This window comes from Streptomyces sp. NBC_00523 (assembly GCF_036346615.1).
Lineage (GTDB): Bacteria > Actinomycetota > Actinomycetes > Streptomycetales > Streptomycetaceae > Streptomyces.
In genome coordinates this window covers 4,707,867-4,823,209 of sequence record NZ_CP107836.1, presented here as the reverse complement: position 1 = coordinate 4,823,209, position 115,343 = coordinate 4,707,867, and the positions used below count along the sequence as shown (strand labels likewise).

The 115,343-nt window shown below is 70.9% G+C and carries 95 protein-coding genes and 1 pseudogene (2 of these 96 cut by a window edge); 39 read left to right on the top strand and 57 right to left on the bottom strand.

Annotation, left to right across the window (positions count from 1 at the left end; translation table 11 throughout):
* On the bottom strand, window positions 1–559 hold the beginning of the coding sequence (locus OHS17_RS22065) for a peptide ABC transporter substrate-binding protein (RefSeq protein WP_330313563.1). It extends 1,073 nt beyond the left edge of the window; the window shows 559 of its 1,632 coding nt (coding positions 1–559); the start codon lies at window positions 557–559; its stop codon lies beyond the left edge, outside the window.
* Between the two features lie 506 nt (window positions 560–1,065).
* On the opposite strand from OHS17_RS22065, the gene OHS17_RS22060 reads away from it, so the two are divergent.
* The 5 genes from OHS17_RS22060 (at window position 1,066) to OHS17_RS22040 (ending at window position 7,217) form a co-directional block, all read left to right on the top strand.
* Window positions 1,066–2,094 carry an ABC transporter permease gene (locus tag OHS17_RS22060; protein ID WP_198956986.1) on the top strand — a complete coding sequence of 343 codons (1,029 nt, stop codon included), beginning with the start codon at window positions 1,066–1,068 and terminating at the stop codon, window positions 2,092–2,094.
* 74 nt (window positions 2,095–2,168) lie between these two features.
* Window positions 2,169–3,956: an ABC transporter substrate-binding protein gene (locus tag OHS17_RS22055; RefSeq protein ID WP_330313562.1), complete on the top strand. Its 1,788-nt coding sequence runs from the start codon at window positions 2,169–2,171 to the stop codon at window positions 3,954–3,956.
* An 86-nt stretch (window positions 3,957–4,042) separates the two neighbouring features.
* Window positions 4,043–5,023 (top strand): ABC transporter permease, encoded by a 981-nt coding sequence (locus tag OHS17_RS22050; RefSeq protein ID WP_018100857.1) that lies wholly within the window; start codon window positions 4,043–4,045, stop codon window positions 5,021–5,023.
* Window positions 5,024–5,034: 11 nt separating this feature from the next.
* Window positions 5,035–6,060 (top strand): ABC transporter ATP-binding protein, encoded by a 1,026-nt coding sequence (locus OHS17_RS22045; RefSeq protein ID WP_330313561.1) that lies wholly within the window; start codon window positions 5,035–5,037, stop codon window positions 6,058–6,060.
* 26 nt (window positions 6,061–6,086) lie between these two features.
* Window positions 6,087–7,217, top strand: coding sequence for an ABC transporter ATP-binding protein (locus OHS17_RS22040; RefSeq protein ID WP_330313560.1), 1,131 nt, complete (start codon window positions 6,087–6,089; stop codon window positions 7,215–7,217).
* Window positions 7,218–7,415: 198 nt separating this feature from the next.
* Here OHS17_RS22040 and OHS17_RS22035 read toward each other — a convergent pair whose 3' ends face one another.
* From OHS17_RS22035 to OHS17_RS21985, 11 genes are all read right to left on the bottom strand, one after another.
* Window positions 7,416–8,561, bottom strand: a complete 1,146-nt coding sequence (locus OHS17_RS22035; RefSeq protein ID WP_330313559.1) for an ABC transporter ATP-binding protein — start codon at window positions 8,559–8,561, stop codon at window positions 7,416–7,418.
* Window positions 8,554–9,612 carry an ABC transporter ATP-binding protein gene (locus OHS17_RS22030; RefSeq protein ID WP_330313558.1) on the bottom strand — a complete coding sequence of 353 codons (1,059 nt, stop codon included), beginning with the start codon at window positions 9,610–9,612 and terminating at the stop codon, window positions 8,554–8,556. Before OHS17_RS22030 ends, OHS17_RS22035 begins: the two co-directional genes overlap by 8 nt.
* Window positions 9,613–9,622: 10 nt before the next feature.
* Window positions 9,623–10,570, bottom strand: a complete 948-nt coding sequence (locus OHS17_RS22025) for an ABC transporter permease (RefSeq protein ID WP_018518975.1) — start codon at window positions 10,568–10,570, stop codon at window positions 9,623–9,625.
* The gene (locus OHS17_RS22020; protein WP_161206940.1) at window positions 10,563–11,495 is read right to left on the bottom strand and encodes an ABC transporter permease; all 933 of its coding nucleotides are present in this window, start codon (window positions 11,493–11,495) and stop codon (window positions 10,563–10,565) included. The genes OHS17_RS22025 and OHS17_RS22020 overlap by 8 nt, the downstream gene beginning before the upstream one ends.
* A gap of 168 nt (window positions 11,496–11,663) precedes the next feature.
* Entirely contained in the window at window positions 11,664–13,304 is a 1,641-nt protein-coding gene (locus OHS17_RS22015; protein WP_330313557.1) for a peptide ABC transporter substrate-binding protein, read from the bottom strand.
* A 461-nt stretch (window positions 13,305–13,765) separates the two neighbouring features.
* Window positions 13,766–15,673, bottom strand: coding sequence for a translational GTPase TypA (gene typA, locus OHS17_RS22010; RefSeq protein WP_330313556.1), 1,908 nt, complete (start codon window positions 15,671–15,673; stop codon window positions 13,766–13,768).
* A 139-nt stretch (window positions 15,674–15,812) separates the two neighbouring features.
* On the bottom strand, window positions 15,813–16,514 hold the full coding sequence (locus OHS17_RS22005; RefSeq protein ID WP_330313555.1) for a hypothetical protein: 702 nt from the start codon (window positions 16,512–16,514) through the stop codon (window positions 15,813–15,815).
* Between the two features lie 118 nt (window positions 16,515–16,632).
* Window positions 16,633–18,963, bottom strand: coding sequence for an ABC transporter family substrate-binding protein (locus OHS17_RS22000; RefSeq protein ID WP_330313554.1), 2,331 nt, complete (start codon window positions 18,961–18,963; stop codon window positions 16,633–16,635).
* Window positions 18,964–19,184: 221 nt separating this feature from the next.
* Window positions 19,185–19,736 (bottom strand): isochorismatase family protein, encoded by a 552-nt coding sequence (locus OHS17_RS21995; protein ID WP_330313553.1) that lies wholly within the window; start codon window positions 19,734–19,736, stop codon window positions 19,185–19,187.
* Between the two features lie 32 nt (window positions 19,737–19,768).
* Window positions 19,769–21,175 carry an MFS transporter gene (locus OHS17_RS21990; RefSeq protein ID WP_330315325.1) on the bottom strand — a complete coding sequence of 469 codons (1,407 nt, stop codon included), beginning with the start codon at window positions 21,173–21,175 and terminating at the stop codon, window positions 19,769–19,771.
* 11 nt (window positions 21,176–21,186) lie between these two features.
* Entirely contained in the window at window positions 21,187–21,639 is a 453-nt protein-coding gene (locus tag OHS17_RS21985) for a MarR family winged helix-turn-helix transcriptional regulator (RefSeq protein ID WP_330313552.1), read from the bottom strand.
* A 141-nt stretch (window positions 21,640–21,780) separates the two neighbouring features.
* Here OHS17_RS21985 and OHS17_RS21980 point away from each other — a divergent pair, with 141 nt between their 5' ends.
* Both OHS17_RS21980 and OHS17_RS21975 read left to right on the top strand, forming a co-directional pair.
* A complete protein-coding gene (locus tag OHS17_RS21980; RefSeq protein ID WP_330315324.1) occupies window positions 21,781–23,880 on the top strand; it encodes a TPM domain-containing protein in 2,100 nt (699 codons plus the stop codon).
* A 134-nt stretch (window positions 23,881–24,014) separates the two neighbouring features.
* On the top strand, window positions 24,015–24,728 hold the full coding sequence (locus tag OHS17_RS21975) for a PspA/IM30 family protein (RefSeq protein WP_330313551.1): 714 nt from the start codon (window positions 24,015–24,017) through the stop codon (window positions 24,726–24,728).
* Between the two features lie 19 nt (window positions 24,729–24,747).
* Here OHS17_RS21975 and OHS17_RS21970 read toward each other — a convergent pair whose 3' ends face one another.
* From OHS17_RS21970 to OHS17_RS21955, 4 genes and pseudogenes are all read right to left on the bottom strand, one after another.
* The gene (locus tag OHS17_RS21970) at window positions 24,748–27,312 is read right to left on the bottom strand and encodes a SpoIIE family protein phosphatase (RefSeq protein ID WP_330315323.1); all 2,565 of its coding nucleotides are present in this window, start codon (window positions 27,310–27,312) and stop codon (window positions 24,748–24,750) included.
* A 194-nt stretch (window positions 27,313–27,506) separates the two neighbouring features.
* Window positions 27,507–27,935 carry an ATP-binding protein gene (locus tag OHS17_RS21965; protein WP_330315322.1) on the bottom strand — a complete coding sequence of 143 codons (429 nt, stop codon included), beginning with the start codon at window positions 27,933–27,935 and terminating at the stop codon, window positions 27,507–27,509.
* 213 nt (window positions 27,936–28,148) lie between these two features.
* Window positions 28,149–28,550 carry an NUDIX hydrolase gene (locus OHS17_RS21960; protein WP_330315321.1) on the bottom strand — a complete coding sequence of 134 codons (402 nt, stop codon included), beginning with the start codon at window positions 28,548–28,550 and terminating at the stop codon, window positions 28,149–28,151.
* Between the two features lie 6 nt (window positions 28,551–28,556).
* Window positions 28,557–29,078: pseudogene (locus tag OHS17_RS21955) on the bottom strand (PadR family transcriptional regulator); the annotation flags it as partial.
* Window positions 29,079–29,189: 111 nt separating this feature from the next.
* Here OHS17_RS21955 and OHS17_RS21950 point away from each other — a divergent pair.
* Entirely contained in the window at window positions 29,190–30,497 is a 1,308-nt protein-coding gene (locus OHS17_RS21950) for an MATE family efflux transporter (protein WP_330313550.1), read from the top strand.
* A gap of 18 nt (window positions 30,498–30,515) precedes the next feature.
* Here OHS17_RS21950 and OHS17_RS21945 read toward each other — a convergent pair whose 3' ends face one another.
* The gene (locus tag OHS17_RS21945) at window positions 30,516–30,716 is read right to left on the bottom strand and encodes an SPOR domain-containing protein (RefSeq protein WP_026171228.1); all 201 of its coding nucleotides are present in this window, start codon (window positions 30,714–30,716) and stop codon (window positions 30,516–30,518) included.
* Window positions 30,717–30,935: 219 nt separating this feature from the next.
* Window positions 30,936–31,688: a GntR family transcriptional regulator gene (locus OHS17_RS21940; RefSeq protein WP_161207392.1), complete on the bottom strand. Its 753-nt coding sequence runs from the start codon at window positions 31,686–31,688 to the stop codon at window positions 30,936–30,938.
* A gap of 202 nt (window positions 31,689–31,890) precedes the next feature.
* On the opposite strand from OHS17_RS21940, the gene OHS17_RS21935 reads away from it, so the two are divergent.
* Entirely contained in the window at window positions 31,891–33,276 is a 1,386-nt protein-coding gene (locus tag OHS17_RS21935; RefSeq protein ID WP_330313549.1) for a glycoside hydrolase family 18 protein, read from the top strand.
* Between the two features lie 232 nt (window positions 33,277–33,508).
* On the opposite strand, the gene OHS17_RS21930 is transcribed toward OHS17_RS21935, so the two are convergent.
* Entirely contained in the window at window positions 33,509–33,835 is a 327-nt protein-coding gene (locus tag OHS17_RS21930; protein ID WP_330313548.1) for a hypothetical protein, read from the bottom strand.
* 255 nt (window positions 33,836–34,090) lie between these two features.
* On the opposite strand from OHS17_RS21930, the gene OHS17_RS21925 reads away from it, so the two are divergent.
* The 3 genes from OHS17_RS21925 (at window position 34,091) to OHS17_RS21915 (ending at window position 40,285) form a co-directional block, all read left to right on the top strand.
* Window positions 34,091–36,271 (top strand): M4 family metallopeptidase, encoded by a 2,181-nt coding sequence (locus OHS17_RS21925; protein ID WP_330313547.1) that lies wholly within the window; start codon window positions 34,091–34,093, stop codon window positions 36,269–36,271.
* Window positions 36,272–36,456: 185 nt separating this feature from the next.
* Window positions 36,457–39,300: an AAA family ATPase gene (locus tag OHS17_RS21920; protein ID WP_330313546.1), complete on the top strand. Its 2,844-nt coding sequence runs from the start codon at window positions 36,457–36,459 to the stop codon at window positions 39,298–39,300.
* 271 nt (window positions 39,301–39,571) lie between these two features.
* The gene (locus OHS17_RS21915) at window positions 39,572–40,285 is read left to right on the top strand and encodes a lytic polysaccharide monooxygenase (RefSeq protein WP_330313545.1); all 714 of its coding nucleotides are present in this window, start codon (window positions 39,572–39,574) and stop codon (window positions 40,283–40,285) included.
* 55 nt (window positions 40,286–40,340) lie between these two features.
* On the opposite strand, the gene OHS17_RS21910 is transcribed toward OHS17_RS21915, so the two are convergent.
* A complete protein-coding gene (locus OHS17_RS21910) occupies window positions 40,341–41,156 on the bottom strand; it encodes an SDR family NAD(P)-dependent oxidoreductase (RefSeq protein WP_330313544.1) in 816 nt (271 codons plus the stop codon).
* Window positions 41,157–41,313: 157 nt separating this feature from the next.
* On the opposite strand from OHS17_RS21910, the gene OHS17_RS21905 reads away from it, so the two are divergent.
* The 3 genes from OHS17_RS21905 to OHS17_RS21895 all read left to right on the top strand — a co-directional run bounded on the left by OHS17_RS21905 (window position 41,314) and on the right by OHS17_RS21895 (window position 43,257).
* Complete coding sequence (locus tag OHS17_RS21905; RefSeq protein WP_330313543.1) at window positions 41,314–41,898, top strand: TetR/AcrR family transcriptional regulator; 585 nt, start codon at window positions 41,314–41,316, stop codon at window positions 41,896–41,898.
* Window positions 41,899–41,956: 58 nt separating this feature from the next.
* Window positions 41,957–42,655 carry an ArsR/SmtB family transcription factor gene (locus OHS17_RS21900; protein ID WP_330313542.1) on the top strand — a complete coding sequence of 233 codons (699 nt, stop codon included), beginning with the start codon at window positions 41,957–41,959 and terminating at the stop codon, window positions 42,653–42,655.
* 77 nt (window positions 42,656–42,732) lie between these two features.
* Entirely contained in the window at window positions 42,733–43,257 is a 525-nt protein-coding gene (locus OHS17_RS21895; protein ID WP_330313541.1) for a nuclear transport factor 2 family protein, read from the top strand.
* A gap of 470 nt (window positions 43,258–43,727) precedes the next feature.
* Here OHS17_RS21895 and OHS17_RS21890 read toward each other — a convergent pair whose 3' ends face one another.
* The 7 genes from OHS17_RS21890 to OHS17_RS21860 all read right to left on the bottom strand — a co-directional run bounded on the left by OHS17_RS21890 (window position 43,728) and on the right by OHS17_RS21860 (window position 55,024).
* Complete coding sequence (locus tag OHS17_RS21890) at window positions 43,728–44,921, bottom strand: hypothetical protein (protein ID WP_330313540.1); 1,194 nt, start codon at window positions 44,919–44,921, stop codon at window positions 43,728–43,730.
* The gene (locus OHS17_RS21885) at window positions 44,902–46,308 is read right to left on the bottom strand and encodes an N-6 DNA methylase (RefSeq protein ID WP_330313539.1); all 1,407 of its coding nucleotides are present in this window, start codon (window positions 46,306–46,308) and stop codon (window positions 44,902–44,904) included. The genes OHS17_RS21890 and OHS17_RS21885 overlap by 20 nt, the downstream gene beginning before the upstream one ends.
* Window positions 46,305–46,490 (bottom strand): hypothetical protein, encoded by a 186-nt coding sequence (locus tag OHS17_RS21880; protein WP_114038962.1) that lies wholly within the window; start codon window positions 46,488–46,490, stop codon window positions 46,305–46,307. The genes OHS17_RS21885 and OHS17_RS21880 overlap by 4 nt, the downstream gene beginning before the upstream one ends.
* A 225-nt stretch (window positions 46,491–46,715) precedes the next feature.
* Complete coding sequence (locus tag OHS17_RS21875; protein ID WP_330313538.1) at window positions 46,716–50,045, bottom strand: type I restriction endonuclease subunit R; 3,330 nt, start codon at window positions 50,043–50,045, stop codon at window positions 46,716–46,718.
* The gene (locus OHS17_RS21870; RefSeq protein ID WP_330313537.1) at window positions 50,042–51,205 is read right to left on the bottom strand and encodes a restriction endonuclease subunit S; all 1,164 of its coding nucleotides are present in this window, start codon (window positions 51,203–51,205) and stop codon (window positions 50,042–50,044) included. Before OHS17_RS21870 ends, OHS17_RS21875 begins: the two co-directional genes overlap by 4 nt.
* A complete protein-coding gene (locus tag OHS17_RS21865) occupies window positions 51,198–52,832 on the bottom strand; it encodes a class I SAM-dependent DNA methyltransferase (RefSeq protein ID WP_330313536.1) in 1,635 nt (544 codons plus the stop codon). The genes OHS17_RS21870 and OHS17_RS21865 overlap by 8 nt, the downstream gene beginning before the upstream one ends.
* A gap of 17 nt (window positions 52,833–52,849) precedes the next feature.
* Complete coding sequence (locus tag OHS17_RS21860; RefSeq protein ID WP_330313535.1) at window positions 52,850–55,024, bottom strand: hypothetical protein; 2,175 nt, start codon at window positions 55,022–55,024, stop codon at window positions 52,850–52,852.
* A 355-nt stretch (window positions 55,025–55,379) separates the two neighbouring features.
* Here OHS17_RS21860 and OHS17_RS21855 point away from each other — a divergent pair, with 355 nt between their 5' ends.
* The gene (locus OHS17_RS21855) at window positions 55,380–57,128 is read left to right on the top strand and encodes a DUF6119 family protein (protein WP_330313534.1); all 1,749 of its coding nucleotides are present in this window, start codon (window positions 55,380–55,382) and stop codon (window positions 57,126–57,128) included.
* Window positions 57,129–57,321: 193 nt separating this feature from the next.
* On the opposite strand, the gene OHS17_RS21850 is transcribed toward OHS17_RS21855, so the two are convergent.
* The 9 genes from OHS17_RS21850 to OHS17_RS21810 all read right to left on the bottom strand — a co-directional run bounded on the left by OHS17_RS21850 (window position 57,322) and on the right by OHS17_RS21810 (window position 67,012).
* Window positions 57,322–57,735: a DNA-binding protein gene (locus OHS17_RS21850; RefSeq protein ID WP_330313533.1), complete on the bottom strand. Its 414-nt coding sequence runs from the start codon at window positions 57,733–57,735 to the stop codon at window positions 57,322–57,324.
* Window positions 57,717–58,001 carry a hypothetical protein gene (locus OHS17_RS21845; protein WP_028438980.1) on the bottom strand — a complete coding sequence of 95 codons (285 nt, stop codon included), beginning with the start codon at window positions 57,999–58,001 and terminating at the stop codon, window positions 57,717–57,719. The genes OHS17_RS21850 and OHS17_RS21845 overlap by 19 nt, the downstream gene beginning before the upstream one ends.
* 275 nt (window positions 58,002–58,276) lie before the next feature.
* Entirely contained in the window at window positions 58,277–59,365 is a 1,089-nt protein-coding gene (gene ychF, locus OHS17_RS21840) for a redox-regulated ATPase YchF (protein WP_164629473.1), read from the bottom strand.
* A 119-nt stretch (window positions 59,366–59,484) separates the two neighbouring features.
* Entirely contained in the window at window positions 59,485–60,696 is a 1,212-nt protein-coding gene (locus tag OHS17_RS21835) for a GNAT family N-acetyltransferase (protein WP_330313532.1), read from the bottom strand.
* A gap of 69 nt (window positions 60,697–60,765) precedes the next feature.
* Window positions 60,766–61,818 (bottom strand): peptidase C39 family protein, encoded by a 1,053-nt coding sequence (locus tag OHS17_RS21830; protein WP_330313531.1) that lies wholly within the window; start codon window positions 61,816–61,818, stop codon window positions 60,766–60,768.
* Between the two features lie 19 nt (window positions 61,819–61,837).
* Window positions 61,838–63,946 carry an iron ABC transporter permease gene (locus tag OHS17_RS21825; protein ID WP_330313530.1) on the bottom strand — a complete coding sequence of 703 codons (2,109 nt, stop codon included), beginning with the start codon at window positions 63,944–63,946 and terminating at the stop codon, window positions 61,838–61,840.
* Entirely contained in the window at window positions 63,943–65,007 is a 1,065-nt protein-coding gene (locus tag OHS17_RS21820) for an iron-siderophore ABC transporter substrate-binding protein (RefSeq protein WP_330313529.1), read from the bottom strand. The genes OHS17_RS21825 and OHS17_RS21820 overlap by 4 nt, the downstream gene beginning before the upstream one ends.
* Window positions 65,008–65,083: 76 nt before the next feature.
* Window positions 65,084–65,947, bottom strand: a complete 864-nt coding sequence (locus OHS17_RS21815; RefSeq protein ID WP_330313528.1) for an ABC transporter ATP-binding protein — start codon at window positions 65,945–65,947, stop codon at window positions 65,084–65,086.
* A 180-nt stretch (window positions 65,948–66,127) separates the two neighbouring features.
* On the bottom strand, window positions 66,128–67,012 hold the full coding sequence (locus OHS17_RS21810; RefSeq protein WP_330313527.1) for a helix-turn-helix domain-containing protein: 885 nt from the start codon (window positions 67,010–67,012) through the stop codon (window positions 66,128–66,130).
* A 300-nt stretch (window positions 67,013–67,312) separates the two neighbouring features.
* On the opposite strand from OHS17_RS21810, the gene OHS17_RS21805 reads away from it, so the two are divergent.
* The gene (locus OHS17_RS21805; RefSeq protein ID WP_330315320.1) at window positions 67,313–67,846 is read left to right on the top strand and encodes a DUF6542 domain-containing protein; all 534 of its coding nucleotides are present in this window, start codon (window positions 67,313–67,315) and stop codon (window positions 67,844–67,846) included.
* A gap of 24 nt (window positions 67,847–67,870) precedes the next feature.
* Here the strand turns inward: OHS17_RS21805 and ppgK are convergent, their stop codons facing one another.
* Window positions 67,871–68,617, bottom strand: coding sequence for a polyphosphate--glucose phosphotransferase (ppgK, locus tag OHS17_RS21800; protein ID WP_164627007.1), 747 nt, complete (start codon window positions 68,615–68,617; stop codon window positions 67,871–67,873).
* Window positions 68,618–68,678: 61 nt separating this feature from the next.
* Window positions 68,679–69,668 carry a 4-hydroxy-3-methylbut-2-enyl diphosphate reductase gene (locus OHS17_RS21795; RefSeq protein WP_198956985.1) on the bottom strand — a complete coding sequence of 330 codons (990 nt, stop codon included), beginning with the start codon at window positions 69,666–69,668 and terminating at the stop codon, window positions 68,679–68,681.
* A gap of 74 nt (window positions 69,669–69,742) precedes the next feature.
* Between OHS17_RS21795 and OHS17_RS21790 the strand changes: the two genes are divergently transcribed.
* From OHS17_RS21790 to OHS17_RS21775, 4 genes are all read left to right on the top strand, one after another.
* Window positions 69,743–71,116, top strand: a complete 1,374-nt coding sequence (locus OHS17_RS21790; protein WP_330313526.1) for an APC family permease — start codon at window positions 69,743–69,745, stop codon at window positions 71,114–71,116.
* 46 nt (window positions 71,117–71,162) lie between these two features.
* A complete protein-coding gene (xseA, locus tag OHS17_RS21785; protein WP_330313525.1) occupies window positions 71,163–72,374 on the top strand; it encodes an exodeoxyribonuclease VII large subunit in 1,212 nt (403 codons plus the stop codon).
* 70 nt (window positions 72,375–72,444) lie between these two features.
* Complete coding sequence (locus tag OHS17_RS21780; protein ID WP_018100910.1) at window positions 72,445–72,681, top strand: exodeoxyribonuclease VII small subunit; 237 nt, start codon at window positions 72,445–72,447, stop codon at window positions 72,679–72,681.
* Between the two features lie 147 nt (window positions 72,682–72,828).
* Window positions 72,829–73,419: a malonic semialdehyde reductase gene (locus tag OHS17_RS21775; RefSeq protein ID WP_018100911.1), complete on the top strand. Its 591-nt coding sequence runs from the start codon at window positions 72,829–72,831 to the stop codon at window positions 73,417–73,419.
* 90 nt (window positions 73,420–73,509) lie between these two features.
* Here the strand turns inward: OHS17_RS21775 and OHS17_RS21770 are convergent, their stop codons facing one another.
* Window positions 73,510–74,028 (bottom strand): DUF4245 domain-containing protein, encoded by a 519-nt coding sequence (locus tag OHS17_RS21770; RefSeq protein ID WP_330313524.1) that lies wholly within the window; start codon window positions 74,026–74,028, stop codon window positions 73,510–73,512.
* Between the two features lie 143 nt (window positions 74,029–74,171).
* Here OHS17_RS21770 and glpX point away from each other — a divergent pair, with 143 nt between their 5' ends.
* The gene (gene glpX, locus OHS17_RS21765; RefSeq protein ID WP_161209672.1) at window positions 74,172–75,203 is read left to right on the top strand and encodes a class II fructose-bisphosphatase; all 1,032 of its coding nucleotides are present in this window, start codon (window positions 74,172–74,174) and stop codon (window positions 75,201–75,203) included.
* Window positions 75,204–75,295: 92 nt separating this feature from the next.
* Here the strand turns inward: glpX and OHS17_RS21760 are convergent, their stop codons facing one another.
* Together OHS17_RS21760 and OHS17_RS21755 are read right to left on the bottom strand one after the other, a co-directional pair.
* Window positions 75,296–75,640: a WhiB family transcriptional regulator gene (locus OHS17_RS21760; RefSeq protein WP_018100914.1), complete on the bottom strand. Its 345-nt coding sequence runs from the start codon at window positions 75,638–75,640 to the stop codon at window positions 75,296–75,298.
* 167 nt (window positions 75,641–75,807) lie between these two features.
* Window positions 75,808–76,488: a DUF1707 SHOCT-like domain-containing protein gene (locus OHS17_RS21755; RefSeq protein ID WP_330313523.1), complete on the bottom strand. Its 681-nt coding sequence runs from the start codon at window positions 76,486–76,488 to the stop codon at window positions 75,808–75,810.
* A 179-nt stretch (window positions 76,489–76,667) separates the two neighbouring features.
* On the opposite strand from OHS17_RS21755, the gene OHS17_RS21750 reads away from it, so the two are divergent.
* Window positions 76,668–78,335 (top strand): fumarate hydratase, encoded by a 1,668-nt coding sequence (locus tag OHS17_RS21750; protein ID WP_073862817.1) that lies wholly within the window; start codon window positions 76,668–76,670, stop codon window positions 78,333–78,335.
* 39 nt (window positions 78,336–78,374) lie between these two features.
* Here the strand turns inward: OHS17_RS21750 and OHS17_RS21745 are convergent, their stop codons facing one another.
* Window positions 78,375–79,391, bottom strand: a complete 1,017-nt coding sequence (locus OHS17_RS21745; protein WP_330313522.1) for a LuxR C-terminal-related transcriptional regulator — start codon at window positions 79,389–79,391, stop codon at window positions 78,375–78,377.
* 146 nt (window positions 79,392–79,537) lie between these two features.
* On the opposite strand from OHS17_RS21745, the gene OHS17_RS21740 reads away from it, so the two are divergent.
* The gene (locus OHS17_RS21740) at window positions 79,538–80,737 is read left to right on the top strand and encodes an MFS transporter (RefSeq protein ID WP_330315319.1); all 1,200 of its coding nucleotides are present in this window, start codon (window positions 79,538–79,540) and stop codon (window positions 80,735–80,737) included.
* Window positions 80,738–81,173: 436 nt separating this feature from the next.
* The gene (locus OHS17_RS21735; protein ID WP_018100919.1) at window positions 81,174–82,475 is read left to right on the top strand and encodes a M18 family aminopeptidase; all 1,302 of its coding nucleotides are present in this window, start codon (window positions 81,174–81,176) and stop codon (window positions 82,473–82,475) included.
* Window positions 82,476–82,535: 60 nt separating this feature from the next.
* Here OHS17_RS21735 and OHS17_RS21730 read toward each other — a convergent pair whose 3' ends face one another.
* Window positions 82,536–84,059, bottom strand: coding sequence for a ricin-type beta-trefoil lectin domain protein (locus OHS17_RS21730; RefSeq protein ID WP_330313521.1), 1,524 nt, complete (start codon window positions 84,057–84,059; stop codon window positions 82,536–82,538).
* 114 nt (window positions 84,060–84,173) lie between these two features.
* On the opposite strand from OHS17_RS21730, the gene OHS17_RS21725 reads away from it, so the two are divergent.
* The 3 genes from OHS17_RS21725 to OHS17_RS21715 all read left to right on the top strand — a co-directional run bounded on the left by OHS17_RS21725 (window position 84,174) and on the right by OHS17_RS21715 (window position 88,607).
* On the top strand, window positions 84,174–85,577 hold the full coding sequence (locus tag OHS17_RS21725) for a class II fumarate hydratase (RefSeq protein ID WP_330313520.1): 1,404 nt from the start codon (window positions 84,174–84,176) through the stop codon (window positions 85,575–85,577).
* A 44-nt stretch (window positions 85,578–85,621) separates the two neighbouring features.
* Window positions 85,622–86,329, top strand: coding sequence for a cytidylyl-2-hydroxypropylphosphonate hydrolase (gene fomD, locus OHS17_RS21720; protein WP_330313519.1), 708 nt, complete (start codon window positions 85,622–85,624; stop codon window positions 86,327–86,329).
* 385 nt (window positions 86,330–86,714) lie between these two features.
* Entirely contained in the window at window positions 86,715–88,607 is a 1,893-nt protein-coding gene (locus tag OHS17_RS21715) for a SpoIIE family protein phosphatase (protein WP_330313518.1), read from the top strand.
* Window positions 88,608–88,616: 9 nt separating this feature from the next.
* Here the strand turns inward: OHS17_RS21715 and OHS17_RS21710 are convergent, their stop codons facing one another.
* From OHS17_RS21710 to OHS17_RS21700, 3 genes are all read right to left on the bottom strand, one after another.
* The gene (locus OHS17_RS21710) at window positions 88,617–89,378 is read right to left on the bottom strand and encodes a hypothetical protein (protein ID WP_330313517.1); all 762 of its coding nucleotides are present in this window, start codon (window positions 89,376–89,378) and stop codon (window positions 88,617–88,619) included.
* Entirely contained in the window at window positions 89,378–93,355 is a 3,978-nt protein-coding gene (locus tag OHS17_RS21705; RefSeq protein WP_330313516.1) for an SGNH/GDSL hydrolase family protein, read from the bottom strand. The genes OHS17_RS21710 and OHS17_RS21705 overlap by 1 nt, the downstream gene beginning before the upstream one ends.
* Window positions 93,356–93,558: 203 nt before the next feature.
* Window positions 93,559–95,841, bottom strand: a complete 2,283-nt coding sequence (locus tag OHS17_RS21700) for a transglycosylase domain-containing protein (protein WP_330313515.1) — start codon at window positions 95,839–95,841, stop codon at window positions 93,559–93,561.
* A 227-nt stretch (window positions 95,842–96,068) separates the two neighbouring features.
* Between OHS17_RS21700 and OHS17_RS21695 the strand changes: the two genes are divergently transcribed.
* From OHS17_RS21695 to OHS17_RS21675, 5 genes are all read left to right on the top strand, one after another.
* Window positions 96,069–97,040, top strand: a complete 972-nt coding sequence (locus OHS17_RS21695) for an SPFH domain-containing protein (RefSeq protein WP_026171235.1) — start codon at window positions 96,069–96,071, stop codon at window positions 97,038–97,040.
* A gap of 68 nt (window positions 97,041–97,108) precedes the next feature.
* Entirely contained in the window at window positions 97,109–97,309 is a 201-nt protein-coding gene (locus OHS17_RS21690) for a hypothetical protein (RefSeq protein WP_202533684.1), read from the top strand.
* Between the two features lie 103 nt (window positions 97,310–97,412).
* Window positions 97,413–97,937 (top strand): PadR family transcriptional regulator, encoded by a 525-nt coding sequence (locus OHS17_RS21685; protein ID WP_330313514.1) that lies wholly within the window; start codon window positions 97,413–97,415, stop codon window positions 97,935–97,937.
* Entirely contained in the window at window positions 97,934–98,620 is a 687-nt protein-coding gene (locus tag OHS17_RS21680; protein WP_018100930.1) for an ABC transporter ATP-binding protein, read from the top strand. Before OHS17_RS21685 ends, OHS17_RS21680 begins: the two co-directional genes overlap by 4 nt.
* Complete coding sequence (locus tag OHS17_RS21675; RefSeq protein WP_330313513.1) at window positions 98,617–101,016, top strand: ABC transporter permease; 2,400 nt, start codon at window positions 98,617–98,619, stop codon at window positions 101,014–101,016. The genes OHS17_RS21680 and OHS17_RS21675 overlap by 4 nt, the downstream gene beginning before the upstream one ends.
* A gap of 22 nt (window positions 101,017–101,038) precedes the next feature.
* Here OHS17_RS21675 and OHS17_RS21670 read toward each other — a convergent pair whose 3' ends face one another.
* Window positions 101,039–102,004: a hydrogen peroxide-inducible genes activator gene (locus OHS17_RS21670; RefSeq protein ID WP_330313512.1), complete on the bottom strand. Its 966-nt coding sequence runs from the start codon at window positions 102,002–102,004 to the stop codon at window positions 101,039–101,041.
* A 132-nt stretch (window positions 102,005–102,136) separates the two neighbouring features.
* Between OHS17_RS21670 and OHS17_RS21665 the strand changes: the two genes are divergently transcribed.
* Window positions 102,137–102,691 (top strand): peroxiredoxin, encoded by a 555-nt coding sequence (locus tag OHS17_RS21665; protein WP_018100933.1) that lies wholly within the window; start codon window positions 102,137–102,139, stop codon window positions 102,689–102,691.
* A gap of 12 nt (window positions 102,692–102,703) precedes the next feature.
* Window positions 102,704–103,237, top strand: coding sequence for an alkyl hydroperoxide reductase (locus OHS17_RS21660; RefSeq protein ID WP_093706689.1), 534 nt, complete (start codon window positions 102,704–102,706; stop codon window positions 103,235–103,237).
* Between the two features lie 85 nt (window positions 103,238–103,322).
* On the opposite strand, the gene OHS17_RS21655 is transcribed toward OHS17_RS21660, so the two are convergent.
* The 4 genes from OHS17_RS21655 to OHS17_RS21640 form a co-directional block, all read right to left on the bottom strand.
* Window positions 103,323–104,702 (bottom strand): AI-2E family transporter, encoded by a 1,380-nt coding sequence (locus OHS17_RS21655; protein ID WP_330313511.1) that lies wholly within the window; start codon window positions 104,700–104,702, stop codon window positions 103,323–103,325.
* A gap of 131 nt (window positions 104,703–104,833) precedes the next feature.
* Window positions 104,834–105,544, bottom strand: a complete 711-nt coding sequence (locus OHS17_RS21650; RefSeq protein ID WP_018100936.1) for a transglycosylase SLT domain-containing protein — start codon at window positions 105,542–105,544, stop codon at window positions 104,834–104,836.
* Window positions 105,545–105,934: 390 nt separating this feature from the next.
* A complete protein-coding gene (locus OHS17_RS21645; protein ID WP_161212621.1) occupies window positions 105,935–107,257 on the bottom strand; it encodes a PhoH family protein in 1,323 nt (440 codons plus the stop codon).
* A 175-nt stretch (window positions 107,258–107,432) separates the two neighbouring features.
* The gene (locus tag OHS17_RS21640; RefSeq protein ID WP_018100938.1) at window positions 107,433–108,194 is read right to left on the bottom strand and encodes an isoprenyl transferase; all 762 of its coding nucleotides are present in this window, start codon (window positions 108,192–108,194) and stop codon (window positions 107,433–107,435) included.
* 199 nt (window positions 108,195–108,393) lie between these two features.
* Between OHS17_RS21640 and mgrA the strand changes: the two genes are divergently transcribed.
* Window positions 108,394–109,434: an L-glyceraldehyde 3-phosphate reductase gene (gene mgrA, locus OHS17_RS21635; protein WP_330313510.1), complete on the top strand. Its 1,041-nt coding sequence runs from the start codon at window positions 108,394–108,396 to the stop codon at window positions 109,432–109,434.
* Between the two features lie 270 nt (window positions 109,435–109,704).
* Here the strand turns inward: mgrA and OHS17_RS21630 are convergent, their stop codons facing one another.
* The 4 genes from OHS17_RS21630 to OHS17_RS21615 form a co-directional block, all read right to left on the bottom strand.
* Complete coding sequence (locus OHS17_RS21630) at window positions 109,705–110,274, bottom strand: hypothetical protein (RefSeq protein WP_330313509.1); 570 nt, start codon at window positions 110,272–110,274, stop codon at window positions 109,705–109,707.
* A 64-nt stretch (window positions 110,275–110,338) separates the two neighbouring features.
* Entirely contained in the window at window positions 110,339–110,797 is a 459-nt protein-coding gene (locus tag OHS17_RS21625) for a hypothetical protein (protein ID WP_330313508.1), read from the bottom strand.
* Window positions 110,798–110,864: 67 nt separating this feature from the next.
* Window positions 110,865–111,656 carry a class I SAM-dependent methyltransferase gene (locus tag OHS17_RS21620; protein WP_330313507.1) on the bottom strand — a complete coding sequence of 264 codons (792 nt, stop codon included), beginning with the start codon at window positions 111,654–111,656 and terminating at the stop codon, window positions 110,865–110,867.
* 70 nt (window positions 111,657–111,726) lie between these two features.
* Window positions 111,727–112,263 carry an HPP family protein gene (locus tag OHS17_RS21615; RefSeq protein WP_330313506.1) on the bottom strand — a complete coding sequence of 179 codons (537 nt, stop codon included), beginning with the start codon at window positions 112,261–112,263 and terminating at the stop codon, window positions 111,727–111,729.
* A 156-nt stretch (window positions 112,264–112,419) separates the two neighbouring features.
* Between OHS17_RS21615 and OHS17_RS21610 the strand changes: the two genes are divergently transcribed.
* The gene (locus tag OHS17_RS21610; RefSeq protein ID WP_330313505.1) at window positions 112,420–112,998 is read left to right on the top strand and encodes a CGNR zinc finger domain-containing protein; all 579 of its coding nucleotides are present in this window, start codon (window positions 112,420–112,422) and stop codon (window positions 112,996–112,998) included.
* Window positions 112,999–113,008: 10 nt separating this feature from the next.
* On the opposite strand, the gene OHS17_RS21605 is transcribed toward OHS17_RS21610, so the two are convergent.
* Complete coding sequence (locus OHS17_RS21605) at window positions 113,009–113,806, bottom strand: prepilin peptidase (protein ID WP_330313504.1); 798 nt, start codon at window positions 113,804–113,806, stop codon at window positions 113,009–113,011.
* Between the two features lie 88 nt (window positions 113,807–113,894).
* On the opposite strand from OHS17_RS21605, the gene OHS17_RS21600 reads away from it, so the two are divergent.
* A complete protein-coding gene (locus OHS17_RS21600; protein WP_198956984.1) occupies window positions 113,895–114,275 on the top strand; it encodes a DUF192 domain-containing protein in 381 nt (126 codons plus the stop codon).
* Between the two features lie 11 nt (window positions 114,276–114,286).
* On the opposite strand, the gene OHS17_RS21595 is transcribed toward OHS17_RS21600, so the two are convergent.
* Complete coding sequence (locus OHS17_RS21595; RefSeq protein ID WP_330313503.1) at window positions 114,287–114,880, bottom strand: hypothetical protein; 594 nt, start codon at window positions 114,878–114,880, stop codon at window positions 114,287–114,289.
* Window positions 114,881–115,097: 217 nt separating this feature from the next.
* Between OHS17_RS21595 and OHS17_RS21590 the strand changes: the two genes are divergently transcribed.
* Window positions 115,098–115,343, top strand: partial view of a GNAT family N-acetyltransferase gene (locus OHS17_RS21590; RefSeq protein ID WP_330313502.1) — the beginning only. It continues 351 nt past the right edge of the window; 246 of the gene's 597 nt are visible here — the first part of the coding sequence; its start codon is at window positions 115,098–115,100; its stop codon lies off the right edge, out of view.

Below are 115,343 nucleotides of genomic sequence, written 5' to 3'. Positions count from 1 at the left end.
AGCCGAGGGTGTCGGGCCACAGCGAGAACTTCTGCGACAGCTTGACCGTGAAGGTCTTGTCGTCCACGACCTTGAGGCCGGACAGCTTGGTGGCGGTGGCCTTCCCGGTCTCCGGGTGCACCTTGTCGTAGCCGTCGATGTAGCCGAAGAAGTAGGCGTTCTTCTGGTTGTTCTTCAGGAGGGCGCCGTAGTTCCAGGCATTCACGAAGGAGTTGGCGGTGATCTTCTCGCCGTTGCTGAAGGTCCAGCCGTCCTTCACCGTGACGGTGAAGTTCTGGTTGTCCTTGGACTCGATCTTCTCGGCGAGCATGTTGGTGGCCTCGCCGGTCTTCGGGTCGTACTTCTTCAGACCTCGGAAGACCATGTCAAGGACCTTGCCGCCCTGCACCTCGTTGGTGTTGGCCGGCTCCAGCGGGTTCTGCGGGTCACCCCAGGACGAGCTGACGATCCCGTCGGCGCCACCTCCACCGCCACCGCTGTCGCCCCCGCCGCAGGCCGTCGCCGCCAGGGCGACGGCCGCCGCACATGCGGCCCACTTGACGTGTGTGGCTCCGCGCATGGAGTGCCTCCTCATTGTGCTCCGGCTTACGTGAGGTCAAATATCACCTCAGAACGGGGCGTACGCATATCTACTCCCCCCATTCGGGCAGCGCGGCGCCCGTCCGGGTCCCGGCGAACACGCCCGGACACCGGATTCCGGACGCGTACACGACACCCCACCGGGCGCCCCCACCCCCTCTGACGAGCGGCGAAGCGGTAACGACGGGGCAACGAACCGGCATCGGCCGCATAGCGCCACATCCGGATGTACGAATTCCGAGACAATGCCGCCCGGATATCGGACTCAATGCCCGGATTGCATTGAATTGCAGGCCAATATGCCTTGGAACGGGTAAACGCAAGGCAAAGGACTCGCCATGCAAAGGTCATGAATGAGTCAAGGGGCCAAAGAGCAGACCAAGGCGGCTCGACATTCATTGACCCTGCGTGAATTGCGTTGAAAAAGTCCGGGTAGCCCGTGGGTGTGCCCTGCGGAGTCCTTCGACCCTCCGGGCCAGGAGCACCATGACGATTCCAACCTCGAACGCAGCAGCCCCTCTTGAGGCGGCGGATGTGACGGCGGCCCTTCCGCCCGAGACCGCCTCCGGCAAGGGAGGCGACGGCCGGTCGCCCGGAAAGCTCGCCTGGCGCCGCTTCAAGCGCGACCGCACCGGCGTGATTTCCGCGTATGTGGTCATTTTCTTCTTCGTGGTGGGCATTGCCGCCCCGCTGATCGCGAAGCTGTACGGAAAGGACCCGTACACGACGTACGGGCAGAACGACACCAGCCTGCTGGACGACTTCGGCTCCCCGGTCCTTCCCAACGGCGGCATCAGCGGCGACTTCTGGTTCGGCATCGAGCCCGGCCTCGGCCGGGACGTCTTCACCTTCCTGCTCTACGGCATCCGCAACTCCCTGCTCATCGCCGCCGCCACCACGCTGCTCGTCACCGTGATCGGCATCGCGATCGGCATCACCGCGGGCTACCTCGGGGGCAAGACGGACTACCTGGTCGGCCGGGTCATCGACATCCTGCTGGCCTTCCCGTCCACGCTCTTCTTCATCGCCTTCTGGCCCGTACTGCTCTCGATCCTGGTCGACCCGGAGGAGAACACTCCGGTATGGCTGACCGTGGTCACCCTGATCTCGGTCATGACCGCCTTCGGCTGGGCCTCCATCGCCCGTCTGCTGCGCGGTGAGGTGCTGGCCCTGCGCGAACGCGAGTTCGTGGAGGCCGCCAAGGTCACCGGCGCGTCCCCGGCGCGGATCATCTTCAAGGAACTGCTGCCCAACCTCTGGACGCCGATCCTGATCCAGGCCACGCTCGCGCTGCCCGCGTACGTGACAGCGGAAGCGGGTCTCGCCTTCCTCGGCGTCGGGCTGACCTCACCGACCCCGGACTGGGGCGTGATGATCCAGCGCGGCTCGGACGTCTACCAGAGCGACATCACGTTCATGCTCTTCCCCGGCGCGTCGATGGTGATCTTCGTGATCGCCTTCAACCTCCTCGGCGACTCCGTGCGCGACGCACTGGACCCCAAGACCAAGCGCTGAATCCGCCGTACTCCGGACGGGCGACGGGGCCCACCCGGATCCATCGTTTCTCCACTCGACCAGAGCAGGAAGCCATGTCTCTCTCCCGCAGAAACTTCGTCATCGCCACGTCGGTCGCGGCCGGCGGCACGATGGCGCTCACCGCCTGCAGCAGCGGCAGCTCCACCGCCGGCAAGGGCGACAAGAGCAAGGGCCACGGCGGCGCCGACAAGTACACCGGCTCGGTGGTCGTCGGTACCAAGGAGGACTCCACGGGCGCCGCTCCGGAGATCCCGGGCGCCAAGAAGGGCGGGACGATCCGCGGCATCGCGCCGGACGACTTCTCGCACCTGGACCCGCAGCGCATCTACTTCTCGTGGAACTCCGCGGTCGGTGACCTCTTCATCCGCTGCCTGACCGGCTACAAGATCGCCTCCGACGGCTCGATGAAGCTCGTCGGCGACCTCGCCACCGATGCCGGCACCACCAAGGACGGCGGCAAGACCTGGGCGTTCACGCTCAAGGACGGCCTCAAGTGGGAGGACGGCAAGGAGCTCACCGTCGAGGACGTGCGCCACGGCATCGAGCGCGGCTTCGCCAGCTTCACCACCGAGGGCGCGGGCTACGCCCAGCAGGCGCTCACCGGCACCACCGACTTCCGCGGCAAGTACAAGGGCCCGTTCAGCGGCAAGCACCTCGACTCGGTCGTGGTCGACAAGGCCGCGAAGAGCATCACCTTCAAGCTCTCCGAGGCCCGCCCGGACTTCAACTTCACGCTGGCGATGAGCTCCTACGGCGCTGTCCCGGTCAAGGGCGACAGCAAGGAGAAGTACGACAAGGACCCGGTGTCCTGCGGCCCGTACCGCATCAAGTCGCACTCCGTCGACAAGTCGATGACCCTGGTCCGCAACGAGCACTGGGACCCGAACAACGACGCGATCCGCAACGCGTACCCGGACAGCATCGTCTACGAGTTCGGCCCCGAGTCGCTCCAGGCCACCGACCGTCTGATCGCCGACTCCGGCGACGACCAGTACGCCGTCATGGCGTACAGCGGTGTCCCGGCCGAGCGCATCCAGAAGGTCCTGACCGACCCCGAGCTGAAGAAGCGCACCTTCAACGGTCTGCTCACCGGCATCTACTACTACGCGATCAACACCAAGCGCATCACCGACCTGAAGGTGCGCCAGGCCCTGATCCACGCGTGGCCGCTGGAGCAGATCCGCAAGATCTACGGTGGTCCGTCGGCCGGTGACTACGCCACGTCCATCCTGAGCCCCGACATCATGGGCTACGCCAAGGACGACGTCTACGGCAAGCTGAAGAAGCCGCAGGGCGACCCGGAGAAGGCGAAGGCGCTGCTGAAGGAGGCGGGCAAGGAGGGTCAGAAGATCGTCTACGCCTTCCCGCAGAGCAACACCTACGACAAGACCAAGGTCGTCATCGAGAACGCCCTCAAGGCCGCCGGCTTCGAGCCCGTTCTCAAGCCGCTGGAGTCCACCAGCTACTACGACGGCATCCAGAAGATCGACAACAAGTTCGACGTGATGTGGTTCGGCTGGTCCCCGGACTGGCCGACCGGCTACACCCTGATACAGCCGCTGTTCGACGGCGGCACCATCGCGGACGGCGCGAACAACATCTCGCAGCTGAACGTCGACTGGGTCAACGAGGCCATCAAGAAGAACGTCACCATCGCCGACCCGGCCGAGGCCGGCAAGCAGTGGGCCGCGCTCGACAAGCGGATCATGACGGAGGAGGCGCCGATCATCCCCGAGACGTTCCAGCGCCGCTTCTACCTGTACGGCTCGAAGGTCGGCGGGGCCATGTTCCACCCGCAGTACTCCTCGGCCATCTTCTACAAGCTCTTCGTGAAGGCGTAGCCGACACCCCCCGAGGCGGGGCGCCCCCGCGGCGCCCCGCCCGCTCCCCTCCCCCTCGTCGGCGTCTGCCAGGGAAATCCATCGCCATGTTCCGCTTCCTCATCCGCCGGGCAATCGGCGCACTGGTCATCCTGCTGATCATCAGTGCCATCACCTTCGTCCTCTTCTACGTCGCGCCCCGCGACCCTGCTCGCGCGGCCTGCGGCAAGATCTGCACGCCGGAGACGCTGGCGCTGGTCAAGCAGAACCTCGGCATCGCCGACCCGCTGCCCGTGCAGTACTGGCACTGGCTGGAGGGCGTGTTCGTCGGACGCGACTACAGCTCGTTCGGCCACTGCCCCGCGCCGTGCCTGGGCTACTCGTTCCGCAACCGCGAGCCGGTCCTCGCCACCATCATGGACCGCCTCCCCACGACGCTCTCCCTCTCCGTCGGCAGCGCAGTCGTCTTCGTGCTCTTCGGTGTGGGCACCGGCATGCTGGCCGCCGTGAAGCAGGGCAAGGCGCTGGACAAGGTCGCCTCCTCGGCGTCCCTGATCGGCTCCTCGATGCAGATCTACATCGTCGGCGTAGTCGCCATGTACTACCTCAGCGACCAGTGGCACATCCTCAGCCGCCCCAAGGACGTCGCGTTCACCCAGGACCCGGCCGGCTGGTTCGCCGGACTGCTGCTGCCCTGGATGGTGCTGGCGCTGATCTTCACCGCCAACTACACGCGTATGACCCGCTCCCAGCTCGTGGAGACGATGAGCGAGGACTACGTCCGCACCGCCCGTGCCAAGGGCCTGTCCCGGCGCACCGTGTTCTTCCGGTTCGCCTGGCGCGGCGCGATGGGCCCGATCGTCACCATCTTCGGACTCGACCTCGGACTGCTGCTCGGCGGCGCGATCATCACCGAGAAGACCTTCGGTCTGCACGGCATCGGCGCCCTGTCGATCAAGGCGGTCTACGACAACGACCTGCCGATGATCCTCGGCGTCGTCCTGGTCGCGGCGGCGGCGATCGTCCTCTTCAACATCATCGTCGACGCCGTCTACGCCCTCATCGACCCACGCGTCCGCCTCGCCTAGGGAGAGACCCCATGAGCACCCCCTTCCTCTCCGTACGCGACCTGCGCGTGCACTTCTCCAGCGAAGACGGCATGGTCAAGGCCGTCGACGGGCTCTCCTTCGACCTGGAGCGCGGCAAGACCCTCGGCATCGTCGGCGAGTCCGGCTCCGGCAAGTCCGTCACCAACCTGGCGATCCTCGGCCTGCACCACCCCGACCACACCGAGATCGAGGGCGAGATCCTGCTCGACGGGCAGGACCTGCTGTCCGCCTCCGAGCGGGAACTGGAGCGGCTGCGCGGCAACAAGATGGCCATGGTCTTCCAGGACGCCCTGGCCTCCCTGTCGCCGTACCACACGATCGGCAAGCAGATCGGCGAGACGTTCCGCAAGCACACCGGCGCCTCCAAGCAGGAGGCCCGGGCGCGGTCGATCGAGATGCTCACCAAGGTGGGCATCCCGCAGCCGAACCTGCGCGTGGACGACTTCCCGCACCAGTTCTCCGGCGGTATGCGCCAGCGCGCGATGATCGCCATGTCGCTGGTCTGCGACCCCGCGCTGCTGATCGCGGACGAGCCGACGACCGCGCTGGACGTCACCGTGCAGGCCCAGATCATGGACCTGCTCAAGGACCTCCAGCAGGAGTTCGGCACCTCGATCATCTTCATCACCCACGACCTGGGCGTCATCGCCGACATCGCGGACGACGTCCTCGTGATGTACGGCGGTCGCTGTGTGGAGCGGGGTACGAAGAAGGAGGTGCTGCGCACGCCCCAGCACCCGTACACCTGGGGGCTGCTGGGCTCGATGCCCACCCTCGAAGGCCCGGTGGACGTGCCGCTCTCGCCGATCCCGGGTACCCCGCCGAGCCTCCTCAACCCGCCGACCGGCTGCCGCTTCCACCCGCGGTGCTCGTTCACCGAACAGGTCGGCGGCGACCGCTGCTCGGCCCAGCAGCCTCCGCTGGACCTGGTGTCCGGGCGCGGGGCGGCCTGCCACCTGACCCCGGAGCAGCGCGTGGAGTTCTTCACCGACTTCGCCGGCACCCGGGCCAACTGACGTACAAGAGACGGGACTTTCCCACCATGAGCAGCACCGATCCCCTCCTGGACGTCTCCGGACTCACCAAGCACTTCCCGATCAAGGGCGGCTTCCCGATCCGGCGGACCGTCGGGGCCGTCCAGGCCGTGGACGGACTGGACTTCACCGTCGCCGAGGGCGAGAGCCTGGGCCTGGTCGGTGAGTCCGGCTGCGGCAAGTCGACCACGGGCCGGCTGGTCACCCGGCTCCTCGAACCGACCGCGGGCCGGATCACCTACCGCGGGCAGGACATCACGCACGCCGGGCGCAAGCAGCTGGCGCCGGTCCGCTCCGAGATCCAGATGATCTTCCAGGACCCGTACGCCTCGCTGAACCCGCGCCAGACGGTCGGCAAGATCGTGTCGGCGCCGATGGAGGTCAACGGCATCGAGCCGCCCGGCGGCCGCGAGGCCCGGGTGCGGGAGCTGCTGGAGACGGTCGGGCTCAACCCGGAGCACTACAACCGCTTCCCGCACGAGTTCTCCGGCGGTCAGCGCCAGCGCATCGGGGTCGCCCGCGCGCTGGCCCTGGAGCCGAAGCTGATCGTGGCGGACGAGCCGGTGTCGGCGCTGGACGTGTCGATCCAGGCGCAGGTGGTCAACCTGCTGCAGAAGCTCCAGAAGGAGCTGGGGATCGCCTTCCTGTTCATCGCCCACGACCTGGCGGTCGTACGGCACTTCTCGCAGCGCGTGGCCGTGATGTACCTCGGCCGGATCGTGGAGATCGCGGACCGCGACGACCTGTACGGGAATCCGCGCCACCCCTACACCCGGGCACTGCTCTCCGCCGTGCCCGAGGCCACCGCGGACGACACCCCGGCCCGTGACCGCATCCGGCTCACCGGTGACGTCCCGTCCCCCGTCAACCCGCCCTCGGGCTGCCGCTTCCGCACCCGCTGCTGGAAGGCGACGGACAAGTGCGCGAGCGAGGCGCCTCCGCTGGTCCGGGTCTCCGGCAGCCGTGAGGGCCACCTGACGGCCTGCCACTACCCGGAGGACACCCAGTCGGTGGCCGCCGTCCCGCAGGCCCGTACGGCGGACGCGAGGCCCGCCAAGAGCCTCGGCACGAACGACGCGAAGCCCGCCAGGAGCCTGGAGAAGGACGGCGGGTCCGAAGGCCGCGAGGCGCGAGGCTGACACCCCTCGCCTCGGCCCCGGGGCCGTACGCCCGGCGCGGGACCCGACCGGTCCCCGCCCGCCGTACGGCTCCGGCCGGGGGAACCGGGCACGCAACGGCCCATTGACCCGAGCACCCTGCGAGCCCGGTTCCCGGTACACGGGAAAGGCGCCCCGGAACCGATCGGTTCCGGGGCGCCTTTTGTTGTGCGCGCGGTGTTACGAGGCCGCGTGCACCACATCCTTCTCCTCCGCGAAGTGGCAGGCCGACTCGTGGGCGGCCGGCGTCTTCGCGGTCTTGAAGCGCTCGGGGACCGCGAGGAGCGGCACCTCGGTGGCGCACTTGTCCTGGGCCTTCCAGCAGCGGGTGCGGAAGCGGCAGCCCGACGGCGGGTTGGCCGGCGAGGGGACGTCACCGGAGAGGATGATCCGCTCGCGGCCCTCGCGGGCCTCCGGGTCGGGGACCGGGACGGCCGACAGCAGCGCCTGGGTGTAGGGGTGCGTCGGGTGGTCGTAGATCTGGACGTCCGTACCGATCTCGGCCATCTTGCCGAGGTACATGACGCCGACCCGGTCCGAGATGTGCCGGACGATCGACAGGTCGTGCGCGATGAAGAGGTAGGACAGGTTGAACTCGTCCTGGAGCTTCTCCATCAGGTTGACGACCTGCGCCTGCACCGACACGTCGAGCGCGGAGACCGGCTCGTCGCAGATGATGATCTCCGGGTTGAGCGCGAGGCCGCGGGCGATGCCGATGCGCTGGCGCTGACCGCCGGAGAACTGGTGCGGGTACCGGTTGATGTACTCCGGGTTGAGGCCCACCACGTCCAGGAGCTCCTGGACCCTGCGCCGCCGGTCGCCCTTGGGGGCCACCTCGGGGTGGATCTCGTACGTCTCGCCGATGATGTCGCCCACCGTCATACGGGGGTTGAGCGAGGTGTACGGGTCCTGGAACACCATCTGGATGTTGCGGCGGACGGCCTTCAGCGCGCGGCCGGACAGCTTGGTGATGTCCTGGCCCTTGTAGAAGACCTCGCCGGCGGTGGCCCGCTCCAGCGTCATCAGCAGCTTGGCGACGGTGGACTTGCCACAGCCGGACTCGCCGACGATGCCCAGCGTCTCGCCCGCGTACAGGTCGAACGAGATGCCGTCGACGGCCTTGACGGCGCCGACCTGCTTCTTGAAGAGGATGCCCTGCGTCAGCGGGAAGTGCTTGACGAGGTTGCGCACCTGGAGGATCGGCTCCCCCTGCGACACGGGCGCGTCGATGGCGGCTACGGCCTCCGCCTCGCTCGCCGCGTCGACGGTCTCCACGTCGGAGACGTTGGGGGTGGCGTCCACGGACTCCTTCGAGATGTCAGCCATGGATCGTCTCCTTCCAGAAGTGACAGGCGCTGCGGCGGCCGGCCAGCTCGGTGCCGTCCTGCTCGGTCACCGCGTGGAGCGGCGGGATGTCCGAACGGCAGATGTCCTGGGCCATGGTGCAGCGCGGGTTGAAGGCGCAGCCCGACGGCACGTGCAGCAGGTTGGGCGGCAGGCCCTTGATCGCGAAGAGCTCCTGGCCCTTCTGGTCCAGGCGCGGGATCGAGGCCAGCAGACCCTTGGTGTACGGGTGCGCGGGGCGCTTGTAGATCTCGTGCACCGGGGCGGTCTCGACGATCCGGCCCGCGTACATCACGGCGATCTTGTCGGCGACGTCCGCGACGACACCCAGGTCGTGGGTGATCAGGATCAGGCCCATGTTGTACTCGCGCTGGAGCTCCGCGAGCAGGTCCATCACCTGGGCCTGGACGGTCACGTCGAGCGCGGTGGTCGGCTCGTCCGCGATGATCAGGTCCGGCTCCAGGGCGAGCGCCATCGCGATCATGATGCGCTGGCGCATACCGCCGGAGAACTGGTGCGGGTAGTCCGAGATCCGGGCCGCGGCGGCCGGGATCTTCACCTGGTCCATCAGCTCGATGGCCTTGGCGCGGGCTTCCTTCTTGGACAGGCCCTGGTGGACCCGGAACATCTCGCCGAGCTGGTAGCCGACGGTGAGGACCGGGTTCAGCGAGGACAGCGCGTCCTGGAAGATCATGGCGATCTTCTGGCCGCGGATCTTCCGACGCTCCTCGTTGGACATCTTGAGCATGTCCTGGCCGCGGAAGAGGATCTCGCCCTGCGGGATCCTGCCGGGCGGCATGTCGAGGATGCCCATGATGGCCTGCGCCGTCACGGACTTGCCGGAACCGGACTCGCCCAGGACGGCGAGGGTCTCGCCGGCGTCCACGCTGTAGTTGACCCCGTTGACCGCCTTGGCCACACCGTCGCGGGTGTGGAACTCCACGTGCAGGTCACGGACTTCGAGCAGGGGACCGACGTGGTCGTCACCCCGGCGTGCGGACGGGACTTCGGCGGTCTTGTTGATGGTGGCCACGTTCGCCCTCCTATCGCGACTTCGGATCGAGGGCGTTGCGGACGGCTTCGCCGAGCATGATGAACGCCAGAACGGTGATGCTGAGCATGATCGACGGGTAGATCAGGATGTGCTGGGCCACCCGGATCTGGTTCGAGCCCGTCGAGATGTCGATGCCCCACGAGATGGTCGGGTCGGCGAGACCCAGGCCCAGGTACGACAGGGTCGCCTCGGCCGAGATGTACACACCCAGCGAGATGGTGGCGACGACGATCACCGGCGCCATCACGTTCGGCAGGATGTGCCGGAACATGATCCGGGTGGTGCTCGCACCGAGCGCCCGGGCCGCCTGGACGTAGTCGGCCTCCTTGACGGTCATCACCGCGCCACGCATGACACGGGCGATCTGCGTCCAGCCGAGGAACGCCAGGGCGAGCACGACGACCCACACCTTGCGCTCGCTGAAGGACTGGAGCACGACCATCGCGCCGAGCAGGAAGGGCAGGCCCAGGAAGATGTTGGTGAAGCCGGAGAGGATCGCGTCGACCCAGCCGCCGAAGAAACCGGACAGCATGCCGATGAGGCCGCCGAACACGGTCACCAGCACGGTGACGCAGACGCCGACGGTGATCGAGGCGCGGGTGCCGTAGATGACGCGGGCGTAGACGCTGCGGCCCTGCCCGTCGTATCCCAGCCAGCCCTCCGAGCCGATCTTGCTCAGCTCGGGCTTCTTCAGGAAGTGCTTCCCGAGGTCCGCGTGGGTCGCCGAGGCCCCGGTGAACAGGCCGGGGAAGACGGCTATCACCAGGAGGATGACGATGAGGACGGACGACACCAGGAAGTACGGGTTGCGACGCAGGTCGGCCCAGGCGTCGCCCCACAGGCTGCGCGCCTTGGCGGCCTTGACCACGGAGGTCGGGTCCGTGACGGGGCCGTGGATGTCCTCGGGCGCGGGTGCGGTCTTGGTCACGTCAGGCATAACGGATCCTCGGGTCCAGGACCGCGTACAGCAGGTCGACGATCAGGGTCATGAACAGGTAGACGAGCACCAGGATGGTGACGAGGCCCACCAGGGTGGTGCCTTCACGCCGGGTGATCGACTCGACGATGGTGCCGCCGATGCCCTTGACGTTGAAGACGGACTCGGTGACGACCGCACCGCCCATCAGGGCGCCCAGGTCGGTGCCCAGGAAGGTGATGACGGGAATCATCGAGTTGCGCATCAGGTGCACACCGATGATGCGGCGCTTGGGAAGCCCCTTGGCGACGGCCGTACGCATGTAGTCGGACCGCAGGTTCTCGGCCATCGTCGTACGGGTCAGCCGGGCCACGTACGCGAGGGAGAGCGAGCCGAGCACGATGGCCGGGGTCAGTAGCTCGCTCCAGGTCGCCTCGTTCGAGACGTTGGGCGAGATCAGCCCCAGCTGGTCGGCGAAGACGGACTTCACGATGTGCGCCAGCACGAAGACGGGGATCGAGATGATCAGCAGCGTCAGGATCAGCACCACGTTGTCGGCCAGCCGGCCGGCCCGCAGACCTGCGACCATGCCCAGGCCGATGCCGAGGATGATCTCGATGACGAACGCCATGCCCGCCAGTCGCAGGGTGACCGGGAAGGCGTCGCCGAGCACGTCGGTGACGGGGCGTCCACTGGCTATCTGGTTGCCGAAGTCCCCATGAAAGACCATGCCCTTCATGTAGTCCCAGTACTGCACCAGAATCGGCTGGTCCAGTCCGAGCTTGTGCCGCATCGCTTCCAGAGTGGCCGGATCGGCACCCTTGTCCCCGAAGAGCCCGCGCACGGGGTCGCCGGGCAGCGTGTAGACCATCAGGAAGATCAGCAGCGTTGTCCCGAGGAAGACCGGGATCATCTGGAGCAGTCGTCGTGCGACATAGCGCCCCATCATGCCTCCATGTAATAGGCGGCGGCAGCCGACGGGCCCTCCCCCGCACCGACTACCCCTGAGGGTGAATCGGTTGCGTGGAAGGGCCCCCCGGCCACTGCGTGCGGCAGGCGCGGGACCGTCCTTCTGTGCCGGTCCCGCGCGTGCGCGCGGACTACGTCGGTGTGATTACTTCTTGACTTCGATCTGCGTCAGGATCGGGTCGCCGTCCTGGGCGTAGTCGACGTTCTGGACCTTCTCCGAGTAGCCGGCGTTGACCTTGTAGTACCAGAGCGGGATGGAGGGCATGTAGTTCACCAGCTCCTTCTCGATCTTCTGGTAAGCGGCGACGGAGTCCTCGAGGGAGGCGGCGGAGTCGGCCTTCTTGATCTCCGCGTCCAGGCCCTTGTTGGAGAAGTCGCCCTGGTTGCCCGCGGCGCCGGTACGGAACAGGTCCGAGATGAAGTTGGCGTTCACCGGGTAGTCGAGCACCCAGCCGGAGCGGTACAGGGACTTGACCTGCTTGTCGTCACGCGCGTTGGTGTCGGCCTGGAAGTCGGCCTTCGAGTCACCGGTGCACTTGACGCCGGTCGACTGCGTGATGCTGTTGCAGACCGCCTCGACCCATTCCTTGTGGCCGCCGTCGGCGTTGAACTGGATCGAGATCTTGTTGCCCGGGACGCCGCCGCCGTCCTTGATGAGCTGCTTGGCCTTGGCGGGGTCGTACTTGGTGACGTCACCGGTGGCGTTCGGCTGGTAGCCGAGCACACCCTTGGCGACCCAGCCGGTGGCGGGCTCGCGGGTGCCCTGGAGCACGGTCTTGGTGATCGTGTCGCGGTCGATGCCCATCGACAGGCCCTGGAGGACCTTCGGGTCGATGTTCTTCCACTGGTCGGTGTAGAAGGCGACGGCGATCGTCTGGATGGCGGAGTACGCCTTGTCCACGGCGCGGTCACCGAGGTCGGACCGGTAGACCGGGAGGTCCTTCGGGCCGATCTGGCGGAGCACGTCGACGTTGCCGGACTTCAGGTCCTCGTACGCGGTTTCGAGGGTGGTGTAGTTCTTGAAGATCACACCACCGTTCTTCGCCTTGTCGAGACCCTTGTAGTCGTCGTTGCGGACGACCTTGATCTGCTTCTTGTGGTCCCAGCTGACGAACTTGTACGCGCCGTTGCCGACCGGCTTCTCACCGGCGGCCTTCGGGTCCGCGTAGAAGGACTCGGGCAGCGGCGAGAAGACCGTGTAGCCGAGCTTGTACGAGAAGTACGGCAGCGGGGCGTTGAGCTCGATGGTGAACGTGTAGTCGTCCACCTTCTTCAGACCGGACATGGTGTCCGACTTCGGCTTGGCCTTCGCGTCCTCGGGGTGGACGTCCGCGTAGCCCTTGATGTCGCCGAACCAGGACGCGTTGGTCTGGTCGTTCTTGATGTTGGCGGCCCAGTTCCAGGCCTTGATGTAGGACTCGGCCGTGACGGGGGTGCCGTCGTGGAACTTCCAGTCCTTCTTGAGCTTGACCGTCCAGAGCTTGGAGTCCTTGGTGTCGACGGACTCGGCGTTGATCATCTCAAGCTTGCCGGAGGCGTCGTAGTCCACCAGCTGCGAGAAGATCGCGTCGGTGACGATGCTGCCGTTCGACTCCATCGTGTTGGCCGGCTGCAGCGGGTTCTGCGGCTCACCGACCTCGACGGAGAAGATGCCGTCCGGGTTCACCGCGCCCTTGGCGGTCTTGCTGCCCTTGTCGGCATCGTCGTCGCCGCCACCACAGGCAGTCGCAGCCAGGGCGATGATGGCCGCTCCCGCGACCCACTTGGCGCTCTTGGCACCACGCATGGGTTTCCTCCTCATGAGTCCACTTTTGACTACAAGAAGGGCACTGGGTTGATACACCGACACCCCTGACGGTGATCGTTTCAGTGCCCTTAGTGTGCTCGTGAGTCGGCGCACTCCCCACGGTGCGTGACCCATTGACCCGAGCTCAATGGAGCCAACTATTAAGTACGACTGGGCTGTAAACCACACTTAAAGGGTCTCGGTTTGACAACATCCGACCCTTGCGCGGACCAAAATCCGGACAAAGCGATCCCAGACAGACACCCCCGAAACGGACTGTTAACACATGTTTCGGAGAGCAACCTCCGATAATCGGACACATTTGTCTCACATGCTGGTCAGGCAAGCCTAAAACCGGTTGACCATGACCGAGGGCCCCCACAGTGTCTGTGAGGGCCCTGGGCTACGGCAATGCCTTGCGCTGACGGATCGTCGGCCGGAAATCGCCTACCGGCGCCGGCTCAGCCGTGCTTGGCGCGCGACGCGCTGCGGTTGCGCTCCTTCTGGTCGAGGACGACCTTGCGGATGCGGACGGCCTCCGGGGTCACCTCGACGCACTCGTCGTCGCGGCAGAACTCCAGGGACTGCTCCAGCGAGAGCTTGCGCGGCGGGACGATCGCCTCGAAGGAGTCGGCCGACGAGGACCGCATGTTCGTGAGCTTCTTCTCCTTGGTGATGTTCACGTCCATGTCGTCGGCGCGGGAGTTCTCGCCGACGATCATGCCCTCGTACACCTCGGTGCCGGGGTCGGTGAACAGCACGCCGCGCTCCTGGAGGTTCGTCATCGCGAAGGCGGTGACGGCACCGGCGCGGTCGGCGACCAGCGAACCGTTGTTACGGGTCGTCAGGGTGCCGAACCACGGCTCGTGGCCCTCGTGGATGGAGTGCGCGATACCCGTACCGCGGGTGTTCGTCAGGAACTCCGTACGGAAGCCGATGAGGCCGCGGGACGGGACGACGAACTCCATGCGGACCCAGCCGGAACCGTGGTTCGACATGTTGTCCATGCGGCCCTTGCGGATGCCCATGAGCTGCGTGACGGCGCCCATGTGCTCCTCGGGCACGTCGATCGTCATGCGCTCGACGGGCTCGTGGGTCTTGCCGTCGACGTCCTTGGTGACCACCTGGGGCTTGCCGATGGTCATCTCGAAGCCCTCGCGGCGCATCTGCTCGACCAGGATGGCCAGCGCCAGCTCACCGCGGCCCTGCACCTCCCAGGCGTCGGGGCGCTCGGTGTCCAGGACGCGCAGCGAGACGTTACCGATCAGCTCGCGGTCCAGGCGGTCCTTGACCTGGCGGGCGGTGACCTTGCGGTCCTTGACCGCGGCCTTGGCGTCCGCGCCCTTGCCGGTGCCGCCCCGGCCGACGAGCGGCGAGGTGTTGGTGCCGATGGTCATCGAGATCGCGGGCTCGTCCACCGTGATCAGGGGCAGCGCGACCGGGTTCTCCGGGTCGGCGAGCGTCTCACCGATCATGATCTCCGGGATGCCGGCGACGGCGCAGATGTCACCGGGGCCGGCCACCTCGGCGGGCTTGCGGGTGAGCGCCTCGGTCATCATCAGCTCGGTGATGCGCACGTTCTGGATCGAGCCGTCGCGCTTGATCCAGGCGACGGTCTGGCCCTTGCGCAGCTCGCCCTCCTCGACGCGGAGGAGCGCGATGCGGCCGAGGAAGTTGTCGGCGTCGAGGTTGGTGACGTGGGCCTGGAGCGGCGCGTCCTCCTCGTACGTCGGGGCCGGGACGTGCTCCAGGATCGCGGAGAAGAACGGCTCCAGGCTGGTGGAGTCCGCCGGGACGGTGCCGTCCTCCGGCTTCGTCAGCGAGGCGATGCCGTCACGGCCGCACGCGTAGACGATCGGGAACTCGATCTGCTCCTCGTCCGCGTCCAGGTCGAGGAAGAGGTCGTAGGTCTCGTTGACGACCTCGTCGATCCGGGAGTCGGGGCGGTCCGTCTTGTTGATGCACAGGATGACGGGCAGCCGCTGCTGGAGCGCCTTGCGCAGCACGAAGCGGGTCTGCGGGAGCGGGCCCTCTGAGGCGTCGACCAGAAGCACGACCGCGTCCACCATCGACAGGCCGCGCTCGACCTCGCCACCGAAGTCGGCGTGGCCGGGGGTGTCGATGATGTTGATGGTGATGACGTCGCCGCCATCCTTGGGGTGGTACTTCACGGCCGTGTTCTTGGCCAGGATCGTGATGCCCTTCTCACGCTCCAGGTCGTTCGAGTCCATCATGCGGTCGTCGAGCGACTCGGCGGCGTGCGCGGCGAAGGAGCCGGCCTGCTTGAGCATGGCATCGACGATGGTCGTCTTGCCGTGGTCGACGTGGGCGACGATGGCTACGTTACGGATGTCGTGGCGCGTGGGCATGGTGTGGCTTGCGCTTCTCTCGGATCGGGGATTCAGGCGCCTGGGTCGGTCTTGAGTCCTCGTACGCCCGCCGGGCGGACGCGCCACGGCTACTCCCATGGTACGGGCCCGGCGGGTGGAGGGCTTCCCGGCCGGGTTTCTAGGCGGGGCAGGACAGTCTGAACGCCTCGTGCGCGGCGGCCGACGCCTTCTTGTCCAGCGGTTCCTCGCAGCTGACGAGTCCGCCGCCCGAGTTGGGCCAGGTGACCACGTGCCCCGTGGTCGTCCTCCGGCCCTCACCGCTTCCGCAGGTGTACCGGAAGTCCGTCTCGACCAGGCGGACGAAGCTGTAGTAGACGAGGTGGACGGTGCGGTCCGAGCCGCCGGCCTCGCCGCCGCCCGGATCGATCTCCGCGTACTCCCCCGGTTCACCCAGCCCCGAGCCCATCTCCGGGTCGTCGCCCTTCTCCGTGAATCCGAGGTGCGTGCTCAGCGCGAAGAGCACCTGCTTCGGGTCCGGGCTCGGGCCCTGGGACACCACGGACGCCTGGTCCGTGCGCAGTCGCCGGACGGGCTCGGTCAGCTTGGTCATTTTGCTGGACCCGTGCGCGACGCGCTGCGGGTCGGCGAGCCCGTTCAGTACGGAACGGTCCTGCATGTTGAACCAGGTGTACGTGCCGCCCCGGCACTCCTGCGGCTCCCGGGCGACGGTCTTGTCCGCCTTGTCCGCCGCCGCCTTCGCCGGTCCGGACGGCTTCGCGTCGGTGGTCCCGCCGTCCGCCGACGAGCAGCCGCTGACGCACGTGAGGGCCGCCGCGACGATCGCGGCGGCCGCTCCGAGGTGCACTCGTGTCCGCTTCATGGTCCCGCCCCCGTGGTCCGTTCTTCCGGTGGAATTCACCGGTGGTCATGGACCACAGTCGCCGTAACGGACCTCACGGACAAGTGACTTGAGCAGTTTCAGAGGTGTGGATATCCGGCTACTTCTTCCGGTCGGCCGGGGCGCCCGCCGCCTGCGGGGCCTTGTAGCCGATGTCCTGGTAGTGCGGGACGCCGAGGCCGAAGGCGCCGACGTTCACGAGCTGCTTGCCGGTGGCGACGAGCTGGGGGCGCTGGAAGAGGGGAATCGATCCTGCGGCGGCCCAGATCCGGGCGTCCGCCTTGCGCATGAGGTCCCGGGCGGCCTTCTCGTCCAGCTCCGACGCCGCCTGGTCGAAGAGCTGGTCGATGTGGTCCGTGCCGACGCGGGTGTAGTTCTGCTCCACCAGCAGCGAGCCGTCCGACGCGGGCAGCGGCTTGGCGTAGATCGGGCGGTCGTCGGTGGCCGGGTAGGCGGTGGCGGGCCAGGAGTACAGGGCCATGTCGTAGTCGCCGGAGGCCACGTGGTCGCGGAAGTAGCTGTCGTCGGAGACCTTGGTGATCTCGGTGCGGATGCCGATCGTGTCGAGCATCGCGGCGATCTTCTCGCCGACGCTGCGCAGACCGGCCGAGCCGGGCCCGGACGGCAGGACGAAGCGCAGGCTCAGCGGCTTGCCGTTCTTGCCGAGCGGACCGCGCGCGGTGTCGGCCGCCTCGGCGGGCGCGGCGGTCCCCGCGGGCGCGTAGGCCCCGGCGGCGCCGCCGGGCTGCCGGTCCTGGGCCCGGATCGCGTCCCGGGCGTCCTCCGAGGTGCCCGTGGAGCCGAGGTACCCGGCCTGGCGCAGCAGCGCGACGCTCTGCGCGGCGGCGTCGGGGGCCGGGGCGAGGACGTGGGTGCCGGGGGCGCCGGGCTTGTCGTCGCCGACGATGTAGAGGCCGTCGTCGGCGACGGGCTCGCCCGCGGCGCGGTTCCCCTTGCCGTCGTCCGCGTCCTTCCCGGCGCTCCCCTTCTTCTCGGCGTCCTTCTCCGCGTCCTTCTTCTTCTCGCCCTCGCTGCCGGCCTTGGTGCCGTCGCTCCGGCTCAGCGCGCCCTCGCGCGTCCAGCCCGCGTCGGCGAGCAGCGCCTGCGCCTGCTCGGTGTCCTGCTTGCCGAGCGCGTCGCTGCCGTCCCGGTACGCGGGCTGCCCGGCGACGGCGAGGTGGCTGCCGAGCGGCTGCGCAGGCAGTCCGAGCGGCTTCAGCACGGTGTCGGCGAGCTCCTGGCGGTCCAGGGCGCGGGCGACGGCCCGGCGCACCCGGTCGTCGGCGAGCGGCCCGGTCTCGCCGTTCAGCGCGAGCTGGGTGTAGGCGGGCTCCAGGGACTTGCGGACCACGAAGGCGCGCAGCCCGCTCTGCTCGGTGGCGTACGCGTCGGCGGCCTTGGCCTTGTCGTCCCGCGCCTCCTGCTCCTCCTCGGCCGCCTCCTCGTCGGTGCCGTGCGCCACGGCCCAGGAGCGCAGGGCGTCCGCCGGTCCCTGCGCGGCGCCGGGGCCGCTTGCGGGCGGTGCGCCGGCCGCGCCCTCGCGGGCGGCCTCGGCGATGCGGTGGGCGGTGGTGGAGTCGATGTCGGCGATGTCGACGGCGCCCTCGGCCAGCGCGTCGGTGCGGTCCTCGGGCTTGACGGCCTTGAAGACCAGCGAGTCCAGCTTGGCGCGGCCGCCCCACCAGCGCGGGTCGCGGGTCAGCGTGACGGAGCCGGTCTTCTTGTCCACCTCGCGCAGCCGGAACGGCCCGGCCGTCGCCGTGAGGCTGGTGCGGGCGCCGTCGTTGAAGGCGTCCGGGGATCCCGTCACCTGCTTCGGGTAGAGCGGTGAGAACAGCGAGCGCCAGTCCGCGTACGGCTTGGCGAAGGTGACCTTGACCTCCAGGTCGTCGTGGCCGCGCTCGATCTTCTCGATGCGTTCGTACCCGGCGTTGCGGGCGGTCCAGAACGCGGAGTCCTTGCCGCTGAGCGCGCGCCACTGGGCGACGAAGTCCGGGGCGCCGATCCCGCGGCCGTCGCTCCAGACGGCCTGCTGGTTGAGGCGGTAGACGACGACCTGGCGGGGCTCGGTCTCGGTCACCTTCGCGGATTCGAGGTAGTCCGGGTTGAGCTGCGGCCGGCCCTGGGCGTCGAGCGGGAAGAGCGTCGGCAGCAGGGCGCCGGTGATCCGGCCGGTGGCGCTGTCGGCGTCCGCCTGGAAGGCGTTGAAGGTGGCGGGGAGCGCGTCGATCGCCCAGGTGACCTTGCCCCCGTCGGCGACCTGGGCGCGGGCGGCGCGGGCCACGTCCTGCGGTACGGCGGCGACGGCCGCGGTGTCCTTCTCGCCCGAGCTGCATCCGGCCAGCGCGGGGAGGGTGAGGACGCCTGCGGTGAGGAGGGCGGGGATGCGCCTCTTTCGGGCCGTCCCGCGCGGGACTCCGACGTGGGACATGGCTGATACCTCCGGGGACGGCCCGGCCCGCACCGGGAAAGGGCCTGATTGAGCGTTTTTGGTGGCATTTGCAGTTGATCACACTGGTTCCGCCCCTCCACTGAAAACGCCCTCGCGCGGGAACGCCGTGCCGACACGGCGGGTAGGCCCCGAAGCCCACCCGTACGGCGGAGCGCCGCGGCCCGGGTGGGGGCCGCGGCGCTCCGTTCCGTACAGGTCCGTCAGCCGAGGAGCTTGACGATCTCGTCGGTCGTGCCGGTCTCGCCGAGGCGCGGGAAGATCCGCTGCAGGCTGTTGTCGTGGGCCTCGCCGCTCATGTCGGTCATCGCGTCCGTGGCGAGCGTGACGTGGTAGCCGTGCTCGTGCGCGGAGCGGGCGGTGGACTCGACGCCGATGCTGGTCGCGATGCCGGCCACCACGACCTGGGTGACGCCCCGGCGGCGCAGCTGGAGGTCGAGGTCGGTGCCGTAGAAGGCGCCCCACTGCTGCTTGGTGACGATGATGTCGCCCTCGCGCGGGCCCATCTCGGGCACGATCTCGGCCCAGTCGGCGGCCGGCTTCCCGGACCGGGCCGGGCCCTCGTTGCGGCCGGGGGCGCCGCCGGTGACGCGGACGAGGACCACGGGCAGGCCCTTGGCCCGGAAGGCGTCGGCGAGAGTCGCGGCGTTCGCGATGACACCGGCGGAGGGGTGGGCGGTGGGCAGTCCGGTGATGCCCTTCTGGAGGTCGACGACGATCAGGGCGGTCTGGGGGTCGAGGACGGTGGCGGTCATGGTGGTGCTCCTTGGGGTGGTACTGATGGAGGTCAGGTACGCCCGCGCAGGGCGCGGTCGGTGACGGTGAGGACGATGAGCAGGACGCCCAGGACGGCTGCGACGGCGGCCATCAGATGCAGCCCCCGGTCGCCGGCCGACTGTCCGTAGGCCAGGGCGATGAGGCTGGAGGCGGTGATCGCCCCGATGTACTGGGCGGTGCGCTGGAGGCCGGCGGCCGAGCCGACGGAGGCGGGCGGCGCGTAGGCCTGCACGGCCGCCTGGTTGCTGGTGCCGATGAGCCCCTGCGGGATGCCGAAGCAGGCCCCGGCGAGCAGCAGGACGGCGACCGGTGTGTCGCCGGACAGCAGGAAGAGCGTTCCGGCTCCGGCGGTGAGCAGGACGCAGGCCAGGACGAGCGGGCCCCGGATGCCTTTCGTACGGGCGCCGAGCAGCGAGCACACCAGCGCGGCGACGGACATCGGCAGCATGAGGAGTCCGGTGTGCCCGGAGGAGTAGCCCCGGGCCTCCTCCAGCCACTGCGTGTATCCGTACATCACGCAGTAGATCAGCAGGTAGCTGACGCCGTGCCGGAGGTACGTACGCGAGAGAGCCCCGTTGCCCGCGAGCATCCGCAGGTCGATGAAGGGGGCGGGTGCCCGCAGCTGCCACCACACGAGGGCGGCGGTCAGCGCGGCGAACGGCGCGAGCAGCCACCACACCGGGTGCGCGAGGTCGAGCAGGAAGAAGGCCAGGACGGTGAGCGCGGTCGCGAAGAGGCCGATGCCGAGCGGATCGAGCCCCAGCCGGGGCGCCGGGCCGCCGGCCGTGCGGGCGCGGGGCGGGTCGGCGGGGATCCAGAGCAGGGCCGCGCCGAGGGCGATCAGCGCCACCGGCACGTTGACGGCGAAGATCCCGCGCCAGCCGGCCGTCATGACGAGCAGCCCGCCGAGCGTGGGCCCGACCGCCGCACTGCCGAGCGCGGCGAACGAGAGCCGGGCCAGCACCGGGCGCGGGGTCGGCCGCCCGATCCGGGCCGACTCGTCGCGCAGCACCGCCATGGCGGCCGGGTAGGCCGCCGACGTACCGATGCCGAGCAGCAGCCGCGACACGATCAGCTCGCCGAAGCCCTGCGCGAAGGTGCCGATCAGACCGGAGGCGACGACCACGACGAGACCGGCGAGGAAGACCCGGCGCGGCCCGAAAACGTCGGCGAGGCGGCCCAGAACGGGCTGGGCGACGGCGCTGGCGAGGTAGAGGACGGAGATCAGCCAGGCGGTGTCGGCGGCGCCGACGGAGAAGTGGTGTCCGATCGCCACCAGCGCGGTGGAGATCATGGTGGTGTTCAGCGGGTTGAGCAGCGAGCCGAGCAGCAGCGGGGCGGTGAGCCGGGCGCTGAAACCGGGGCCGGGCTCCGTCCGGTCCGGGCGGGCCGCCGCGCGTACCGCCCCGGGGAGCACATCGCGAGCCGTCACGAACCGACCAGGCGTTCGATGAGGGCCACGGCCTCGGCGACGGTCCGCCGCTCGTGCCCGTCCAGCTCGGCGGCGACGGCCTCGGCCAGCCAGTTCCGCTTGGCGGCCCGGACCTGGGCGAGCGTCGCGCGCCCCGCGTCCGTGACCGTCATGACGGACTTCCGCCCGTCGGCCGGGTCCGGCTCCCGCGCGACCAGCCCCTGCGTCTCCAGCGCGCCCAGAGTCAGCCGCATGGACTGCGGGCGGACGAATTCGGCGCGGGCCAGGTCCGCGGTGGTCGCGGCGCCCCCGTCGTCCAGCCGGGCCAGCACCGAGCGCTGGGTCGGCGTCAGCAGCGACTCCGACGAGGAGGAACGCAGCCGCCGCAGCAGCCGGCCGACCACGGAGGCCAGCTGGTTCGCCACCTCTTCGGCTGTGGGGTCGGGGGCCGCCCCGGATACGTGCGTCATACATTCACCGTACGAGATCGACAGGCCACCTTGCAAGGCAGCCTGTCATTCTCTGGGCGCTCACCGCACACCACCCCTCGCGAACGCCTCGTGTCGCGGCCACCCGGAGCGGGACATAGCCTCACAAACGTGACGCCGCCTGTGAGCCGAACCCGGATCCTCATACCGGGCCGGGCCCTGCTCGCCGTGCTTCTCACGGTGTGCTGGCTGACCCTCGCCCCCGCGCCGGACGCCCGCGCCGACGACCCGGTCACGCTGTCCCGCGACGGGCAGATCACCGACAAGGTGGGCGCCCTCGGTGAACGCCGCCCCCAGGTGGTCACGGCCCTCGACCGGCTCTACGCCGAACACCGCCTCCAGCTCTTCGTGGTGTACGTACGCGACTTCTCCGGGCGCTCCGCGCAGGACTGGGCCGACGCGACCGCCGACCGCAACGGCCTCGGCCGCGACGACGTCCTGCTGGCCGTCGCCACCCATGCCCGGCAGTACGCCTACTCCGTCGACCAGGACGCCCCCCTCACCGACACCCAGCTCCGGGACGTGGCGAACACCGCGATCGAGCCGGCGCTGAAGGAGAACGACTGGCCGGGCGCCGCGATCGGCGCCGCCGACGGCTACACCGCCGTCCTGTCCGGCGAGCCCGTGCCTGCCCCGGCGATCACCCCCGGCCCCTCCGACCCGGGCTCCGGCTCGGGCGGCACCAGCACCGGCGACCTGCTCCTTCCGATCGTCCTGCTCTGCGCGGTCGCGGCCGTCGCCGCGTACGCGTTCCTGCGGCGCAGGCGGCGCGCCACCACCCGTACGACGCCCGGCACGACCGGCTGGGGCGGGGGCGTCCCGGCACCGACCCCGCTGCCGGAGCTCGACGCGAAGGCCAAGGAGACGCTCGTGGCCACCGACGACGCGGTCCGCACGAGCGAGGAGGAACTGGGTTTCGCGACCGCCCAGTTCGGGGAGGCGGCCGCCGCGCCGTTCGCCGAGGCGGTGACGTACGCCAAGGGCGAGCTGACCACCGCGTTCCGGCTGCGGCAGCAGCTGGACGACGCCTTTCCGGAGGACGACGAGACGCGACGGCGGATGCTGGACGAGATCATCAGCCGCTGCGCGGACGCCGACGGCCGCCTCGACGCCGTCTCCGAGGACTTCGACCGGCTGCGCGAGCTGGAGCGCGGGGCGCCGCAGGCCGTGGCCGCCGCCGGGACCGCGCTGGACGAGCTGACCGGGCGCGTCCCGGCCGCCGATTCCGCGCTCGCCTCGATGCGCGAACGGTACGCGGACCAGGCGTCGGCCCCCGTCGCCGGTGACGCCGACCAGGCCAGGGACCGGCTCGCCTTCGCGGCCTCCTCCCTCGACAGCGCCCGGCAGGCGGTGGACGGCGGCGACCACGCGGCGGCGGCCGTCTACGTCCGGGCCGCCGAGGGCGCGCTCGACCAGGCGGGCACCCTGATCGACGGCGTGGAGCGGCGGGGCCGCGAGCTGGACGAGGCGGCGGACCGGCTGACCGCCGCGCTCACCGAGCTGGACACCGACCTCGCGGACGCGGGCGGGCTGCTCGACGGCACGGCACAGGGGGCGTCCACCGCCGACCTGAGCGGCAGGATCGCCCGCGCCCGCGCGGTGGCCGGCGACGTACGCGAGGAGCGGGGCGGCCGGTACGACCCGATCGACGCGCTGCGCCGGGTGGAGGAGGCGGACCGGGCGCTGGACGAGGCGCTGGCCGGGGCGCGGGAACGCGAACAGGGCAACACCCGGGCGCGCTCGCTGCTCGACGGGGCGCTGCTCACCGCGCGCTCCTCGGTAGCGGCGGCGGCGGACTTCGTCACGACGCACCGGGGCGCGGTCGGCAGCACCGCCCGGACCCGGCTCGCGGAGGCGCAGCGCCGCCTGGAGCAGGCCGCCGCGCTGGCGGGCAACGGCGACCCGCAGGCCGCCCTGGCCGAGGCGAACCGCGCGGACGCGCTGGCCGGCGAGGCGCGCGCGCTGGCCGAGCAGGACGTACGCGGCTCCGGCTACGGCGGGCGCGGGGGCCCCGGCGGTATGGCGGGCGGAGGCGGCGGGGGCATGGGCGGCGCGGTGCTCGGCGGGATCATCCTCGGCGGCCTGATGGGCGGGGGCGGGGGCCGGGGCGGCTTCGGGGGCGGATTCGGCGGAGGCGGGGGCGGGGGCTTCGGCGGCGGCGGGCCCGGCAGCTTCGGCGGCGGAGGGACACGGGGCCGCCGGGGCGGCGGCGGACGCTTCTGACGCGGGGAGCTTCCCGTAACTCCGTACGCGCAGTCACCGGCAGCGTCCCGTACCCCGTACACGTACTCACCCGCAGCCTTCCGTACCCCGCAGGCGTAACCCCACGAACGGCACCACCCGACAGGAGAGGCCCCATGAGCAAGCAGACCATTCTCGGCCGTGTCACCCAGCTGGCGAAGGCCAACATCAACGCCCTGCTCGACCAGGCCGAGGATCCGCAGAAGATGCTGGACCAGCTGATCCGCGACTACACCAACAACATCGCCGAGGCCGAGCAGGCGGTGGCCGCCACCATCGGCAATCTGCGCCTCATGGAGCAGGACCACGTGGAGGACGTGGAGGCGGCGCGGGAGTGGGGCGGCAAGGCGCTCGCCGCGAGCCGCAAGGCCGACGAGCTGCGGGCGGGCGGCTCGGGCCCCGAGGCGGACAAGTTCGACAACCTGGCCAAGGTCGCGCTGGGCCGGCAGCTGCAGTCGGAGAACGAGGCCAGGACGGCCGAGCCGACCATCGCGGCGCAGACCGAGGTGGTCGACAAGCTCAAGGCGGGCCTGGACCAGATGAAGGCGAAGCTCTCGGAGCTGACGGCCAAGCGGGACGAGCTGGTGGCGCGCGCCAAGTCGGCGCAGGCGCAGAACCAGATGATGGACGCGGTGAAGAACATCAACGTCCTGGACCCGACCAGCGAGCTGGGCCGGTTCGAGGACAAGGTGCGGCGCGAGGAGGCGCGGGCCCTGGGCAAGCAGGAGCTGGCGGCCTCCTCGCTGGACACGCAGTTCGAGGACCTGGACGCCCTGGGCGACAGCGCGGAGGTGGAGGCCCGGCTCGCCGCGCTGAAGACCACGAAGTGAGCCGCGCCCCGGCCGCTGCTCAGAACATGCTGAGCAGCTCCTCCACCGAGCGCTCGGCGGGCGGCCGGCCGTCGGGCAGCGGCAGTTCGAACCAGACGGTCTTGCCGCGCGGTGTCCGCCGCGCCCCCCAGGCCGCGCTGAGCAGCCCCACCAGTTGGAGGCCCCGGCCGCCCTCGTCCGTGTCCCGGGCGCGCCGGCGCCTCGGCTGGACGAGACCGGCGTCCCACACCTCGCAGACGAGGGTGCGGTCGCGCAGCAGGCGGAGCCGGATCTCGCCCTCGCCGTAGCGCAGGGCGTTGGTGACCAGCTCGCTGACCAGCAGTTCCGTGGTGTCGACCAGCTCGTCGAGGCCCCAGCTGGTGAGCTGGCCCCGGGCCAGTTCGCGGGCGCGGCCGACCGAGCGGGGCTCGCGGGGCAGCCGCCAGTCGCCGACGGCCTCGGTGGGCAGGCCCTGGATACGGGCCATCAGGAGTGCGATGTCGTCCTCGCCGTGCCGGGTGTGCAGCGAGCCGAGGACCCGGTCGCAGACGTCCTCCAGCGGCTGGGCCGGTTCGACCAGGGCCTTGCGGAGGGCGGCCAGGCCCTCGTCCAGCGGGTGGTCGCGCGATTCGACCAGGCCGTCGGTGTAGAGGGCGAGGAGCGCGCCCTCCTTCAGCTCGACCTCGACCTCCTCGAACGGTTCACCGCCGACGCCCAGCGGCATCCCGGGCGGTACGTCGAGGAGCTGCGCGGCCTCGCCCGGCTCGACCACGACGGGCGGCAGATGGCCCGCGTTGGCGAAGGTGCAGCGCCGGGTGACCGGGTCGTAGACCGCGTAGACGCAGGTCGCCAGATACACCTCGGCGAGGTCCGCCTCGCGGGACTTGTGCGCGGCGCGGGCGGGCCACTGGGCTCCCCCGCCGCCGGAGGCGGAGGCGGCGCCGGGGGCGCCGAGGCCCCGGGCGACCTCGTCCAGGGCGGACAGCACCTCGGCGGGTTCCAGGTCGAGGAGGGCCAGGGTGCGCACGGCGGTGCGCAGTTCGCCCATGGCCACGGCGGCGCGCAGGCCGCGCCCCATCACGTCGCCGACGACGAGCGCGGTGCGGTGTCCGGGCAGCTCGATCACGTCGAACCAGTCGCCGCCGACCTCGTTGGCGGTGTTGCCGGGGAGGTAGCGACACGCGATGTCGAGCCCGGCGGCCTCCGGGTCGCCGGGGGGCAGCAGGCTGCGCTGGAGGATCAGGGCGCGTTCGTGTTCGCGGCGGTAGAGGCGGGCATTGTCGATGCAGACGGCGGCGCGGGCGGCCAGCTCGGTCGCGAGGGCCCGGTCCCGGGCGTCGAACGGCTCGCTGCCCTTCGTACGGGAGAAGCGGACGAGGCCCACCACGGTGTCGTGGGCGACCATCGGCACGGCCAGCGTGGACTGCACGAAGCCCCGGTCGTCGCCCGGCACGTCCTCGATGCGGCCGGTGCGCAGGGCGACGGCGGACGGCGAGCCGAAGGGGTAGCGGTGGACGGCACCGAGGGCGGGGGGCGCGGCGCCGCCGCCCGGCGGGCCGGAGTCGGAGGCGCCGGGGGCCGGGTGGGGCAGGGCGTCGGACACGGCGCTGGCGAAGGCGACGCGGCGCAGTTCGGCGGAGCCGCCGACCGCCTCCGCGCCGAGCGGGCTCCAGCCGCCGGGCGCCGCCTCGTCGCCGGTGAGCAGGCCCTGGTAGAGGTCGACGGAGGCCAGGTCGCAGAAGACCGGGACGGCGACGTCGAGGAGTTCGCGGGCGGTGGTCTCCAGGTCCAGTGAGTTGCCGATGCGGGCGCTGGCCTCGTTGAGCAGGGCGAGGTTGCGGCGGGCGCTGGCGGCCTCGCGGGCGGCGGTGTGACGCCGGGTCACGTCGGTGGCGAGTCCGGCGATGCCGATGGGGCGGCCCGATCCGCTGTGCACCCGGTAGAGGTTCATCGACCAGTGGCGGCGCTCGGTGTCGCCGGGGGCGGTGCCGACGAGCTGGAGGTCGGTGACGGAGTTGCCCGTCTCCAGGACCCGTTCGAGGGTGGCGGTCAGGCGGTCGGCCTCGGCGCCGGTGAGGTAGTCGCCGACGGTGCGGCCCCGGTGGTCGTCGGCGCGGCCGCCGAAGACGGTGGCGAAGCGCTCGTTGGCCCGGACGACGGTGAGGTCGGTGCCGAACAGGACGAAGCCGAAGGGAGATTGGCCGAAAATCGCCTGCGAGGCGGCGAGGTCCGTCTCGATGCGGCGCAGGGCGCGGACGTCCACCACGATGCAGACCGCCGCCCGTTCGCCGATGGCCGTCTCACTGGGCATCACATAGATCTCGGCGAGCCCGTGCGCCCCGTCCTCGCCGGGCATCCGGAAGGGGACGAGACCCGTCCACTCCTTGCCGTCGAGCACCTCGCCGACGCGGCGGTGGCCCTCGCGGCGGACCTCGCCGGGCAGGAACGCCTCGACCGGGTCCTTGCCCACGGCCTCGTGGGCGGCCACGCCGAAGAGACCGGCGGCCCGGCGGCTCCACTGCTCGATCAGCCCGTCGGGCCCGATCGAGAAGGAGGCGACTCTGATGTAGTCGTAGATCGAGCCGGGCGGGCTGCTCTGCCACACGACGTCGCCTGCTGTCCCAGGTATTTCGCTCACGCGACCGTCCCCTCCAGCTCACACACCGGACCGGTCATGCCCGCAGTATTCAGCACTACGGCCCCGTCCGGCACGGCGTTCACGATCACAGCACGGTCTCAGTCCCTTTCAGCCAGGTTCGGCCCCGACCTCCGGTGATCGCTGTGCGTCCCACCTCACTCCTAACCAGGCAGAGCCAGCTCGAACCACACCGTCTTGCCGCTCTTTCCCCGCCGGGTCCCCCAGCGCCGGGCCGCACAGGCCACGAGCTGCAGTCCCCGGCCGCTCTCGTCGTCGGGTCCCGCCGTACGTTCGGTGGGTGGGTCGGGGAGGGGATCGGAGACTTCCACGAGGAGACCGGCGTGGGCGGTGGAGTGGCCCCCGTCCGGATGGGGGCGCAGCAGCCGCACCCCGATGGGGCCGGCCGTGTAGCGCATGGAGTTGGTGACCAGCTCGCTGACCAGCAGGATCGCCTCGTCACCGACGGCGGCGTCGAGCCCCCAGCCGCGCAGGGTGTCCTGGACGGCGTGCCGGGCGGTGCGCACGGCACCGGGGACAGCCGGAAAGCTCCACTCGGCTCGATCGCCTTCGGTATCGGTCACGCCGATCACTCCCAGAGCCGGCAACGGTGACGCCCTGTCCGCGCGGGGCAAACAGCACATACCCGATCATCGTTGGCACATACCGCCGGGCCCGACACGCAGGGCGTACGGGTGTACGGCGGCGCGCACGTACGAGTGCCCGGGAAGCGGGGGCGCACACGCCTCCGCGCCACGCGCCGCACCATGATCCGCGCGCCGGACCCGGGGCTCCCCGCGCCGGTCTCAGGCCAGGTCGCCCGACGCCCTGAGGTCGTCGAACAGCAGCTGGTCGACGGGCGGCACCCGGTCGCGGTCGGCGTACGAGAACCACGCCACGTCCTCGATCTCGCTGCTGGCCCTCAGCTCACCGCTGAACCCGGCGGTGTAGCAGGCCATCCGGACCACCGCACCGTCCGGCAGGCCGGGTCCGCCTGCCTCGTACGTCCCCACGTGCGCGACGGACTCCGCGTCGATACGGACCGTCAGCTCCTCCTCGATCTCGCGCACGAGGGTGTCGAGGTCACTCTCGGCACCCTCCCGCTTGCCGCCCGGGATGTAGAAGACGTCCTTGCCGCGCGGGCGGGCGCACAGAATGCGGCCCCCCTCGATCCGCACCCACGCCACCGTGTCGATCAGCACCGGCATGTCCCCGCCCTCCAGTTCGCCGATCGCCTCGGCCAGCCACTTCTTCTCCTCGGCGCCCGTGGCGCGGGCGATGCGCAGCATGCCCCGCCGGAAGACCGTCGGCGCCTCCTCGGCCCGGACCGGCTCGCCGTCCCGGTAGAAGAAGCTCGCCGGGACGTCCAGGAACGCCTGCCGCCTGCGCAGGACCGCCGCCTGTCCGGCGCGGTCCGGGAGGTGGTGCAGGAACGCGAGCAGCGTGAAGAAGCGCTGCCCGTCGGTGATTTCGGCCTCCTTGGGGTGGCCGAGCCGGGCGTTCAGCTCGTCGCGTCCGGCCTCGGTGAGGGACAGGACCCGGCGGGGCGCGGCTCCCGTGCCGGGCTCGGTGCGCTGGTCGACCAGGCCCGCCTTCACCAGCCGGGAAATGGCCGGATAGAGCGCCCCGTCGCTGACCGGGCGGATATGGCCGCTGAGGGCCTGGATACGGGCCTTCAGCTCGTATCCGTGCAGGGGCTCCTCGAAGAGGAATCCCAGAATCGACAGTTCCAGCACGCGTCGAGCTCCTTACCGCGTCCGTCGTCATCCGCTTGCCCGTCCGGCGCCCTCATGGTAGCTCTTTCCGCTGTACCTCGATTCGAGGTACAGCGGAAAGAGGGGGCGGTCATGGAAGCGGCGGAGCACCGGCGCACGCTGGTGGTACTCGCGTATCCGGTCTACTTCGAGCTCCTCGCGGGGGTCACGGCCGGGATCATCAACATGGTCTGGGTGGCCCGGCTGGGCGGGGCGGCGGTCGCCGCGGTGGCCGCCGCCACCAACGTCGAGAACCTGCTGCTCGGCGTCATCCTGGTGGCCGGCTCGGGTACGACGGTGCTCGTCGCGCGGGCCAGGGGCGCGGACGATCCGGCGGCGCTGCGCTCGGCGGTGCGCGGTGGCTGGGCGCTGTGGGCCCTGGTCACGCCGGTGGTCGCGGTGGGCGGCTACCTCTGCCGCGAGCCGCTGGCCCGGCTCGTCCTCGGGGCCGGTGACGGGGGCGCGGCGGTCCTGGCCACCGGCTACTTCGCGATCGCGCTGCCGGGCATCGCGGTGTTCTTCGCGACGAACGTGGTCGACGGCATCCTGAAGGGCGCGGGCGACACCCGCACCCCGATGCGGCTGGCCGTCCTCGCGAACGGACTGATCCTCGGTCTGGACCCGCTGCTCATCCTGGGGTTCGGACTGGGGGTGCGCGGCGCGGCGATCGCCACGGTGCTGGGCCGGACCGCCGCGCTCGCCTGCGGCCTGGTGGCGCTGCGGCGAAACGGCGTACTGCGGCGGGCCACCGCGACCGGTGCGGGGCGTGCGAGCGGGAGCCTCGCCGCCGACGCGCGCGGCACCGCCGCCACGGGGCTGCCCATGTCGGCCGACTTCGTCGCGCGGATGACGGGCGCCCTCGCGCTCGTCGCGGTCGTCGCCCGGATCGGCGTGGACGAGGTCGCCGCGTACGGGATCGCGACCAAGGCGATGTACGTCGCGACGATGGCCTTCTACGCGGTGCGCCAGGCCGCCGCCATCCGCACCGCCCACCTGCTCGGCGCCGGGCGCGACGCACGGCGGGCCATCGGGCGGCAGGCGCTGCTGGTGGCCTCGGCACTCGGTCTCACGGCCGCGGCCGTGCTCCTCGCGGGCGCGCCCTGGATCATGCGGGCGTTCGGCAGCGAGGGGGCGGTGGCCGGGGCCGGAGCGCTCTATCTGCGCTGCGCGGGCCCGTATCTGCTGTTGCTGGCCTGCTTCATCGCGCTCGGCGGCGTCTTCGAGGGCAGCGGCGCGAGTCCTGCGCTCGCCCGCGTCACCGCCTGCGGGGTCGCCGTCCAACTCGCGCTGGCGTACGGCATGTCGGGGTGGGGGCTGCCGGGCATCTGCCTGGCCATGGGCCTCTCGATGGCGGCGCAGTGCGCCGCCCTCGCTCCCCTGTACCGGCGCACGGCGCACTAGCCCCGTGCGCCGCACTCGCTACGACTGGGCGGCCTGCCCGATGCGCTCCACCCAGTACAGCTGCTTGTGCCCCCGGTCCTGCAACTTGTCGGCCGCTCGCTGGGCCTCGCCCTGCGTGGCGTACCTGCCCACGCGGTATCGGTTGCCGTTGTCGTCCTGCCGTATCACCAGCCAGGAAAGCACGGCACCGCTGTCACTCATCGTGTTTCTCCCGAGCATCGCGCCCCTCCCCTGAACGATGTGCACGCTTCTAAGGAACTCCAGGAAACCCCGGTACGCATATGCCTGAGCCTACGCCTGACCTTCACTCAACGGATACGTCTTTACACAAAGAGGTACCGATCCGGCCAGGAACGGACCAACGCCCTGGGGGCGCACTCTCGCGAGTGCGCCCCCAGGGCGTCGCAGCGGGACATCAGGCGGCGGGCCGCCCGGGCATCACCTCACGGGGAGCCTGTACCCCACCCGGTAGCGGTCGGCCGGCACCACCACGTCGGCGGTCTCGACGGGCCGCCCCGAGGCGTAGAAGGTCCGCTCGACCACCATCACCACATGACCGGGGACCCCGCCCAGCGCCAGGAGCTCCTCCGCAAGCCCCGGGCGCGCGCCCACCTGCTCGGCCACGTTGTCCACGACCACGTCGATGGCGGCCATCCGCTCGACCACCCCGCAGCCGCCCAGCGGGCCCTCCTCCGGCAGCATCACCGGCGTACGGCCCGTGATCGCCAGGGGCTCCCAGGAGGTGGAGAGCATCACGGGCTCACCCGCCTCCCGGAACACGTAGTGCGTGCGCATGACGCGGTCGCCCGGTTCGATCCCGAGCCGGGCGGCGATCTCGGGGCTCGCGCCCTCCTGCTCGCTGCGCGACTCCCAGGTCCCGCACGCCCCGTCCGCCGCCTGCTCCTGGCGGAACGGGCCCGCGCCCGCCTCGGGCCGGAAGCCGGAGCGCTCGACCATGCGGGGCACCGGCCGCTCGCGCACATACGTCCCCGAGCCGGAGCGGCCCTCGACCAGGCCCTCCGCCATCAGGACCTTGCGCGCCTCCAGCGCGACTGTGTCCGAGACCCCGTACTCCTCGCGGATGCGCGCCTGCGACGGCAGGCGCGTATGCGGCGGCAGCAAACCGTTGACGATCTTCTCTCTCAGATCGCTCGCCACGCGCAGATAGGCGGGCTGCTCACCGAAAGCCACAGGCCACTCCCCAAGAGGTTGACGGACTGCGACAGCGTCGCAACCGTGGGTTCCGGATCGCAAGCGCAGGCCACAGTTTCACTCGAAGTGATGACATTGGGCGGGCCTGCGCATAGTCCGCCGCGCGTGGACCAGAACCCCTTTAAACCGCCTTTGCCAAACCCTTGACCCCGTTTGGTCCAGACCAATAACTTCTGGCCTCATGCGTCGAAGAACCCTGTCTTCACTCGCCATCGCCGCCTGCGCTGTCACGCTCGCGGCCTCCTTCTCCCCCGCCGCCAACGCCTCGTCCGGGCACGGCGGTCACGGCGGCGGGCACGGCCACCACGGCTCCGCGCCCGACTACAAGCGCGTCGGCTACTTCACCCAATGGGGCGTCTACGGACGCGACTTCCAGGTCAAGGACCTGGAGACGAGCGGCACCGCGGCCAAACTCACCCACGTCAACTACTCGTTCGGCAACGTCAGCGCGGACGGGAAGTGCTTCACGGGCAATGTGCCCGGCGAGGCCGACGCCTGGGCGGACTACGTCCGTCCGCTCGACGCGGCCGGTTCCGTGGACGGGACCGCCGACACCGACGACCAGAAGCTCGCGGGCAACTTCAACCAGCTGCGGGAGCTCAAGGCCAAGCACCCCGGCCTCAAGGTGATGATCTCGCTCGGCGGCTGGAGCTGGTCCACGCACTTCTCCGACGCGGCCCGCACCGCCGCCTCGCGCAAGGCGCTCGTCTCCTCCTGCATCGACCTGTACATCAAGGGCAACCTGCCGGTGGACGGGACGCGCGGCGGCGAGGGCGCGGCGGCCGGGCTCTTCGACGGCATCGACATCGACTGGGAATGGCCGGGATCCGCCGGTGACACCGACACGGTGTACCGCCCGGAGGACAAGCGGAACTTCACCGCCCTGGTCCACGAGTTCCGCACCCAGCTCGACGCGTACGCGAAGAGGACCGCCCAGGCGCAGAAGGGCCGGCACCACGGCGCGAAGCCGAAGCACTACGACCTCTCGGCGTTCGTCCCGGCGTCCCCCGAGAAGATCGACGCCGGGTTCGACGTGCCGCGCATCATGCGGGACTTCGACTTCGTGAACCTTCAGGGCTATGACTTCCACGTCTCCGGCGAGGCGAGGACCGCCCAGCAGTCCGCGCTGTACGCGAAGAACGACTACAGCGTCGACCGGACCGTGCGCGACTGGCTGAAGCGGGGCGCCCCGGCCCGCAAGCTCGTGATGGGCATGCCCTTCTACGGCCAGGGCTGGACCGGTGTGACCGGCGGCGGCGACGGTCTGGGACAGCCGGCGGCGGGCCCCGCCCCGGCTACCTGGGCGGCCGGTTACGAGGACTACAAGGCCCTGAGGAAACTGGCCGAATCCGGTACGTACAAGGTGCACCGCAACACGCGCGACGGCAGCGCCTGGCTGTTCGACGGCACCACGCTGTGGACGTACGACGACCCCCAGGTGCTGCGCACCAAGACCGCGTACATCCGCGACCACCGGCTCGGCGGCGCGATGTTCTGGTCGCTGGACGGGGACACCGAGAACGGCGAGCTGATCACGGCCGTCGACCGCGGGCTCTCCCACCGCTAGGCCCTGTCGTCATATTTCCGTCGTCCGCCCGGAGGGCGGGCCGGGCGGCGTCAGGTGCGTGCTCTCGGCGTGCCGGCCCCAGACCCCTGTACTGGATGTACTGGGGTCTGGGGCCGGTGCGGCGAGAGTGCGTGCATGGCGTCGCCCGGCAGACGGAAATGTGACGACAGGGCCCAGGAACACCCCGAGGGGCGGCTGCGCACCGGCAGCCGCCCCTCGGTCGTGCGTACGGTCACCAGTCGACGGTCTCCGTCCAGACGGACTGGATGTTGCCCGCGCCCCACGGGTTGGTGGCGACGGACGCCTGGCCGACCGGGGCCCAGTCACCGAGGACGATCCGCTGCGGAAGGCGCGGGTCCAGGGCGTTGAGCACCGCGTGGACGCGGTGGTGGCCGGTGCCGCCCGTGCACAGGCTGGAGATCGTGCTGCCGGCACCGCCCCCGTAGGAGACCGTGCAGCCCGTCGGCGCCGCCTGGGCGGAGGGGGCCGCCGTCAGCATCGCGCCGACCGCGGTCATGGCAAGGGCCGCGGTACCTATGACACTGCGCTTCCCGAACATGTGACTCCTTGGGTCCAGTGGGTGGGTCCAGCGCTGAGGAGCTCGCCGACAAGAGCGTTGCCCAGATTTGGTCCAGTCCAATCGCGGCGGCCGCGGCTCCGGAAACCCCGCATAGGGAAACCCCTCGGCATTCGCCGGGTGCCTGGCAGCCCCGCCGGACGGCTCCCCACACTCGTGCGTCGGCACCGCCCTCACCACCCCACGGGACGGTGGCCGGATTCCGCCTGTACGAGGTGAAAGGACACCCCCGTTCCTATGTACATACGAAGAGCCACGAGGCTTCTGACGGCCACTCTGGCCTGTGCGTGTGCCTCCGCCCTCGCCCTTCCCGCCGCGTCGGCCGCCCCGGCGCCGCCCGCCCCCTCCCCCACCGCCGGCCCCCACGCCTTCGCCCCGGCCCCGTACACGACGAATCCGACGGCCGCCGTCCGGCGCGATGCCGAGGCCGACGCGAAGAAGGCCCTGGCGGCGCACGGGCGCGCCGCACACCGGAGCGGATCGGACGCCTTCACGGTCCGGAACCTGGTCGTGGACCGCGACGGCTCCGCGTCCGTGCGCTTCGACCGGACGTACAAGGGTTTACCGGCGTACGGCGGCGATGTCGTCGTCCACCTGAAGAGCGACGGCAGCTACGAGTCGCTGACCAGCGCCGCCCAGGCCGCGCCCGCGCTGTCCACCGACCCCGGGCTCACCGCGTCGCGCGCCGCGACGCTGTCGAGGAAGGCGTTCCGGGGCTCGGCCGAGACGGTCTCGAAGCCGCACCTCGCCGTGCAGCTGGACGGCACCGCGTCCGCCTTGGTCTGGGAGACCGTGGTCAGCGGGGTCCGCGCGGACCGGACGCCGAGCCGGCTGCACGTCCTGGTGGACGCGCACTCCGGCAAGGTCCTGCGCACCCGGGACGAGGTGAGCACCTTCGCACCCGAGGGCGCCGCCGCTCGGGCCCGTACCGCCGAGGCCACCGGCTCCGCCGCGCCCGCGCCGTCCGCCGCCGCCACCGCGGTCACCGGGCGTTCCATCTACAGCGGCCAGGTGTCGCTGGACGCCACCCAGTCCGGCAGCGGGTACAGCCTCCAGGACCCCTCGCACGGCAACGGCTACACGACCAACCTCAACCACGCCACCAGCGGCACCGGTTCGCTGTTCACCAGCTCCACCGGGACCTTCGGCAACGGCTCCCCCAGCGACCCGGCGTCGGCCGGCGCGGACGCGCACTACGGGGCGGCCATGACGTACGACTACTTCAGGACGGCCCACGGCCGCAGCGGCATCTTCGGCGACGGCCGGGGCGTGCCCTCGCGGACCCACTACGGCAACGCGTACGTGAACGCCTTCTGGGACGGCAGCCAGATGACGTACGGGGACGGCCAGGGCAACCAGCGCCCGCTGGTCGAACTCGACGTCGCCGGGCACGAGATGGCGCACGGCGTGAGCGGCGCGCTCACCGGCTGGGACGAGACCGGTGAGACCGGCGGCATGAACGAGGGCACCAGCGACATCTTCGGCACGCTGGTGGAGTTCTACGCCAACAACCCCGTGGACAAGCCCGACTACACCATGGGCGAGCTGATCAACATCAGCGGCAACAACCAGCCGCTGCGCTGGATGAACCAGCCCTCGCTGGACGGCTCCTCGCCCGACTGCTGGAACAGCAGCAACGGCGGCCTGGACCCGCACTACTCGATGGGCCCGCTCAACCACTGGTTCTTCCTCGCCGCCGTCGGCAGCGGCAACCACGGCTACGGGAACAGCCCGACCTGCAACAACTCCACGGTCACCGGCATCGGCAACGACAAGGCCGGGAAGATCTGGTTCAAGGCGCTGGCCACGTACGCCAACAGCCGCGAGAACTACCACCAGGCGCGCATCGACTCGCTGAAGGCGGCGGCCGACCTCTACGGCGCCCACTGCACCGAGTACAACACCATCGAGGCCGCCTGGGCGGCGGTCAGCGTCACCGGCGCCGACCCGGTCCCCGGCACCTGCGGCAGCCAGCCCGGCTCGCCCTCGGTGACCAACCCCGGCAACCAGACGACCGCCGTGGGCACCGCCGTCTCGCTCCAGATCCAGGCGAGCGACCCGGGCGGCTCGACGCTCACCTACAGCGCGAGCGGCCTGCCCGCCGGACTCTCGGTCAACTCCTCGACCGGCCGCATCACCGGCACCCCGACCACCGCGGGCACCTCGTCGGTGACCGTCACCGCGAAGAACACCGCGGGCGCCACCGGCACCGCCGCCTTCACCTGGACCGTCAACGGCGACGGCAACCCGCCCGGGGGCTGCGGCGACCTGCCGGCCTGGAGCGCCACCACCCCGTACGCCCCGGGCGACCGGGTCGCGTACAACGGCCGCACCTACACCTCGCAGTGGTACTCCACCGGTGCGGAGCCGGGTGCCCCGGGCTCCTGGGCGGTGTGGACGGACGGGGGCGCGTGCTGAGCCCCTGACCGCCTGACGGGGGATCACCGGTCACGGCGCGCGCCGCACGCGCCGTGACCGGTCGGCGTACGGGCGCCGAGGCCCCGTTGACCTCTCCCCCGCCCGGTCCTACATTCGGGCCTGGTCATGGGCGGGCCCCGTCGCACGGGCGGCGAGGGTACAAGGCTGCGCGCGAAGGGGCCCCGATGACCCGCACCGGACACGACCGTTCCGCCGCCCCCGGGGGCACCCGCGCCGCGCTGCGCGAGGCGGCCCGCGCCCAGCTGGCGTCTGGCGGCTCCGTCCTCCTCACCGGCCCGGCGGGCATCGGCAGGAGCACGGCGGCGGCGCGGATCGCGGACGGCCTCGCGGCGCGCGGCCACCGGGTCCTGCGCTGCTCCCCGTCCCCGGCCGACCGGGACAGCCCGTTCCTCGGGCTGATCGACCTGCTGGGCCCGGCCGGTGACGAGGCCCTGGCCCCGCTGAACGCCCATGAGCGGTCCGTGCTCGAAGGCGCCCTGCTGCGCGGGACGCCGCCCGCCGGTACCGACCCCACGGGCGGCCGGGACGCGCTGGTCCTGCGGGTCGCCGTACGCAAGGTGCTCGCGGCGCTCGCCTCGGACGCCCCGCTGCTGCTGGTCGTGGACGACGTGCAGTGGCTGGACGAGCCGACGGCCCGGGTCCTGCTGTTCCTGGCCCGGCGCCCGGGCCCGCACCACGCGGTGCTCGCCACCCTGCGCACCGCGCCGCACACCGGCCCGGACGCCCCGGCCGCGCGCGAGCTGTGCCCGCAGCCGGTACGGACGCTGCCGCTGCCGCCCCTGACGGCGCGTGAGATCGCGGACGTGCTCGACGCGCACGGTCTGCACGGCGGACCCGCCTGGCCCCGGCAGCTCGTCGCCCGCCTCCACGAGGTTGCGTCCGGCCATCCCCGTACCGCCCTCGAACTGGCCGCCGGACTGCACGAGTCGGCCGCCGCCGGAGCACCGCTCCCCGACGCCTGGGAGCCGCTGCCGGTGCCGGAATCGCTGAGCCGTCCCGTGCTGGACCGGGTGGAGGCCCTCCCCGGGCGGGCCCGGCAGCTGCTGCTCACCGCGAGCGCGGCGGTCCGCCCGACGGTGGAGCTGCTGCGCCGGGCGGGCTGCCGGCAGGCCGCGGCGGACGTCGACACCTGCGTACGGCACGGGCTGCTGGCCCCGCCGGACCGGGGCGCGCTGCGGTTCGCCGACCCGCTCACGCCGATGGTCCTGGAGGCCCGGGCCCCGTACGCGCTGCGGATGGACGCGCACCGCGCGCTGGCCGAGGCGGCCGACGACCCGGTGGAGCGGGCCCACCACCTCGCCCGGCTGACGGCGGGCCCCGACCCGGCGGTCGCGGACCGGCTGGTGGAGGCGGCGTCGGCGGCCAGGCGCCGGGGCGCACCGGGCACGGCGGCCCGTCTCGGGCGGCTCGCGGCGCGCCACACCCCGGCCGGTTCGGCGCACACCGGCACGGCCCGCCGGCTGACGGCCGCCGAGGACGCGCTGGACGCGGGCGACCTGGACTTCGCCCGGGAGCTGGCGTACGAGGTACTGGGCGACGCGGTCCGGCCCGCCGACCGGGTGCGCGCCTGGACGGTGGTGGTGGACGCCTCGGGCCAGGCGATGTCGGAGATCGCGGACGTGTTCCCGGAGGCGGTACGGGACGCGGGCGACGACCCCGGGCTGCTGGCGCCGCTGCACTACCGGATGAGCTGGCACGCGTGGATGGTGGGGGGTTCGGCCGGGCGGGCCCGCGATCACGCCGCGCGCGCCGCGGGACTCGCCGCGCGGGCGGGCGACCGGCGCACCGAGGTGCTGGCGCTGACCCAGCAGGCGTCCCTGGAGCTGTTCCTCGGGCGCCCGGAGGCGGAGTCGACGCTCGCCGCCGCGCTGGCCGCGCCGCACGACGCGTACGCGATGAGCCACCACAACGGGCCGATCTACCTCAAGCACCGTTTCCATCTGGCGCACGACCAGCTGGACGAGGCGCGGGCGGAGCTGCGGACGCTCGTGTACACGCTGCGGCAGCGGGGGTCGGCGGACTGCCTGAGCCAGTGCCTGATCGGTCTCGCCCAGCTGGAGATCCAGCGCGGGCGCTGCCGCCAGGCGCTGTCGATGGCCCGGCAGAGTCTGCGGATCACGGAGCGGGCGGGGCTGAGCCAGGGGCCCGCCTGGTACGCGGTGGCGCTGGCCGAGACCGCGGGCGGCAGCCTGAGCCAGGCCCTGGCGGCGGCGGAGGCGGCGAGGCGCCACAGCGAGGACGACGACGACCGGCTCTTCCTGCCGAGGGCGCTGCACGCGGAGGGCCGGATCCGGCTGTTCGGCGGCGAGCCCGGGCGGGCGGCCGTGCTGCTGCGCCGGACGGCGGAGCTGGAGAGCGCCCAGGGTCAGGGCGATCCGGCGACCCGCCGCTGGCACGCCGACCTCGCGGAGGCCCTGGCGCGCTCCGGGGCGGTGGACGAGGCGGAGTCGGTGATCGACCGGGCGCGCGCCCAGGCGGCCCGGCTCGGCCGCGCCGGTGTCCTGGCGGCCCTGGACCGGGCGGCCGCGGCGGTGTGCGAGGCGCGCGGCGGGCTGGGGGCGGCGGCGGTGGGTTACGAGGAGGCGGCGGCGCGGCTGCGGGGCGCCGGGTACGTCCTGGAGGAGGCGCGGACACGGGTGGCGCTGGGCCGGGTGCGCCGCCGCCTCGGTGACGAGGCCGCCGCCCATGCCGCGTTCACGCAGGCGCTGCGCGTGTTCACGGCGGCGGGGGCGCGGGCCTGGGTCGCGGGGGTCCGGGCGGAGCGGGACCGGGCCGGTGAGACGCCGCCGCTCCCGCTGGACGACCGGGCGTGGCCGGAGCGGCTGAGCTCGACGGAGCGCAGTGTGGTGACGCGGGTGGCCCAGGGGGCGACCAACCGGGAGATCGCGGCGGGCCTGACGCTCAGCGTGAAGACCGTGGAGGCGGCGCTCACCCGGTCCTACCGGAAGCTGGGGGCGCGGTCCCGGGTGGAGATCGCACGGATCGTGATGACCCGCCCAGCACCATGACATTCCGTCAAGATCCTTGCGTACAAGCCCTGTTGACGCACAGGCCCTATTGACGAGTACACGCCCATGAGTATGGTCTAGACCTAAGGTGAGCCGTGGTCGCCCCCGGGCGGCCATCGGCGTGCGCGGGGGCTGCGGGCGGCTCCCCCCTCGCCACCGGCCGTACCCCTGCCCCCACTGCGCCGGCACCCCCCTGACGAGGCCGCTGCCCGGTGCGGGCGTGTCCGACCGCTGCCGTCACCCCGCGGCAGTCCCCAGCGAAGGAGTTGGCATGAACGCGAAGCGAAAACTGGCCCTCGTGCTCGGTGCGGGAGTCGCCCCCCTGCTCGCGGTGGTCCTGCCGGCCACCACGGCCAGTGCGCACGGTTACGTCTCCTCGCCGCCGAGCCGCCAGGCCCAGTGCGCGTCCGGCGTGGTCGACTGCGGCCAGATCAAGTACGAGCCGCAGAGCGTCGAGGGCCCCAAGGGCCTGATGAGCTGTAGCGGAGGCAACGCGCAGTTCGCCGAGCTGGACAACGACAGCAAGGGCTGGAAGGCCACCCCGGTCGGCAGCTCTGCCGACTTCTCCTGGACGCTGACGGCCCGCCACTCCACGAGCACCTGGCAGTACTACATCGGCGGCTCCAAGATCGCGGAGTTCAACGACAACGGCGCCCAGCCCGGCGCCACCAAGACCCACCACGTGAACTTCGGCAGCTACTCCGGCCGCCAGAAGGTGCTGGCCGTCTGGAACATCGCGGACACCGCCAACGCGTTCTACGCCTGCATCGACCTCCAGATCGGCGGGGGCGGCACCCCCGGCGACGGTGACGGCGGCGACCCGGGCGACTGCGCCGCCTCGGCGTGGGAGGCCGGCCGCGTGTACAACGGCGGCGACACGGTCTCGTACAACGGGCACACCTGGCGCGCCAAGTGGTGGGTCCAGGGCGACCAGCCCGGCACGACCGGCGAGTGGGGCGTCTGGGAGGACCTCGGCACCTGCTGACGCACGCCTCTCCGCGGGGCTCCGGCCCCGCGGAGAGGTACGTACGGGACCGGGCTCACGCCGCGTACGACGCGGCCCGCGCACCGTCCCCGGCGGCGAGGACCTTACGCGTGACGCGCTCGGCGATCGCGGCGACCAGGGTGCGCGGCCGGCGCGGCAGCAGGTGCGCGGACAGGGCGTTGCCGAACCCCGGGGTGACATAGGCGCGGTCGCGGTCGAGGGCGGCCAGCGCGGCGCGCACGACCGGCTCCGGCGTGCTCATCGACCCGTTGACGGCCGCCTCACGGGTCCCGATGGCCTCGAAGAACGGGGTGTCGACGGGCCCGGGGCACAGGGTGAGCACGCGCACGCCGCGCCCCCGGCACTCCTGGCGCAGGGACAGCCCGAAGTTCAGCACGAACGCCTTGGCCGAGCTGTAGACCGCGAAGTACGGGGCGGGCTGGAAGGCCGCGGTGGAGGCGACGTTGACGACGGCGCCGGTGCCGCGTTCCAGCATGCCGGGGAGCAGGGCGTGGGTGAGACCGACGAGCGCGACGACATTGACCATCAACTGGTCGTGGTCGCGCCCCGCGTCGATGTCCTCGAAGCGCCCGCAGGTCCCGAACCCCGCGTTGTTGACGAGCATGCCGATGCTCAGCCCGCGCTCGTCGAGCCGTTCGGCGACCGCGCGGGCGGCGCCGGGCTCGGCGAGGTCCTGGACGAGGACGTGGGCGCGTACACCGTGCTCGGCCTCCAGCCACGCGGCGAGGTCGGTGAGCCGGTCCTCGGAACGCGCGACCAGGACGAGGTCGTGCCCACGGGCGGCGAGCTGGGCGGCGAATTCCGCGCCGAGCCCGGAGGAGGCACCGGTGACGAGGGCGGTTGCAGGCATGGGAGGTCTCCTGAGTGAGGCGCGAACGGACCGAACATCTGCAACAGCAGAGTACCTATTCCTTCCCTATCTGCAACAGCAATGTTCCACATACTCAAAAGATGGCGCACCGGTGTTACGTTTCAGGGGTTCAGGCGGAGTGGACGAGGAGTGGACGATGGCCGGCGAGACAACGGCACGGCCGCTGCGGGCGGACGCGGAGCGCAGCGTGCGCCTGATCCTGGAGGCGGCGGAACGCCTGCTGTCCAAGGACCCGGGCGCCTCCATGGAACAGATCGCGACCGAGGCGGGCGTGTCCCGCACGACGATCCACCGCCGCTTCGCGCACCGCCAGGCACTGATCGACGCCCTGGCCCTGTCGGCGGCCCGCCAGCTCGCCCAGGCGGTGGACGACGGCCGCCCCACCACCGCCCCGCCCCTGGTGGCCCTGCACCGCATCACGGCCAACGTCCTGGAGGTCAAGGGCGCCTGGACCTTCGCCCTGAGCCTCCCCGCCACCCCCGGCACGGAGGCGGCCGCGCTCCACGAGGACATGGCCCGCCACTGCGTCACGGTCCTTGAACGCGCCCGTGAGGACCACCTCATCGCCCCCTCGTCCGACCTCCCCTGGCTCCAGCGCGTCTACTACGCGCTGCTCGGCGAGACGCTGCACGGCAACCCGAACGACCCGGTCACGGACCCGGACGCACTGGCGGCGCGAGTGGTGGAGACGTTCTTGCGGGGGGCGGGGGGACGGGGCTGAGGGGCCCCGGAAGACCGACGGGTGGCTCATGCGGCCCTCGGGTCGGTACCTTCACGAGGTGACCGGCTCACCGGACCTGGCTGCTGTCGCCGCGCTGATCGGCGATCGCACGCGCGCGAAGATTCTGCTGGCCCTGCTGGACGGCGGCCCGATGGCGGCCTCGGCCCTGGCCGAGCGGGCGAAGGTCTCGGCCCCACTCGCGAGTGCGCATCTGCGCAAGCTGATGGCCGGCGGTCTGCTGGCGGTGCAGCCGCTCGGACGTCAGCGCTTCTACCGGCTCAGCGGCCAGGCCGTCGCCGACGCCATCGAGGCGCTGCTGCTCGTGGCGCCCCGCGCGCCCACCCGCTCGTACCGCGAGGCGTCCGAGAACGCCGCGCTGCGACGCGGGCGGATGTGTCACGACCACATCGGCGGCAGGACGGGCGTAACGTTGACGAGAGGGCTCCTGGACGGTCGTTTCCTCGAATGCCGCGGGCCCGTCCTGCACGTCACCCCCCGCGGGGCACGGGCCTTCGCCCGGCTGGACATCGACGTCGGCGAACTGGCCCGGCAGCGACGCCCACTGACCCGCGCCTGCACCGACTGGAGCGAGCAGGACCACCACCTCGGCGGGAATCTCGGAGCCACCCTCGCGTCCGAGTTCTTCCGCCGGGGCTGGCTGCACACGAGCGAGACCAGCCGCGTCGTCTCGGTGAGCGAACGCGGCCGTGAAGTACTGCTCGAGAACTTCCAGTTGCACGCCTGCGGCAAGGCATGAACGCCGAGCGGACAGTCACGCGTCGGCCCAGGAACACTTCAACCGGCGGTTAACCAATACGGTCCTAGCGTTGCGGCATGGCCGAACATGACGATGCGCTTTCGTTGACCGAGCGAGTGAACCGCCTGGAGACCCGCGCCGATCTCACCGACCTGGCCGACCGCTACGGCCATCTGCTGGACGACCGCGACTGGCACGGCATCACCGCCTGCTTCACGCGGAACGGCCGCCTGAAGTTCAAGGGCGGGGAGGTGGTCGGACGCGACCGATTGGACGCCTTCTACCGGGCCCAACTGCCGAAGAACGAGTTCACGTTCCACTACCGGCACTCCCACGTAATCACGATCATCGACGCGGAACGGGCCACCGGCGTCGTCAGCGCTCACGCCGAGCACGGCCGCGACGGTACCTGCGTCCTGGCCGCGGTGCGCTATTACGACGACTACGCGAAGGAGGACGGCGTCTGGCGTCTCGCATGCCGGGAGATCCGGTCCCGCTACTGCCTCGGCTGGCTCGACATGGCCGGAGACTTCCACGAGGGCGCCCACAGCCCGCTGATGCGGGACACGGGCGCCCACGCCGGAGGGACAAGCCCCTCCTGACCGACACGGGACCACCGACCGGTCACACATTGAAGCGGAACTCCACCACAAGGCTGTGACCTGCGGAAATGCGGGCGCATCCCATCACCATCCCAGCACGGGATGCGCGACAAAGTACAAGAAGACCGAAGATCGCCAACGCTACCCGGAAGCGTCCGCACATGCCTAAAGTCTGCGGAACTTCTACGAGCGCCGCATCAGGCTCGTGCCACCGCACCGAACCCCGCAGAGCAGCACAGCGCTCGCAGTCACTCGCGGTCTCCCTGGACGCCAGCCGCCAGCTCCGACGCCTGGCCGCCGCCCAGAATGCACGTCCAGACCTCGGGGCCGGCGCGAGCGTCCACAGATCCCGTATAGGTCAGGGCTCTCTCGGACCGCTAGCGGAAAAACGGTGCGCGCGGTACTGCGCCGTTCGTTCAGAGCGTTGGATTCCGTGCTCCAGAGAGGGGCAACGTGGATCAGCTCGGCATTCAGCTGGCCGAAGTGGGACGCGCCAGGCCCCCCTTCTCCAGCTCGTGCACCACCAGCTCCTCCATCACGTGGCGCTCCCTGGCGGAAGCGTAGGCGAGGTCGTGCAGGGCAGCAGCACGCCTGGCGAAGTCCCGCCTCACCGCATCGGTCGGCCAGGGGATCTTGTAACGGGAAAAGTCCTTGCGCCTCATCGCGCGGGCCTGCTCACCCTGCGTAACGACCGTCAACTCCCGCCTCCGGTAACGCAGCGAGTGCAGCAACCACATCCGATCGACCTCGGACTCCGTGTAAATCGCGAGCGTCCGCCGACCTGGCACTACCGGGGTAGTAGTGAGCACGGTCCGCACCTCCCCGGGACGGGGCGCGATCAAGAGGCTGCCGGACGGGCATACAACCTCCGCTTGCGCCACGGTGCATGAAGTCACTGCACCCAGATGTACTGTCTTGCAGTTCAGTACTTCGCGGGGAGACACCCACGGCATACCTGACTGCTCGCTGTCCGGCAGAGACTGTGCCGCACCAGCCGTAACCTGACACACTTCGCCCACTGCACGCTCGGTAGCGGGACCTTGCCCGCACGTCTGCAGTGCCTCCATGAAATGCGCATCCGCTAGTTCCGTCGCGCAAGACACAATCCGGGTGTTCAACGCGTTCTTGCGCTCAGCAAGCGAGATCAGCGAAAACAGCCTCTCCCGCACCGGCGCTGGAGGCACTGGCACGGGAAGTCGGTTGAGGGCCTGCAGAGGCAAGGTCATGTGCTCGGCGTTCGACGAGGACAGCGTGAGATAGCTCTGGCTCTGCGAGGTCTTCAGCCACCATCGAAGCCACAGATCCCATTGTTGGGCGCGGCCCTCTGGTGTCCAGCGGACGACCGCGAGCGACCTGCCGACATTCCAACCTGCGTGCTCCTCCCCTGCAACTGCTGCCTCCCCCACACGCCCCACGAGCACGACAAGGAGGTCCCCAGACCTCAGCGTGCTGCGTGGGTGACGTCTGGCCACATCGGGAGGCACAAATGTGAACTCCTGGACGTACACACCTCCCTCGACGATCTCTGTGGCGCGGATCATCGGGATTCCGCCGGATGCCTTCTGCTGTCGCGCAATTCCGTAGGCGGCGTACTCGACTCCAGGGAACTCACGCAACTCAACGACGGGCCACGGAGTGGGGACATCATCCGATTCTGTAGTCATGCCTGCTCTCCAGGGCATCACGGACTCGGTTCCTGGCTGCGGCGCTACGATCCATGCACTCATACAGCTCGGCCTTCCGGTTCCGGTCTCCGTCACTTGAATGCAACTGCGCGGTGCCCCCGTTCCGTACGTAGCGTGCGGGAGTCAGATCGAAGCCCGCCTCAGCGATTTCCTCGTACCTCGCCGCACGGCACCATGGGACGGATTCAGGGCCCCCCTCGCCCTCGCGGCGTCGAAGTCCCTGCCATTCACCGAAGATCTGCAGCAGGCGTTCGACCGAGTCCTTTGCGAAGTGGCGCCGCTGCCCCTCCTTCGCTGCTGGCAGTTTCCCTGCATCCGCGAACAAGACCTGATCGGAGTGCGGCCGCTCCCCTTTGGCCAGCAGCCACAGCGCCGTGCTCGCGCTGGCGTGCGGAAAGAGCCACGTCGGCAAGGCCACGACTCCCACGACCAGACCGTTCTCCATCAGCCCACGGCGGATCAGTCCGTCGGTGCTGTTGCTGCTGTGCGCCGCGCCGGAAGACAGCAGAACGACGGCCCGTCCTTGTGGCGTGAGATCGGCAAGGATGTGCTGGACCCAGGCGAAGTTCGCGTTACCTGGACGTGGCACCCCCAGGGTCCACCGCCAGTCGTCCTTCAGTTCACCGTGCCCCCAGTCCCGCTGGTTCACGGGAGGGTTGGCGACGATCACGTCGGCCGGTATCGGTGAAGTGCCGGCCCTGAGGGTGTCAGCTCCTTCCTTGCCGAGGTCGGCATGGAATCCGTGCAGGGCGAGGTTGACGGCTGCGGCGTAACGCGCCGTCCGGTTGATATCCGCACCGGACAAGCGCACTTCACCCCCCTGTGCCCGAGCCCGGTGTGCGGCGGCGCGCAGCAGTCGCCCGCTGCCACACACCGGGTCCCGAACAATCTCGCCTCCTCGGGGAGCGGCCAGCCCCGCGAAGAGGTACGCCAGGTCGTTTGACGTGAAGTAGTCATCGCCACGCGCATAGCGTGTCGAGTACGTGTCGAGGAGCACGTCAAGGAGCCTCGGGTCCGGATCCAGCTGTCGCACCTCCGCGATCAGCTCACGGAGGGCCGGGTCGATGAGCTCGAAGGGACGGCTCACACCTTCGTCGCGATACGCAGGAAGACTGTGGGCGCGAGCAACGGGCGTACGCGGCCACACTGCGCCGAGCCTGGCCCCCGCTGACTCCGAACCCGGCCCCCACAACCGGTCCACCTCCGCCAGTGATCCATGGCGGGACCAGCAGTAAAGGTAGACCACTTGAAAGGCAAGCCGGTACGTCGTCGCGGCATCGGCGACGCTGCGTAGCTTCTCGACGGCCCGCAGCACTCGCCGGTACTTCAGCCGCCCCTCTTCGTTCGCCCACTCCTCCTGGGTCACGACGACCTCAGCCAGGAGACGACCGCCAGCCCGATGAGAACAGTGGCTCCGCAGGCGGCACCACCGTTCTGGATGGCCGTGACGACCTCTCCCGCGCCAACGAAATCGAGGATGCCGGCCACGAGCCCCACCACCACGGACGCCAGGACGACCACCACCAACAGCAGCGCTCGCTGCGACATGCCACAACTCCCTCGGTTCCACCAGCAGTTAACAGTTCTGCGGTTCGTTCCGCGGACTTGAAAGTAGTGGCCTGACGCACCTCACGTCTCGCAGCACGGGAATTTGCTTTTGCCGTTAGGCGGTCGGGCGCAGCCCCTGCCGACCCCGCGAAGGACATCCGATCGGGCATACGACCGCCCCGGCAAACAGACGCTTGCCGGGGCCAGAAGCGAGATGAGCGAGGGCTATGCGTCGGCGGCCGAGCCGTCCTGGGACCATTTGTCGGCAAAGTGTTCCATCTGACGGATCACCAGGTCGATCGCTTCCTTGGACTGCTCCGGCGGGTAGCCGTGGCGAGCCAGGAGGCGCCTGATCGTGGCGCGGAGCCTGGCCCGGACCGGTTCGCGGGCGATCCAGTCCTTCTTGAGGTTCTTGCGGACCTGGACGACGAGATCCCGGGCGATACCGGAGAGAATCTCGTCGCCCATGAGGTCGCGAGCGCTGCCAAGGTCGGCGACCGCGTCGTAGAAGGCGAGTTCGTCATCACCCAGCGGCGGGGTGAACTTCTCGCCACGCCGGGCGTCCTCGGCGACTGTCCTGGCCAGTTCCACCAGCTGGGCGATGATCTCGGCGCTGGTGAGCTGCTGCCGCATGTAGCGGGCCATCAGATCCTGGAGGCGTTCCGAGAACGCGGTCTGGCGGACGATGTTGTGCCGGGTCTGCTCTCGCATCTTCTGCTCGACGAGGCGGCGCAGGGCTTCGGCGGCCAGGTGCGGGGTTTCGCTGTTCTGCAGGCGGCCGACGAGGGCGTCGTTGAGGTGGGTGAGGTCGGCCTTGTCCAGTCCGGCCTCGGAGAAGAGGTCGGTGACGCCGCCGGTCTCTACGACGGCGGAGGTGAGCTGGGAGAGGTAGAGGGCGACATCGCGGGCGACGGGCAGGCCCTGGGCCTCGCGATCCATGGCGTCGAGCTTCGCCATGTACGTACGGACCTCGACGAGGAACTGGATGTCGCGCTTCCAGTACGGCTGGTCGGTGAACCGGGAGGAGATGTCGGCGGAGGAGCCGGCGAGGGCGAAGAAGCGTTCCAGGCGGTAGCCGTGTTCGCGGAAGCGGCGGCTGAGGGTCTGGTTCGGGTCGTCGAGCTGGTCGGGGTTGTTGCCCGGGGTGGCGGGGCTGCGGAGGTACTCGGCCGTGGTGTAGGCCGCCTTGACGAAGGCTTTCGGGTCGGGGCGGGAGAGGCGTTCGCGCCAGTTCCAGCCGAGGAGCATCTGGTCGAGGATGTCGTACTCGTTGCGGAGTTCGTCCAGGGCGCGGTCGATGTCCTGGCCGAGGGTCCGGTCGGCCTGGTCGTCGGCGGAGTACTCGGCGATGGCCTTCTGGAGGTTCTCGGTGAGGGGGGCGTAGCCGACGAGGAGGCCCTCCTCCTTCTTGCGGAAGCGGCGGTTGACGCGGGCGAGGGCCTGCATCAGGCCGGCGCCGCGCAGCGGCCGGTCCAGGTACATGGTGTGGATGGACGGCGCGTCGAAGCCGGTCAGGAGCATGTTGTTGACGATGAGGAGCTGGAGTTCGTCCTCGGGGTCCTTGGCGCGGTTGATGACGGCCTTGCGCTGTGAGTCGCGCAGGGCGTGGGCGCGCAGTTCCTTGGAGTCCTTACGGGAGTCCGAGGAATAAACGATCTTCATGGCGCCGGTGGTGGGGTCGTCCGTGTGCCAGTCCGGGCGCAGTTCGCGCAGGGCGTCATAGACGCGGACACAGATCTCGCGGGTGGCGCAGACGAGCATCGCCTTGCCGGGGGCGCCGCCGGGTGCGTCATCGGCGTCCGCGACGAAGGGCAGCATGGCCGCACGGCGGGTTTCCCAGTGTTCGACCAGGTCCTGGGTCAGGTCGCGTATCCGGGCGGGGGCGCCGTACATGGCGTTCATGGTGGCGACGGCCTGCTCGACGCGGGTGCGCTCGGTGTCGTCCAGGCCGTCGGTGATGCGGTCGGCCTCGGTGTCGATGGCGGTGGGGTCGACGTCGCGGTCGAGGACAAGCTGGACGACGCGGCTCTCGTGGTAGACCTTCACGGTCGCGCCGTCGTCGGCGGCCCGTTTGAGGTCGTAGGTGTCGATGTAGTCGCCGAAGACCTCACGGGTGTTGCGGTCGGCCTCGGAGATCGGCGTGCCGGTGAAGGCGAGCAGCGTGGCGTGCGGGAGGGCATCGCGCAGGTGGCGGGCGTAGCCGTCGAGGTGGTCGTAGTGGCTGCGGTGGGCCTCGTCGACCACGACGACGATGTTGCGCCGCTCGGAGAGGAGCGGGTGGTCGGTCCCGGACTCCTTCTCCTGCTTGGTACGGCCGAACTTCTGCAGGGTGGTGAAGAGGATGCCGCCGGTGCGCTTGGCGGCGAGCTCTTCGCGGAGTGCGGCGCGGTTGAGGAACTGGTGGGGCTGTTCCGGGAGGACCTCGCTCTCCTTGAACGTGTCGAAGAGCTGATCGTCGAGGTCGGTGCGGTCGGTGACGACCACCACGGTGGGGTTGTGCAGGGCGGGGTCGCGCATGACGAGGTTGGTGGTCAGCACCATCTCCTCGGACTTGCCCGAGCCCTGGGTGTGCCAGACCACGCCGGCCTTGCCGTCGGTCGCGGCAGCACGGCGTACGGCGTCGGCGGCACGGGTAACCGCGAAGTACTGGTGCGGCTTCGCGATCCGCTTCATGCGCTTGGCCGGCACGAAGTTGATGAAGGACCGGACGAGGGCGAGGAAGCGGGGCTGGGTGAACAGGCCGTGCAGGGCCAGGTCCTGGCCGGTCGGGACGTCGGCATCGGCGTCGGCGTGGACGGCGGCAGCGTCCACGGTGTCCACGCGGGCGCCGAACTCGTCAGTGTTCCACGGGGCGAAGTGCTCGTACGGGGTGAAGGGGGTGCCGTACTTCGCAGTGATCCCGTCGGAGAGCAGCACGACCGCGTTGTAGCGGAAGGCGGTCGGGAACTCCTCGACGTAGTGCCGGATCTGGGTGTGCGCGGCGGCGAGGGTGGCGTTCGCGTCGCCGGCCCGCTTGAGCTCGATGACGGCGAGCGGGAGACCGTTGACGTACAGGACGAGGTCGAAGCGGCGGTTGCGCTCACCGTTGATCACGGTCACCTGGCGGACGGCGCGGTACGTGTTCGCGTCCACGTGCTCCAGGTCGACAATCCGGACGGTCGGGGTGTGCTCGGCGCCGAGCGCGTCGGTATACGTGACGGAGTGGACGCCGTCGGTCAGGTAGCCGTGCGCAGTCCGGTTCTCCTCGTACGTGTCCTGGGAGGCCGGGGTCGCGGCGGTCGCCAGGGCCTCGCGGACAGCCTCCGAGGGGAGGGCGGGGTTGAGCCGCTCGATCGCCTCGCGGAGATCGGAGTAGAGGATCAGGTCGTCCCAGGAACGGCGGTGACCGGAGCCGGGGGCGAGCTCATTTCCCTCGGCCTTAGGCCAGTCGAGCTCCAGGAGCTCTTCGAGGGCGAGGGACTCCCAATCGATTTCGAGGGGGCGGAAGTTGTCGGGGGTCGGAGTGCCGGGAGTGGGGGTGTCGCTGCTGCCGTTGTCGTTCCCGTGCGTGATCATACGTTTTCCTCGACAATCTTCTCGGCGTCTTTGACGCGGAGGCGGCCGGACATGAGTTGGGGGAGGAGCATGTCGCGGAGGGTGGCGAGGGTGCGGGACTCGAAAACTGCCGTCTGAATCCTCTCTGCTAGAGGAACAACCAGATCAGTAAGCTGTGAGGCATGTTCCTTTCCCGGCCAGGCCACATCGAAGGATCCCAGGTCCTTCCATTTGATTCGGGGCATCCGAGTTCCGTCACCTACCGAAGAGGCGTGGCTAACAACCTCGTCGCTGGACAGCGACAGGAGCAGCCATCCGAGAAACTCCGGGGCCTTGGCCCGGACAACGAGAATGTCCGTGGAGCAGACACCCGATGTCAACGCAAGGCCAACCTTATGGAAGTACGGCCTGAGCTTCCCGAAAAGGATGTGGTTAACTTGGAAAGCGGATTTAGCACTTGCCAGCTCTCCGCTTGATCCCCAAGTCGACAGCCACATGTTCCGACGAGGCATGTGCTCCAGGCCGATGTAATTCCCGCCTGCTGCCAGTGACGTCACAGGAACCGTGCGGCGCACCAGATCCCCTAGTTCGCCAACCTGGATCATTGCCTCAGAGGCCTCCGCCAGCTTCACATAATGCGCCCGCATAAGCTCATCCGCCGTGGCCGCGATGCGCTCATTGACGGCGATCTTGTCGTCCAACGCCCCGAGTACGGCTGCGATAGACTTTTGCTGGCCGTATTCAGGGGCTGGAATCCTGACTTTCAGCAATTCTGGTTGCCTAATTCCGGTAACAGTAGTTCCGCTGGAGCGATTATGAAGTTCATTCTGCACCGCTTGCGACTGGAACGCATAGAACAAGAAGCGGCTATCCAGAACCCCCGACCGACCTCGGAGGGCGTACAACCGCTGCGCGATCGCAAGCGGCTTATCGTCCGAAACGAGGGCGCATTCCCCGAGTGGCGCTTCAGATGTGAGGATCACATCGTTCCTGCGAAGTGGTTGTGGCATCCATCGCGAATAGGTTTCGGTCGAGATATAACGGGCTTCACTGAGGGCGATCGTTCCACGCTTGATGGCCTTAGCTGAAATGACCGGAACTCCGGATGATTCAAACGGCGGATTCTTCCCGCGGTTGTCTACCAGCAGGTCCAGAGCTTCGCCCAAGATGATGTCAGGCATGAAGCCTCCCCATCTGCTCGCGCACCGTCTTCGCTAGGGCATCGGCCTTATCGAAGAGCTCATAGAGCTCATCCGTCAATCGCGTGATCTTCTCCGCGGCCGCCTCGGCGTCCTCTTCCTCCGCTGCAACCGCCCCGACATACCGCCCCGGCGTCAGCACGTACCCATGCTCCTGGACCGTCTTCAGGTCCGCGCTCGCGCAGAACCCCGGCACGTCCGCGTACGTCTCCCCCGCGTCCTTCATGCTCGTCGTCCCGCGCCACGCGTGGTACGTCCCCGCGATCTTCTTGAGGTTGTCCTCCGTCAGGACGCGCTCAGTACGGTCGACCATCTCGCCCATGTCCCGGGCGTCGATGAACAGGATCTCGCCCCGGCGGTCCGCAGCAGCGGCCTTCTGCCCCTTCACGCCCCCCGGCGACTTGTCCTTCGCCAGGAACCACAGACAGGCCGGAATCGCCGTCGTCCGGAATAGCTGTGCCGGCAGCGCGACCATGCACGCCACCATGTCGCCGTCCACCAACGCCTGCCGGATCTCGCCCTCGCCGCTCTGCTGGCTGCTCATCGAGCCGTTGGCGAGGACGACACCCGCCGTTCCCCGCTCGCCCAGCTTGCTGATCATGTGCTGGAGCCAGGCGTAGTTGGCGTTACCCCTCGGCGGGACGCCGTACTTCCATCGCGGGTCCGACTCGTTGCGCGCCCAGTCCTTGATGTTGAAGGGCGGGTTGGCCATGACGTAGTCGGCCTTGAGGTCCGGGTGCCTGTCGTCGGCGAAGGTGTCGCCCCAGCGGGCGGCGAGGTTCCCGTCGATGCCGTGGATGGCGAGGTTCATCTTGGCCAGGCGCCAGGTGCGTTCGTTGAGTTCCTGGCCGTAGACGGAGATGTCGGACTTGTGGCCGCGGCCGCGGTGGGCCTCGATGAACTTGGCTGCCTGGACGAACATGCCGCCAGAGCCGCAGGCCGGATCGTACACACGGCCCTCGTACGGTTCCAGGACCTCCACCAGGAGGCGGACGACGCTGCTCGGGGTGTAGAACTCGCCGCCCCGCTTGCCTTCCGCGCGGGCGAAGTTGCCGAGGAAGTACTCGTAGACCTCGCCGAGGACGTCCTGAGCGGGCTTGTCGTCGCTGCCGCCGAAGCGGGCGTCGGTGATGAGGTCGACGAGTTCGGCCAGGCGCTTCTTGTCGACGTTGTCCTTGTTGAAGATCTTGGGGAGGACGCCGGTCAGCGAAGGGTTGGCCTTCATAATGGCGTCCATCGCCTGGTCGAGGACCTCGCCGACGTTGCCGGTCTTGGCGTTGACGGAGATCGAGGACCAGCGGGCGGACTCGGGTACCCAGAAGACGTGGTGCCCGGTGTACTCGTCCTGGTCCTCCAGGAACTCCTCCATACGGTCCTCGGCGATGCCCTCTTCCGCGAGTTCCTTGGCGAGCTGTTCGCGGCGCTCTTCGAAGGCGTCGGAGACGTACTTGAGGAAGATCAGGCCGAGGACGAACTCCTTGTACTGGTTGGCGTCCATGGAGCCACGCAGCTTGTCGGCGGCCTTCCAGAGGATGGCCTGGATCTCCTTGGGCGTGGAGGCGGTGAACAGTTCCGCCTGGTCGGCGGGCTTCTTCTTCCGGGGCGGCATGAGCGCTCGGGTCTCCTTCAAGAGATTTCGGGAGTCGGACGGAGGTCGGACGAGAGTGGTTCGACGAGGGTCAGCGTGCCGTCGACGAGGCCGGCGGCGGTCAGGGAGGTCAGGTCGTCGAGGGCCGCCGCGTGCTGGTGCAGCAGGGCCGTACGGCGGGCGATGTCGGCCAGGAGCGCGTCGTACCGCTCGACCTCGTCGCCGGGGAGGTCGGGGATGAGGAGGTCCTCTATGCGGCGGGCGGAGCGGACCGCGCCGCTCACCCGCCGGTGTTCGGTGGCCGCCGAGCGCAGGAGCGCCGCCAGGACGCGAGGCCGTACGGGATGCTCGGCGTCGGAACGTGCGCGCAGGACGCGGGCGGGGAAGGCGACCACCGACAGTCCCTCGTCGTCGACGTACGCGCCGAAGCTCGGGGTGGCGGTGACGACGATGTCGCCGGGTTCGGTGAAGTAGGCGTGCTCGTAGGCGTTGAGGAGTACGGCGCGGTCGATGCGGTGGCTGTCGACCGGTGCGCTGCCGGTGATCTCGGCCGGGGTGAGGACGGTGTAGTGGCCTGCGCCGCCGGTGGTGAGGTGTTCGTCGGCGATGCGGTGGCCGGGCAGGCGGCGCAGGCGGCGGTCCTTGAGCAGGCGGGCCACGGTGGTGCGGCGGACCGGTCGGTCGTCGGGGCGCAGGACGGCGTTGCTGCGGATCGTGGGTACGTGGTCGAGTGCGCTGCGGGTGGCGTCGATCAGCTGCTGGAGCCGGAGTTCGGTTTCGGCGATGCGGGCCGGGCGTTCGACGACGGTGCGGGTGTAGCGGTCGGCGTGCGAGCGGTGCTGCGGGGTGAGCGCGGTGCCCGGTGCACCGGTCAGGGTGGTGGCCGGGACGATGACGGCGTTGCGCGGTTGGTGACGGCCGTCCGACCGCCAGCCGGCGTCACGGAAGATGTCGATGTCCTCGGCCAGCGCGTCCAGGACCTGCGCGGTAAGCGTGCGTGAGGAGAGGTCGGCGAGGAGGATCTGGCCAGTGCGCTTGTCTTCGGGGGTGCGGTGCAGGATCCAGATCGCGGTGCGGTGGGCCGGGCGGAAAGGAAGCACGCCTTCGGGGAGGCTGATCGCTGCCTTAAGGAGGTGCTGTTCCAGGAAATCCCGGCGCAGACGGTCCGCCTCCCCGCGCACGGGCAGGGGCCGGACGAGCGCGTCGGCAGGGCCCAGGACGACGGCTGTGCGGTCCTCGGCTAGGAGGTCGGTGAGGTCTTGCAGGCTCTGCAGGACGGCGAGCGGGCTGCGGGCCTCGGCCGCCTCGTAAGGAAGGCAGCAGACGATGACGTGCGGGTTTCCCCAGTCGTCCGTGGCCAGTTCCTCGCCGTCCGCAAGGTCCATCTCGAATTCCTGGACGCCCTGCGCCATCAGGCGGCGGCGGGCGAGCCGGGCCAGGTCCGGCATCGGGTCCGCGGAGAGGAAGAAGGGTGAATCCTCGGCATCGGACACGGAATCGCGCAGGGCGACCAGCAGATCGCCGCTCCGGGGATACAGGACGGCGGCCGTGGCCCCTTCCTCGCGCTCGTTCAGTCGCGCGAGGCCGGTCAGACGGGCCATCGCCCGACTCACCAGCGGAATCGGTTCGTCGGCGGCGAGGTCGTTGCAGCCCAGGCGGCGGCGCGCGTCCATGACCCGTTCGAGCGCGTCGGCCGGAGTGTAGGCGGCCTCGGTGAGGTGGTCGGCGAGTACGGCGAGCAGGGGTCCCTGACGTTCGGCGTCCGGCAGGTCGCGCAGTTCTTTGTGGAGGAAGGTGTCGTCGAAGTCGGTCTCGGCGGCACGTTCCAGGATCGTCTGCCAGGGCAGGTTGGCGAGCGGTTCGTCGAGGAGCTGACGCAGGCAGAGCAGTGCGGTCACCGTATCGACCAGCGTGCGGGCGGGGATCGCGCGCCGCCAGGCGGACAGGGTGTGCAGCACCAGCTCCGCCCGGATCTGGCCGGCGTCGGCATTGCCGCGGCCGGTGGACAGAAGCCATTCGGCGACTTCGCGGCCGTCGAAGAGCGGGCTGGCCCCCTCGTAAGCGACGGGCTCGGGGAAATCCGCGTGCCGGCGGGCCCAGGTGGTGACGACGGGACGTTGGACCTGGGCCAAGGTCCCGATCTCGGCGTAACTGATCCGCCAGGAGATCTCCTCGGGCAGGATGTGAGCGGTTGCTTCACGTGTGCCGGCCATGCGGTTCCGCTCCTTTCGTGACGACTGCCTCGTGCTCTCGGTCGAGAACGTTTCTCCCAGGGCACCTCACACGCTACAGCCCGTCAAGCCTCAAGCTTCTCCAAAGGTTGATAACCAGGGTTATCAGGTTCTCGAGCAGTTTCACCTCCGGTCTTCTGGCACCTTCATCACCATCACCCCGGCACCACCCACCGGGACGACGCCAGCCCCATACGAGTCCGACCGCACCGGCGTCCTCATCGCCGCACCTCTGCTCCCTTGCCGGGCGCTCACCCCTGTCCGCCTCGGCACCACCCGTCCCGTAAGCCCGCTCGTGTTACCGAACCGCACCGCAACCTCACCCCAGGAGACCTCCGTGTCCAGCACCGCGTCCAAGCGCACCCTGTACCGCCTGACCCACGTCAAGGCGACCCCTGAGTCGATGCTCGAAGCCCTCGACGTCGACGCCCTCGACACCCTGGACGCGGTCGTGCGCGACGTCAGCGATCACATGGGAGTTCCCGCCCTCGCGGTGTCCTTCGCCGTAGCGAAGGAGGAAGCCGCCTGGGGCAAGGATGTCCTCCGGCTCGCCGCCGAATCGGACCTGCTGCAGAGCGAGCAGCGGACCGGCGCACTGCTCGTGCTCGCCGTCGACGACGTGGTGTACGCGATCGGCTTCGACCAGGGCTACCGGCTTCTCCCCGCCCGGCTCAAGGACGCGCACTTCGGTCTGTCGTTCGGTATCCGCGCCATCAACCCGCGTCAGGTGCGGGACTTCACCGCCAGCGTCCTCGGCCAGGCGCGCATCGACAGTTCCCTGATCCACACCGGCGCCTCCGTACCGGCACTCGGACTCCGGGACCACGGGCGGATCATCCGCCACCTCGGCGGCTACCTCGACGAAGTGGACCTCACCGCAGGGAGCGGCACCAAGAATGGGGCCATGACCGCGGAGGGCGGCATCGGTCTCCGTATCAAACTCGGCACCACCCCCGCCACACTGATCAAGGACATCCGCGCCATCGCCAGGATCTGCGAGCACGACGTTCCCCACCCCGACCTGGCCTTCGTCGAGCACATCACCGCGGTCAAGGACCTTTCCCTCATCGACGCGCTCGACGCGGAACTGGACGCCACACTCGGCCGTCCCGCAGACGGCCGGATCATCACTGCCGTCCCCTTCTCCCAGAGCACCGACCTGCCCCGGTCCACCGCCTGCACCATCAAGATCGGGTCCTGCCCGCCCCACCTCCGGGACGAGTTCAGTCTCGACTACGTCCTGGAGCGGGCCCGTGTGATCAAGGCAGGCGCCCGCGTCACGGCGCTCCGGCAGGGCACCGTCGAGCTGTTTCGTGACACGCTCTCCGCACGGACCGCGCTCGCCCCGCGCGCTGCCTCCCTGGAAGCCCTGTCCAAGGAAACCGCCGTGAAGTGGATCGAGGCCACCTTCTCCCTCAGCTCCCGCACGTTCTGTCTGCTCGACGGTGAGTGGTACGAGCTCGGGGCGGGCTACCTGCGCAACGTCAACGAGACCGTGGCTCCCCTGTTCATCGACGCGCCCTCCGTCGATCTTCCCCGCTGGCCGCTCGTCGAGAAGCTCAACAAGAAGGGTATGCGCGTGATGCGTCCCGTAGACGAAGGCGACTACAACAAGCTGGCCGCCCAGGCCCGTCGCGGCTGGGTCTGCCTGGACAAGAAGAATGTCCACAACCCCTTTCGGGCAAGCAACTCTGTCGAGATCTGCGACCTGTTCACCGAGGACGACACTCTTGTCCTCGTGAAGCCCGCGCACTCTTCCAGCCCGCTGAGTCACCTGTTCAGCCAGGCGCGCGTCTCTGTTGAGCTCCTCTTCGAGAACGCGGCCGTACGCGCGGAGTTCGCCCGGTCCGTACACGTCAACAGCGATCCGGCCCGCAGCATCCCGGAGGACTTCACCCCGCGCCGCATCGTCTTCGCGATCCTTCTGAAGGACGGAGCCAAGCTCACGCCGGACTCCCTCTTCCCGTTCTCCGCCATCACCTTGGCCCAGACCGCCAAGGCCCTCGCCGCGCGCGGCGTGACCGTCGAAGTCATCGGCATCGAAAGCGAGTCGGCCCAGTCCGCCATGCCCGGCGAGGCTGCGTAGCCGCCCGGGCAGGAGCGGACCGAGGTCGAGGCGTGGCTCGCGTTCGCGGACGCGTACCTCCAAAACCTCACCGAATCGGCCTCAGCGCCGAAACTGCCCACGCCGCCGAAACCCAGCGCCGACGGCCTCAAGCCCTTCCTCCGTCACTGGAGCCCCTGCGGACCCCGCTCCTACTGAGCCGGACCAAGGGAAATCACACCGCCACGAGCCGGACCCGCTCGCCGCACAGCTTGGCCATGTCGTCAATATCGGAAGTCAGCATGACCACGGGGCGGTGCTGTCGCAGCGCGGCCTCGGCGACGGCCGCATCGATCGCATACTTGTGTCCGTGCAAGCTGGCACTCATCAGCAACTTCGAGGCAGCTCTCGCCTCCTCGTCACCGACCGGCACGACCCGAAGCCCGGAAAGCACCCAGTTCAGGCGGGACTTGTTCGTACGGGCGTGGACGGCTTCGATGATGGTCAGCGCACTGATCACGACCTCCATACCGCGCGAGCGTGCCTCAGCGATCAGAGCCACCACCTGCTCGTCGTCGGCGAGCAGCTTCGAGAGTCCCTCACTGTCGAGGACCAGCGTCCCCTCGTGACTCAGCCTGCGGCGGGCCACTCGGCCTCCTCGGCGAACACCTCGTCGAAGACCTGCCGCGCCCGCTGACGAGCCGGCTCGGAGACCGGCCCCTTGCGGCTCTCGTAGTCCGCCAGGTACTCGTCCAGGACCTGCCCGCGCAGCTCACGCTCGACCGCCTCGGCGATGAACGCGGAGAACTCCCGCTTGCCCACCCGAGCCCGGATCGCCTCCGCGGTCCCCTCCGGCAGCGACAAGCTCACCCGAGTCGCTGGCCCTTCCCCGATGCTGTACGTCGCCTCAGCCATGCCCCCGATTGTGTCAAACGAGTAGGAAAAGCGCCACGTCCGCACTACCTTCACAGCTCGGCCAGCGCCCCGCTCACACAAATCCCAGCACGGGCACCCCCATCCCATCCCATCCCAACACGGTACGGATGACCAGGGACGACGACAGGTGACGAGGGATCAGCTATCCCAGCACCATCTCAGCACGGGAATAAACAAAGGGCCCGACCCCGAAGAGTCGGACCCCATCTGACCAGCACGTTTGCCAGATCAGCGACGTGGTGTTATTTCACCCGTCACACATTGAAGCGGAACTCCACCACGTCGCCGTCCTGCATCACGTACTCCTTGCCCTCCATGCGGGCCTTGCCCGCTGCGCGGGCTTCGGCTACTGAGCCGGTTTCGGTCAGATCCTCGAAGGAGATGATCTCGGCCTTGATGAAGCCCTTCTGGAAGTCGGTGTGGATGACACCGGCCGCCTCGGGGGCCGTGGCGCCCTTCTTGATGGTCCAGGCGCGGGTTTCCTTGGGGCCTGCCGTGAGGTACGTCTGGAGGCCCAGGGTGTCGAAGCCGACGCGGCCGAGGGTGGCGAGGCCGGGTTCTTCCTGGCCCATGGACTGGAGGAGTTCCAGGGCCTCGTCGTCGTCCAGCTCGATCAGCTCGGACTCGATCTTGGCGTTCAGGAAGATCGCCTCGGCGGGGGCGACCAGGGCGCGCTGTGCGTTCTTGAAGTCCTCGTCCACCAGCTCGTCCTCGTCCACGTTGAACACGTAGATGAAGGGCTTGGTGGTGAGGAGGTGGAGCTCGTGGAGGAGGCGGCCCTTCTCCGTGGAGGCGGTGATGCCCGCGTGGAAGAGGGTGTCGCCGGCTTCGAGGATCTTCTGTGCCTCCTCGACCGCCGCGAGCACCGCGACCTTCTCCTTCTGGAGGCGGGACTCCTTCTGGAGGCGCGGGATCGCCTTCTCGACCGACTGGAGGTCCGCGAGGATCAGCTCGGTGTTGATCGTCTCGATGTCGTCCTTGGGCGAGACCTTGCCGTCGACGTGGACGACGTTCTCGTCCTTGAACGCGCGGATGACCTGGCAGATCGCGTCCGACTCGCGGATGTTCGCGAGGAACTTGTTGCCCAGGCCCTCGCCCTCGCTCGCGCCCCGTACGATCCCCGCGATGTCCACGAAGTCCACCGTCGCCGGGAGGATCTTCTGCGAGCCGAAGATCTTCGCCAGGGCGTCCAGGCGGTGGTCCGGGACGCCGACCACGCCGACGTTCGGCTCGATCGTGGCGAACGGGTAGTTGGCCGCCAGCACGTCGTTCTTGGTCAGGGCGTTGAACAGGGTCGACTTGCCGACATTCGGCAGTCCGACGATTCCGATACTAGTACTCATGCCACAAACGTCCGCTCAGGATCAAGAAGGGTGGGGTCGGCCGCGACGGCAGCCCAGGCGTGCCATCGTCCACGTGCGCGTATCACGGTACAGGGACCGGGGCGAGGAGAGCTCCTCGGTCAGAACCAGTGCAGGCAGTGCGGGGAGACGTCGCTCGCGAACAGCGCGTCCGCGCGGGCTGCGGCGGCCGGGTCGTGCGCCCGGATGTGCCCGGCCCGTACGAGCGTGCTCGGGCGGGTGCCGCCGAGGTAGACCGAGCCCAGGTCCCGTACGTCCAGCGACAGGTCCGGCCGCCGGTCCGTGGCCACGCACTCCGCCCGGCCGTCGCGGACGGTCAGCAGGTAGCGGCCGTGCTCGCCCAGGAACGGATCGTCCACGTCCAGCACCAGCTCCCCGTCCGTGAACCAGCCGCGCGCCGTCAGCGCACGCGGTACGTCGAGGAGGCGCACCCAGAGCCAGTCGGTGTGGCCGGCGACCTCACCGGCCCGGATGTCCGCGAGCTGCCAGCGCAGCGGGTGCTCCGGCGGGACGTGGCGGAACACGACCTGGGAGACCAGGTCGTGCCCGAGGGCGTACCGGGCGAGGGCGGTGAAGGCCGCGTCGTCCACGGCGATGGTCTCGTCCACCGCCAGGGTGCCGGACTCCGTCGAGTAGCTGGCGTATCCGTCCGGGGTGCCGTCCGCGTCCCGGTGCACGGCCACGTAGCGGGGTGCCCGGGAGACCGGCGGCTGGCCCGCGCCCAGGTCCCACCAGCGGTGCGGCCGGGACAGCGCGCCGGGCTGCGCGCGGCGGTACCGGTCGTAGACCGCTTCGAGGATCTCCCCGCAGTCGGCACGCCGCAGGACCTCCACGGAACCGGTCCCCTCCTCGGCAGCGCCGCCCCGCCGCGCCGCGGGCTCCGCCCGGTGCCGGGGCACCGTCAGCCGCGCCGTCGACGTCGCGGGGCCGTACCCGAAGCGCCCGTAGATCCGCGCCTCCGAGGCCAGCAGCACCGACAGGAACTCGCCCCGCTCCCGCACCTCGGCGAGCTGGTGGCGCATCATCGCGCTGAGCACGCCGCGCCGCCGGTGCGAGGGCACGACGCCCACGGCGGTCACACCGGCGGCCGGGACGGGCTTCCCGCCGGGCAGGGTCAGCTCGAAGGAGTACGCGGCGGCGGTGCCCACGGGCTTTCCGTCCGGTGCCACGGCGAGCAGGCCGCGCTCCATCTCCAGCGCCGACCACCAGCGTCCGCCGTCCGCGACCGGGGTCTCCGGGAACTGCCCGAAGGCCGTGTGGACGGTGGCGACGAAGACCTCGAAGTCCTCGTCGGTCGTGGGACGGATCTCCATCACTGCCGTTTCTCCTCGGGTTCGGAAAGGGGCCCAGCGTACGGGCGGCCCCGCGCCCGGCGCACCGGATTACTCGGGGGCGGAGCGCAGGGTCACGGCCCCGCGGAAGCCCCCTGGCGCCATCCTCGACATCGCGTCCAGCGACGCGTCCGGCACCGGCAGCAGGTGGGCGTCGACCCAGGTGTCCCCGGTCGCCCCGTTGGCCCACGGGTCGTCGATCACCACGGCACCGGGCACGACGCCGTGGCAGAGGACCCAGTGCGGCACATCGAACCCCTGCATCGCGGCGAGCGAGAGCAGCAGGAGCACGTGGTCCCGCCGGCCGACCGCGTCCCGGACCGCGCTCAGCGGGAGGTGGTCCGCGTCGACCGGAACGCCGACGCTCTCGGCCTCCGTACGGGACACCCGCTGGAGCAGCGCGCGCCACTCCTGGTCGCCCGGGTCGAGGTGGTCGAGCATGACCGGCCGGTCCGTGTCGAGGTGGACCGTCACCCCGTACGACGGCCGCGCGCGGCGCAGGGCGACGCCCAGGCCGACGGGCTCGCAGGCCATGAAGTTGGTCGCGTCCCGCCACAGCGTCAGCTCCGCCCGGCGGTCCAGCGCTTCGCGCGGCAGGAGGCCCGCGTGCACCTGCGCGACGAGTGCGGTGACGGCGCCGCAGCTGAAGTGGGTGGTCTGCCCGTAGTACGGAGGCGCGGTCACCGCGTCGTCGTTGAGCCAGCGGACGTAACCGGTGGCCGGACCGTTCGCGCCCTGCGACTGCGAGAGCGGCGGCTCCAGGGCGGCGAAGCCCGCGTCGGCGGCCTCCGAAGGCGCGACCGTCCAGCCCTCCCACTTCAGCTGGACGAGCCCCCGCTCGCGCGCGTGCGCGGCGACGGCCTCGATGACGGCCGGTACGTCGCCCACGGCATCCACGATCTTCAGATACGCCGTACCGGGGCGGGCGGTCACGAGCGCGGCACCCGCCCACTCCTCGCCGTCACCGCGCACGCCGACGAGGTGCGGGGCGTGCGCGGAGCGGTCGACCGCGTCCCAGCGCTCCGCCACCTCCGGGGGGACGAGCGGGGCAGGCGCGGTGCCGGGCTCGTAGGGCACGGGCCCTTCTTGCAGGGAGAACGTCATTCGAATGCTCCAGAGAAATTCACGCACGGGACTGCTTCAGCACCCACACGAAGTACGGCGCGCCCACCAGCGCGATCATCAGCCCGGCCGGTACCTGGGAGGGGGCCGCGACGGTGCGCCCGAGCGCGTCCGCCACGCACACCAGCACCCCGCCGAGCAGCATCGCGACCGGGATCGTCCGGGCCTGCCGGGCGCCCACCAGGGAACGGGCGAGGTGCGGGGCGACGAGCCCCACGAAGCCGACGACGCCGATGGCGATCACGCTGAGCGCGGCGAGCACGGCGGCGATCGCCAGGGCCGCGAAGCGGGTGCGCTCCACCCTGACGCCGACGATGCGCGGGGTGTCCTCGTCGACGGCGAGCAGGTCGAGCCGTTCGCGCACGGCCAGCAGTACGGGCAGGGCGAGGGCCAGGGCCACCGCGACCGGGACGGTGTCGGAGAACGTACGGCCGTAGGTCGTGCCGGAGAGCCAGGTGAAGATGCGGGGCGTGTTGTACGGGTCGGCGCGCAGCAGCAGGAACGTGGTCACCGCGCTGAGGCCGTACCCCACACCGATGCCGATCAGGACGAACCGGTCGGGCAGGAAGCCTCCGCGCCAGGCCAGCAGGGCGATCACCGCGAAGGTGGCGAGCCCGGCCGCGACGGCGACTGCGACGAGCACCGTCCGTCCGCCGCCGAGCCCCGAGGTGACGACGCCCGCGGCGCCGAGACCGGCGCCCGCCGTGATGCCGAGGATTCCGGGCTCAGCGAGCGGGTTGCGTACGGTGCCCTGCACCACGCATCCGGCGAGTCCGAGCGCCATGCCGGCGAGGATCGCGGCGGTGACCCGGGGCACCCTGTCGTCCAGGGCGGCCCCGATCAGGTCGGGGGCGGTGCCCTGGACCCAGAGGGCGATGTCCCCGGTCTTCAGCCAGAGGCTCCCCGCCAGGGTGCCGACGAGGGCGGCCACGGCCAGCAGGACCGCCGCGCCGGTCACCACGAGGAGGTACGCGCGCCGGGACCGGGCGGCGACCCGGGCCCGTGGCGGCTGCTGGATGCGGCCCGTGTCGCGCAGCCGCAGTGCGAGGACCACGATCACGACGGAGCCGAGCAGCGCGGTCGGCACCCCGGTGGGGATGGAGGCCGCTCCGTCCGCCCCCTGCACCGCGCGCAGGACGGCGTCCGCGAGCAGGATGAGCAGCGCGCCGAGCAGGCCGGCCGCGGGGATCAGGAGCAGGTGGCGGCGCAGTGCGCGGGCCCGTCCGGCGATCAGGCGGGCCAGGACGGGGGCGCCGAGGCCGACGAACGCCATCGGGCCCGCGAGGGTGACCGCGGTGCTGGTGAGGAGGACCGCGCAGACCACGGCGTACACCCGGGTGCTCCGGATCGGGACGCCGAGGGTGGCCGCGGTGTCGTCGCCGAGGTTCATCACGTCGAGGCGCCGGGAGAGGGCGAGGGCGGCGCAGAGCACCAGGACGACGAGGGGGATGGCGCGCAGCGACGCGTCGATGTCGAGCTGCGAGAGCGAGCCGCTGCCCCAGGCGTAGAGGCCGGTGGTGTTCTGCTTGAACAGGATGAGGAGCATCCCGGTCGCGGAGTCCAGGGCCATCGCCAGCGCCGATCCGGCGAGGATGAGGCGGGTGCCCGAGGTGCCCGCCGCCCGGCCCGCGAGGAGCAGCACGAGCGCCGCCGCGACCAGGCCGCCGGCGAAGGCGACGACGCCCGAGGCCCACAGCGGTACGGAGAGGCCGAAGGCGGCGACCAGCGAGACGGCGAAGTAGGACCCGGCCGAGACCGCGAGGGTGTCGGGCGAGGCCAGCGCGTTGTGCGTGACGGACTGGAGCAGGGTGCCGGCGCAGCCCAGGGCGAAGCCGACCGCGACGCCCGCGAAGAGGCGCGGCAGCCGGGAGCCGGTGAGGATCTCACCGACCGGGGCGCCGTCGGCGCTGTCCTTCTGTCCGGCGAGGTGGCGCACCAGGTCGCCGACGCCGACGCCCGAGGTGCCCTGGGTCAGGTGCCACAGGCCGACGAGGACGGTCGCGGCGAGGAGGACCGCCAGAACGGCCGCCCCGGCGGGAGCGCCGCCGCGTTCCTTGAGTGGACGCGGCGGCGCTCCCTCGGCGGGTGGCGCGGTGCGTACGGCGCTCACTTCTTGTCGAGTACGTCGACGTAGGCGTCGATCGCCTGCTCGTTGGAGCGGGGGCCGCCGGCGCCCCAGACCCGGGCCGGGAAGGCGTGGGCGCGGCCTTCCTTGACGGCCGGGAGCTTCTTCCAGATCGGGTTCTTCCGGAGCGCGGCGACGTAGCCGCCGGCGCCCTCGTCGTTGGCGTAGAAGAGGTTGGCGTCGCCCACCGCGACGAGGCCCTCGACGTCGGTCTGCGCGAGGCCGTAGGCGGGGTCGACGCCTCCGTCGCCGTGCTCCTTGTTGACGCTGCTGGTCCACGCGGGCTTCAGGCCGAGCTCCTTGCCCAGCTCGGTGAAGAGGGCGCCGTCGCTGTAGGGGCGGACGGTGAGGTTGTTGCCCTCCAGCCAGCCGTCGAAGAACACGAAGTCCTTCGTCGGCAGGTCGGCGTCGGTGACCTGCTGCTTGGCCTTCGCGAGGTGGGCGTCGAACTCCTTGAGCACCTGGTCGGCGCGCTCGGTGCGCCCGGTGGCCTCGCCGATCATGCTGAAGACCTGGCGCATGTTGCCGATCGGGTCCTTCGGGTTGGCGCCGCGCGTGGCGAGCACGGGCACACCCCGCTTCTCCAGCTTCTTGATCATCTCGTCCTTGGCGTCGAACGCCTCCACGACGATGAGATCGGGCTTGGCCGCGTACAGGGTGTCGAGGTCGGGCTCCTCGCGAGTGCCGATGTCGGTCACCCCGCCAGGCAGCTTCTCCGCGCTGACCCAGGTGCTGTAGCCCTTCGCGTCGGAGACGGCGGCGGGCGTGACGCACAGCGTCAGCGCGTCCTCGACCTGCTGCCACTCCAGGACCGCGATGCGCTTGGCGGGCTTGTCGAGCTTCACCTGGCGGCCGACGCCGTCCGTGAGGGAGACCGGCTTCGTCGACGTGGCCGTGGTGTCGTCGGCGCAGCTCTTGGACGCGGGGGCGGCCTTGGCGGTGCTCTTGGACGTGACGTCGTCGGCGTCGGTCGTGCCGCAGGCGGCGAGGGCGAACAGGGCGAGCCCGGTCGTGGCTGCGGCCGTCAGGCGGCTGGCGCGGTTCATGGAGGGTCCTCTTTCTCAAATTTTCGAAGGGTGCGTCGGAGCGCGGCACGGCTGCTCAGGAAGGGGGGCGGCCTCGTCAGGTGAGGTGGCGCCCGAGGGGGTCGATGCGCAGCCGGCCCGTACGCGGGTCGAGGGCGACGTCGACGCGGATGTCGTAGACCAGGCCGATGTTCTCGGAGGTGAGCACGTCGGCGGGGGCGCCCGCCGCGTGGATGCGGCCGGCGTGCATGAGGACCAGCGTGTCGGCGATCCGGGACGCCTGGTCGAGGTCGTGGAGCACGATGCCGACGGCGAGGCCGTGCCGTTCCACGAGGTCCCGGACCAGGTCGAGCGTCTCGAACTGGTAGCGCAGGTCCAGGTGGTTGGTCGGTTCGTCCAGCAGCACGACGCCGGTGTCCTGGGCGAGGCAGGCCGCGAGCCAGACGCGCTGCATCTCGCCGCCGGAGAGCTCCCCGACCTGCCGGTCCGCCATCTCCCGGACGCCGGTGACGCCCATGGCGCGGTCGACGGCGGCGCCGTCCTCGGGGGTGGGTCCGGCGAAGCCGCGCCGGTAGGGGTGGCGCCCGAACGCGACGACCTCCGCGACCGTCAGCCCCTGGGGTGCGGGCCGCGACTGGGAGAACAGGGTGACCTCGCGGGCGAAGCCGCGCGGGCTGAGCAGGGCCGCGTCGCGCTCGGCCGCCCCGCCGGGGGCGCCGAGGGTGACCTTGCCGCCGTCCACCGGGTGCAGCCGGGAGAGCGCGCGCAGCAGCGTGGACTTGCCGCTGCCGTTCGGCCCCACGAGGGCGGTCACGCGGCCGGGCTCCAGGGTGACCGAGACGCCGTGGACGACCGGCTCGCCGCCGTAGCGCAGCACCAGGTCGCGCCCGTGGAGCGCGGACGCCGGTGCGGCGGGGCCGTCCGGGAGTCTTCCGGCACGACGGAAGGGGCTTGTGAACATGAGGAGGTCCGGGTGGTCGGAGGGGCGCGGTGTGGGGCACCCCCCGCCCGGCCTTCACGGGCCGGGCCGCACGCTCTCCCGTACGCGGGCGGCACCGCATACGGGCGTACGCGGGCAGAGCCGCGCACGGCGAGCAACAACTAAGGGTTACCTAACTCGAAGAAGACTATATTCCGCTTGTCATGCAGACAATCCGGCGTTCTCGCCACCCGATACGGGATTCCGGACATCCCCGGAGGCCGTGAACGCCCCGGAGAAGGCGCCGGGCGTGGTGCCCATGACGCGCCGGAACGCGGCGATGAAGGAGCTGGGCTGCGCGTAGCCGAGGTGTTCGGAGACGGACATCACATCGAAGCCGTCGGACAGGAGCATCAGCGCCCGGTGCACCCGCAGCATCTGCCGCCACTGCGCGAAGGAGAGCCCGGTCGACTGCCGGAACGCGCGGGTGATCGTGCGGTCGCTGGTCCCCAGCTGCCGCGCCCACTCCTCCAGCGAGCGGCCGTCGGCGGGGTCGTCCAGCAGCGCTTCGGCGATCGCGTCGATCCGGGGGTCGCCGGGCAGCCGTAGCGCCAGCTCGTGCTCGGAGGGCTCGATCACGTCGAAGACGACGGCCTCCGCCCGCAGCCGGGCGTCCTCGGCGAGGTCCGTGCGCGACAGGTGGGTCAGCAGCGATACGAGCAGCGGGGTCATCGCGATCGCCTTCGGCTCCCCGAAGGCGAAGGGCGTGCGGTCGGGGGCGAAGAAGGCGCTGTGGAAGCGCGCGCCCTCCGTCGCCCGGCCCGCGTGCACCACCCCGGCGGGCATCCAGAGCCCGTGCCCCTCGAACACGGTGAAGACCCGGTCGCCCACCCGGGACGTCAGCGTCCCGCCGCGCACCCAGACGAGTTCGTGCAGCCGGTGCGCGTGCTGGGCCCACTCCGTGGGGGCGGGGACGATCCGGAACTCGGCGACGACGGCGCCGGAGTCCGCCGCCCGCTCGGGGAGCGCCCCGGCCCGGCGTACGACCGTGCCCGCCTCGCGGCGCCACAGCCCCGGGCTCACCTCACCACGGGACGACCGGACCATACGAGCGAGTTTAGGGCCTGTCGTTTGGGTCATGCCGGGCTCGCGGGCTGACCCGAACGACAGACCCTGAGCGGCGCCCCCGATCCGGTTCCCGTTGCGCCGTGTGGCATCGAACTCATCGCCAAGGTCGGCCAAAGCGCGTGTCCCGCACCTGATTCCGGCCTCCCTGCGACCTACGTTGTCCCGGTGGAGCAGCACAGGACACGTCCCCCGCAGCGCAGGCAGGCCCCGTTGTCCCCGCTCGGGGCGGCCAAGGGGGCCAGGAAGGCCGACGGCACGGGGGCCCTCGGTCACCGGGTGATGAGCGCGCCCGCCGGGCGGCCGGTCCCGCCCGCCGTGGGCGTTCTGCGCAGGCTGCCCAATCCCCGGCTCACCGGGATCGGCGCCGGGCTCTTCGCGGCCGCCGCGATGTTCCTGATCGGGTGCCTGGACTGGCTGCTGTTCGACGAGTCGCCGGTCGTGTTCGGCGTGCTGTTCCTGCCGGTCAGCGCACTCACCGCGCTCTGGGTGCGGCCGGCGGACCTGGTGACCGCGCCCATCAGCGTGCCCATCGCCTTCGCGCTCGGGATCGCCCCGATCGCCGGCGGCGGCGGGGGGCTCGGCGGCCGGACCATGGCCGTCGTCACCGCGCTCGCCGTGCACGCCGGCTGGCTGTACGGCGGCACCCTCGTCGCGGGCCTCATCACTTCCGTACGCAAGGTGCGGCTGATGCGGGCCCGGCAGCGGCGGCTGATGCAGGCCGCGCACACCGCCCGGCCGGCCGCCGCCACCGCCTCGCCGGCACCCGCGGGCCGCGCGGCGGGGCGGGCACCCCGCCGCCCCTCGCAGCGCTGAGCCCGCCCTCCCCGCACCGGGCCCTCAGTCCGAGGCGGCCGCCTTCGCGGCCATCGCCGCGCCCACGATCCCCGCGTTGTTCTGGAGCTCCGCCGGGACCATCTCCGCCCGTACGTGCTCGATCAGCGGCAGGAACTTGTCGGCCTTGCGGCTGATCCCGCCGCCGATGATGAACAGTTCGGGCGAGAACAGCATCTCCACGTGGGCCAGGTACTTCTGGACCCGGCGGGCCCAGTGGTGCCAGCCCAGGTCCTCGTCCTCCTTGGCCTTCGTGGAGGCGTGCTTCTCCGCGTCGTGGCCGTTGAGCTCCAGGTGGCCGAGCTCCGTGTTGGGGACGAGTTTGCCGTCGATGAAGAGCGCGCTGCCGATCCCCGTACCGAAGGTCAGCATGATCACGGTGCCCTTGCGGCCCCGGCCCGCGCCGAACGTCATCTCGGCGATGCCCGCCGCGTCCGCGTCGTTGAGCACGGTGACCGGGAGGCCCAGCTTCTCGCCGAGCAGGTGACGGGCGTCCTGGTCGATCCAGCCCTTGTCGACGTTGGCCGCGGTGCGGGTGAGGCCGTCCGTGACGACGCCCGGGAAGGTGACCCCCACCGGGCCCTTCCAGTCGAAGTGGCCGACGACCTCCGCCACGCACCCGGCGACGTCCTTGGGCGTCGCCGGGTGCGGTGTCAGTACTTTGTGGCGCTCCTGCGCCAGGTCTCCGCGGTCCAGGTCCACGGGAGCGCCCTTGATCCCGGATCCGCCGATGTCCACGCCGAAGATCTCCATGTGATCCACGGTACGGGCACCGGCGCGCGCCCACTCCCGGAACGGCTCCCGAAGATCGTGGCTACTCGCCCTTCAGGGCCGCCGCCTCCGCGCGCAGGTCGCGGCGCAGCTCCTTCGGCAGCGAGAAGACGATCGACTCCTCGGCGGCCTTCACGATCTCGACGTCCTCGAAACCCCGCTCGGCCAGCCACGCCAGCACGCCGTCGACCAGCACCTCGGGCACGGAGGCGCCGGAGGTGACGCCGACCGTGGAGACGCCGTCCAGCCACGCCTCGTCGATCTCGTCGGCACCGTCGACCAGGTGCGATGCACCCGCGCCCGCGCCGAGGGCGACCTCGACCAGGCGGACCGAGTTGGAGGAGTTCTTCGAGCCGACGACGATCACCAGGTCCGCGTCGGCGCCCATCTGCTTCACGGCGATCTGGCGGTTCTGCGTGGCATAGCAGATGTCGTCGCTGGGCGGCGAGATCAGCAGCGGGAACTTCTCCTTGAGCGCGCCGACCGTCTCCATCGTCTCGTCCACGGAGAGGGTGGTCTGGGAGAGCCAGACGACCTTCGACGGGTCGCGCACCTCGACGTTCTCGACGTCCTCGGGGCCGTCGACCAGGGTGATGTGCTCGGGGGCCTCGCCGGAGGTGCCGATGACCTCCTCGTGGCCCTCGTGGCCGATGAGGAGGATGTCGAAGTCGTCCTGCGCGAAGCGGACGGCCTCCTTGTGGACCTTGGTGACGAGCGGGCAGGTCGCGTCGATCGTGGCGAGCTTCCGCTCGGCCGCCTCCTGGTGCACGGTCGGGGCGACGCCGTGCGCGGAGAACATGACGATCGAGCCCTCGGGGACCTCCGCCGTCTCCTCGACGAAGATCGCGCCCTTCTTCTCCAGGGTCTGTACGACGTACTTGTTGTGGACGATCTCGTGGCGCACGTAGACCGGGGAGCCGTACTGCTCCAGGGCCTTCTCCACGGCGATCACGGCACGGTCCACGCCCGCGCAGTAGCCACGGGGAGCGGCGAGGAGGACGCGTCGGGGGGTCGTAGCAGTCATGCGTCCCATCGTAAGGCCGTACCGAACGGGCGCGGGGAGTGGCGGGTCGGGAGACTGGTGGGGACGCCGACTACGGAGGGCTCATGGCCGACAGCGGTACGGAATCCGGCAGCGACGGCTCCACGGAGCAGGCGCGCCTGCGGCGGACCCTCGGCTTCCGGGACCTGGTGGTCTACGGGCTGCTCTTCATCGCCCCGATGGCCCCCGTCGGCGTGTTCGGGACGCTGGACGCGAAGTCGGACGGTGCGGTCGCGCTGGTGTACGTCGCCGCGACCGTCGTGATGGCGTTCACCGCGTTCAGCTACGCGCAGATGGTGCGGGTCGCCCCGATGGCCGGGTCGGTGTTCGCGTACGCCCGCAAGGGGCTCGGCGAGGGGCCGGGGTTCATCGCCGGGTGGATGGCGATGCTGGACTACCTGCTGATCCCGGCCGTGGCGTACCTCTTCTCGGGGATCGCGATGAACTCGCTGGTCCCGGAGGTCTCGCGGTGGGTCTGGACTGCGCTCGCGGTGGTCCTGACGACGTTGCTCAACCTGTGGGGCGTGCGGGCCGCCGCCCGGGTCGGTTTCGCGGTGCTGGCGATGGAGATCGTGGTGCTGCTGGTGTTCGTGGTGTCCGCCGTGGTGGTGCTCGTACGGGACGGGGCGCAGCGCGGCTGGCTGTCGCCGCTCACCGGGGATTCCGGGTTCTCCATGACGGCGGTGCTGGGCGCGGTGTCCGTGGCGGTGCTCTCGTATCTCGGGTTCGACGCCATCGCCTCGTTCGCGGAGGAGGTGACGGGCGGCTCGGCTCAGGTGGCGCGGGCGGTGCTGTTCTGCCTGGTGCTCGCGGGGACGCTGTTCGTGGCGCAGGCGTATCTGGCGGCCCTGCTGGAGCCGATGACCTCGGCGGAGCTGACCGCCGATCCGGGGGCGCAGGGCTCGGCGTTCTACGACACGGTGGACGCCGCGGTGGGGACCTGGCTGCACGATCTGGTGGCCGTCAGCAAGGCGATCGGGGCGGCGTTCGCGGCACTGGCGGGGCAGGCGGCGGCGGGGCGGCTGCTGTTCGCGATGGCCCGGGAGCGGCGGCTGCCGGGGCTGCTGTCGAAGGTCGATCCGCGCTCGGGGGTGCCCCGGGTGGCGATCCTGATCGCGGCCGTCGTGACGCTGGTGGCGGCGGTGTGGGCGGCGCGGCGCGACGACGGGCTCGACCATCTGGTCTCGGTGGTGGACATCGGCGCGCTGACGGCGTTCGTGCTGCTGCACGCGTCGGTGGTCGGCTGGTTCGTGGTGCGGCGGAGGGAGGGCGAGCCGAGCTGGTGGCGCCATCTGGTGGTGCCGGTGGTGGGGGCCGGGGTGCTGATCGCGGTGATCGTGGAGGCGACGGGGAGCGCGCAGGTGGTGGGCGCCTGCTGGCTGGCCGTGGGTCTGGTGGTGGTCCTGGTGCAGCGGGGGCGGCGGGGCGTGGCCCCGTAAGGCGTGACGGGCCCTGTTGTCGGTCCCGGCCGTTACGCTCGCTCGCATGGCTCTGAACACTTCCCCGGAAGCGCCGCTGCCCGTCGGTGACGTGTCGCGGCTGATCGGCGGCTGGATCGACCGGCTCGGTGCGGTCTGGGTCGAGGGCCAGATCACGCAGCTGTCCCGGCGGCCCGGTGCCGGGGTGGTGTTCCTGACGCTGCGCGACCCGTCGCACGACATCTCGGTGAGCGTGACGTGCTTCCGGCAGGTCTTCGACCGGATCGCCGACGTCGTCTCGGAGGGCGCGCGGGTCGTCGTCCTCGCCAAGCCGGAGTGGTACGCGCCCCGGGGGCAGCTGTCGCTGCGGGCGACGGAGATACGGCCGGTGGGCATCGGTGAGCTGCTGGTGCGCCTCGAACAGCTGAAGAAGTCCCTGGCCTCCGAGGGTCTGTTCGCCCTGGACCGGAAGAAGCCGCTGCCCTTCCTGCCGCAGCTGATCGGCCTGGTCTGCGGCCGGGCCTCGGCCGCCGAGCGCGATGTCCTGGAGAACGCCCGCCGCCGGTGGCCCGCCGTCCGCTTCGAGGTCCGCAACACCGCCGTGCAGGGGGTGCACGCGGTGAACCAGGTGGTGCGGGCGGTCAAGGAGCTGGACGGCATCCCGGACGTGGACGTGATCGTCGTGGCGCGCGGCGGCGGCAGCGTCGAGGACCTGCTGCCGTTCTCGGACGAGGAGCTGATCCGTACGGTCGCGGCGTGCCGTACGCCGGTGGTCTCGGCGATCGGGCACGAGCCGGACTCCCCGCTGCTCGACCTCGTCGCGGACGTACGGGCCTCGACGCCCACGGACGCGGCGAAGAAGGTCGTGCCCGACGTGGGCGAGGAGCTGGACCGGGTGCGGCAGCTGCGGGACCGGGCCCTGCGGACGGTCCAGGGGCTGCTCGACCGGGAGGAGCGGGGCCTGGCCCACGCGCTGGGGCGGCCCTGCATGGAGCACCCGCAGCGGATGGTGGACGAGCGCGAGGCGGACGTCGACGCGCTGGCCGGGCGCGCCCGGCGGGTGCTGGGCCATCTGCTGGACCGGGCCGATTCGGAGCTGTCCCACACCAGGGCCCGGGTCCTCGCGCTCTCCCCCGCCGCGACCCTGGAGCGCGGTTACGCGGTGCTCCAGCGCGCCGACGGGCACGTGGTGCGGGAGCCCGCGGACGCGGGCGGGGCCGGGGAGCCGCTGCGGGCCCGGGTGTCGGGGGGCGAGTTCACGGTGCGGGTCGCGGAGTAGGGGCCCGGGCTCCCCGGGTGCAGGTATCGGCGCAGAGACCGGACACAGGACGACACATAGGGTGGAAGACATGACGGACGACGGGACGGCGGCCGCCGCAGCGACGAGCCCGCTGGGCTATGAGCAGGCGCGCGACGAGCTGATCGAGGTGGTGCGCCGCCTGGAGGCGGGCGGGACCTCGCTGGAGGACTCCCTCGCGCTCTGGGAGCGCGGCGAGGAGCTGGCGAAGGTGTGCCGGCACTGGCTGGAGGGCGCCCGTGCCCGGCTCGACGCCGCGCTCGCGGGCCCGGCGGAGGACGAGGCGTAGCGGCTTATTCCGCTTTCCGGCGTGAGTCTCCCCACCCCTGATTTAGTTGAACGTTAACGCACTTCCGCCGTACCGTGATCGTCGTGGCCGGTTCCCCCGTGTCCGTGGCCCGATCCCCCCGTGTACGTCCGGAAGGTAATACGCCCGATGTCCCTCGTTCTTGACCCCGCCGCCCAGGACCTCCTCTTCCGCGAGGCCCGCACCGCCAACACGTTCACCGACGAGCCGGTGACGGACGAGCAGGTCCAGGCCATCTACGACCTGGTCAAGTACGGCCCGACCGCCTTCAACCAGTCGCCGCTGCGCGTCGTGCTGGTGCGTTCCGAGGACGCCCGCGCGCGCCTCGTCCAGCACATGGCCGAGGGCAACCAGCCCAAGACCTCGACCGCGCCGCTGGTCGCGATCCTGGCCGCGGACAACGAGTTCCACGAGGAGCTGCCGGCCCTGCTGCCGCACTTCCCGCAGGCCAAGGACCTCTTCTTCTCCGAGCGCCCGGTCCGCGAGTCCGCCGCCTCGCTGAACGCCGCCCTGCAGGCCGCGTACTTCATCATCGGCGTCCGCGCCGCCGGCCTGGCCGCCGGCCCGATGACCGGCTACGACGCCGCGGGCATCGAGAAGGAGTTCCTGGACGGCGACCACAACGTTCTGATGGTCGTCAACATCGGCAAGCCGGGCGAGGACGCCTGGTTCCCGCGCTCGCCGCGCCTGGCGTTCGACGAGGTCGTCAAGACCGTCTGAGCCACCACCGTTTCCCGACGGCTGGACACGGGGAAGGCCCCGGAGCACTCGCTCCGGGGCCTTCCCCGTTTCACGTACGCCGTACGGCGGTCAGGACGTCTTGAGCGCCGCCGCCATCTCCGCCAGCCGCTCGGCCGGGGCCGAGCCGGTCACCACGGTCGTGGCGCCCTTCTCCTCGCGCACCAGCGCGTCGTACTTCGGGCCCTCCCAGCGCTGCCAGGTCTGACCGGCGACCTCCTGGGTGCGCCCGGTGTCCTTGGCCTCCTGGCTCACCTGGGCGATGTAGGAGTTCGCCGGGGCCGTGGACTGCTCCACCGCGACGTACTTGCCGTCCGGGTCGAGGAAGCCGAGGTGCCAGCTGTTGCCCTTGTCCCGTTCGTACGTGACCGAGGTGGGCTTCCAGCCCGCGGGCAGGCCGTCGGGGGCCGCCACCGGGTACGGCGCGGCGCGCCGCGCGGTCAGGAGCTCGACGCGGTAGTCGACCGCCTTGACCGGATCGGCCTTGTCGTCGTGCGGGATGAAGATGTAGACGACACCCGCCACGGCGGCGATCGCCAACAGCGACAGGATCATGTCCCGGACGGTCTGCTTGCCTTGCTTGCTTGCCACGCCCCCATGGTCGCATCAGCCTCCGTGCGGCCGAACCGGGGGCCACCCCGCTCAAACGTGACCCGGTCTGCTCATTTTATCGGCCTGGCGATAGAGTCAGATCACCCTCATCCGGTCGTCGCCGTACAGAAAGGTGCGCTCCGATGTCCGAGCATCATCTGCCGTCCCAGCTGGAGGTCTCCCCGGAGGCCCCCGACCGCAACCTCGCCCTCGAGCTGGTCCGGGTCACCGAGGCCGCCGCCATGGCCGCCGGGCGCTGGGTCGGCCGCGGGGACAAGATCGGGGCCGACGGCGCCGCCGTGAACGCCATGCGGACCCTGGTCTCCACCGTCTCCATGAACGGCGTCGTCGTCATCGGTGAGGGCGAGAAGGACGAGGCGCCCATGCTGTTCAACGGCGAGCACGTCGGCGACGGCACCGGGCCCGAGGTGGACATCGCCGTCGACCCGATCGACGGCACGACCCTCAACGCCAAGGGCATGCCGAACGCGATCGCCGTCCTGGCCGCCGCGGACCGGGGCGCGATGTTCGACCCGTCCGCCGTGTTCTACATGGACAAGCTGGTCACCGGCCCGGAGGCGGCCGACTTCGTGGACATCAACGCCCCGGTCTCGGCGAACATCCGCCGCGTCGCCCGGGCGAAGAACTCCACGCCCGAGGACGTCACCGTCGTCGTCCTGGACCGCCCGCGCCACGACGGCATCGTCAAGGAGATCCGGGAGACCGGCGCCCGCATCAAGTTCATCTCCGACGGCGACGTGGCCGGCTCGATCATGGCCGCCCGCGAGGGCACCGGCGTGGACCTGCTCATGGGCATCGGCGGCACGCCCGAGGGCATCATCTCGGCCTGCGCCATAAAGTGCCTCGGCGGTGTCATCCAGGGCAAGCTCTGGCCGAAGGACGAGGCCGAGCGGCGGCGCGCCCTGGACGCCGGGCACGACCTGGACCGCGTGCTGTCCACGGACGACCTGGTCAGCGGCGACAACGTGTTCTTCGTGGCGACCGGGATCACCGACGGCGAGCTGATGCGCGGGGTGCGCTACCGCTCGGAGACGGCGACCACGGAGTCCATCGTCATGCGGTCCAAGTCCGGCACCATCCGGACGATCAGCTCCACCCACCGGCTGTCGAAGCTGCGGGCGTACAGCGCCATCGACTTCGACCGCGCGAAGTAGCACCCGCGCACCCACCCGAAGAGGCGCCCCCCATGTGCGGTGGGGGCGCCTCTTCGTAGGTACGGGTACGGGAGCGCCGGCCGGCGGCCGGCTCAGCCCGCGGCCTTCAGCTCCACGTCCCGCCGCCTGCGCCGGGCCAGCGCCACACGGCGCTCGGCGGCCGTGAGGCCGCCCCACACCCCGTACGGCTCGGGCTGCATCAGGGCGTGCTCGCGGCACTCCACCATCACGGGACAGCGCGCGCAGACCCGCTTCGCGGAGTCCTCGCGCGAGAGGCGGGCGGCAGTCGGCTCCTTCGACGGGGCGAAGAACAGCCCGGCCTCGTCCCGGCGGCACACCGCCTCCGAATGCCAGGGGCCTGCCTGGTCCTCCCGAGCGGGGACCCGCTGCGGGGGGACGGCGGCGACCTGCAGGGGCTGATGCGGCAGTTGCAGCACGGTCCACTCCTGACGACGGCTTCGCGAGCGAGAGGCGATGCAGCAGTCCCTACCCGCTGTGCGCGCGCCTATGCACTGAGTGGTACTCAAGTCCGCTTCACGCAATTGCGGTCGAGTGCCCTTTCGGCCGGAAAGAATCCCCCGCCGACGCGCCCTGCCGGACGCCCTCAGCGGTCGAGATGCTTATCGAGGTGCTTGCGCAGCCGGTCCTGGAGATCCGCGATGAACTTGCCGCGTTTCGGCTTCGCCTCGACGCTGCCGAACACCGAATATCCATTGACAACGACCACGGGCGCCTCGGGGTCGGCGGATTCCAGCGTGCGGACTTCGAAACTGCCGAAAATGCCCGTCCCGCTGCCGCGCATCGAGATGTTCTCGGGGACCCGGATCTCGACGCTGCCGAAGACGGAGGTCGCGTTGATGACGGTGAGACGCTGTCCGAAAAGCGCCTCCGTCAGGTCGATTTCCACACTGCCGAACAGCGAGAACGCGTTCGTGCGGGCGCCCACCCGCCAGCGGCCCCTGCGGGTCGAGCTGCTGAAGATCGCCACCAGGTTGTCGGCGGGACCGGCGGCCGGCTCGGGGCCGTACCCGTAAGGCGTGCCGGCGGTGGCCCTGGGCGCGCCGCCCGGCGCGGGCAGGTCCCGTACGAGCGGTTCGAGTTCGCCGACGGTCTTGGCGCGGTAGACGGAGTCGACCCGATCCGCGTGCTCCTCGGGGGTCAGCCGGCCCTCGGCCAGCGCCTCGCGCAGGATGTCCGCGATCCGGTCGCGGTCCGCGTCGGAGGCACGGATGGCGTCGGTTTCCGCCGGTGCGGTGGGCTGCTGGGGCTGCTTCTCGAGGTCCACCGCCCCAGCGTACCGAAACGCGATAGATCGCGACAGAGGCGGGGCAGTACGGCGGGCCCGATGTCGCCCCGGCCGGTGAGCCCTACCTCACAAGCCCGCCGCTCCCGACGCGTCCTACCCTGGTGGGTGCGCTGTCCAAGGGTGGTCAGCCGCTGTCTGCCGAGTGAGGAATGGCCGTAATGCCAGAGTTTGCGTACTCCGATCTGCTCCCCCTGGGAGAGGACACCACGCCGTACCGTCTGGTCACCGCCGAGGGTGTGTCCACCTTCGAGGCCGACGGGCGTACGTTCCTCAAGGTCGAGCCGGAGGCGCTGCGCACCCTGGCCGCCGAGGCCATGCACGACATCTCGCACTACCTGCGGCCCGCGCACCTGGCGCAGCTGCGGCGGATCGTGGACGACCCGGAGGCCTCGTCCAACGACAAGTTCGTCGCGCTCGACCTGCTGAAGAACGCGAACATCGCGGCCGCGGGTGTCCTGCCGATGTGCCAGGACACCGGCACCGCGATCGTCATGGGCAAGCGCGGGCAGAACGTGCTGACCGAGGGTGGTGACGAGGAGGCCCTGTCGCGCGGCATCTTCGACGCGTACACCAAGCTCAACCTGCGCTACTCGCAGATGGCCCCGCTGAACATGTGGGAGGAGAAGAACACCGGCTCCAACCTCCCCGCGCAGATCGAGCTGTACGCCACCGACGGCGGCGCGTACAAGTTCCTCTTCATGGCCAAGGGCGGCGGCTCGGCCAACAAGTCGTTCCTCTTCCAGGAGACGAAGGCCGTCCTCAACGAGGCGTCCATGATGAAGTTCCTGGAGCAGAAGATCCGTTCGCTGGGCACCGCGGCCTGCCCGCCGTACCACCTGGCGATCGTCGTCGGCGGTACGTCCGCCGAGTTCGCGCTGAAGACCGCGAAGTACGCCTCCGCGCACTACCTGGACGAGCTGCCCGCCGAGGGCTCCCCCACCGGGCACGGCTTCCGCGACAAGGAGCTGGAGGAGAAGGTCTTCGAGCTGACGCAGAAGATCGGCATCGGCGCGCAGTTCGGCGGCAAGTACTTCTGCCACGACGTCCGCGTGGTGCGCCTGCCCCGGCACGGCGCCTCGCTGCCCGTCGCCATCGCCGTCTCCTGCTCGGCGGACCGCCAGGCCACCGCGAAGATCACCGCCGAGGGCGTCTTCCTGGAGCAGCTGGAGAAGGACCCGGCCCGCTTCCTGCCGGACACCACCGACGAGCACCTCGACACCGAGGGCGACGTCGTCCGCATCGACCTGAACCGGCCGATGGACGAGATCCTCGCGGAGCTGACCAAGTACCCGGTCAAGACCCGGCTCTCGCTGACCGGTCCGCTGGTCGTGGCGCGCGACATCGCGCACGCCAAGATCAAGGAGCGCCTGGACGCGGGCGAGGAGATGCCGCAGTACCTGAAGGACCACCCGGTGTACTACGCGGGTCCGGCGAAGACTCCCGAGGGGTACGCCTCCGGTTCCTTCGGCCCGACCACGGCCGGCCGCATGGACAGCTACGTCGCGCAGTTCCAGGCGGCGGGCGGCTCCAAGGTGATGCTGGCGAAGGGCAACCGCTCCCAGCAGGTCACCGACGCGTGCGGCGAGCACGGCGGCTTCTACCTCGGCTCGATCGGCGGCCCGGCGGCCCGGCTCGCGCAGGACTGCATCAAGAAGGTCGAGGTCGTCGAGTACGAGGAGCTGGGCATGGAGGCGGTCTGGCGGATCGAGGTGGAGGACTTCCCCGCGTTCGTCGTCGTGGACGACAAGGGCAACGACTTCTTCACCGAGCCCGCCCCGGCGCCCACGTTCACCAGCATCCCGGTGCGCGGCCCGGGCCTGGGCTGAGCGCCGCGCCGCCGGAGGGGCGCGCCCTTCCGGCGGCGGTCAGCCGTCGAGCAGCCCCGAGGTGGCGACGAGGTAGCCCAGCTGGGCGCGGCTGGTGCTGCCCAGCTGCTCGGAGACCTTGCGCATGTGCTCGGCGACGCTGCGCCTGCTCATCCCGATCCGGCGGGCTATCGCGGCGTCCGTCTCGCCGTTCACCACAGCTTGCAGGATGGCCCGTTGCAGGTCGGAGGTGACGACCGGGGTGCGCAGCGGCGCCCGTTCCGGCCGTACGGGCACGGCCCGCGCCCATGCCTCGTCGAAGTCGCGGGCCAGGAAGCGCACCAGCGCCGGGTGGCGTACGCACAGCGCCTCGTGCGGTGCGTCGGAGAACGGGACGAAGGCGAGGTCGAGGTCCACGACGATGACCCGATCCGTCACCTCGGCGAGCGTCCTGATCTCGGCCCCGGCCGCGCCGACCTGCTCGATGTAGGCGAGGGTGGCCCGGTCCGAGCGGACGGTGTGCTGGTAGACGGTCCGCTGGCGGATGCCGCGCCGCAGGTTCCCCAGGTCGCGGACGAGCGCCTCCCGGAGCGCCTCTTCGGGGCGGCCGCCGCCGGGCTGCGCGGTGCGGATCTCCTCGCGGCAGCCGGCCACCCCGGCCTCCAGAGCCCTGCTGATGACGGCTTCCCCGGAGAGCCGGGTGAGCGCGGGCTGTTCGAGCCGGTGCACATCGGCGTACAGGGTCTCGAAGGCGGCGAGGGTGGCGCGGGTGGCCCGCAGGGCGCGGCGCCGTTCGAGCACGGCCTCCTCCAGCGGCGCGAGTGCGGCGTAGGAGGCGGTCTCCGGCGGTACGGGGACCATCGAGCCGGGTGACGCGCGGTCCGGGACCATCAGGTGAAGGGCGGTCAGACAGCCGGCCACCTCCTCGCGGGGCAGGCTGCCCGCGACCAGCGCGCGCCGGTACGTGGCGAGGGCGCTCGCGCACGGCTGCTGCGGCGGGTCTTGCGGGCGGCCGGTGCCGTCCGGCGCCGATTCGCGGCAATCACACACCGGTGGGCGGGATTGATCGTCCTTCACAAGGGTGCAGATTACCTTTGTGCATACGGGGGAACGGGCCCCGGTTCCGGGCTCTGGCCCACGATGACAGGGTGCCCTCCAGCAGCCCCGCTCCCGTCGGCGAACCGCCCGCACCACCGCGCGATGAGCGCTTCTTCCGATTTCTGGTGGCCGGATACGCGGTCTCTTCGTACGGCACGTTCCTCAATATGGTGGCGCTCAACCTCTTCGTCTACGAGACGACGGGGCGGGCGCTCGCGATGGGGCTGTTCATGGCCCTGCGGCTGGGCGCGGGATTTCTCGCCGGGCTGATCGCGGGCGGGCTGCTCGCGCGCTGCACGGCGAAGAGCGTGATGCTCTGGACGAATGTCGCGCAGGGCGCCGTGATGGTCCCGCTGATCGTCGCGCCGGACGGCTGGCGCACGCCCGCGCTGTTCGCCGTCTCCCTGGTCGTCGGGGCCTGCGGGACGCTGTTCATGGTGGCCCTGCGCAGCTCCGTGCCGGAGATGGTGGGCGAGGAGCGGCGGTCCTGGGCGAACTCCCTGTCGGTGACCGGGCGTTCGCTGGCGATGGTGGCGGGCTTCGCCTCGGCGGGTGTGGTCGTGTCGCTGGTGGGGTACACCGCCGCGTTCGTGGTGGACCTGTGCACCTTCGCCGTCTGCGCGCTGACGGTGGCGCTGCTGCCGGTCGCGGGCGGCGGCCGGGGCAAGGCGGTTACGGAGGAGCCGGAGGGGGAACGGCCCCGGCGCCGGAAGCCCGTCGCGTTCGCCGCCCTGGCCGCGGTGCCCGGTCTCGGGCTGATGGTCGGGCTGCGCGGGGTGGACGCGCTCGGCTCCTCGTCGCACAACGCGGCGCTGCCCGTGCACTCCGCCGCGCTGGACGACGCGCACCCCGCGCTGTTCGTCAGCGCGTTCTGGTGCCTGTGGGCGGTCGGCAACATCGTGGCGCAGCAGGTGATCCAGCGGTACGGGCGCCGTACCGGCCGGTCCATGGGCGCGGCGGGCTTCGGCTACGGCACCTGTGTGATGTCGGCGGCGTTCATCCTGGCGTTCGCCGGGTTCCCGGCGGCGGCCACGGCCGTGATCGCGCTGGTGGCGGGCGCGGCGGACGGCCTGACCGAGGTCTCGTACACCTCGCACCTCCAGACCCTGCCGGCCGGGCCCCGGGCGCACGCCTTCGGGTTGTCCGCGACGGTGGAGAACCTGGGCTTCGGGGCCGGGATGATCGCCGTGGCGGCGGCCCTGGAGCACTTCAGCCCGCTCGCGGTCGTCGGCTGGTCGCACGGCGCGGCCCTCGCCATGGCGGTGGTGTTCCTGGTGCGTACGGCGGGAACACGACGGGCGCGGGCGGCCGCGCCGGCGCCGTGACGGGCGTGACGGCCGCAGCGGGCGGGACGGAACGGCGGCACCCGGCCGGATTCGGGCCCTTTACACGTACATCGGGAATCAGCCAATCTCGCGCTACCGCCGCGACGCCCGCGCCACGGCCCCGGCCGGATCCGCGGGGACCCGGCACGGACCGGAGCGGGGCCCCGGGCGCCCGTCCGGGGCCCCGCGGCGCCCCGCAGCGCACCGCCGCTTTCGCGCACCGGGCCGCCCGCCGGGCTTGCGGCGCACCACACGCATGCGGTGGGTTGTCCGGCGTTGCCGGAGAACTCCGCACCGCCGGGCGGCCGGCCCGGTGCCACCGACGGACGCGGGCCGCCCCCACGGGTCCGCCGCCGCCCTCGCCCCTGCCGACCCCGTCCGAATCCCGGGCGGCAGCGCCACCCTCACCGTCCCACTCCGGAAAGGCGGACACCGCATGACGCCGGTCCCCCACCGCAGCCATGCCGACGACCTGCTCACCTTCATCTCCGCCAGCCCCTCCCCGTACCACGCCGTGGCGAGTGCGGCCCAGCGGCTGGAGAAGGCGGGCTTCCGCGAACTGCGCGGAACCGATGACTGGACGGGCACCACGGGCGGCGCCTTCGTCGTCAACGGGGGCGCGCTGATCGCCTGGTACGTGCCCGAGTCGCTGCCCGCCCACGCCCCGTTCCGGATCATCGGCACGCACACCGACTCGCCGAACCTGCGGATCAAGCCGACGCCCGACACGAGTTCGGCGGGCTGGCGGCAGGTCGCGGTGGAGATCTACGGCGGGGTGCCGCTCAACACCTGGCTCGACCGCGATCTCGGCATCTCCGGGCGGCTCGCGCTGCGCGCACCGGGCGGCGGGACCGAGTCCCGGCTGGTGCAGATCGACGAGCCGCTGCTGAGGGTGCCGCAGCTGGCGATCCACCTGGACCGCACGGTCAACGACGGGCTCGCCCTGGACCGGCAGCGCCACATCGCCCCCATCTGGTCGCTCGGCGCGGCCGACGAGGGCGCGCTGCTGCGCCGGGTCGCGGCGGCGGCCGAGGCGGAGCCGGGCGAGGTGCTGGGCTGGGACCTGATGCTGCACGACGTGCAGCCGCCCGGCTATCTGGGCGCGGAGCGGGAGTTCCTGGTGTCGTCGCGGCTGGACAACCTGGTGTCGGTGCACGCCGGGGTGACCGCGCTGACCGCCGCGGCGACGGCCGCCGAGCCTCCGGCGTACATCCCGGTGCTCGCCGCCTTCGACCACGAGGAGGTCGGCAGCGGCTCGGACACGGGGGCGCAGAGCCCGATGCTGGAGCGGGTGCTGAGCCGTTCGGTGTCGGCCCGGGGCGGCAGCGGCGAGGACTGGTCGCGGGCGCTGGCCGGGGCGTACTGCGTGTCCGCCGACATGGCGCACGCGGTGCACCCGAACTACGCGGAGCGCCACGACCCGGGCCACCAGCCGCTGCCCAACTGCGGCCCGACGGTCAAGGTCAACGTCAACCAGCGGTACGCCACCGACTCGACCGGGATCGCGCTGTTCGCGTCGGCCTGCGAGCGGTCGGGCGCGCCGTGGCAGCCGTTCGTCTCGAACAACGCGATGCCGTGCGGCACGTCGATCGGCCCGCTCACGGCGGCCCGCCTCGGTGTGCCGACGGTCGACGTGGGGGTGCCGGGGCTCTCGATGCACTCGGCCCGTGAGCTGTGCGGGGCGCGGGACCCGGGTCATCTGGCGGCGATCCTGACGGCGTTCGTGACAGCGGGATAAGGGGGACGGGTACGGGGAAGGGCCACGCCGGTCCTTCCCCGTACCCGCGTCAGCGGCGGGTTACGCGAAGCGCTGCTTCGCGGTGCCGTCGCAGGGTTGCAGCCTCAGCGGGTCGTGGGCCCCCGCCAGGGTCGCGCACAGGCCCGTGGACGCGGCCGGGCGCAGGGTGCCCGACTGGCTCACGAAGCGCTGGTTGGCGGCGCCCGAGCAGTTGTAGAGGATGAGCGAGGCGCCTGCCTTGTAGTCGGCGCCGGGGACGTCGAGGCAGCGGTCGTGGCTCAGTTCGGTGCGCAGGGTCTGCGTGCCGGAGTCGTACCACCAGCCCTGGTTGCGTCCGCCGTGGCACTCCCAGCCGGTGACCCCGGTGTTGTTGCGGGTGGCGGAGGCGGGGGCGTCCAGGCAACTGGAGGTCGCCTCGCCGCGCAGCGGCTTGAAGACGTCGTCCCAGGCGACCGGCTGGAGGACGGGCTGCCCGGTGCTCGCCGGGTCGGCGCAGCTCGCCTCGCGCAGGCCGGAGTTGTAGATCTGCGTCAGGCAGGAGGCGAAGGCGCCGTGCCCGGCCGCGTTCGGGTGGAAGGACTGGCGCACCGAGTTGGAGTCCGGCGGGAAGTGCGACAGGTCGATGTAGAGGCCGCGCGCCCAGGTGGACTCGCTGCACACCTCGTGGCCGTGGAAGAGCCGCGAGTTGTCGAGGTAGACCGCGCCGGTGTCGGCCGCCGCCTTGCGCATGCCGCGCTCGAACGCGGGAACGGCGGTGTTGCGGCCCCAGGCGGCGTCGGAGTCGTATCCCGCGCAGCCGCCGGGAAGCTTCCCGGGGAAGTTCGGGTTGTCGTAGAAGTCCGGGCCGATGGGGCTCGGGTAGCCCATGACGACGAGCTTGTAGTCGCTGTCCGCGTAACCGGCGCCGGTCATCACGGTGCGCAGGTCGCGCACGGTCTTCTCGACCTTGGGGACCAGCCCGTCCACGCGGGCCTGCCAGCCGCCCTCGTACTTCGACCGGCACGGGCCCTGGATGAGGACCCAGCGCTCCACGCAGTCCGTCATGACGGGCCCGAACTGGAGGTCGTCGTTGGCGCCCGCGACCAGCACGATCATCTTGATGCGGGTGTTGCGCGCCTTGACCGCCAGGTTGTCGCTCTGCACCAGCTCGTCGGCGTACTGCTTGGAGCCGCCGATGACGATGTTTCCGGTGTACGCGCCGGAGCACGAGACGTTGTACGTGACGTCGGCCGGGATCCCCGTGCGGTGGATGGCGGAGTCGGGCGAGCGGTGGCACCAGTTGTCGGGGCCGTTGGTGCCCGCCTCGTACGTGCCGACGCCCTCGCCGGAGATCTCGCTGTCGCCGAGCGAGATGAGCCCCGTCTTGCGCTCGGCGAGCGGGCGCTCGGCCGGGTCGCCGTACAGCCGGGTGGCCTCCGCGGCGCGGATGGCCTCCAGTTCGGGCGACAGGGGGGTGGATGCGGTACTGGTGGTACCGGGCCGCGCGACGGCCGGTCCGGCGGCCGCGGTCATCCCGCCGAACGCCGCCGCGATGGCCGCGGCAGCCGCGACGGTACAGCGGAGTCTGTGCCTGGTGCGCCTCATTGCGCCTCCCCGGGTTGTGGTTACCCCCGGTATTTACTGGTCGGTAGGCGGCTTGGGAATACATCGAACAAGACAAGTGCTCATCTTTTTGGGCGGCTTCAAGGAGGTTGAACGATGACGGATCAGGGAACGGCCGAGGGCTACCGCGTCGAGCACGACTCGATGGGCGAGGTCAGGGTGCCCGCCGACGCGAAGTGGCGGGCCCAGACGCAGCGGGCCGTGGAGAACTTCCCGGTCTCCGGCCAGCGCCTGGAGCGGGCCCACATCGAGGCCCTGGCCCGCATCAAGGCCGCCGCCGCCAAGGTCAACGCCGAGCTGAAGGTCCTCGACCCGGACATCGCCGAGGCGATCCAGGAGGCGGCCGGCGAGGTCGCCGAAGGGCGCTGGGACGCGGAGTTCCCGGTCGACGTCTTCCAGACCGGCTCGGGCACCTCCTCGAACATGAACACCAACGAGGTCCTGGCCACCCTCGCCACCGAGCGCCTGGGCCGCGCGGTCCACCCCAACGACCACGTCAACGCCTCGCAGTCCTCCAACGACGTGTTCCCCTCCTCGATCCACATCGCCGCCACCGCCGCGGTCACCGCCGACCTGATCCCCGCCCTGGACCACCTCGCCGCCGCCCTGGAGCGCAAGGCGGAGGAGTTCGCGACGGTGGTGAAGTCCGGGCGCACCCACCTGATGGACGCCACACCCGTCACCCTCGGCCAGGAGTTCGGGGGCTACGCCGCCCAGATCCGTTACGGCGTCGAGCGGCTGCGCGCCTCGCTCCCCCGCCTCGCCGAACTCCCCCTCGGCGGCACGGCCGTGGGCACCGGCATCAACACCCCGCCCGGCTTCTCCGCCGCCGTCATCGCCGAGGTGGCCCGCGTCACCGGCCTGCCGCTCACCGAGGCCCGCGACCACTTCGAGGCGCAGGGCGCCCGGGACGGCCTGGTGGAGACGTCGGGCCAGCTGCGCACCCTCGGTGTCTCGCTCACCAAGATCTGCAACGACCTGCGCTGGATGGCGTCCGGGCCGCGCACCGGCCTCGCCGAGATCTCCCTGCCCGACCTACAGCCCGGCTCCTCGATCATGCCGGGCAAGGTCAACCCGGTCATCCCCGAGGCCGTCCTGATGGTCGCCGCGCAGGTGACCGGGAACGACGCCACTGTCGCCGCCGCGGGGGCCGCCGGGAACTTCGAGCTGAACGTCATGCTCCCGGTCATCGCGAAGAACCTGCTGGAGTCCGTACGGCTGCTCACCAACGCCTCCCGGCTGCTCGCGGACCGCACGGTGGACGGCATCACGGCGCACGCCGAGCGGGCCAGGGAGTACGCCGAGTCCTCGCCGTCCGTCGTCACCCCGCTGAACAAGTACATCGGCTACGAGGAAGCGGCCAAGGTCGCCAAGAAGTCACTCGCGGAACGCCGGACGATCCGTGAGGTCGTCCTCGAAGGCGGCTACGTGGAGCGCGGAGACCTGACCGAACAGCAGCTCGACGAGGCCCTGGACGTACTGCGCATGACCCGCCCGTGACGGGCGCCACGGTGCCGGGGCCGCGCGCTCCGTAGGATCTCTCCATGACGGGTACCGGAGGGACCGAGCGCTGGGCGCCGGGTGACCAGATTCTGTGGCGCTACCGCGGCAACGGCCCCGAACGGCCGGATTCCGCCGCTCACGCGTTCCACATCTGCCGCCCGGTCACGGTCGTCCAGGACACCGAGGAGCTGCTCGCGGTGTGGGTGGCGCCCGGCACCGAGTGCGTCAAGCCGGTCCTCGCGGACGGCACCGAGGTGCACGCCGAACCGCTCGCCACCCGCTACACCGCCCCGCGCACGACGGCCCGTTCGCTCTGGCTGGGCAACGGCGTGCTGAAGCTGGCCAGAGCCGGCGAGCCCTGGTCCGTCTGGCTGTTCTGGGAGCGTGCCTGGCAGTTCCGCAGCTGGTACGTGAACCTGGAGGAGCCGCGCACCAGGTGGGCCGGGGGCACCGACTCCGAGGACCACTTCCTGGACATCTCCGTCTACCCGGACCGCAGCTGGCTCTGGCGTGACGAGGACGAGTTCGAGCAGGCCCAGCGGGTCGGCCTGATCACGCCGGACACGGCGTGCCGGGTGCGCGAGGCGGGGCGCGAGGCGGTCGGGCTGATCCGCTCCTGGGGGGCGCCGTTCCGCGACGGCTGGGAGGACTGGCGGCCCGATCCGGCGTGGCGGGTGCCCGAACTCCCGGACGACTGGGACCGCCGGCCGGACGGTTCGGACCGTACGGCTTCCGCCATGCCGTCGTGAGACCCTTGATGCACCCCAGGGGGGCAAACGTAGGATCGTCCCGAGGAGCGCGGCTCGGCCCCAACCGGCAGGCGGGGTGCAGGACCTGACCGCAAGTCATCGGCTCGTCGCGCGGACCGCGCCCTCAAGGGTCGCATCGGCGTCACGAGTCGCACGAGTTGCCCGCATCGCATGAGCCACTACGAGGGGGTGGAGACGTGTCCGCTGACCGCTGCCGCTCCCATGGAAACGTTGTCACCGGCATCCTGATCGGACATCGCGTTTCGGCCCCGTACGACGGGGAAGGCGATGTCAGCCGTTGTTATTGCCGCTCCTGCCGGGGCACAGTAGCGCCCCACAAGGTGATTGCCTCATACAACCGGCCCGGACGGACGGAATCCCACGCGTGACGGAGCACCCCACCTCCCACGAAGGCCGGCAGCCTCTCGCCGCCCGGCCGCAGGAACGCACCCGGCCGCGGCAGCGGGACGCCGCCGTCGCGGCCGCCGCTGCCGCCACGGCGATCCCGGCACCCGCCAAGGGCCCCGCGGGCTCAACCCCCGATCCACAGGCGGCGACGCGGCGCGAGGGCGACCGGCTGCGCTTCGTGGGGGCCGCGACCCGGCGGATCGCCCGGGGCATCGACCTGGACGAGATCGTGCTCGGACTGTGCCGGGCCAGTGTGCCGACGTTCTCCGACGCCATACTCGTCTACCTCCGCGACCCGCTGCCCGTCGGCGACGAGCGGCCGGTCAACCCGTTCGTGCTGCGCCTGCGCCGCTCGGACCGGCTGCGGCTGACCGACGAGGAGACCGAGAGCCTGTCCGAGACGGAGCGGCTGCGGCTGCCCGCCGTCGACCCGCAGGCCGACCTGATGCCCGCCGCAGAGCTCTGCGAGGTCCGCCCCGGGAGCGCTCTCGCCGAGGTGCTGCGCGGGGTGCGGCCGGTCTTCGGCGACTCCGCGGCGGCCCGCGTCGCGCTGCCCGAACTGCTGGGAGCCGACCGCTCGGTGCCGTCCGGCCACCGGGTGATCCTGGCCCCGCTGCGCGGCCGGCGCCGGGTGATCGGGGCGGCGGTCTTCCTGCGCGGCGCCGAGCGCCCGGCCTTCGAGGCCAACGACCTCCTGGTCGCCGCCCAGCTGGCCACGCACACCGCCCTCGGCATCGACAAGGCCGTGCTCTACGGGCGCGAGGCGTACATCGCGGACGAGCTCCAGCGCACGATGCTGCCCGACTCGCTCCCTCAGCCGACCGGCGTGAAACTCGCCTCGCGCTACCTCCCGGCCGCCGAGACGGCCCGGGTCGGCGGCGACTGGTACGACGCGATCCCGCTGCCCGGCAGCAGGGTCGCCCTGGTCGTCGGGGACGTCATGGGCCACTCCATGACCTCTGCCGCGATCATGGGCCAGCTCCGGACCACCGCGCAGACCCTGGCCGGGCTCGACCTGCCCCCGCAGGAGGTCCTGCACCACCTGGACGAGCAGGCGCAGCGCCTCGGCAGCGACCGCATGGCGACCTGCCTCTACGCGGTGTACGACCCCGTCGCGCACCGCATCACCGTCGCCAACGCGGGCCACCCGCCGCCCGTCCTGCTCCACCTGGGCGGCCGCGCCGAGGTCCTGCGGGTGCCCCCGGGCGCCCCGATCGGCGTCGGCGGGGTCGACTTCGAGGCCGTCGAGCTGGACGCCCCGGCCGGTGCGACGCTGCTGCTGTACACGGACGGGCTGGTCGAGTCCCGGCTGCGGGACGTGTGGACGGGCATCGAGCTGCTGCGGGAACGGCTCGCCGCGACCGCCCGGCTGACCGGCCCGGACCACTCGCCGCCACTGGAGGCCCTGTGCGACGACGTGCTGGACATGCTGGGCCCCGGTGACCGCGACGACGACATCGCGCTGCTCGCCGCCCGCTTCGACGGGATCGCGCCGAGCGACGTCGCCTACTGGTTCCTGGACCCGGACGACTCCGCTCCCGGCCGGGCCCGCCGACTGGCCCGCAGGGCGCTCGGCCGGTGGGGCCTGGACGACCTCTCGGACTCGGTGGAGCTCCTGATCAGCGAGGTGGTCACCAACGCCGTGCGGTACGCGGAGCGCCCGGTCACCCTGCGCCTGCTGCGCACCGAGACCCTGCGCTGCGAGGTCGGCGACGACTCCCCCCAGCTCCCCCGGCAGCGCCGCGCCAAGGACATGGACGAGAACGGCCGCGGCCTGTTCCTGGTCAACCGCCTGGCCCGCCGCTGGGGCGCGACGCGCCTGTCGACGGGCAAGGTGGTGTGGTTCGAGATGCCGACCGGGGGGCGGTGACCCGCCGGTTCAGCAGGTGGCCACCGGAACTGCGGTCACGGGAGCGGCGGCCGCCCCGCGGTCACGGGTGAAGGCATAGCACTGCTGTACGGGTGTGCCGTCGACGCTCTCCCGGACGAACACGGTGATGACGTCCGCGTCGCCGGACCGCTCCGCCTTCCTGACGGAGTACGGGCGCTGCCGGTGCGCGGGGTCGAGGACCCGGGTCGCCTCCGTCAGGGTCGCCCAGCCGGCCATGTTCGCCAGCCGCTTCCGCGCGAGCGTCACGTCGAAGCCGACCACCCGCCCGCTCCGGCACGCGCTGTCGTCCCGCTCGGCCCGCTTCGCCGTCCACGTGGTGGCGGCCGCCTTCCGCGCGAACGTCAGGGTGAAGCAGCGTTCCGTCCTGACGGACCCGGCGCCGAGCACGACCCCCTTCTCGTCGTGGTCCGACGAGAAGGGGGCGGTGGCGGCGTAGGTCCCGTGCTCGGGGTCGTACGCGATGACCGGGGCGTGCGTGTGCTGCCAGATGACGCCTACCAGCGCGTCGGGGGCGGTGGAGTGCGTGGCCGACAGCGCCCGGGCCGTGTCGTCCGAGGCGCGCCGGGCCTGCGCGCGAACGGAGGCCACGGCCGCCTCCTCCCGCCGCTCGTTCACCCGGTCCCCGTGCCAGGCCGCGTACCAGAAGTACGCGAGCAACGCGGCCGGGACCATCAGCAGCAGCAGACAGCCGGTGGTGACGCGACGGCCGGACCGCCGCGTCACCACCGGACTGCTGGGAATCGAGGCCATCAGCTCCCCGTGTACTTGGCGTCGGCCAGGGCCTGATCCATGACCTGCGCGTACTTCGTCGTTCCCGAGCCGTTCGGGTGGAAGGACTCAAGACTCGCGCAGATGTCGTCCCCGGGCCAGGGAAGGCACGGGGTCGGAGTCGCGTCGTCCCCGCTGTGGAAGTCGCCGTCGCCGTTCGGCCCGGCCACAATGTCATGGATGTACGGGTCTCCGTCGCACACCGCATGGCCGCGGAAAGCCGGGATCGCGTCGGCGAACGTGACCTTGTAGCCGTTCGCGGCCAGTCCCTCGACCATCGTCTTCTGCTCGTCGCGCATGTAGTCGGCCAGGTTGTTCAGCACGCCGAAGTTCCCCGTGATGCAGGGATCGTCGGCGACGATGTGCGGGTAGCCCATGAGGACGATCCGGGCGTTGTACGCCGCTCCGCTGATCTCCTTGATGAGTGCCTCGGTGTCCTGGACCGCGGTGTGCGCCTTGCCGGTGAAGTCGTCCTCGTCGCAGATGCCGATGATGTAGCAGTCGGTGACCGCGTTGGTGAAGTTGTCACCGTCGTTGCCGCCGATGGTCAGCATGACCAGGCTCGTGTCCTTACTGAGGACACCCGAGTCGATCTGGGTCACCTCGTGATAGTTGCCCATCTCACCCCAGGAGTTGGGGTCCCCGGAGGTCAGCTGCCACGTCTTCGCACCGGAGCACGAGACGTTCTGGAAGTCCATCGACGCGTCACCGCCGTCGGCGAGCTCGCCGATCGGCTTGCTGGTGAAGGGCAGGATGACCTTGCGGGCCCAGGAGTTCGCGCTGCGACGGCAGGCGTTCCACTGGGAGGTGCCGTGGTCCCGGTCGGACTCGGGCGAGTAGCTGCCGGCTCCCTCTCCGGAGGAGTAGGAGTCGCCCATCGCCACCACCATGTGCTTCGGCTTGGCCGAGAGCTTCTGGAAGGCGACGGAGGTGAACGCGATGTCGTCGTCGGCCGTACCGTCGGCCGTGGTGTTCGACAGTTCCACCTGGGGTGTGCCGGTGAAGTGGTACGTACCGAGTTCGAACCAGGTGTTGGTGCCGTAGTGGGTGTTCACGTAGCGGTCCCGGTCACCGTCGTCGGTGCCCTTGATGACGTAATGGGCCTGCTGGGTGTGGGCACCCGTGTCGGGCAGGTGGACGAACACGCGCGCCCAGCCCGCACTCTGCCCCAGGGTCCAGGTACCGGTGATGGCCATGGGTCCGGAGTCGCCGAGGTGCGCCGAGTTGCGGGTGTGGGTGTACCAGAAGTGGCCGTCGTAGCCGCCGCCGACCTGATGGAGGTCGGCCTTCGCCTCGTAATGGTTGTCGGAGTCCGCGTGGAATCCGAACGCGAAACTGCCCTTGGACGAGACCGTCCCGCAGTCGTTCCACGACGGAGTGCCGTCCGGTACGGAGGCGACCACGAGGGAGCCGGCCGGTGCGCCGTCGCATACGGGGGTGCCGTACTTGAGGCGGTAGCCGCGCCCCGGTTCCGAGCGCAGCGTCTCGTACTTGATGTGCTCGTGGCCGCAGTTGGTCGCGCAGTCGTCCTTCCAGGTCGCGTTCTCCTTGTGCCACCAGTACTGCGCGTAGCACGCCTCGGTGTCGCAGTCCGGCGGGCTGAGGGAGTCGCAGTTGTTGAACTCGTTGCAGAAAACGGTCAGGTCGGGGGAGACCTTGCTGCGCTCCGCGTTGCTGACCCACCAGGCGGGGTAGAAGCCGGCGGAGCTGAATCCGGATTCGCCCTGCCAGTCCTGCCGTCCGTCCGTGCTGTAGGAGTAGCCCGTGTCGATGGACCAGGCGGACCAGCCCATCACCTTCTCCTCGTACGGCCAGTCCTGCGGGTGTGCCGCGTCATGGTTCGCGTCGGGGTCCAGGCTGGTGTCCATGAAGGGATGGCCCCAGCTCTTCTTGTAGATGGGGTTGGCCGGGTTGTTGTACCAGCCGAGTCCCCAGGGGCCGCTGGAATGCGGGGTGGGCGGGTTGAAGCCGAGGTTGTAGTTCCAGACGGCGGTGAACCAGTTCTCCACCTTCGAGGGGTCGTCGTCATTGACGGTGACCTCCTGCCCGGCCGTGTGGACCTCGTTCCACTTGTCGGCGAGGATCTGCACGGCTGCGGCGATGTTCACGGCGTAGTCGAGGGCGACGGCCTTCTGCTTCTCCGGCGACAGGCTGGTCTCGCCGGTCTTCTCGTGGCCGGCCAGGCGCATGCCATCGGTGATCTGCCCGACTCCGTAGCCGCAGTCGGACTCGTCCCAGTGGACCTTCCAGTAGTCACTCGTCGAGCCGGACGCGTCATGCCCGTAGTAGCCGTCGACGGCCGCGAGCGGGTTGCCCATCTGGCCGGGGACGACGCCGGACTCGGCCTGCCACAGGTTCGACTCCTGGGCCAGGATGCCGAGCATCACGTTGGCGGGGATGCGGGCGGTCGCGGAATCGCCGAGCTTCGGCTTGGGGAAGAGACCCTGGGGGTCCACGACGCCGAGACCGTACTGGTTGCGCCAGCCGCCGGTGGTCAGCCACTGCGAGCGCAGCTCGCCGCGCACGGCCATGTCCACGGCCCACTCGACCTGGTTCGGCGTCGGCTGCAGGGCCTGGGCGTTCACATCGTTGCGGGAGATCGAGCACCAGCGGTCGGGGTCCGTCGGCGTGGTGGACGCGGCCGCGGCCGTCGCGCTGAGCGCGGAGGGCGCGGTCTTCGCCGTGGCCCTGGTCCGGTCGGCCAGAGCCGGTGAGAGGACGGCCGGAGACGCGGGGTCGGCAGCAGCCGGAAGGACGCTCTGCGTGAGCTTCTTCCCGGTGGTGACGGCCGTCGAGGTGACGGTCACCGGCTCGGCCGACTCCTCCTCGGCCGGCGGCTGCGGTTCGGGCTCGGCCTTGGTGAATCCGCGGCCCGTGTTCTTGATCCGTTCCAGACCCGCCTGCACCCCCGGAGTGAGCACCGGGTCGACGGCGAGTCGGCCCAGGCCGGACACCGTCGTGTCGGCGGGCGCGTCGAGCACGGTGACACCGCTCCCCTCAACACGGGGCTCCCCGGAGGGACGGCCGGTGAGGAACACGCGTCCGGCGTCGCCCGGCAGGAGTTCGAGGTCACCGACCTTCCCCTTGGCCAGGAGGGCCGGCTTCCCCCGGCCGGTGAACACCTTGGCCTGGGACACGGAGGTGCCCTTGCGGTCCACGAACGCGATCCGGCCGTCCTTGGCGGGGCGGATGTCGAACGGGACGCTGTCCGCGGTGGCGAGCTTGGTCACCTTGCCCGCATGGTCCACGCGGACCACTCCGTGCCCCTGCCCGGCGAGCATGCCGCCCTCGGCCGGCACCGCGCTGGTGAACTGCCCGTCGAGCGTGGCCTCATCGAGCGTCTTCCCGGACGTGTTCACGGTGATCAGGCGCGTCTTCATGGTGCGCACGTCGTTCATCCCGCGGTACGCGGTGAACGCGGCCGTCCCCTGCGCGGCGTTGCACGTGGGGTCGAAGTAGGCCAGGGACGCCGTGAACGGCAGCTTCGTCACGCGGCCGGTGTCCAGGTCCACGATCGCGGTGAAGGCACCGCCCTGCATCAGGTCCGGCTTGTTCGTGAAGGCCCTGGGCGCGTAGGCGACCGCGGCGTGGGAGCGGTCCATGACGCAGGTGTTGCCGATCCACGAGTCCGCGGGCATGCCGGGCTCGGACAGCCTGGCCGCCGTCTTCCACGTATAGGCGTCCGCGCTGTCGGCGACCAGGATGTGCAGGCCGTCGGTGTCGGCAGCGGCGACCACGGCCCGGTCCTTGGAGCTCTTCCAGCCCTTCCCGAGCTGCCGGTCCGGGTCGGCGACCCGTGCCGGAGGGGCGGGCGCGGTACTGCTCGGGGGCGGGGCGGCCTTCGGTGCGGGTGGTGCCGCGACGGCGGGCGCGGCCTGGATCAGACCCCCGACCAGCACGGCGCTGACCGCCAGCACCGCGGGTATGGAGGTCGCTCCGACGGATCTTCCGGCTTTCAAGAGTGCTCCCCTGGCATGCGTCGACGCCGGTCCATGACGGCAGGTCGTGGCGACCTTAGGTGACGCATACAAGGACCTGCCAGAGAACCGGAGTTACATGGCGCATATACGACAAGGCCGATGAGGACAGACCGTGACGTCACCGACATGCTCGGTGCGGTCGGGACGGTCGCCTCATCGGCCTTGTCGCGCCGGTCAGCCGGTCAGCGCTCGTCGCTGTTGTCCGGTCGCCGGTCCCCCGAGAGGTCCGGGAGCTCCACGGTGGACGACGGGTCCGGGTCCGGGTCGGTCGACGGGTTGGGGGGCTGTTCGCTCGTCGGGCCGCCCGAGGGCGAGGCGGGCGGGGAGCTCTGCGGTGACTCGCTGGCCGGCGGGGGCTCGGAGGACGGCGAGGTGGACGGTGTGTCGGAGGGCGAGGGCTTCTCGGACGGCGAGGTGCTCGGGCTCGGCGAGGTGGACGCGGGCGGCGGGCTGACCGCGGCGCCCATGTCCGTGTCCAGGTCGAACTCGCGGGCCTTGCCGACGGAGTGGCCCATGTAGTCGGCCCAGATCTCGGCGGGGAAGCCGCCACCGTTGACGCGTCCGCCGCCGCCGGCGCCCTGGAGGGTCACCTGAGCGTTCTTGCTGATCTTCTTGCCGTCGTCGCCGGTGCGGTCGAAGGCCGCCTCGCCGAACAGGCCGACCGAGGTGACCAGGTTGGAGGTGTAGCCGGTGAACCAGGCCGACTTGTTGTCGTCGGAGGTACCGGTCTTGCCGGCGATGTCCTTGTCGGAGAGCCCCTCCGCGTTGCGGACCGACCCGCGGGCCGTACCGTCGTCGACCACACCGGTCAGGACGGACGTCACGGAGTCCGCGGCCTGGCGGGAGATCACCTGTTCGCCGATCGCGTCGGGCAGGTCGAGGGGGGCGTCGCCCTGGTGCACGGCCGTCTTCACGATCTGCGGGGTGACCTGCTTGCCGTGGTTGTCGAGCGTGGCGTAGACCCCGGCCATCTCCAGCGGGCTCGCCCCCATGGAGCCGAGGGTCATCGCGGGCGCGGCCTCCAGGTCCTTCACGTTCATGCCGAGCTTGCCCGCGGTCGCCAGCACCTTGTCCATGCCGACGTCCACGCCCATCTGCGCGAAGACGGAGTTGACGGACGCGTTCATCGCGGTCTGGACGGTGATCTGCCCGTAGTTGTGGTCGTCCTCGTTCTCCGGCGCGAAGTACCGGTCGCCGCCGACGACGGGGCGCTTGCTGGTGCCGTCGTAGCGGGTGTTCGCGGTGATCTTCTCGTCGTCCTGCGTCTTCGACTCGTTGTCGAGGGCGGAGGCGAGGATGACCGGCTTGAAGGTGGACGCGGGCTGGTAGTCCCTGCGCCCGGCGTTCGAGATCCAGTGCTCGCTCTGGCCGCGTCCGCCGTACAGCGCGAGGACCGCGCCGGTCTTCGGGTCGACCGAGGCGGCGCCCGCCTGGATGTCCTTGTCGAGCTTGCGCTTCTTGGTGTCCAGCTTGTCGAGGAGCTTGGCCTCGACCGACTTCTCCAGCTGCTTCTGCTTCTTCTTGTCGATGTTGACGGTGATCGTCCAGCCGCCGCGGTCGAACTGGTCCTCGGTGATGCCCGCCTGCTTGATCACGGCCTCGCGGGCCGCCTGGACGATGTAGCCCTTCTGGCCGGCCGTCCCGTTCAGCGGCTTGGGCTCGCGCGGCACCGGGAACGTCTGCTTCTGGCGCTTGGCGGAGTCGAGCCAGCCCTCCTCCACCATGTTGTCCAGGGTGTAGGCCCAGCGCGCCTTGACGAGCCGCTTGCCGTTCGGACCGGCGACGGCCCAGTCGTACTGGCTCGGCGCCTGGAGCAGCGCGGCGAGGTAGGCGCCCTGCGAGACGTTCAGGTCCTTGGCGTCCACGCCGTAGTACGCCTGCGCGGCGGCCTGGATGCCCCAGGCGCCGCGTCCGTAGTAGCTGGTGTTGATGTACCCGGCGAGGATTTCCTTCTTGGACTTCTTCTGGTCCAGCTTCAGCGAGATGACCAGCTCTTTGAGCTTCCGGGTGACCGTCTGCTGCTGGTCCAGGTAGTAGTTCTTGACGTACTGCTGCGTGATGGTCGAGCCACCCTGCTTGCCCTTGCCGGACAGCGTGTTGAGCAGGCCGCGCGCGGTGCCCTTGAAGTCGACGCCGTGGTCCTTGTAGAAGGACTTGTTCTCGGCGGCGACGAAGGTGTCCTGGACCTCCTTGGGCACCTCCGCGAGGCTCACGATCTCGCGGTTCACCTCGCCGGTCCTGGCGAGCAGGCTGCCGTCGGCGTACTTGTAGACGTTCGCCTGCAACTCCATCTTGGGGTTGCCCTCCGGCACGTCCACCATCATGTAGAGCACGGCGAAAGCGCCCATGCCCAGCAGGATCACCCCGAGGGCGGTGCCCAGTAGTTTGCGCCAGGTGAAGAGCCTGCGTATGCCGCCGCTCTTCGCAGCCCGCCGCTGGGCTCGTCGCGCTTCCGCTCGACCCATCGCTTGGTCGCTCCCGTTTCTCTGCTCTGCTCAGCCGAATCAGCCCGGACCTGCCAGCTAACACCGTTGGCAAGGCCGGAAAGCCGACGATCAGAGGTTTTACGGACGTGAGAATCAGCACCCGTCTCCGATGGAACCGACTCCTGAGGGGTGCGCAAGGTTGCGAGAACCGTTAATGTGTAATCACATTGCTAGCGACCGGCTAGCTGACCATGACGGGGGCCACCATGACCGATCCGCACGACCCCACCACCGCCGCCCAGCCGTCCGCCGGGCTCGCCCCGGACGCGCCGGAAATGCCGGAACCGCAGGTCCGGGAGACGAAGGCGCACAGCATCGGCGGCGGCCTCGGCCTGCTGCTGACCGTGCTCGGCGTGATCGCCGGCATCGCCCTCGCCGTCGTCGGAGGCGTCATCGGCTCGAACGGGAACAACGCCGTGGGCATCCCGCTCTGCATCCTGGGCGTCCTGCTCGCCATCGCCTCGTTCTTCTGCATGGGCGGTGTGAAGATGGTCGCACCGGGCGAGGCGCGGGTGATCCAGCTGTTCGGCCGGTACGTGGGCACCATCCGCACCGACGGACTGCGCTGGGTGAACCCGCTGACCTCCAGCCGCAAGATCTCCACCCGGGTCCGGAACCACGAGACCGCCGTCCTCAAGGTCAACGACGCCTACGGCAACCCGATCGAGCTCGCCGCGATCGTCGTGTGGAAGGTCGAGGACACCGCCCAGGCACTCTTCGAGGTCGATGACTTCCTGGAGTTCGTGGCCACCCAGACCGAGTCCGCCGTCCGGCACATCGCCCTGGAGTACCCGTACGACGCCCACGAGGAGGGCGGCCTGTCGCTGCGGGGCAACGCCGAGGAGATCACCGAGAAGCTGGCCGTCGAGCTGACCGCCCGGGTGCAGGCGGCGGGCGTGCGGATCATCGAGTCGCGTTTCAGCCACCTCGCGTACGCCCCCGAGATCGCCTCCGCGATGCTCCAGCGCCAGCAGGCCGGCGCGGTCGTCGCGGCCCGGCAGCAGATCGTGGAGGGCGCGGTCGGCATGGTCGAGATGGCGCTGACCCGGATCGCCGAGCAGGACATCGTGGAGCTGGACTCGGAGCGGAAGGCGTCCATGGTGAGCAATCTGATGGTGGTCCTGTGCGGTGACCGCGCCGCCCAGCCGGTCCTCAATACGGGCACGCTCTACCAGTGACCGAGGACAGCCCGGAGGCCGAGGAAGCGCGGGAAGCGCCCCGCGCCCGGTCGCGGCAGCGCAAGCAGATGCTGCTGCGGCTGGACCCCGCCGTGCACGACGCGCTGGCCCGCTGGGCGTCGGACGAACTGCGCAGCGCGAACGCCCAGATCGAGTTCCTGCTGCGCCGGGCGCTCGCCGAGGCGGGCCGGCTGCCGGGCGGCACGGCACCCATCCCCCGCCGGGGGCGCCCGCCGAAGGCGGCGCCGGAGCCGCCGGGCGAAGAGTAGGACCTGAGGCCCGTCCCGCCAGGGGCGGGCCTTTCACCTGGGCCGTTCGGATGTACCCCCTGCGTATACACGGCAGGTATACACACCATGTAGAGTGCTCCGCATGTCTATCGGCCACACCCTGCTCGGGCTCCTGGAGTCCGGCCCACGCCACGGTTACGACCTCAAGCGGACGTTCGACGAGAAGTTCGGGCACGACCGCCCCCTGCACTACGGACAGGTCTACTCGACCATGTCCCGGCTGCTGAAGAACGGCCTCGTCGAGGTCGACGGCGTGGAGAGCGGGGGTGGCCCCGAGCGCAAGCGTTACGCGATCACGGACGCCGGCATCACCGATGTCGCCACCTGGCTCGCGCAGCCCGAGAAGCCGGAGCCGTACCTCCAGTCGACCCTGTACACCAAGGTCGTCCTGGCGATGCTCACCGGCCGCAACGCGGCCGACGTGCTGGACGCCCAGCGCTCCGAGCACCTGCGCCTCATGCGCATACTCACCGACCGCAAGCGACGGGGCGACCTCGCCGATCAGCTGATCTGCGACCACGCCCTGTTCCATCTCGAAGCCGATCTGCGCTGGCTGGAACTGACCGCCGCCCGCCTCGGCCAGCTCCAGAAAGTGGTGGCCCCGTGACCCCCGCCGGCTCCCTGCTCTCCGCGCACGACCTGCACAAGACCTACGGCTCGACCCCCGCGCTGGACGGCGCCTCGTTCTCCGTCCACCCCGGCGAGGTCGTCGCCGTGATGGGCCCCTCCGGCTCCGGCAAGTCCACGCTGCTGCACTGCCTCGCCGGGATCATCACCCCGGACTCCGGCACCATCACCTACGACGGCCGCGAGCTGTCCGCCATGTCCGACGCGGAGCGCAGCGCCCTGCGCCGCACCGACTTCGGGTTCGTCTTCCAGTTCGGCCAGCTCGTGCCCGAGCTCACCTGCGTGGAGAACGTCGCCCTGCCGCTCCGGCTGGCCGGCACCCGCCGCAAGGACGCCGAGCGCACCGCCCGCTCCTGGATGGAGCGCCTGGAGGTCGAGGACATCGGCGCCCAGCGCCCCGGCGAGGTCTCCGGCGGCCAGGGCCAGCGCGTCGCCGTGGCCCGCGCGCTCGCCGCGTCCCCGAAGGTGATCTTCGCGGACGAGCCGACCGGCGCCCTGGACTCCCTCAACGGCGAGCGGGTCATGCAGCTGCTCACCGACGCCGCCCGCTCCTCCAACGTCGCGGTGGTCCTGGTGACCCACGAGGCCCGCGTCGCCGCCTACTCCGACCGCGACGTCACCGTGCGCGACGGCCGGGCCCGCGACCTGGAGCACGCCGTATGACGCTCCTGGACGAGAAGCGGACCCCGGCCCCCGCGCCCGCTCCGCCGCCGGCCCGCCCTTCCCGCACCGCCCCCTGGCTGCGCGACCTCGCCCTCGGCGTCCGGTTCGCCGCCGCCGGCGGGCGCGAGGGGTGGACCCGCACGATGCTCACCGCGATCGGCGTCGGTCTCGGCGTCACGCTGCTGTTCCTCGCCGCCTCGGTGCCGCACGCGCTCGACGCGCGCAACGACCGCGACACGGCGCGCAGCGAGACCAAGATCTCCGAGAACCCGGACGCGCAGGGCAAGAAGTCCGACACCTCGGTCCTGCGGATCGGGGCGGACACCGAGTTCCACGACCGCAGCATCACCGGCTATCTGATGCGCGCGGAGGGCAGCCACCCGGTGCTCCCGCCGGGCCTCGACGCCATGCCCGCCGACGGCGAGATGGTCGTCTCCCCCGCCCTGAAGGACCTGCTGAACGACCCGGCCAACGCCCTGCTCAAGGAGCGTTACCCGTACAAGATCACCGGCACCATCGCGGACGACGGACTGCGCTCACCCAACGAACTGTGGTTCTACGCCGGCAGCGACACCCTGACCCAGAGCGCGGGCGGCCACCGCGTCACCGGATACGGCGAGCCCGAACCGACCCCGCCGCTCGCCCCGCTGCTCGTGGTCCTGGTGATCATGGTCTGCGTGGTGCTGCTGGCGCCCGTCGCCATCTTCATCGCCACCGCCGTGCGCTTCGGCGGCGACCGCCGCGACCGCCGGCTGGCCGCGCTGCGCCTGGTCGGTACGGACATCAGGTCGACCCGGCGGATCGCGGCGGGCGAGGCCCTGTTCGGCTCCGCGCTCGGCCTGCTCATCGGCCTCGTCCTCTTCCTGGTGGGCCGGCAGTTCGTGAGCCACATCGAGGTCTGGGACGTCAGCGCCTTCCCCTCGGACCTCGCCCCCGACCTGCGGCTCTGCCTGCTCATCGCGGTCGCCGTCCCGCTGACCGCCGTGCTGGTCACGCTGTCCGCGATGCGCTCCGTGGTCATCGAACCGCTCGGGGTCGTACGCAACAACCGGGCCCGCAAGCGCCGTCTGTGGTGGCGGCTGCTGCTCCCGCTCGCCGGACTCGGCGTGCTGGCGCTCAACGGCCAGTCCGGCGAGTACGAGGTCGTCAACCCGTACGCCATCGCCACCGGCGCGGTCCTGGTCCTCCTCGGACTCGCCCTGCTGCTGCCGTGGCTGGTCGAGGCGTGCGTGAACCGGCTGCGCGGCGGCCCGGTGCCCTGGCAGCTCGCCACCCGCAGGCTCCAGCTGAGCAGCGGGACCGCCTCCCGGGCCGTCAGCGGCGTCACGGTGGCAGTGGCCGGCGCGGTGGCCGTGCAGATGCTGTTCGCCTCGATGAACGCCGACTTCAACAAGGCCACCGGGCAGGACCCCACCCGCGCCCAGTTCTACGCGGTGTCCGAGAAGGTCGGCGGCAACGCAGCCGTGGAGACCATCAACGAGTTCCGCGCCACCAAGGGCGTCACCCAGGTCATCGGCATGGTCGAGGCGTACGTCACCAAGCCGGGGAAGTACGGCGACGGGGAGATACAGCCCACCACGTCGCTGAACGTCGGTGACTGCGCCACCCTGCGCGAGGTCGCCCGCATCGGCTCCTGCGAGGACGGCGACTCCTTCGTCGTGCACCCCAGGAACGACAAGGAGATGGCCGGCTGGATGGACAAGACCGCCCGCAAGGGCAAGGAGGTCGAGTTCGAGTCGGAGAGCGGCCGGAAGCTGCGCTGGACGCTGCCCGCCGACGCGAAGACCGTCGTCAGCCGCAAGGACCCGATCGGCGAGGACCGCTGGGGGATCATGGTCACCCCGGGGGCGATCGACGCGACCAACCTGCCGGGGGCGACGACCGTCTCGCAGATCCGCATCGACGAGAGCGTCCCGGACGCCGCCGAGTACGTGCGCAACACGGCGGCCCGCATCGACCCCGGCATGCGCCTGGTCACCCTGACGTCCGTCGCACGCGACCGCCAGTACGCCAGCGTCCAGACCGGCCTCCAGGTCGGCGCCACGATCACGCTGCTGCTGATCGCGGCCTCCATGCTGGTCTCCCAGCTGGAGCAGCTGCGCGAGCGCAAGCGGCTGCTGTCGGTCCTGGTCGCCTTCGGCACCCGGCGGGCCACCCTCGCCTGGTCGGTGCTCTGGCAGACCGCGCTCCCGGTGGTCATCGGGCTCGCGGTGGCGGTGGCCGGCGGCCTCTCGCTGGGCGCGGCGCTGTGCTGGATGGTCGGCAAGTCGGTCGACGACTGGCTGGTGTTCCTGCCCCTGGCGGGAGCGGGCGGGGCACTCATCCTGCTGGTCACGCTGCTGTCCCTGCCGCCGCTGTGGCGCATGATGCGCCCGGACGGGCTGCGCAGCGAGTGACACCGCGGAGGGCGGCCGGACTTCAGGTCCGGCCGCCCTCCGCCACGCGTACCGGCAGCGCCCGCATCGTCCCGCGCAGCGCCGCCGCCAGCTCCTCGAACTCCTCCTGCCGCGCCGCCCCGGTCCGCATCGCCAGCGCCACCCGCCGCGTCGGCGCCGGGTCCGCGAAGTACCCCGTGGTCAGCGCCTCGTTGCGGGCGGTCTCGACGGTGACCGCGGTGCGCGGCAGCAGCGTCACCCCGAGGCCCCCGGCCACCAGCTGCACCAGGGTGGAGAGCCCGGCCGCGGTCGTGGTGACCGGGGCGCCCTCGGTCCGGCCGGCCTCGCGGCAGATGTCGAGGGCCTGGTCGCGCAGGCAGTGCCCCTCGTCCAGCAGCAGCAGAGGGAGCTTCCGGAGCGCGTCGCGGGGGATGTCGGCGCGCCCGCCGAGCGGGTGGCCGCGGTCCATGACGAGCACGAAGTCCTCGTCGAAGAGCGGGAGCTCGCTGACTCCGGGGACCCCGAGCGGCACGGCGAGCAGCAGCAGGTCGAGCCGTCCGGCGCCCAGCCCCTCGATCAGCGAGGAGGTCTGCTCCTCGTGCACCTGGAGGTCGAGGGCCGGGTAGCGCTCGTGGACCAGCCGCAGCACGGCCGGCAGCAGATACGGGGCGACGGTCGGGATCACGCCGAGCCTGAGCACTCCGGTGAACGGGGCGCGGACCGCCTCGGCCTCCTCCATGAGCTCGCCGACGGCTTCGAGCACGACGCGCGCCCGCACCGCGAGCCGTTCCCCGGCGGGCGAGAGCAGCACCTTGCGCGTCGTACGCTCGATGAGCTGGGCACCCAGTGCCTCCTCCAGCGCGGACACGGCCCCGGAGAGCGCGGGCTGACTCATCCCGATTGCGGCCGCCGCGTCCCGGAAGTGCAGATGTTCGGCGACGGCCGCGAAGGCGCGCAGCTGCGAGAGGCTGGGCTGTTTGAGCCGGTTGCCCGGATTACTCTGCGCCACTGATAGGCACCTCCGATCATCACGACCGAGTGTAGCTATTTCCGCGATCAATGCACTCTGTGCCAAGGTGGAGATCGTCCAACCCCCAGGAACTCCCTCAAAAGGGGAGAACCTACGCTGCAAGGAGAGCGCGTGCTCACTGTCGGTGACAAGTTCCCCGAGTTCGACCTGACCGCCTGCGTGTCGCTGGAGAGCGGCAAGGAGTTCGAGCAGATCAACCACAAGACCTACGAGGGTCAGTGGAAGATCGTCTTCGCGTGGCCGAAGGACTTCACCTTCGTGTGCCCCACCGAGATCGCCGCCTTCGGGAAGCTGAACGACGAGTTCGCCGACCGTGACGCCCAGATCCTCGGCTTCTCCGGCGACTCCGAGTTCGTGCACCACGCCTGGCGCAAGGACCACCCGGACCTCACCGACCTGCCCTTCCCGATGCTGGCCGACTCGAAGCACGAGCTCATGCGTGACCTCGGCATCGAGGGCGAGGACGGCTTCGCGCAGCGCGCCGTCTTCATCGTGGACCAGAACAACGAGATCCAGTTCACGATGGTGACCGCCGGTTCCGTGGGCCGTAACCCCAAGGAGGTCCTGCGGGTCCTCGACGCCCTGCAGACCGACGAGCTGTGCCCGTGCAACTGGACCAAGGGCGAGAACACCCTGGACCCGGTCGCGCTCCTCTCGGGCGAGTGAGCTGATACCGACATGGCTCTCGACGAACTGAAGTCCGCCATACCGGACTTCGCCAAGGACCTGAAGCTGAACCTCGGTTCGGTCATCGGCAACAGCGAGCTCCCGCAGCAGCAGCTCTGGGGCACCGTCCTGGCCTGCGCGATCGCCTCGCGCTCGCCGAAGGTGCTGCGCGAGCTGGAGCCGGAGGCGAAGGCCAACCTCTCCGCGGAGGCGTACACCGCCGCGAAGTCGGCCGCCGCCATCATGGCGATGAACAACGTCTTCTACCGCACGCGTCACCTGCTCTCGGACCCCGAGTACGGGAACCTGCGCGCGGGTCTGCGGATGAACGTCATCGGCAAGCCGGGCGTGGAGAAGGTCGACTTCGAGCTGTGGTCGCTCGCCGTCTCCGCGATCAACGGCTGCGGCCAGTGCCTCGACTCGCACGAGCAGGTGCTCCGCAAGGCCGGCGTGGACCGCGAGACCATCCAGGAAGCCGTCAAGATCGCCTCGGTGATCCAGGCGGTGGGTGTGACCCTCGACGCCGAGGCCGTGCTCGCCGAGTAGGCACCGTACCCTGGAACACGAGAAGGGCCCCGAGGACGACCGACCGTCCGAGGGGCCCTTCTTCCTGTGCGTACGCGCGTGCGCGCTACGGGGCGTCCGGTGACGGCTCGTCCCCGCCCTCGTCCGGCGGGGGCGCGGAGGCGGCCGCCGGGCTGGGCGCCGCGTCCAGCGCGGTCGACCCGTGCGGGGGCGGCGAGTGGCGGCGCGACTCCTCCTGCCCGTAACTGCGCAGATAGCCCACCACCGTATTGGTCACCGCGACCAGCGGCACCGCCACCACCGCACCGCCGATCCCGGCGATCATGCCGCCCGCCGCGACCGAGAGCACCACGGCCAGCGGGTGCACCCGCACCGCGCGGCCCAGGATGAACGGCTGGAGGACATGGCCCTCGATCTGCTGCACCGCGAGGACCACGGCCAGCACCATCAGCGCGGTGAACACGCCCTCCGTGACCAGTGCGACGACCACCGCCAGCGCCCCGGACACCACCGCGCCGACGAGCGGGATGAAGGCGAACAGGAAGATGAAGACGGCCAGCGGCACCGCCATCGGCACGTTGAGGAAGTAGATCCCGAGCCCGATGAAGATCGCGTCGATCAGGGCCACGATGACCGTGCCGCGCACATAGGCGGTCAGCGTCCGCCAGGCGCGCGGACCGGCCCCGGCGACCCCGGGCCTCGCCTGCGCGGGCACCAGCTTGAGCACCCACTGCCAGATGCGCGCGCCGTCGTAGAGCAGGAAGAGCGTCGAGAACATCGCGAGCAGCGCGCCGGTCATGAACTCCACGACCACGGTGACGCCCTGGAGTCCCGCGGTGGTGATCGCCTCGGTGTTGGTGCCGACGGTGTCGCTGAGGTTCTTGGCGATGTCGTTGATCTGTTTGTCGGTCACATGGAACGGGCTGTCCAGCAGCCAGTTCTTGAGGTCGTCGATCCCCTTCGTCACCTTGTCGGACAGGGTGTCGATGTTGTCCATGACCTGCCACACCACGAACCAGCCGACCAGGCCCATGATGACGAAGCCGGAGATCGCGGTGACGGCCGTCGCCAGCCCCCTCGGCAGCCCATGGCGCCGCAGCCGGGCCACGGTCGGCTGGAGCAGCGCGGTGACGAGCAGCGCGGCGACGAAGGCCAGCACGACCAGCTGCACCGCGCTGATGACCCGCATCAGCACCCACAGGGTCCCCGCCAGCACCAGCAGCCGCCAGCCCGCCTCGGCCGCGACCCGCATCCCCCACGGGATCGCCGCGACCGGATCGGGCCGCGCGGCCACGGTGGGCGCGTAGGTGGGCGGGGCGGGCACCTGGTCGACGTGGGCCGCCTCGTCCTTCCCGGAGTCCACCGGGTCCGTGCCCCCGAGCAGGGGGTCGTCGGCCTCCGTCTCGGCCCGTCGTTCATCAAGGCGCTCGCTCAGCCTGCTCAGCTCAGCACCCACTTGTCCGAGCCACCCCGGCAGTTTCGACATAACGCTTCCTCTACCCCCGTCCGCTCTCCCCACCGCTCCCCCGGGAGCGTTCCGCACGACCGTACACGCGTGAAGCCCCCCACCGAAGGACGGCGGGGGGCTTCACGAGGTTGAGCTGGTGAACCCTGGTTCTAGTACCAGTGGTTGGCCTGCCAGAAGGCCCAGGCGCCGCACGGGCTCTTGTAGCGCGGGCTGCTCATGTAGCTGAGGCCCCACTTGATCTGGGTGGCCGGGTTGGTCATCCAGTCGGCGCCGGCCGAAGCCATCTTGGAGCCGGGGAGGGCCTGTACGAGACCGTAGGCACCGGAAGACGGGTTGCTCGCCCGGTAGTTCCAGCTCGACTCGTGGTTCACGATGTTGCTGAAGCACTGGAACTGGTCGGCCGGCACGATCTGCCGCGCGATGGCCTGGACCTCGGCCACGGTGTAGGAGCCCTGCACGGCGAACGACGTGGAACGGACCTCGGAGCGGCTTGCGCGCTCCTGGGCTTCCTTGTCCTTCTTCGCCTGGCGCTCGCGCTCCAGCTTGTCCTCGGCGGCCTGCTTCTTGGACTTCGCGTCCTTGGCGGCCTGGACGCGGGCGGTCTCCTCCGCGGACTTCTTCGCCGCGGCGTCGGCCGCGGACGCCTGGGCGTCGGCCTGCTGCGTCAGCGAAGCGGTCTGCACCTGGGCCTGCTGGCCCGCGGGAATGTCTGCGAGCAGCGTGGTGTCGGCTGCGGTCGCCTCGAAGTTGTTGTCGTCGGCAGCAGGAGTGCTGCCCGATGCAACGCCTACGACGGCGCCTACGGTGGTGACCGCGGTGGCAGATGCCACGGCGAACCCCCGGACCGAAATCCGGCTCACACGGTGTCCTTCCAGCATCGCCCGCTTAGGTGACCTCGCGGGCGCAATCGTGCCCCTGGCACTGGCCTCCCTACTGCTTGGGTCACGGGAAGGCACGGGCCCGGTGGGCGACTTCCCGGGGGAAGCGCCGCGTGGTGCTCGCGGGCGGCATACGGACGGCGGTTGTTGAGTTGTGTGGTGCGTGGCGCCTCTGGAGGTGCCGGTGTGCCGTATGCGGGGCCTGACGGAAGCAAGACTCTGCCGGAACGGGACCGCGCGAAGCAATTCTCCGTTGCGTGTGAAAGGTCACACCCCGTTTGGCGGACCTGAATTACGGAAAAGGCGCCGGAACACGCCGCCGCCCGGCTAGGCTGCTTGGCCCGCCGGGCGGCGTCAACGTCCCAACCCGTATCAGATCTGACCTTCCTCCAGCATTTCGGTCACCAGTGCGGCGATGCGGGAACGCTCCGAACGCGTGAGCGTCACATGGGCGAAGAGCGGATGCCCCTTCAGCTTCTCGACCACGGCGACCACTCCGTCGTACCGGCCGACCCTGAGGTTGTCCCGCTGGGCCACGTCATGCGTGAGGACGACCCGGGAATTCGTGCCGATCCTGGACAACACGGTCAGCAGGACGTTCCGTTCGAGCGACTGGGCCTCGTCCACGATCACGAAGGCGTCGTGCAGGGAACGGCCCCGGATGTGGGTGAGCGGCAGGATCTCCAGCATCCCGCGCCCCAGCACCTCCTCGATGACCTCGCGCCCGGAGACGGCCGAGAGGGTGTCGAAGACGGCCTGCGCCCAGGGGCTCATCTTCTCGGCCTCGCTGCCGGGGAGATAGCCGAGCTCCTGCCCGCCCACCGCGTACAGCGGGCGGAAGACCATCACCTTCTTGTGCTGCCCGCGCTCCAGCACCGCTTCGAGCCCCGCGCAGAGCGCCAGCGCCGACTTGCCGGTGCCGGCCCGGCCGCCCAGCGAGACGATGCCGACCTCCTGGTCGAGCAGCAGGTCCAGGGCGATCCGCTGTTCGGCGCTGCGGCCGTGGATGCCGAACGCCTCCCGGTCGCCGCGGACGAGCCGCACATTGCCCTCGGGCGTGACCCGGCCGAGGGCCTTGCCGCGTTCGGACTGGAGGACCAGGCCGGTGTGCACGGGCAGCTCGGCGGCCTCGGGGACGTACAGCGTCTCCTCGGTGAAGAGCAGGTCCACCTGGTCGGCGGCGAGGGACAGTTCGGCCATCCCCGTCCAGCCGGAGTCGGTGATCGCCAGCTCCGCGCGGTACTCCTCGGCGAGGAGGCCGACCGATGACGCCTTGATGCGCAGCGGGAGGTCCTTGGAGACGACCGTGACGTCGTACCCCTCGGCCTGGAGGTTGCGCGCGACCGCCAGGATCCGTGAGTCGTTGTCCCCCAACCGGTAGCCGGCGGGAAGGACGCCGGGATCGGAGTGGTTGAGCTCGACGCGGAGCGTCCCGCCGAGATCCCCGAGGGGGATCGGCGCGTCCAGCCGGCCGTAGCGGACCCGGAAGTCGTCCAGCAGGCGCAGGGCCTGGCGGGCGAAGTAGCCGAGCTCCGGATGGTGCCGTTTGGCCTCCAGTTCCGTGACCACGACAACGGGGAGCACGACCTCGTGCTCGTCGAAGCGGGCCATGGCGTTCGGATCGGCCAGCAGGACGCTGGTGTCGAGAACGTAGGTGCGCCTGTCGGGCAGGCGGCGCTTTGTGCTGGTCACCACGGAAGGACGTACCCCCTCGGAAGAGGCTGGCGTGCGACGGCGGGCCGTCGCGGAGCATCCCGCTTGTCATCGGCGCCCACCTGGCTGGTGACCGGGCGCCGGCCTGTCAGGGATATGCCCTCTTACCCGGCCGGCCATGCCGACGGGATCTCTTCCGGGGGACGGCGGGGCGGCCCTAGCCTCCGTAGCGCCGGTGGCGGGCGGCGTAGTCGCGCAGGGCCCGCAGGAAGTCGACCCGGCGGAAGGCCGGCCAGAAGACCTCGCAGAAGTAGTACTCCGAGTGCGCGCTCTGCCAGAGCATGAAGCCGGAGAGGCGCTGCTCGCCGCTGGTCCGGATGACGAGGTCGGGGTCGGGCTGGCCGCGCGTGTAGAGGTGCTCGGAGATCAGGTCGGTGGAGACGATCTCGGCCAGGTCCTCGAAGGAGGTGCCCTTGGCGGAGTGGTCCAGGAGCAGGGAGCGCACGGCGTCCGCGATCTCCTGGCGGCCTCCGTAGCCCACGGCGACGTTGACGAGTATCCCGTCGACGCCGACGGTGGCCTGCTCGGCCTCCTTGAGGACCGTCTGGGTGTGGGCGGGCAGCAGGTCGAGCGTGCCGACGTGGTGGACCCGCCAGCGGCCGTCCGCGGCCAGGCCGCGCACCGTGTTCTCGATGATGCCGAGCAGCGGGGTCAGCTCCGACTCGGGCCGGTCGAAGTTGTCGGTGGAGAGCAGCCAGAGCGTGACGACCTCGACGTCGGTCTCACTGCACCAGCCGAGGAGTTCCTTGATCTTGTCGGCACCGGCCTGGTGGCCCTCGGCCGCCGTGCCGCCGGACGCCTTGGCCCAGCGCCGGTTGCCGTCGAGGATGACGCCGATGTGCTTGGGCACCTGGGAATGGTCGAGGCGGGCCTCCACCCGGCGCGCGTAGAGCCCGTACACCAGGTCGCGCAAGTTCACTGAGTCCACCTCTCGGTTCCGTGCGGGCCCGCCGGCCCCAGCTCAGGGGTCCGGGGTCGTCCCCTGGGGATCGGATCGCCGCACTGGAAGGGGGCGGATCGCCCCGCCGTGTCATGGCAGTCCCGTCAGGCCACATTACTGCGCGGGCGCCGCACCCACCCAACTCGGCCTGTCACAAGTCCGTGATAAAGAGATAATCGTGACTGATTCCTCTTCCCCCTATCAGGCCGCCGCATCCCGCTACGACTCCATGGAGTACCGCCGCAGCGGACGCAGCGGTCTCAAGCTGCCGGCCGTCTCGCTCGGCCTCTGGCACAACTTCGGCGACGACCGGGCGCTCGGCTCCCAGCGGGCCATCCTGCGCCGCGCCTTCGATCTCGGTGTGACCCATTTCGACCTGGCCAACAACTACGGCCCGCCGGCCGGCTCGGCCGAGCTGAACTTCGGCAAGCTCTTCCGCCAGGACTTCGCCCCGTACCGGGACGAGCTGCTGGTCTCGACCAAGGCGGGGTACGAGATGCACCCCGGGCCTTACGGGGAGTGGGGCTCGCGCAAGTACCTGCTGTCGTCGCTGGACGCCTCGCTGAAGCGGATGGGCCTGGACTACGTCGACATCTTCTACTCGCACCGCTTCGACCCGGAGACCCCGCTGGAGGAGACGATGGGGGCGCTGGCCTCCGCCGTCCAGCAGGGCAAGGCGCTGTACGTGGGGGTGTCCTCGTACAACGCGGCGCAGACCGCCGAGGCGGCGCGGCTGCTGCGGGAGATGGGCGTCCCGGCCCTGATCCACCAGCCGTCCTACTCGATGATCAACCGCTGGACCGAGGACGACGGGCTCCTGGACACGCTGGAGGCGGCCGGGATGGGCTGCATCTCCTTCGTGCCGCTGGCCCAGGGGCTGCTGACCGGGAAGTACCTGAACGGCATCCCGGAGGGCTCGCGGGCCACGCAGGGCAAGTCGCTCGACCCGGACCTGCTGTCGCAGGAGGTGGTGCGGCGGCTGAACGGGCTGAACGACATCGCGCGCCGCCGGGGCCAGTCGCTCGCCCAGCTGGCCCTGACGTGGGTGCTGCGCGACAGCCGGATGACGTCCGCGCTGATCGGCGCGTCGAGCGTGGGGCAGCTGGAGGAGAACGTCGCGGCGCTGGCGGGCCCGGAGCTGTCGGCCGAGGAGCTGAAGGAGATCGACGTCTTCGCCGTCGACACCGAGGGCACCAACATCTGGGCCGCGCGGGGCTGAGCGCGCGTCCGGCCCGGCGCCGGGCACAAAAAACGGGCCGGTCCGTGGGGGGGGTTACGGACCGGCCCGAGGGGGGGTTTCCACCATAACCCTTCGTAAGTGATGCTGGGTGCCGCGGCGCGAAATAATTACTCTCCGAGAGTGAAAGGCATCGCTCCGGTCACCGGTCGGCCCTCGCCGTACGTCTCTGACCTGCGAGGACACCACCCACCCCGGGACAGGCCCCGGAAACACGCCCGAGACGTCCACAGGATGTCCACATTCCGCTCGTCAGTGGCCGCCCCGGGGCTTCACGCAGCCCGTTCCCTCCATGTAGCGACCGTGCGCCTCGGCGTTGACGAGACCGTTGACCATGCCGTCCAGCGAGCCGTCCAGGCAGAGGGTCCCGAGGGTCACGGTGAAGGACGTGCGATGCGTTCCGAAGCTGCTCGTGGTGACCGATCCGTCCGGGTATCCGAGGCCGTGGAGTGCCTGGAAGACCGTCTCCTCGGTGGACCTGCCCCCTTCCGCCAGCGCGGCGAGCCCCTGCTTCACCCGCTTCACCTCCGCCTCGCCCCGGACGCGGTCCGCGTCGGACAGGTCGAGGGTGGACTGGAAGGCGTGGTTCTCGGCGTAGTGCGGGTTGGCGTCGCCGCCCTGCTCGACGTGCTGACTGGCGGCCGGGTCAGCGGTCGGCTCGGCGGACGGCTCTGCGCTCCGCCCGTCGCCCGGGCTCTCCGGGACGGAGACGGCGGAGGCCGGAGGCGGCGCTGCGTCACCGGGGGTGGCATGGACCTGGCCGCAGCCCGTGAGGGCGGCGGCGGTCAGGAGCAGGGCGGCTGTACGTCTCGCGGAGGTCATGGGTACGAGTATGGAACGGCGATCCGGCGCGCGGCGGCGGGAGTTGGCACCCGATGCCGTTCCGTCACGTCGCGGCGGCCGCGCCCCGGTGGCCCCGGGTGAAGCGGACGCCCACGGTGTCCCCGCCGACGACCACGAAACGGCCGCCCTCGCAGCGGATCACGGCCTCGTGGACCTCACCCCGCGCGTCCCGGCGCTCGTCCGTGCTCAGCACCGTCCAGCCGCCGTCCGGAGCCTGCGGCAGACCTGCGAGCTCGGCGAACTCCCACTGGGCGGCGGGCACACACCAGTCGGGCAGCTGCGGCCAGGTGCCGGCGCCCACGTGCAGGGTGCCGTCGGAGGCACAGGTCAGGCGGACCGACTGGCCGTCGTCCAGCACGAACGAGACGGCCTCCGGCTCGCCCATCCGGCCCTCGGGGCGGTAGAAGATCCCGAGGACGCGGACGATCCTGGCACCCTTGAGCCACTCGGCGCCACCCCGGCGCGGGCCGTGCGCGGCATCCCCGTCGGTGCCGAGGTCCATGGCCAGCTCCTTCCCCGAACGCTCGCGACCAGAGTGCCAGTTTTCGCGCCGTGTGGGGGCGCCCGTCTCACGCGGGTTTGCGGGCCTCGATCAGGAAGCGGGTGGTGTGGGCGACGAACGGGCCCTCGGTTTCGAGGCGGTGGTGCAGTGCGGCGAGTTGGGGCCGGTACCGCTCGACGGTGAAGCCGGGCACCATCCAGATCACCTTGCGCAGGAAGTAGACGACGGCCCCGATGTCGGAGAACTCGGTGCGCAGCCGTTCCGCCCGCAGGTCCACGACGTCGAGCCCGGCCGCCTCGGCGTCGGCCCGCGCCCGCTCCGGGTCGCGCGCGCCGCGCACCTCCGGGGGCTGCGGCCCGAGGAAGTACTCGACCAGCTCGAAGACGCTCGCGGGGCCCACCTGTTGCGAGAAGTACGTGCCGCCGGGGGCCAGTACCCGGGCGATCTCCGTCCACCACGTGGTCACCGGATGCCGGCTGACCACCAGGTCGAACGCCCCGTCCCCGAACGGCAGCGGCGGCTCGTCCTCGTCCGCCACGACGGCCACCCCGCGCGGGTGCAGCAACGCCGTGGCCCGGGCGATGTTGGGCGGCCAGGACTCGGTGGCGACGGCGAGCGGCGGCAGCTCCGGCACGGAGGCCAGCACCTCACCCCCGCCCGTCTGGATGTCGAGCGCGGCCCGCGCCCGCCCCATCCGCTCCCCCATGGCCCGCGCGTATCCCCAGGAGGGCCGCTGCTCGGTGGCCCGCCCGTCGAGCCAGGAGAAGTCCCACCCCTCGACGGAGACGCTGTCCGCCTCGGCGACGAGAGCGTCGAACCGGGCGGCTTCACCGGGCGTGGTTTCGGGTGTTTCGGGCATGGAGCGATGATCCCAGCAGCACGCCCCCGCCCGCGACCGCATTACGGGCGGGCCGGGCGCGGGGCCCGGGTCACCACCAGTAGACCGGATACGCCTGCCTGTTGACCCGGTTGCCGACCAGGCCCACCAGCACCAGGAGGACCGTCGCCGCCGCCAGCAGGGTGAGGAAGGGGACGGCGGAGGGGGCGGTGGCGGTGGCGGCCACGATCACGGCGGTCGCGGCGGCGGGTGAGTGGGCGACGCGGAGGAGCAGCATCGCACCGAGGGCCAGGCCGCCCGCGAGGCCGGAGGACCAGACGCCCTGGCCGAGGACGGCGAGGACCAGGAAGCCGGTCAGGGCGGAGACGAGCTGGCCGCCGATCACGCTGCGGGGCTGCCCGAGGGGTGTCTGGGAGGCGCCCGCGATCAGCGCCATGCTGGCCGCCAGCGGCGGGATGAGCAGGACCTGGTGCGACCACTCCCCCACCGCCACCAGGAGGGTCAGGGCGATCACGCTGCTCGCCGTGGCGACCACCGTGGTCAGCGCCTTCGGCCGGGGCGGCGCCTGCGTCGCGTGCCAGGGGCGCGCGGGGGCGGGGGCCTCGGCCGGGGGCCTGGTCTGCGTCATCGTGTCGGGTTCCCTTCGCGTCGGGTACTAATGGCTTACCCATTAGCATCGATCTGAATGTACCCGCAGCTGCCCGACGGCGCGGCCGTTCGGGGAACTTGGAAGAATCCGGGTACGTGGCGAAGGCGCCCCGTACCCGGGTCAGGGAGGGCCGGCATGACGACACACGGCAAGGACACGCTCGAAATCCGCCCCCTCGAGCCCCTGGCGGTCGAGTTCACCAGCTCGTGGCATTACGAGGCGGGCGCCCTGATCGACGAGGTCGGCACCCCGCACGGGCTGGCCCACTGGATCGGCGCGTACCGCCCGCGCCTCGGCATGGGCGCCGACAGTCGCGTGGAGGTGGGCGCGCCGGACGTCACGACCGCGCGCGCCGTCCGCGAGGCCGTACGGGACCTGCTCGACGCCCTGGTCGACCGAGGGCGTCCGCCCGCCGCGTCCCTCGGCCTGGTGACCGAGCGGGCGCGGGGCGTCCGGCATGCCGCGGTCACCTGGCCGGACACCGGGCCGCGGCTCGAATGGCCGGACGGGGTGCGGGTGATGGACGTCGTGGCCGCCCAGGTCTGCGCCTCGGCCACCCGGCTGCTGACCTCGCCGCGCCGCGAACTCCTCCGCCGCTGTCCGGCGCCCAGTTGCGTGCTGTTCTTCTCGGCCCTGCGCACGGGCCAGCAGTGGTGCAGCCCCGCCTGTGGGAACCGCGCCCGCGTGGCGCGGCACAGCGCCCGGACGCGCTGAGCCCCCGCGGTCAGGCCGCCAGTCCCCCGAAGACCAGCCCCAGGAAGGCCCCCGCGATCATGAACGGGCCGAACGGGATGCCCGTCTTGCGGTCCGCGCGGCGCAGTGCGACGAGCGCCGCCCCGTACACCGCGCCGAAGAGGAAGCCGGCGAAGCCTCCCGCGAAGACGACGGGCCAGCCGTACCAGCCGAGGACCGTGCCCAGGGAGAGGGCGAGTTTGACGTCGCCGAAGCCCATGCCGCGCGGGTTGACGAGGAAGAGCAGGAAGTAGAACGCGCCCAGGACGAGCCCGCCGAGGAGGGCGGAGAGCCAGGAGCCCGCGTGTTCCGGCAGCAGGGCCGCCAGGCCCAGGAGTACGGCGGAGGCTCCGGCGGCCGGCAGGGTCAGCCCGTCCGGCAGCCGGTGCACGCGGTGGTCGATGCTCGCGAGGAGCACGGCGACCGGGGCGAGCACCAGCCAGGCCGCCAGCTCGGGGCGCGTGCCGGTGGACCAGGCGAGGGCGGCGCAGGCGAGCGCGGTGACGACGGGGGCGAGGCGGTGGGGGGCGTAACGGGGGGTGGGCGCGTCCTCGGGCGGTGCGGGGGCGGGCGCGCCCGTACGGACCTCCGCGACCGTCCCCTCCGCGCACCCGCCGCAGCGCGTCGCGCCCAGCCAGGCGCGGGCGGCGCCGGTGAGCGGGTGGCCCGCCGGGCAGGCGTCGCGCCAGGGGTCGCCGGGCGGAACGGAGAACCGGTAGGCGGCGCGCGGGACCAGGAGCCCGGTCGCGGCGCCCCAGAGTGCGGCGACTCCTATCAGCATGGCGTACACCTGAGCGATCCTAATCGGCGTGCCCCGGGCGGGGGTTGGGCCTGTGGATTCGGGCCCGGCGGCGGGCCGGCGCCGCTACCGTCGGGCCATGGCTCGATGGCGCGATGGCGCGGGGACCTTGACGATCACGGACCGGGACGGGGTGACCGAGACCCGGGTGCCGCTGCGGATCGCGGCCTCCTACCGGCACCGGGCGCGCGGGCTGCTCGGCCGGGACGGGGTCGACGGGGCGCTGATGATCACGCCGTGCGGGAGCGTGCACTCCTTCCGGATGCGGTTCACGATCGATGTGGCCTACCTGGACCGGAGGTTCAACGTGCTGGCGGTCCACACGATGAAGCCGGGCCGGCTCGGCCTGCCCCGGCCGCGCGGCCGCCATGTGATCGAGGCGGAGGCGGGCGCGATGGCGGCGTGGGGGCTGCGGCCGGGCGTGCAGGTCCGGGTCGAGCAGGCTCCGCGCGGTCTATAGGCGCCCGCGGTCTATCTGCGGGGCACGTCGCTTCCGTAGACGACCCACGGCGACTGCTGGAAGGAGTTCACGCCGGACAGCTGCGGCTGGGCGGCGGCCACTTCGGGCAGCAGCGCGAGCGTGTCCGGCCAGCAGTCGAAGTACACCGAGCCCTTGACGATGAAGCCCGCCCAGTCGGTGGCCGCCGACGCGCCCTCGCGGTCGAGCACGAAGCCCACGCAGAGCAGCGAGGCCCGTCCGATCGCCTCGCGCACCGCGCGGACCACCCGTTCCCGGGCGTCGCGGTCCAGTGCGCCGAGGCCGAAGAGCAGTTCCACCGTGCCGTCGTCGCCCCGGCTGATCCTGGCCCGTATCTCCTCGCCGCCGGGCAGCCAGAGCAGGAAGTCGACCCGGTCGAGGCGTTGCAGGCCGGTGAGCAGCACGAGTTGGTCCCGGCTCACCCAGGACTGCGTCCCGGACGGGTCGGTGCCGGGGCTGACCAGGGTGATGCGCCGGGTGACCGGGTGGTCCGCCCGCACCCCCGCCGTCTCCAGGTCGCCGAGCAGCGACTCGGCGTCGGGGCGGCTCCAGCACAGGTGGTACGAGCAGAAGAAACCGTCACTCATCGGCCGTCACCTCGGTACTCGTGGTGGCTGCCCGCCCCGCCCGCGGCACCGCTCGGGGCGGCGGCGTGGGGGGCCGGCGGGTGGTCGGTACCCGAGCGTACGGGCAACCCCTGGTCCGCGGGGCGGGCCTGCGTCCCCGCTCGGTCATCGGACCCGGCTCGTACACTCGCCCGGCGGGCCGGCCGGTCCGCGGGGTGGGGACGGCAGGAGTGGCGACATGGCCAGGTGGGTCCAGCGGACGGGCGCCGAGGCGCTGTTGGCGCGGCGGGACGGCATACGGCGGACCTACGCGGAGGCGTTCGCGGGCCCGCCGTGGCACGAGGACCCGGATCAGGCCGACGGCTACGTCCAGCGCCTGGCGGAGGACGCCGCCCGTCCCGGATTCAGGGCCGCGCTGGCGCTGGACGGCGTCCCGGAGGAGCCGGACGCCGCCTCGGTGGTGGGGTTCGCGACGGCCTGGACC

Bases quoted from the DNA above. Each gene is read 5' to 3' on its own strand.
- OHS17_RS21805 (WP_330315320.1), top strand. From the start codon at position 67,313: ATGAGCGCGCCCGCCGGGCGGCCGGTCCCGCCCGCCGTGGGCGTTCTG.
- OHS17_RS21960 (WP_330315321.1), bottom strand. From the start codon at position 28,550: ATGCCGGTGCTGATCGACACGGTGGCGTGGGTGCGGATCGAGGGGGGC.
- OHS17_RS21790 (WP_330313526.1), top strand. From the start codon at position 69,743: ATGGCCGACAGCGGTACGGAATCCGGCAGCGACGGCTCCACGGAGCAG.
- OHS17_RS21995 (WP_330313553.1), bottom strand. From the start codon at position 19,736: ATGACCGCCACCGTCCTCGACCCCCAGACCGCCCTGATCGTCGTCGAC.
- OHS17_RS21875 (WP_330313538.1), bottom strand. From the start codon at position 50,045: ATGATCACGCACGGGAACGACAACGGCAGCAGCGACACCCCCACTCCC.
- OHS17_RS21820 (WP_330313529.1), bottom strand. From the start codon at position 65,007: ATGAACCGCGCCAGCCGCCTGACGGCCGCAGCCACGACCGGGCTCGCC.
- OHS17_RS21930 (WP_330313548.1), bottom strand. From the start codon at position 33,835: ATGTTCGGGAAGCGCAGTGTCATAGGTACCGCGGCCCTTGCCATGACC.
- OHS17_RS21870 (WP_330313537.1), bottom strand. From the start codon at position 51,205: ATGCCTGACATCATCTTGGGCGAAGCTCTGGACCTGCTGGTAGACAAC.
- OHS17_RS22040 (WP_330313560.1), top strand. From the start codon at position 6,087: ATGAGCAGCACCGATCCCCTCCTGGACGTCTCCGGACTCACCAAGCAC.
- OHS17_RS21915 (WP_330313545.1), top strand. From the start codon at position 39,572: ATGAACGCGAAGCGAAAACTGGCCCTCGTGCTCGGTGCGGGAGTCGCC.
- OHS17_RS21620 (WP_330313507.1), bottom strand. From the start codon at position 111,656: ATGCCCGAAACACCCGAAACCACGCCCGGTGAAGCCGCCCGGTTCGAC.
- OHS17_RS22005 (WP_330313555.1), bottom strand. From the start codon at position 16,514: ATGAAGCGGACACGAGTGCACCTCGGAGCGGCCGCCGCGATCGTCGCG.
- OHS17_RS21935 (WP_330313549.1), top strand. From the start codon at position 31,891: ATGCGTCGAAGAACCCTGTCTTCACTCGCCATCGCCGCCTGCGCTGTC.
- OHS17_RS21595 (WP_330313503.1), bottom strand. From the start codon at position 114,880: ATGAGTGACGGTTTCTTCTGCTCGTACCACCTGTGCTGGAGCCGCCCC.
- OHS17_RS21780 (WP_018100910.1), top strand. From the start codon at position 72,445: ATGACGGACGACGGGACGGCGGCCGCCGCAGCGACGAGCCCGCTGGGC.
- OHS17_RS22000 (WP_330313554.1), bottom strand. From the start codon at position 18,963: ATGTCCCACGTCGGAGTCCCGCGCGGGACGGCCCGAAAGAGGCGCATC.
- OHS17_RS21865 (WP_330313536.1), bottom strand. From the start codon at position 52,832: ATGCCGCCCCGGAAGAAGAAGCCCGCCGACCAGGCGGAACTGTTCACC.
- glpX (WP_161209672.1), top strand. From the start codon at position 74,172: ATGTCCGAGCATCATCTGCCGTCCCAGCTGGAGGTCTCCCCGGAGGCC.
- OHS17_RS21675 (WP_330313513.1), top strand. From the start codon at position 98,617: ATGACGCTCCTGGACGAGAAGCGGACCCCGGCCCCCGCGCCCGCTCCG.
- OHS17_RS21860 (WP_330313535.1), bottom strand. From the start codon at position 55,024: ATGGCCGGCACACGTGAAGCAACCGCTCACATCCTGCCCGAGGAGATC.
- OHS17_RS21815 (WP_330313528.1), bottom strand. From the start codon at position 65,947: ATGTTCACAAGCCCCTTCCGTCGTGCCGGAAGACTCCCGGACGGCCCC.
- OHS17_RS21600 (WP_198956984.1), top strand. From the start codon at position 113,895: ATGGCTCGATGGCGCGATGGCGCGGGGACCTTGACGATCACGGACCGG.
- OHS17_RS21735 (WP_018100919.1), top strand. From the start codon at position 81,174: ATGACGCCGGTCCCCCACCGCAGCCATGCCGACGACCTGCTCACCTTC.
- OHS17_RS21795 (WP_198956985.1), bottom strand. From the start codon at position 69,668: ATGGGACGCATGACTGCTACGACCCCCCGACGCGTCCTCCTCGCCGCT.
- ychF (WP_164629473.1), bottom strand. From the start codon at position 59,365: ATGAGTACTAGTATCGGAATCGTCGGACTGCCGAATGTCGGCAAGTCG.
- OHS17_RS22015 (WP_330313557.1), bottom strand. From the start codon at position 13,304: ATGCGTGGTGCCAAGAGCGCCAAGTGGGTCGCGGGAGCGGCCATCATC.
- OHS17_RS21730 (WP_330313521.1), bottom strand. From the start codon at position 84,059: ATGAGGCGCACCAGGCACAGACTCCGCTGTACCGTCGCGGCTGCCGCG.
- OHS17_RS21660 (WP_093706689.1), top strand. From the start codon at position 102,704: ATGGCTCTCGACGAACTGAAGTCCGCCATACCGGACTTCGCCAAGGAC.
- OHS17_RS22020 (WP_161206940.1), bottom strand. From the start codon at position 11,495: ATGGGGCGCTATGTCGCACGACGACTGCTCCAGATGATCCCGGTCTTC.
- OHS17_RS21695 (WP_026171235.1), top strand. From the start codon at position 96,069: ATGACCGATCCGCACGACCCCACCACCGCCGCCCAGCCGTCCGCCGGG.
- OHS17_RS21700 (WP_330313515.1), bottom strand. From the start codon at position 95,841: ATGGGTCGAGCGGAAGCGCGACGAGCCCAGCGGCGGGCTGCGAAGAGC.
- typA (WP_330313556.1), bottom strand. From the start codon at position 15,673: ATGCCCACGCGCCACGACATCCGTAACGTAGCCATCGTCGCCCACGTC.
- OHS17_RS21905 (WP_330313543.1), top strand. From the start codon at position 41,314: ATGGCCGGCGAGACAACGGCACGGCCGCTGCGGGCGGACGCGGAGCGC.
- OHS17_RS21985 (WP_330313552.1), bottom strand. From the start codon at position 21,639: ATGACGCACGTATCCGGGGCGGCCCCCGACCCCACAGCCGAAGAGGTG.
- OHS17_RS22045 (WP_330313561.1), top strand. From the start codon at position 5,035: ATGAGCACCCCCTTCCTCTCCGTACGCGACCTGCGCGTGCACTTCTCC.
- OHS17_RS21655 (WP_330313511.1), bottom strand. From the start codon at position 104,702: ATGTCGAAACTGCCGGGGTGGCTCGGACAAGTGGGTGCTGAGCTGAGC.
- OHS17_RS21750 (WP_073862817.1), top strand. From the start codon at position 76,668: ATGCCAGAGTTTGCGTACTCCGATCTGCTCCCCCTGGGAGAGGACACC.
- OHS17_RS21895 (WP_330313541.1), top strand. From the start codon at position 42,733: ATGGCCGAACATGACGATGCGCTTTCGTTGACCGAGCGAGTGAACCGC.
- OHS17_RS21945 (WP_026171228.1), bottom strand. From the start codon at position 30,716: ATGCTCGGGAGAAACACGATGAGTGACAGCGGTGCCGTGCTTTCCTGG.
- OHS17_RS21630 (WP_330313509.1), bottom strand. From the start codon at position 110,274: ATGACCTCCGCGAGACGTACAGCCGCCCTGCTCCTGACCGCCGCCGCC.
- OHS17_RS21880 (WP_114038962.1), bottom strand. From the start codon at position 46,490: ATGTCGCAGCGAGCGCTGCTGTTGGTGGTGGTCGTCCTGGCGTCCGTG.
- OHS17_RS21830 (WP_330313531.1), bottom strand. From the start codon at position 61,818: ATGACGTTCTCCCTGCAAGAAGGGCCCGTGCCCTACGAGCCCGGCACC.
- OHS17_RS21835 (WP_330313532.1), bottom strand. From the start codon at position 60,696: ATGGAGATCCGTCCCACGACCGACGAGGACTTCGAGGTCTTCGTCGCC.
- OHS17_RS21810 (WP_330313527.1), bottom strand. From the start codon at position 67,012: ATGGTCCGGTCGTCCCGTGGTGAGGTGAGCCCGGGGCTGTGGCGCCGC.
- OHS17_RS22035 (WP_330313559.1), bottom strand. From the start codon at position 8,561: ATGGCTGACATCTCGAAGGAGTCCGTGGACGCCACCCCCAACGTCTCC.
- OHS17_RS21625 (WP_330313508.1), bottom strand. From the start codon at position 110,797: ATGGACCTCGGCACCGACGGGGATGCCGCGCACGGCCCGCGCCGGGGT.
- OHS17_RS21950 (WP_330313550.1), top strand. From the start codon at position 29,190: ATGGAAGCGGCGGAGCACCGGCGCACGCTGGTGGTACTCGCGTATCCG.
- OHS17_RS22025 (WP_018518975.1), bottom strand. From the start codon at position 10,570: ATGCCTGACGTGACCAAGACCGCACCCGCGCCCGAGGACATCCACGGC.
- OHS17_RS21920 (WP_330313546.1), top strand. From the start codon at position 36,457: ATGACCCGCACCGGACACGACCGTTCCGCCGCCCCCGGGGGCACCCGC.
- OHS17_RS22055 (WP_330313562.1), top strand. From the start codon at position 2,169: ATGTCTCTCTCCCGCAGAAACTTCGTCATCGCCACGTCGGTCGCGGCC.
- fomD (WP_330313519.1), top strand. From the start codon at position 85,622: ATGACGGGTACCGGAGGGACCGAGCGCTGGGCGCCGGGTGACCAGATT.
- OHS17_RS21725 (WP_330313520.1), top strand. From the start codon at position 84,174: ATGACGGATCAGGGAACGGCCGAGGGCTACCGCGTCGAGCACGACTCG.
- OHS17_RS21615 (WP_330313506.1), bottom strand. From the start codon at position 112,263: ATGACGCAGACCAGGCCCCCGGCCGAGGCCCCCGCCCCCGCGCGCCCC.
- ppgK (WP_164627007.1), bottom strand. From the start codon at position 68,617: ATGGAGATCTTCGGCGTGGACATCGGCGGATCCGGGATCAAGGGCGCT.
- OHS17_RS21710 (WP_330313517.1), bottom strand. From the start codon at position 89,378: ATGGCCTCGATTCCCAGCAGTCCGGTGGTGACGCGGCGGTCCGGCCGT.
- OHS17_RS21685 (WP_330313514.1), top strand. From the start codon at position 97,413: ATGTCTATCGGCCACACCCTGCTCGGGCTCCTGGAGTCCGGCCCACGC.
- OHS17_RS21690 (WP_202533684.1), top strand. From the start codon at position 97,109: ATGCTGCTGCGGCTGGACCCCGCCGTGCACGACGCGCTGGCCCGCTGG.
- OHS17_RS22060 (WP_198956986.1), top strand. From the start codon at position 1,066: ATGACGATTCCAACCTCGAACGCAGCAGCCCCTCTTGAGGCGGCGGAT.
- OHS17_RS21775 (WP_018100911.1), top strand. From the start codon at position 72,829: ATGTCCCTCGTTCTTGACCCCGCCGCCCAGGACCTCCTCTTCCGCGAG.
- xseA (WP_330313525.1), top strand. From the start codon at position 71,163: ATGGCTCTGAACACTTCCCCGGAAGCGCCGCTGCCCGTCGGTGACGTG.
- OHS17_RS21845 (WP_028438980.1), bottom strand. From the start codon at position 58,001: ATGGCTGAGGCGACGTACAGCATCGGGGAAGGGCCAGCGACTCGGGTG.
- OHS17_RS21890 (WP_330313540.1), bottom strand. From the start codon at position 44,921: ATGACTACAGAATCGGATGATGTCCCCACTCCGTGGCCCGTCGTTGAG.
- OHS17_RS22050 (WP_018100857.1), top strand. From the start codon at position 4,043: ATGTTCCGCTTCCTCATCCGCCGGGCAATCGGCGCACTGGTCATCCTG.
- OHS17_RS21925 (WP_330313547.1), top strand. From the start codon at position 34,091: ATGTACATACGAAGAGCCACGAGGCTTCTGACGGCCACTCTGGCCTGT.
- OHS17_RS21975 (WP_330313551.1), top strand. From the start codon at position 24,015: ATGAGCAAGCAGACCATTCTCGGCCGTGTCACCCAGCTGGCGAAGGCC.
- OHS17_RS21910 (WP_330313544.1), bottom strand. From the start codon at position 41,156: ATGCCTGCAACCGCCCTCGTCACCGGTGCCTCCTCCGGGCTCGGCGCG.
- OHS17_RS21610 (WP_330313505.1), top strand. From the start codon at position 112,420: ATGACGACACACGGCAAGGACACGCTCGAAATCCGCCCCCTCGAGCCC.